115 protein-coding genes, 4 tRNA genes and 2 riboswitches (1 of these 121 cut by a window edge) are annotated in these 115,343 nt (G+C 36.0%); of the genes, 39 read left to right on the top strand and 80 right to left on the bottom strand.

The window, feature by feature from the left end; genetic code table 11:
- Positions 1-320 precede the first annotated feature (320 nt).
- The gene (locus tag HMPREF9013_RS01370) at positions 321-998 is read right to left on the bottom strand and encodes an HAD family hydrolase (protein ID WP_006626578.1); all 678 of its coding nucleotides are present in this window, start codon (positions 996-998) and stop codon (positions 321-323) included.
- Between the two features lie 94 nt (positions 999-1,092).
- Between HMPREF9013_RS01370 and HMPREF9013_RS01375 the strand changes: the two genes are divergently transcribed.
- Positions 1,093-2,400 (top strand): class II D-tagatose-bisphosphate aldolase, non-catalytic subunit, encoded by a 1,308-nt coding sequence (locus HMPREF9013_RS01375; protein WP_006626579.1) that lies wholly within the window; start codon positions 1,093-1,095, stop codon positions 2,398-2,400.
- Positions 2,401-2,451: 51 nt separating this feature from the next.
- Here HMPREF9013_RS01375 and HMPREF9013_RS01380 read toward each other — a convergent pair whose 3' ends face one another.
- Positions 2,452-3,162, bottom strand: a complete 711-nt coding sequence (locus tag HMPREF9013_RS01380; RefSeq protein ID WP_006626580.1) for a hypothetical protein — start codon at positions 3,160-3,162, stop codon at positions 2,452-2,454.
- Positions 3,163-3,249: 87 nt separating this feature from the next.
- Between HMPREF9013_RS01380 and HMPREF9013_RS01385 the strand changes: the two genes are divergently transcribed.
- Positions 3,250-3,435, top strand: coding sequence for a hypothetical protein (locus HMPREF9013_RS01385; RefSeq protein WP_006626581.1), 186 nt, complete (start codon positions 3,250-3,252; stop codon positions 3,433-3,435).
- A 726-nt stretch (positions 3,436-4,161) separates the two neighbouring features.
- Here the strand turns inward: HMPREF9013_RS01385 and HMPREF9013_RS01390 are convergent.
- The 12 genes from HMPREF9013_RS01390 to HMPREF9013_RS01445 all read right to left on the bottom strand — a co-directional run bounded on the left by HMPREF9013_RS01390 (position 4,162) and on the right by HMPREF9013_RS01445 (position 17,618).
- On the bottom strand, positions 4,162-5,196 hold the full coding sequence (locus HMPREF9013_RS01390) for an ORF6N domain-containing protein (RefSeq protein ID WP_040333213.1): 1,035 nt from the start codon (positions 5,194-5,196) through the stop codon (positions 4,162-4,164).
- A 1,243-nt stretch (positions 5,197-6,439) separates the two neighbouring features.
- The gene (locus HMPREF9013_RS01395; RefSeq protein ID WP_006626584.1) at positions 6,440-9,259 is read right to left on the bottom strand and encodes a hypothetical protein; all 2,820 of its coding nucleotides are present in this window, start codon (positions 9,257-9,259) and stop codon (positions 6,440-6,442) included.
- 200 nt (positions 9,260-9,459) lie between these two features.
- Positions 9,460-9,867 (bottom strand): 30S ribosomal protein S9, encoded by a 408-nt coding sequence (rpsI, locus tag HMPREF9013_RS01400; protein WP_006626585.1) that lies wholly within the window; start codon positions 9,865-9,867, stop codon positions 9,460-9,462.
- Between the two features lie 14 nt (positions 9,868-9,881).
- Positions 9,882-10,316 (bottom strand): 50S ribosomal protein L13, encoded by a 435-nt coding sequence (gene rplM, locus HMPREF9013_RS01405; protein WP_006626586.1) that lies wholly within the window; start codon positions 10,314-10,316, stop codon positions 9,882-9,884.
- 188 nt (positions 10,317-10,504) lie between these two features.
- Positions 10,505-11,467: a tRNA pseudouridine(38-40) synthase TruA gene (gene truA, locus HMPREF9013_RS01410; RefSeq protein WP_006626587.1), complete on the bottom strand. Its 963-nt coding sequence runs from the start codon at positions 11,465-11,467 to the stop codon at positions 10,505-10,507.
- A complete protein-coding gene (locus tag HMPREF9013_RS01415) occupies positions 11,464-12,264 on the bottom strand; it encodes an energy-coupling factor transporter transmembrane component T family protein (protein WP_006626588.1) in 801 nt (266 codons plus the stop codon). Before HMPREF9013_RS01415 ends, truA begins: the two co-directional genes overlap by 4 nt.
- A complete protein-coding gene (locus HMPREF9013_RS01420) occupies positions 12,257-13,114 on the bottom strand; it encodes an energy-coupling factor transporter ATPase (RefSeq protein ID WP_006626589.1) in 858 nt (285 codons plus the stop codon). Before HMPREF9013_RS01420 ends, HMPREF9013_RS01415 begins: the two co-directional genes overlap by 8 nt.
- Positions 13,090-13,920, bottom strand: coding sequence for an energy-coupling factor transporter ATPase (locus HMPREF9013_RS01425; protein ID WP_006626590.1), 831 nt, complete (start codon positions 13,918-13,920; stop codon positions 13,090-13,092). Before HMPREF9013_RS01425 ends, HMPREF9013_RS01420 begins: the two co-directional genes overlap by 25 nt.
- Positions 13,899-14,588 (bottom strand): hypothetical protein, encoded by a 690-nt coding sequence (locus HMPREF9013_RS01430; RefSeq protein WP_006626591.1) that lies wholly within the window; start codon positions 14,586-14,588, stop codon positions 13,899-13,901. The genes HMPREF9013_RS01425 and HMPREF9013_RS01430 overlap by 22 nt, the downstream gene beginning before the upstream one ends.
- Before the next feature lie 76 nt (positions 14,589-14,664).
- The gene (locus HMPREF9013_RS01435; RefSeq protein ID WP_006626592.1) at positions 14,665-15,144 is read right to left on the bottom strand and encodes a hypothetical protein; all 480 of its coding nucleotides are present in this window, start codon (positions 15,142-15,144) and stop codon (positions 14,665-14,667) included.
- Positions 15,145-15,409: 265 nt separating this feature from the next.
- A complete protein-coding gene (gpmA, locus tag HMPREF9013_RS01440) occupies positions 15,410-16,156 on the bottom strand; it encodes a 2,3-diphosphoglycerate-dependent phosphoglycerate mutase (RefSeq protein WP_006626593.1) in 747 nt (248 codons plus the stop codon).
- Between the two features lie 94 nt (positions 16,157-16,250).
- Positions 16,251-17,618, bottom strand: a complete 1,368-nt coding sequence (locus HMPREF9013_RS01445) for an NCS2 family permease (RefSeq protein ID WP_006626594.1) — start codon at positions 17,616-17,618, stop codon at positions 16,251-16,253.
- Positions 17,619-17,680: 62 nt separating this feature from the next.
- Positions 17,681-17,780, bottom strand: a riboswitch (purine riboswitch).
- 188 nt (positions 17,781-17,968) lie between these two features.
- On the opposite strand from HMPREF9013_RS01445, the gene HMPREF9013_RS01450 reads away from it, so the two are divergent.
- Positions 17,969-18,490, top strand: a complete 522-nt coding sequence (locus tag HMPREF9013_RS01450; protein WP_156780614.1) for a hypothetical protein — start codon at positions 17,969-17,971, stop codon at positions 18,488-18,490.
- 60 nt (positions 18,491-18,550) lie between these two features.
- Here the strand turns inward: HMPREF9013_RS01450 and HMPREF9013_RS01455 are convergent, their stop codons facing one another.
- The 6 genes from HMPREF9013_RS01455 to HMPREF9013_RS01480 form a co-directional block, all read right to left on the bottom strand.
- Positions 18,551-19,201 (bottom strand): metal-dependent transcriptional regulator, encoded by a 651-nt coding sequence (locus HMPREF9013_RS01455; protein WP_006626596.1) that lies wholly within the window; start codon positions 19,199-19,201, stop codon positions 18,551-18,553.
- Positions 19,194-20,279, bottom strand: a complete 1,086-nt coding sequence (locus HMPREF9013_RS01460) for a metal ABC transporter permease (protein ID WP_006626597.1) — start codon at positions 20,277-20,279, stop codon at positions 19,194-19,196. Before HMPREF9013_RS01460 ends, HMPREF9013_RS01455 begins: the two co-directional genes overlap by 8 nt.
- Positions 20,276-21,142 carry a metal ABC transporter permease gene (locus HMPREF9013_RS01465; protein ID WP_006626598.1) on the bottom strand — a complete coding sequence of 289 codons (867 nt, stop codon included), beginning with the start codon at positions 21,140-21,142 and terminating at the stop codon, positions 20,276-20,278. Before HMPREF9013_RS01465 ends, HMPREF9013_RS01460 begins: the two co-directional genes overlap by 4 nt.
- Entirely contained in the window at positions 21,139-21,852 is a 714-nt protein-coding gene (locus HMPREF9013_RS01470) for a metal ABC transporter ATP-binding protein (RefSeq protein ID WP_006626599.1), read from the bottom strand. Before HMPREF9013_RS01470 ends, HMPREF9013_RS01465 begins: the two co-directional genes overlap by 4 nt.
- 14 nt (positions 21,853-21,866) lie before the next feature.
- Positions 21,867-22,793 carry a metal ABC transporter solute-binding protein, Zn/Mn family gene (locus tag HMPREF9013_RS01475; protein ID WP_006626600.1) on the bottom strand — a complete coding sequence of 309 codons (927 nt, stop codon included), beginning with the start codon at positions 22,791-22,793 and terminating at the stop codon, positions 21,867-21,869.
- Between the two features lie 316 nt (positions 22,794-23,109).
- Positions 23,110-24,498, bottom strand: coding sequence for a Sapep family Mn(2+)-dependent dipeptidase (locus HMPREF9013_RS01480; protein WP_006626601.1), 1,389 nt, complete (start codon positions 24,496-24,498; stop codon positions 23,110-23,112).
- 221 nt (positions 24,499-24,719) lie between these two features.
- Between HMPREF9013_RS01480 and HMPREF9013_RS07700 the strand changes: the two genes are divergently transcribed.
- Positions 24,720-24,848, top strand: coding sequence for a hypothetical protein (locus tag HMPREF9013_RS07700; RefSeq protein ID WP_408610310.1), 129 nt, complete (start codon positions 24,720-24,722; stop codon positions 24,846-24,848).
- Between the two features lie 9 nt (positions 24,849-24,857).
- Here the strand turns inward: HMPREF9013_RS07700 and rpsR are convergent, their stop codons facing one another.
- From rpsR to HMPREF9013_RS01530, 10 genes are all read right to left on the bottom strand, one after another.
- On the bottom strand, positions 24,858-25,088 hold the full coding sequence (gene rpsR, locus HMPREF9013_RS01485) for a 30S ribosomal protein S18 (protein WP_006626602.1): 231 nt from the start codon (positions 25,086-25,088) through the stop codon (positions 24,858-24,860).
- A gap of 14 nt (positions 25,089-25,102) precedes the next feature.
- Positions 25,103-25,576 carry a single-stranded DNA-binding protein gene (gene ssb / locus HMPREF9013_RS01490; protein ID WP_006626603.1) on the bottom strand — a complete coding sequence of 158 codons (474 nt, stop codon included), beginning with the start codon at positions 25,574-25,576 and terminating at the stop codon, positions 25,103-25,105.
- Complete coding sequence (gene rpsF / locus HMPREF9013_RS01495; RefSeq protein ID WP_006626604.1) at positions 25,576-25,881, bottom strand: 30S ribosomal protein S6; 306 nt, start codon at positions 25,879-25,881, stop codon at positions 25,576-25,578. The genes ssb and rpsF overlap by 1 nt, the downstream gene beginning before the upstream one ends.
- 109 nt (positions 25,882-25,990) lie before the next feature.
- Positions 25,991-26,485: an Lrp/AsnC family transcriptional regulator gene (locus HMPREF9013_RS01500; protein WP_006626605.1), complete on the bottom strand. Its 495-nt coding sequence runs from the start codon at positions 26,483-26,485 to the stop codon at positions 25,991-25,993.
- A complete protein-coding gene (locus HMPREF9013_RS01505) occupies positions 26,482-27,660 on the bottom strand; it encodes a pyridoxal phosphate-dependent aminotransferase (RefSeq protein ID WP_006626606.1) in 1,179 nt (392 codons plus the stop codon). Before HMPREF9013_RS01505 ends, HMPREF9013_RS01500 begins: the two co-directional genes overlap by 4 nt.
- A gap of 10 nt (positions 27,661-27,670) precedes the next feature.
- Positions 27,671-29,653: an excinuclease ABC subunit UvrB gene (gene uvrB, locus HMPREF9013_RS01510; RefSeq protein WP_006626607.1), complete on the bottom strand. Its 1,983-nt coding sequence runs from the start codon at positions 29,651-29,653 to the stop codon at positions 27,671-27,673.
- Entirely contained in the window at positions 29,646-31,166 is a 1,521-nt protein-coding gene (locus tag HMPREF9013_RS01515) for a S41 family peptidase (RefSeq protein ID WP_006626608.1), read from the bottom strand. The genes uvrB and HMPREF9013_RS01515 overlap by 8 nt, the downstream gene beginning before the upstream one ends.
- A gap of 48 nt (positions 31,167-31,214) precedes the next feature.
- Positions 31,215-32,105 carry a permease-like cell division protein FtsX gene (gene ftsX, locus HMPREF9013_RS01520; protein WP_006626609.1) on the bottom strand — a complete coding sequence of 297 codons (891 nt, stop codon included), beginning with the start codon at positions 32,103-32,105 and terminating at the stop codon, positions 31,215-31,217.
- Positions 32,095-32,787 carry a cell division ATP-binding protein FtsE gene (gene ftsE, locus HMPREF9013_RS01525; RefSeq protein WP_006626610.1) on the bottom strand — a complete coding sequence of 231 codons (693 nt, stop codon included), beginning with the start codon at positions 32,785-32,787 and terminating at the stop codon, positions 32,095-32,097. The genes ftsX and ftsE overlap by 11 nt, the downstream gene beginning before the upstream one ends.
- An 11-nt stretch (positions 32,788-32,798) precedes the next feature.
- Positions 32,799-33,653 carry a YitT family protein gene (locus HMPREF9013_RS01530; RefSeq protein WP_006626611.1) on the bottom strand — a complete coding sequence of 285 codons (855 nt, stop codon included), beginning with the start codon at positions 33,651-33,653 and terminating at the stop codon, positions 32,799-32,801.
- 108 nt (positions 33,654-33,761) lie between these two features.
- Between HMPREF9013_RS01530 and HMPREF9013_RS01535 the strand changes: the two genes are divergently transcribed.
- Complete coding sequence (locus tag HMPREF9013_RS01535; protein ID WP_006626612.1) at positions 33,762-34,973, top strand: lipid II:glycine glycyltransferase FemX; 1,212 nt, start codon at positions 33,762-33,764, stop codon at positions 34,971-34,973.
- Between the two features lie 36 nt (positions 34,974-35,009).
- Here HMPREF9013_RS01535 and HMPREF9013_RS07160 read toward each other — a convergent pair whose 3' ends face one another.
- Positions 35,010-36,476, bottom strand: a complete 1,467-nt coding sequence (locus tag HMPREF9013_RS07160) for a murein hydrolase activator EnvC family protein (protein ID WP_006626613.1) — start codon at positions 36,474-36,476, stop codon at positions 35,010-35,012.
- A gap of 16 nt (positions 36,477-36,492) precedes the next feature.
- Positions 36,493-36,966, bottom strand: a complete 474-nt coding sequence (gene ybaK, locus HMPREF9013_RS01545) for a Cys-tRNA(Pro) deacylase (RefSeq protein WP_006626614.1) — start codon at positions 36,964-36,966, stop codon at positions 36,493-36,495.
- Positions 36,967-37,040: 74 nt separating this feature from the next.
- Here ybaK and HMPREF9013_RS01550 point away from each other — a divergent pair, with 74 nt between their 5' ends.
- The gene (locus tag HMPREF9013_RS01550) at positions 37,041-37,757 is read left to right on the top strand and encodes a tRNA threonylcarbamoyladenosine dehydratase (protein ID WP_006626615.1); all 717 of its coding nucleotides are present in this window, start codon (positions 37,041-37,043) and stop codon (positions 37,755-37,757) included.
- A gap of 265 nt (positions 37,758-38,022) precedes the next feature.
- On the opposite strand, the gene HMPREF9013_RS01555 is transcribed toward HMPREF9013_RS01550, so the two are convergent.
- The 3 genes from HMPREF9013_RS01555 to HMPREF9013_RS01565 form a co-directional block, all read right to left on the bottom strand.
- Positions 38,023-38,214: a hypothetical protein gene (locus tag HMPREF9013_RS01555; RefSeq protein WP_006626616.1), complete on the bottom strand. Its 192-nt coding sequence runs from the start codon at positions 38,212-38,214 to the stop codon at positions 38,023-38,025.
- Between the two features lie 345 nt (positions 38,215-38,559).
- Positions 38,560-38,639: transfer RNA gene (locus HMPREF9013_RS01560), tRNA-Leu, on the bottom strand.
- Between the two features lie 123 nt (positions 38,640-38,762).
- Positions 38,763-39,680 (bottom strand): FAD-dependent oxidoreductase, encoded by a 918-nt coding sequence (locus HMPREF9013_RS01565; protein ID WP_006626617.1) that lies wholly within the window; start codon positions 39,678-39,680, stop codon positions 38,763-38,765.
- A gap of 266 nt (positions 39,681-39,946) precedes the next feature.
- Between HMPREF9013_RS01565 and HMPREF9013_RS01570 the strand changes: the two genes are divergently transcribed.
- Both HMPREF9013_RS01570 and HMPREF9013_RS01575 read left to right on the top strand, forming a co-directional pair.
- The gene (locus HMPREF9013_RS01570) at positions 39,947-40,417 is read left to right on the top strand and encodes a hypothetical protein (RefSeq protein ID WP_156780616.1); all 471 of its coding nucleotides are present in this window, start codon (positions 39,947-39,949) and stop codon (positions 40,415-40,417) included.
- Between the two features lie 21 nt (positions 40,418-40,438).
- Positions 40,439-40,511, top strand: a tRNA-Val gene (locus HMPREF9013_RS01575).
- A 19-nt stretch (positions 40,512-40,530) separates the two neighbouring features.
- Here the strand turns inward: HMPREF9013_RS01575 and HMPREF9013_RS01580 are convergent.
- Positions 40,531-41,640 carry an alanyl-tRNA editing protein gene (locus HMPREF9013_RS01580; protein WP_006626619.1) on the bottom strand — a complete coding sequence of 370 codons (1,110 nt, stop codon included), beginning with the start codon at positions 41,638-41,640 and terminating at the stop codon, positions 40,531-40,533.
- A gap of 207 nt (positions 41,641-41,847) precedes the next feature.
- Complete coding sequence (locus HMPREF9013_RS01585) at positions 41,848-42,711, bottom strand: MBL fold metallo-hydrolase (protein WP_006626620.1); 864 nt, start codon at positions 42,709-42,711, stop codon at positions 41,848-41,850.
- 241 nt (positions 42,712-42,952) lie between these two features.
- Between HMPREF9013_RS01585 and HMPREF9013_RS01590 the strand changes: the two genes are divergently transcribed.
- The gene (locus tag HMPREF9013_RS01590; protein ID WP_006626621.1) at positions 42,953-44,053 is read left to right on the top strand and encodes a hypothetical protein; all 1,101 of its coding nucleotides are present in this window, start codon (positions 42,953-42,955) and stop codon (positions 44,051-44,053) included.
- 251 nt (positions 44,054-44,304) lie between these two features.
- Positions 44,305-44,377, top strand: a tRNA-Lys gene (locus HMPREF9013_RS01595).
- A 92-nt stretch (positions 44,378-44,469) separates the two neighbouring features.
- Here HMPREF9013_RS01595 and pyrR read toward each other — a convergent pair.
- Positions 44,470-45,012 (bottom strand): bifunctional pyr operon transcriptional regulator/uracil phosphoribosyltransferase PyrR, encoded by a 543-nt coding sequence (pyrR, locus tag HMPREF9013_RS01600; protein ID WP_006626622.1) that lies wholly within the window; start codon positions 45,010-45,012, stop codon positions 44,470-44,472.
- 125 nt (positions 45,013-45,137) lie between these two features.
- On the opposite strand from pyrR, the gene HMPREF9013_RS01605 reads away from it, so the two are divergent.
- The gene (locus HMPREF9013_RS01605) at positions 45,138-45,713 is read left to right on the top strand and encodes a xanthine phosphoribosyltransferase (protein WP_006626623.1); all 576 of its coding nucleotides are present in this window, start codon (positions 45,138-45,140) and stop codon (positions 45,711-45,713) included.
- Between the two features lie 151 nt (positions 45,714-45,864).
- Positions 45,865-45,937: transfer RNA gene (locus HMPREF9013_RS01610), tRNA-Thr, on the top strand.
- 451 nt (positions 45,938-46,388) lie between these two features.
- On the opposite strand, the gene HMPREF9013_RS01615 is transcribed toward HMPREF9013_RS01610, so the two are convergent.
- A complete protein-coding gene (locus HMPREF9013_RS01615; protein ID WP_040333219.1) occupies positions 46,389-46,754 on the bottom strand; it encodes a hypothetical protein in 366 nt (121 codons plus the stop codon).
- 202 nt (positions 46,755-46,956) lie between these two features.
- Between HMPREF9013_RS01615 and relB the strand changes: the two genes are divergently transcribed.
- A complete protein-coding gene (relB, locus tag HMPREF9013_RS01620; protein ID WP_006626625.1) occupies positions 46,957-47,178 on the top strand; it encodes a type II toxin-antitoxin system RelB family antitoxin in 222 nt (73 codons plus the stop codon).
- The gene (locus tag HMPREF9013_RS01625) at positions 47,175-47,441 is read left to right on the top strand and encodes a type II toxin-antitoxin system RelE family toxin (protein WP_006626626.1); all 267 of its coding nucleotides are present in this window, start codon (positions 47,175-47,177) and stop codon (positions 47,439-47,441) included. Before relB ends, HMPREF9013_RS01625 begins: the two co-directional genes overlap by 4 nt.
- A gap of 277 nt (positions 47,442-47,718) precedes the next feature.
- On the opposite strand, the gene HMPREF9013_RS01630 is transcribed toward HMPREF9013_RS01625, so the two are convergent.
- The 3 genes from HMPREF9013_RS01630 to HMPREF9013_RS01640 all read right to left on the bottom strand — a co-directional run bounded on the left by HMPREF9013_RS01630 (position 47,719) and on the right by HMPREF9013_RS01640 (position 50,670).
- Entirely contained in the window at positions 47,719-48,246 is a 528-nt protein-coding gene (locus HMPREF9013_RS01630; RefSeq protein ID WP_006626627.1) for a hypothetical protein, read from the bottom strand.
- Between the two features lie 274 nt (positions 48,247-48,520).
- A complete protein-coding gene (locus HMPREF9013_RS01635; RefSeq protein WP_006626628.1) occupies positions 48,521-49,489 on the bottom strand; it encodes a hypothetical protein in 969 nt (322 codons plus the stop codon).
- A gap of 131 nt (positions 49,490-49,620) precedes the next feature.
- Positions 49,621-50,670 (bottom strand): immunoglobulin-like domain-containing protein, encoded by a 1,050-nt coding sequence (locus HMPREF9013_RS01640; protein ID WP_006626629.1) that lies wholly within the window; start codon positions 50,668-50,670, stop codon positions 49,621-49,623.
- Between the two features lie 250 nt (positions 50,671-50,920).
- Here HMPREF9013_RS01640 and HMPREF9013_RS01645 point away from each other — a divergent pair, with 250 nt between their 5' ends.
- The 3 genes from HMPREF9013_RS01645 (at position 50,921) to HMPREF9013_RS01655 (ending at position 53,889) form a co-directional block, all read left to right on the top strand.
- The gene (locus HMPREF9013_RS01645) at positions 50,921-52,033 is read left to right on the top strand and encodes a hypothetical protein (RefSeq protein ID WP_006626630.1); all 1,113 of its coding nucleotides are present in this window, start codon (positions 50,921-50,923) and stop codon (positions 52,031-52,033) included.
- A gap of 26 nt (positions 52,034-52,059) precedes the next feature.
- Positions 52,060-53,136 (top strand): SH3 domain-containing protein, encoded by a 1,077-nt coding sequence (locus tag HMPREF9013_RS01650; protein ID WP_006626631.1) that lies wholly within the window; start codon positions 52,060-52,062, stop codon positions 53,134-53,136.
- A 177-nt stretch (positions 53,137-53,313) separates the two neighbouring features.
- Positions 53,314-53,889 carry an O-methyltransferase gene (locus HMPREF9013_RS01655; RefSeq protein ID WP_006626632.1) on the top strand — a complete coding sequence of 192 codons (576 nt, stop codon included), beginning with the start codon at positions 53,314-53,316 and terminating at the stop codon, positions 53,887-53,889.
- Here the strand turns inward: HMPREF9013_RS01655 and HMPREF9013_RS01660 are convergent.
- The 3 genes from HMPREF9013_RS01660 to HMPREF9013_RS01670 are packed head-to-tail and all read right to left on the bottom strand — an operon-like array spanning position 53,886 to position 56,797.
- Positions 53,886-54,635, bottom strand: a complete 750-nt coding sequence (locus tag HMPREF9013_RS01660) for a TPM domain-containing protein (protein WP_006626633.1) — start codon at positions 54,633-54,635, stop codon at positions 53,886-53,888. The two genes, HMPREF9013_RS01655 and HMPREF9013_RS01660, sit on opposite strands and share 4 nt — an antisense overlap.
- 3 nt (positions 54,636-54,638) lie before the next feature.
- Positions 54,639-55,736, bottom strand: coding sequence for a TFIIB-type zinc ribbon-containing protein (locus HMPREF9013_RS01665; RefSeq protein ID WP_006626634.1), 1,098 nt, complete (start codon positions 55,734-55,736; stop codon positions 54,639-54,641).
- Positions 55,736-56,797 (bottom strand): SPFH domain-containing protein, encoded by a 1,062-nt coding sequence (locus tag HMPREF9013_RS01670; RefSeq protein ID WP_006626635.1) that lies wholly within the window; start codon positions 56,795-56,797, stop codon positions 55,736-55,738. The genes HMPREF9013_RS01665 and HMPREF9013_RS01670 overlap by 1 nt, the downstream gene beginning before the upstream one ends.
- 61 nt (positions 56,798-56,858) lie before the next feature.
- Between HMPREF9013_RS01670 and HMPREF9013_RS01675 the strand changes: the two genes are divergently transcribed.
- From HMPREF9013_RS01675 to HMPREF9013_RS01700, 6 genes are all read left to right on the top strand, one after another.
- A complete protein-coding gene (locus HMPREF9013_RS01675) occupies positions 56,859-57,515 on the top strand; it encodes a response regulator transcription factor (protein WP_006626636.1) in 657 nt (218 codons plus the stop codon).
- Positions 57,512-58,444, top strand: a complete 933-nt coding sequence (locus HMPREF9013_RS01680) for a sensor histidine kinase (RefSeq protein ID WP_006626637.1) — start codon at positions 57,512-57,514, stop codon at positions 58,442-58,444. Before HMPREF9013_RS01675 ends, HMPREF9013_RS01680 begins: the two co-directional genes overlap by 4 nt.
- Positions 58,445-58,533: 89 nt before the next feature.
- Positions 58,534-59,301 (top strand): ABC transporter ATP-binding protein, encoded by a 768-nt coding sequence (locus tag HMPREF9013_RS01685; protein ID WP_006626638.1) that lies wholly within the window; start codon positions 58,534-58,536, stop codon positions 59,299-59,301.
- Positions 59,294-61,345: an FtsX-like permease family protein gene (locus tag HMPREF9013_RS01690; RefSeq protein WP_006626639.1), complete on the top strand. Its 2,052-nt coding sequence runs from the start codon at positions 59,294-59,296 to the stop codon at positions 61,343-61,345. The genes HMPREF9013_RS01685 and HMPREF9013_RS01690 overlap by 8 nt, the downstream gene beginning before the upstream one ends.
- Positions 61,346-61,446: 101 nt before the next feature.
- Positions 61,447-62,262, top strand: coding sequence for a transketolase (locus tag HMPREF9013_RS01695; RefSeq protein ID WP_006626640.1), 816 nt, complete (start codon positions 61,447-61,449; stop codon positions 62,260-62,262).
- Entirely contained in the window at positions 62,262-63,188 is a 927-nt protein-coding gene (locus HMPREF9013_RS01700) for a transketolase family protein (RefSeq protein WP_006626641.1), read from the top strand. Before HMPREF9013_RS01695 ends, HMPREF9013_RS01700 begins: the two co-directional genes overlap by 1 nt.
- 188 nt (positions 63,189-63,376) lie before the next feature.
- Here the strand turns inward: HMPREF9013_RS01700 and HMPREF9013_RS01705 are convergent, their stop codons facing one another.
- The 3 genes from HMPREF9013_RS01705 to agaV form a co-directional block, all read right to left on the bottom strand.
- Positions 63,377-64,288, bottom strand: coding sequence for a PTS system mannose/fructose/sorbose family transporter subunit IID (locus HMPREF9013_RS01705; RefSeq protein ID WP_006626642.1), 912 nt, complete (start codon positions 64,286-64,288; stop codon positions 63,377-63,379).
- Complete coding sequence (locus HMPREF9013_RS01710) at positions 64,278-65,069, bottom strand: PTS sugar transporter subunit IIC (RefSeq protein ID WP_006626643.1); 792 nt, start codon at positions 65,067-65,069, stop codon at positions 64,278-64,280. Before HMPREF9013_RS01710 ends, HMPREF9013_RS01705 begins: the two co-directional genes overlap by 11 nt.
- Positions 65,070-65,140: 71 nt before the next feature.
- The gene (agaV, locus tag HMPREF9013_RS01715; RefSeq protein ID WP_006626644.1) at positions 65,141-65,617 is read right to left on the bottom strand and encodes a PTS N-acetylgalactosamine transporter subunit IIB; all 477 of its coding nucleotides are present in this window, start codon (positions 65,615-65,617) and stop codon (positions 65,141-65,143) included.
- 193 nt (positions 65,618-65,810) lie between these two features.
- Here agaV and HMPREF9013_RS01720 point away from each other — a divergent pair, with 193 nt between their 5' ends.
- Entirely contained in the window at positions 65,811-66,971 is a 1,161-nt protein-coding gene (locus tag HMPREF9013_RS01720) for an AraC family transcriptional regulator (RefSeq protein WP_006626645.1), read from the top strand.
- Between the two features lie 47 nt (positions 66,972-67,018).
- On the opposite strand, the gene agaF is transcribed toward HMPREF9013_RS01720, so the two are convergent.
- Both agaF and HMPREF9013_RS01730 read right to left on the bottom strand, forming a co-directional pair.
- Positions 67,019-67,453, bottom strand: coding sequence for a PTS galactosamine/N-acetylgalactosamine transporter subunit IIA (gene agaF, locus HMPREF9013_RS01725; RefSeq protein WP_006626646.1), 435 nt, complete (start codon positions 67,451-67,453; stop codon positions 67,019-67,021).
- 12 nt (positions 67,454-67,465) lie between these two features.
- The gene (locus tag HMPREF9013_RS01730) at positions 67,466-68,641 is read right to left on the bottom strand and encodes an SIS domain-containing protein (protein WP_006626647.1); all 1,176 of its coding nucleotides are present in this window, start codon (positions 68,639-68,641) and stop codon (positions 67,466-67,468) included.
- Between the two features lie 147 nt (positions 68,642-68,788).
- On the opposite strand from HMPREF9013_RS01730, the gene nagA reads away from it, so the two are divergent.
- Both nagA and HMPREF9013_RS01740 read left to right on the top strand, forming a co-directional pair.
- Positions 68,789-69,934 (top strand): N-acetylglucosamine-6-phosphate deacetylase, encoded by a 1,146-nt coding sequence (nagA, locus tag HMPREF9013_RS01735; protein WP_006626648.1) that lies wholly within the window; start codon positions 68,789-68,791, stop codon positions 69,932-69,934.
- Between the two features lie 3 nt (positions 69,935-69,937).
- A complete protein-coding gene (locus HMPREF9013_RS01740; protein WP_006626649.1) occupies positions 69,938-70,477 on the top strand; it encodes a hypothetical protein in 540 nt (179 codons plus the stop codon).
- Positions 70,478-70,722: 245 nt separating this feature from the next.
- Here HMPREF9013_RS01740 and tuf read toward each other — a convergent pair whose 3' ends face one another.
- The 5 genes from tuf to HMPREF9013_RS01765 all read right to left on the bottom strand — a co-directional run bounded on the left by tuf (position 70,723) and on the right by HMPREF9013_RS01765 (position 76,106).
- Positions 70,723-71,916, bottom strand: coding sequence for an elongation factor Tu (tuf, locus tag HMPREF9013_RS01745; protein WP_006626650.1), 1,194 nt, complete (start codon positions 71,914-71,916; stop codon positions 70,723-70,725).
- A gap of 87 nt (positions 71,917-72,003) precedes the next feature.
- Positions 72,004-74,073, bottom strand: coding sequence for an elongation factor G (fusA, locus tag HMPREF9013_RS01750; RefSeq protein WP_006626651.1), 2,070 nt, complete (start codon positions 74,071-74,073; stop codon positions 72,004-72,006).
- 17 nt (positions 74,074-74,090) lie between these two features.
- A complete protein-coding gene (rpsG, locus tag HMPREF9013_RS01755) occupies positions 74,091-74,561 on the bottom strand; it encodes a 30S ribosomal protein S7 (RefSeq protein ID WP_006626652.1) in 471 nt (156 codons plus the stop codon).
- Positions 74,562-74,581: 20 nt separating this feature from the next.
- On the bottom strand, positions 74,582-75,001 hold the full coding sequence (gene rpsL, locus HMPREF9013_RS01760) for a 30S ribosomal protein S12 (RefSeq protein WP_006626653.1): 420 nt from the start codon (positions 74,999-75,001) through the stop codon (positions 74,582-74,584).
- A 208-nt stretch (positions 75,002-75,209) separates the two neighbouring features.
- Positions 75,210-76,106 (bottom strand): hypothetical protein, encoded by an 897-nt coding sequence (locus tag HMPREF9013_RS01765; RefSeq protein WP_006626654.1) that lies wholly within the window; start codon positions 76,104-76,106, stop codon positions 75,210-75,212.
- A 395-nt stretch (positions 76,107-76,501) separates the two neighbouring features.
- On the opposite strand from HMPREF9013_RS01765, the gene HMPREF9013_RS01770 reads away from it, so the two are divergent.
- The 4 genes from HMPREF9013_RS01770 (at position 76,502) to HMPREF9013_RS01785 (ending at position 78,813) form a co-directional block, all read left to right on the top strand.
- Positions 76,502-77,428, top strand: coding sequence for a hypothetical protein (locus HMPREF9013_RS01770; RefSeq protein ID WP_006626655.1), 927 nt, complete (start codon positions 76,502-76,504; stop codon positions 77,426-77,428).
- Positions 77,429-77,433: 5 nt separating this feature from the next.
- Entirely contained in the window at positions 77,434-77,937 is a 504-nt protein-coding gene (locus HMPREF9013_RS01775; protein ID WP_006626656.1) for an ECF transporter S component, read from the top strand.
- A gap of 121 nt (positions 77,938-78,058) precedes the next feature.
- Positions 78,059-78,550 (top strand): ECF transporter S component, encoded by a 492-nt coding sequence (locus HMPREF9013_RS01780; RefSeq protein ID WP_006626657.1) that lies wholly within the window; start codon positions 78,059-78,061, stop codon positions 78,548-78,550.
- Complete coding sequence (locus tag HMPREF9013_RS01785; RefSeq protein WP_040333224.1) at positions 78,547-78,813, top strand: chorismate mutase; 267 nt, start codon at positions 78,547-78,549, stop codon at positions 78,811-78,813. The genes HMPREF9013_RS01780 and HMPREF9013_RS01785 overlap by 4 nt, the downstream gene beginning before the upstream one ends.
- Here HMPREF9013_RS01785 and HMPREF9013_RS01790 read toward each other — a convergent pair.
- Positions 78,810-79,913: a cation diffusion facilitator family transporter gene (locus HMPREF9013_RS01790; protein WP_006626659.1), complete on the bottom strand. Its 1,104-nt coding sequence runs from the start codon at positions 79,911-79,913 to the stop codon at positions 78,810-78,812. The genes HMPREF9013_RS01785 and HMPREF9013_RS01790 overlap by 4 nt on opposite strands.
- Positions 79,914-79,988: 75 nt before the next feature.
- A complete protein-coding gene (locus HMPREF9013_RS01795; protein WP_006626660.1) occupies positions 79,989-80,423 on the bottom strand; it encodes a MarR family winged helix-turn-helix transcriptional regulator in 435 nt (144 codons plus the stop codon).
- 312 nt (positions 80,424-80,735) lie between these two features.
- On the opposite strand from HMPREF9013_RS01795, the gene asnA reads away from it, so the two are divergent.
- The gene (gene asnA / locus HMPREF9013_RS01800; RefSeq protein WP_006626661.1) at positions 80,736-81,731 is read left to right on the top strand and encodes an aspartate--ammonia ligase; all 996 of its coding nucleotides are present in this window, start codon (positions 80,736-80,738) and stop codon (positions 81,729-81,731) included.
- A gap of 328 nt (positions 81,732-82,059) precedes the next feature.
- Here the strand turns inward: asnA and HMPREF9013_RS01805 are convergent, their stop codons facing one another.
- Positions 82,060-82,272 (bottom strand): hypothetical protein, encoded by a 213-nt coding sequence (locus HMPREF9013_RS01805; RefSeq protein ID WP_006626662.1) that lies wholly within the window; start codon positions 82,270-82,272, stop codon positions 82,060-82,062.
- Between the two features lie 403 nt (positions 82,273-82,675).
- Here HMPREF9013_RS01805 and HMPREF9013_RS01810 point away from each other — a divergent pair, with 403 nt between their 5' ends.
- Both HMPREF9013_RS01810 and HMPREF9013_RS01815 read left to right on the top strand, forming a co-directional pair.
- A complete protein-coding gene (locus tag HMPREF9013_RS01810; RefSeq protein WP_006626663.1) occupies positions 82,676-82,978 on the top strand; it encodes a PadR family transcriptional regulator in 303 nt (100 codons plus the stop codon).
- A complete protein-coding gene (locus HMPREF9013_RS01815) occupies positions 82,975-84,009 on the top strand; it encodes a DUF4097 family beta strand repeat-containing protein (RefSeq protein ID WP_006626664.1) in 1,035 nt (344 codons plus the stop codon). The genes HMPREF9013_RS01810 and HMPREF9013_RS01815 overlap by 4 nt, the downstream gene beginning before the upstream one ends.
- Before the next feature lie 407 nt (positions 84,010-84,416).
- Here HMPREF9013_RS01815 and pflA read toward each other — a convergent pair whose 3' ends face one another.
- The 7 genes from pflA to HMPREF9013_RS01860 form a co-directional block, all read right to left on the bottom strand.
- Complete coding sequence (gene pflA / locus HMPREF9013_RS01825; protein WP_006626666.1) at positions 84,417-85,148, bottom strand: pyruvate formate-lyase-activating protein; 732 nt, start codon at positions 85,146-85,148, stop codon at positions 84,417-84,419.
- A gap of 52 nt (positions 85,149-85,200) precedes the next feature.
- Positions 85,201-87,453, bottom strand: a complete 2,253-nt coding sequence (gene pflB / locus HMPREF9013_RS01830) for a formate C-acetyltransferase (RefSeq protein WP_006626667.1) — start codon at positions 87,451-87,453, stop codon at positions 85,201-85,203.
- Between the two features lie 210 nt (positions 87,454-87,663).
- Positions 87,664-88,455 carry a transporter substrate-binding domain-containing protein gene (locus tag HMPREF9013_RS01840; RefSeq protein WP_006626668.1) on the bottom strand — a complete coding sequence of 264 codons (792 nt, stop codon included), beginning with the start codon at positions 88,453-88,455 and terminating at the stop codon, positions 87,664-87,666.
- Positions 88,456-88,457: 2 nt separating this feature from the next.
- Complete coding sequence (locus HMPREF9013_RS01845; RefSeq protein WP_006626669.1) at positions 88,458-89,198, bottom strand: amino acid ABC transporter ATP-binding protein; 741 nt, start codon at positions 89,196-89,198, stop codon at positions 88,458-88,460.
- 1 nt (position 89,199) lies between these two features.
- Entirely contained in the window at positions 89,200-89,874 is a 675-nt protein-coding gene (locus HMPREF9013_RS01850) for an amino acid ABC transporter permease (protein WP_006626670.1), read from the bottom strand.
- Between the two features lie 147 nt (positions 89,875-90,021).
- A complete protein-coding gene (locus HMPREF9013_RS01855; RefSeq protein WP_006626671.1) occupies positions 90,022-90,969 on the bottom strand; it encodes a Gfo/Idh/MocA family protein in 948 nt (315 codons plus the stop codon).
- Positions 90,970-90,983: 14 nt separating this feature from the next.
- Positions 90,984-91,820, bottom strand: coding sequence for an HAD family hydrolase (locus HMPREF9013_RS01860; RefSeq protein ID WP_006626672.1), 837 nt, complete (start codon positions 91,818-91,820; stop codon positions 90,984-90,986).
- Positions 91,821-92,011: 191 nt separating this feature from the next.
- On the opposite strand from HMPREF9013_RS01860, the gene HMPREF9013_RS01865 reads away from it, so the two are divergent.
- Positions 92,012-92,173, top strand: a complete 162-nt coding sequence (locus tag HMPREF9013_RS01865; RefSeq protein WP_006626673.1) for a hypothetical protein — start codon at positions 92,012-92,014, stop codon at positions 92,171-92,173.
- Positions 92,174-92,522: 349 nt separating this feature from the next.
- Here HMPREF9013_RS01865 and HMPREF9013_RS01870 read toward each other — a convergent pair whose 3' ends face one another.
- Positions 92,523-93,053, bottom strand: coding sequence for an energy-coupled thiamine transporter ThiT (locus tag HMPREF9013_RS01870; protein WP_006626674.1), 531 nt, complete (start codon positions 93,051-93,053; stop codon positions 92,523-92,525).
- Between the two features lie 15 nt (positions 93,054-93,068).
- Positions 93,069-93,154: riboswitch (TPP riboswitch) on the bottom strand.
- 332 nt (positions 93,155-93,486) lie between these two features.
- Here HMPREF9013_RS01870 and HMPREF9013_RS01875 point away from each other — a divergent pair.
- Entirely contained in the window at positions 93,487-94,812 is a 1,326-nt protein-coding gene (locus HMPREF9013_RS01875) for a TrkH family potassium uptake protein (protein ID WP_006626675.1), read from the top strand.
- A 9-nt stretch (positions 94,813-94,821) separates the two neighbouring features.
- Entirely contained in the window at positions 94,822-95,478 is a 657-nt protein-coding gene (locus HMPREF9013_RS01880) for a potassium channel family protein (protein WP_006626676.1), read from the top strand.
- A gap of 171 nt (positions 95,479-95,649) precedes the next feature.
- On the opposite strand, the gene HMPREF9013_RS01885 is transcribed toward HMPREF9013_RS01880, so the two are convergent.
- From HMPREF9013_RS01885 to mutL, 5 genes are all read right to left on the bottom strand, one after another.
- Positions 95,650-96,354 carry a hypothetical protein gene (locus HMPREF9013_RS01885; protein ID WP_006626677.1) on the bottom strand — a complete coding sequence of 235 codons (705 nt, stop codon included), beginning with the start codon at positions 96,352-96,354 and terminating at the stop codon, positions 95,650-95,652.
- A gap of 63 nt (positions 96,355-96,417) precedes the next feature.
- Entirely contained in the window at positions 96,418-97,056 is a 639-nt protein-coding gene (locus HMPREF9013_RS01890; RefSeq protein ID WP_006626678.1) for a CpXC domain-containing protein, read from the bottom strand.
- Between the two features lie 36 nt (positions 97,057-97,092).
- Positions 97,093-97,809, bottom strand: a complete 717-nt coding sequence (locus HMPREF9013_RS01895; protein ID WP_006626679.1) for a Bax inhibitor-1/YccA family protein — start codon at positions 97,807-97,809, stop codon at positions 97,093-97,095.
- Positions 97,810-97,889: 80 nt separating this feature from the next.
- The gene (gene miaA / locus HMPREF9013_RS01900) at positions 97,890-98,771 is read right to left on the bottom strand and encodes a tRNA (adenosine(37)-N6)-dimethylallyltransferase MiaA (RefSeq protein WP_006626680.1); all 882 of its coding nucleotides are present in this window, start codon (positions 98,769-98,771) and stop codon (positions 97,890-97,892) included.
- Positions 98,768-100,501: a DNA mismatch repair endonuclease MutL gene (gene mutL / locus HMPREF9013_RS01905; RefSeq protein ID WP_006626681.1), complete on the bottom strand. Its 1,734-nt coding sequence runs from the start codon at positions 100,499-100,501 to the stop codon at positions 98,768-98,770. The genes miaA and mutL overlap by 4 nt, the downstream gene beginning before the upstream one ends.
- A gap of 29 nt (positions 100,502-100,530) precedes the next feature.
- Here mutL and HMPREF9013_RS01910 point away from each other — a divergent pair, with 29 nt between their 5' ends.
- Complete coding sequence (locus HMPREF9013_RS01910) at positions 100,531-101,127, top strand: IMPACT family protein (protein ID WP_006626682.1); 597 nt, start codon at positions 100,531-100,533, stop codon at positions 101,125-101,127.
- Positions 101,128-101,154: 27 nt separating this feature from the next.
- Here the strand turns inward: HMPREF9013_RS01910 and HMPREF9013_RS01915 are convergent, their stop codons facing one another.
- Positions 101,155-104,994, bottom strand: coding sequence for a polysaccharide lyase 8 family protein (locus HMPREF9013_RS01915; RefSeq protein ID WP_006626683.1), 3,840 nt, complete (start codon positions 104,992-104,994; stop codon positions 101,155-101,157).
- Positions 104,995-105,109: 115 nt separating this feature from the next.
- Positions 105,110-105,925: a glycoside hydrolase family 25 protein gene (locus tag HMPREF9013_RS01920; protein ID WP_006626684.1), complete on the bottom strand. Its 816-nt coding sequence runs from the start codon at positions 105,923-105,925 to the stop codon at positions 105,110-105,112.
- A gap of 94 nt (positions 105,926-106,019) precedes the next feature.
- Here HMPREF9013_RS01920 and HMPREF9013_RS01925 point away from each other — a divergent pair, with 94 nt between their 5' ends.
- Positions 106,020-106,652: a zinc ribbon domain-containing protein gene (locus HMPREF9013_RS01925; RefSeq protein WP_006626685.1), complete on the top strand. Its 633-nt coding sequence runs from the start codon at positions 106,020-106,022 to the stop codon at positions 106,650-106,652.
- Between the two features lie 408 nt (positions 106,653-107,060).
- Positions 107,061-107,723 (top strand): SdpI family protein, encoded by a 663-nt coding sequence (locus HMPREF9013_RS01930; RefSeq protein ID WP_006626687.1) that lies wholly within the window; start codon positions 107,061-107,063, stop codon positions 107,721-107,723.
- A gap of 194 nt (positions 107,724-107,917) precedes the next feature.
- Here HMPREF9013_RS01930 and HMPREF9013_RS01935 read toward each other — a convergent pair whose 3' ends face one another.
- The 7 genes from HMPREF9013_RS01935 to HMPREF9013_RS01965 all read right to left on the bottom strand — a co-directional run.
- Positions 107,918-109,060 carry a toxic anion resistance protein gene (locus tag HMPREF9013_RS01935; protein ID WP_006626688.1) on the bottom strand — a complete coding sequence of 381 codons (1,143 nt, stop codon included), beginning with the start codon at positions 109,058-109,060 and terminating at the stop codon, positions 107,918-107,920.
- Between the two features lie 42 nt (positions 109,061-109,102).
- Entirely contained in the window at positions 109,103-109,813 is a 711-nt protein-coding gene (locus HMPREF9013_RS01940) for an SGNH/GDSL hydrolase family protein (protein WP_006626689.1), read from the bottom strand.
- Positions 109,810-110,853, bottom strand: coding sequence for an acyltransferase family protein (locus tag HMPREF9013_RS01945; protein ID WP_156780617.1), 1,044 nt, complete (start codon positions 110,851-110,853; stop codon positions 109,810-109,812). Before HMPREF9013_RS01945 ends, HMPREF9013_RS01940 begins: the two co-directional genes overlap by 4 nt.
- A 219-nt stretch (positions 110,854-111,072) precedes the next feature.
- On the bottom strand, positions 111,073-113,025 hold the full coding sequence (locus HMPREF9013_RS01950) for an AAA family ATPase (protein WP_006626691.1): 1,953 nt from the start codon (positions 113,023-113,025) through the stop codon (positions 111,073-111,075).
- Positions 113,015-113,917 carry a hypothetical protein gene (locus HMPREF9013_RS01955; RefSeq protein ID WP_006626692.1) on the bottom strand — a complete coding sequence of 301 codons (903 nt, stop codon included), beginning with the start codon at positions 113,915-113,917 and terminating at the stop codon, positions 113,015-113,017. The genes HMPREF9013_RS01950 and HMPREF9013_RS01955 overlap by 11 nt, the downstream gene beginning before the upstream one ends.
- 139 nt (positions 113,918-114,056) lie before the next feature.
- Positions 114,057-115,154, bottom strand: a complete 1,098-nt coding sequence (locus HMPREF9013_RS01960; RefSeq protein ID WP_006626693.1) for a M20 metallopeptidase family protein — start codon at positions 115,152-115,154, stop codon at positions 114,057-114,059.
- A gap of 1 nt (position 115,155) precedes the next feature.
- Positions 115,156-115,343, bottom strand: the 3' portion of a protein-coding gene (locus HMPREF9013_RS01965) for a glutaredoxin domain-containing protein (protein WP_006626694.1). The gene runs 127 nt beyond the window's last position; the window shows 188 of its 315 coding nt (coding positions 128-315); its start codon lies beyond the right edge, outside the window; its stop codon occupies positions 115,156-115,158.

Here is a 115,343-nt window from a genome sequence, read left to right on the forward strand (position 1 = left end):
TATTTTTTTCTTGTTTGAATACCGACAACCGATATAATAAAACCTTTATAACAAAACTTTAGCATTATTTTAGTTTTGAAATCACCTCTCTGTATCCAATATCAGATACATATTTTCATCATTAATCACACTACATTTCTAAGTTTTATACTGACTGTATAAACAACCTCTTTCTACACGCTATCACATATAATCGATCCTGCACTACAATCATCTGATGATAAGCCAATATCCTATAACCGTTTTTTACCTTTTCTATTACCTCTACACTTTTTTCAATTTCGGTCATTTTCCAACATTGGAAAACTTATTTAATTCCCTTACTTTCCTTTCTCTCTTATCTCCCATAAATACTTTTCTAATTCTGTATAATCAGAAACTTGAGCAATGTCCAAACTGGTGATCCCTCTTCTTTCATAACAAAACCAGATTGGAACCAATCCAGCCCTAATAGCACCCACAATATCTGTCGAAAAAGTATCCCCTACAAACACCACCTCTTCCGGCTTTAGTCCCATTTCCTTTACAGCTGCTAGATAGATTCTTGAATCCGGCTTAGCACAACCAAACGATTGTGATACGAATAAAGGATAAAAATTATTTTCCATACCTAAGGCTTTTATTTTAGTCATTTGGCTTTCTGTAGGACCGTTAGTAATCAAACCAATTTGATAATTTTCCTTCAATCTTTCTAGCACTTCTTTGACTCCGGGCATTGAATGTTGATGTTCATGGAAATGTTGATACCACAGAACATACATATCTTCTATATTCAAATTAGGATAATACTTGGCTTTTAACTTCTCTAATACAAAACGTTTATTAATGGTTCCATATTGATCCCATAACAAGCAACGTTGCAAAATTTCCTCTTTCCGAAGTAAGTTTTCTTTTAGGTTTGGATCAATTTGTTCCAAAAACCAATGATACATCTCAAAAGCCGCCTGATAACGATAGCTAATCGTCCCATCAAAGTCGAATAAGATTCCTTTAATCATAAATTCTCTCTTTCTAATACCGAAAATCACAAATAGTCTAACACGAAAGGTAAATCAACCTTGCTATAATGAAATTATAAAAGGAGAAAATACAATGAAAAAACACCCTTTAATTCATTTGATTGATTTACAAAAGGCTGGAAAAGCAGTTGGTATTTATTCCGCTTGTACCGCTAATCCCTTAGTAATCCGTGCCTGCTTACAAAAGGCTAAGGATACTCATTCTATTTTATTGGTTGAGGCAACAGCGAATCAAGTGGATCAATATGGAGGTTATACCGGTATGAAACCGGCTGACTTTATCCAGTTTGTTCAAAAACTTGCTAAAGAGGAGGATTTTGATACTAATCGCCTTATCTTTGGTGGCGACCATTTAGGCCCATTAACTTTTGCTCATTACGAAGCCGAAAAAGCCATGCAAGAGTCAGAGGAATTAATTCGACAGTATGTTTTAGCTGGTTTTACCAAGATCCATATTGACACCAGTATGAAAGTGGCTAGTGACCCCGAAGATATTCGTTTAAGCGATGAAATCATTGCTAACCGTGGATCCCGTTTAGCTCGGATTGCAGAAGCGGCTTATCAAGAAAGATTGAAAGACTTTCCGGATTCCATTCACCCTGTTTATGTGGTCGGTTCGGAAGTTCCAATTCCAGGCGGATCCCAAGAAGCAGTGGATACCGGTATCCAAGTCACAAAAGTAGCAGACTTCAAGAACACTGTAGACACTTTTAAAAAAGCGTTTCCACAAGAAAGTTGGCCTTATGTCATTGCGGTTGTTGTTCAACCTGGTGTAGAAGAAAAAGATGCGGGTTGCACAGACTATGACCGCTCTAAAGCAGTTGATCTAATGGCTAGTATCCAAAATTATTCCAATCTTGTCTTCGAAGGGCATAGCACCGACTATCAAACCAAATATCATTTACGGGAATTAGTAGAAGATGGTGTCGGCATTTTAAAAGTAGGGCCCGGTTTGACCTATGCAGCCAGAGAAGCCCTATTTGCTTTAGCTTATGCTGAAAAAGAGGTTTATCGATCTCAGCCTGATCGACAAAGTCATTTTATGGAAATCTTAGAAGAAGAAATGTTAAAAGATCCAAAATACTTTGTAAAACACTATCACGGTACGAAAGAGGAAATTGCTTATAAACGCAAATTTAGTTTCTCTGATCGTTCTCGTTATTATTTACCACAAGAGCCGGTTCAAAAAGCCATTTCAATTTTATTGAATAATTTTAAAGAGGGGGTTCCTTATGGTGTATTGAGTCAATTCTTGCCAAGAGAATACACAGCCGTCCGTTGTGGGCAATTAAAAAACGATCCAATGGCCATCATTAAGGCTCATGTAGGTTATACCATTGATGAATATCTATACGCTTCTCATCAAGAAGAGTTAGGATAAATCGTCCTCATCTATAAAAGTAAAAGGGGTTCACTTCAAAGAAACCCCTTTTTAACTTAATTCTGTCACTAATTTTTCTAATTCTAACCAATCCTTCTGATCCATCATTTCTTTGATTCGAGTAGCATAGGTTGTTTCTTTAAGCCGCTCATAACCACTTGTTAAACATTGAAAAGCCACATCTTTTTCTTTACGATAATAATTCGCCAGTGCTGCTTTCAAGAAAAAAACTCCCGCTGTTAATCCATCTCGTTTACTCTTGGCTACCTTTTCCAAATCTTTTGCATAGTGACCGCTTCGTTCAAAGATCAGTGACTTCGTCATTTTCAATTCATCCAACAATGGTTGATATTGGCTCTTCTGTTTAGAAGTTAGATATTTAAAATTATCTTCTGCGATCTCTATATAATGATACGCTTCTTTTTGCTTGTGATGGCGCACACAATAAGAAAATTCCTTAACTGTCACAATCAGCCTTTCTACCGAACGCAATCGAAATCCATCAACAAGCGGTAAGATTTCTTGAATCTTTTGTTCATCATCTTCTAATAAAACAGCATCTAATCTCATCAATGTGCGTAATTTCTTCGTAAAGAAAAATTTACTGGATGGTGATTCTAACTCTTTGTAATATCCCTCAAAATCTCTGCTTTGGTACAACAAAATGGATAATAAAGCGGCTTGTCTCTGCGAGAAAAATAGATACGATAAATAAAAAATAATCGCTAAAATAATAAAAATAATTAATAATTTCCAATCCATACATGAATCCTTTCTATTTCATTATATTGATTCGCCTCTTTTTTGTCATACCTTTTTGAAGTATCCTTATATAGAAGGAGTACTTTTATGAACCAATTCGTCATTCCGGTTCTTTTATTGATCCTATTATTAGTTTCCTTTTTATTTTCCAAATGGAAACAAAGGAAAAACATTCAAGATAAACAAAAAGAATATCATGTTGAACTCAGTGATGTGATTCAAAAGGAGTATTTTGATGAATATGAAAAGGAAAAAAAGAGCCATGAAAATTGAAGTGAATCCCAAAAATTGGACAATAACTAAGGATATTCACTTTTATTATGAAACTTACATTTGAAGACAAAGTTAAAATTTATAAGGAACGAAAACGTGGATTCACATTTTCGCAACTCCAACAAAGATGGAAAATCACTAAAATAATATTCAATACCTCATTAGATTGACCGATAGACACGGAATTGATATCTTACATCATGTCTATCATGAATACTCTATTCCATTTAAGAAATAGGCTGTCCATAGAGTAGTGATGTACAATGAGTCAGTTTATAGTGTAGCGATAGATTTAGAATTATCTACCAATAGAGTTATATGTTCTTCAAAATCAGTGGATAAAGTGCTTAAAAAGATCAACTATCTTCTCCTTGGTTAAAAATAATATCTAATTTTTAGCTTTTCTATCTATCTTCATAAAAAGCCAAGCACGTTTTCATGCTTAAGACTCATAGATTCTTACTTATATAAACATTAAAAACACCGATACATAATATCACCATATTCACAATAGATTCCCTCATGTGAAGAATCTTTTACGCTTAATTTCTTAGATATCCTATTGGAACAATGTATCTTCTATCCTCATGAACGATGGTGAAGGCATTTTCATTGTATCCATTTTCTTTAGCAACGTTTAAGGCTCAATGCTCCTCTTTAATCAATTTCTGCCCACCCTTGTATCAAGTATTGAATACGTATTTTTTCAAATTTCCAATCCTTTTTTTATTTCTGTTTTAACTTTAAAATCTGATTTTTCAAGAGATTATTGATAAGGTCTGTATAAATCATTTGATCAACCACTTCTGTTATACTTGTGATTCTTTGCCCTGCATCTTTGGAAGATGCTCCACAATGATAGATTCTCTGATGTTCAGTATTCCAGTCGATAATAATGTACCTGTCATGAAACTCTCCACCGGATTTTTGGAATGTTATCTTTCTAAACGGATATTCTTGGCAAAAATCCTGATACTCAAGGATATGGAGCCCTTTGCCGATGTTATCGCTGAATATAATGACCTCTACTGATGAAGGGACATCTTTTAATAAAACCAAAGTTTTCACTCCGATGTAGTTATCAACAATATAAATACTCTTTTTCGCTATGCTGTAAATGTCCTTATAAGCAAGATTTGCTTCGATCGGCTGTCCGTTCAAAAGCAAAAATCCATATTTAAGCTGTGGATTGCTAAGGTCAAGAATCAGGTCAGACAGTTCGGATTTATGCACCACATTATTTAAGGTATCCACCACCTCTGCCACCTGATCTTCCACATTCATTAAATCTCGTCTTAAATTCTGCATTTCCACGACATTATTCGCAATCTGAATCGAAAGCTGTAAAAACTCTCTTTTCCCAATCAAACCTTGATTTTCTACGATATAGTCTTTCATTTGCTTGAAAGTGCGTATTAAGGCTCTACTTTGCCTTACTGCAAGATCACCTTTTAATACTGTCATCAGCATATAAATTCCCTGTTCAGTAAAGGCATAAGGAAGGTATCTTGTACCGCCCCAACTTGAGGTGAAAATTTTGCACCTCAAGTTATCCATTTCTTCTTCGGTGATCCTAAGCATAAAATCTTCGCCTTCAAACTTCTCGATATTGTTCTTGACCTGCCGATTGAAATTTTTAGTTTCATACCCATAAATCTCTGCCAGCTCAAAATCAAGCATTACTTTCTGTCCCCTAATAATATAAATCTTTTTTACAAGGGATTCTTGATTTACAAGCATCCTCTCATCTTTTTTATCCATTTTTTCCACTCCCTTCCTCAAATCCCCAAATGATTTCAACCGTATTCTTGTCATAAACAAGGTATCCAGATTGTCATTGACCGTCACAACTCTTACCCTAAGAAAGGGAAAATCTTTTCAATGAAATTGCCATGTTTGGTATAGTTTCTTCCAAACCTTGATAGGTCTTTTACAACAAAACAATTTACTTTCCCCCATTCGTACTTCTTCCATCAAGTTTTCAAATTCGGTTATTCAAAATTGATTTCTGAATATCCGTCATCCATATATTCACCTGTAAGCTCCATCTCCTCATTTTTATCAACGTTCACTTTAAATTAATTCTGGTATGAAGATATATATATAAGCAGAAATAAGTGGTAGAAACTTTGTATCGTCAAATTAAGTGTTCTCACAAGAAAGCAGATTGTATCATGAAAAAATTTGAAAACTTAAACTTCGAACATCGCAAGATGATTAATTATCAACTCAATACCCATAAAGCCAAGGCTATTTTTATTATCAATCTCATTGGCTGAAATCGATGGATAAGTAAAGAGTTTTCTCGAAATATAATCAACTCTATTTGCAAGAAAACTCTTAGATTTCCTTATGTTTGTACTAGCTGTTCACTCAAAGCTTATTGTCCCAAAAGACAATATCGATATGAAGCTCGCTATGTACAATAAAAAGCCGACTATAATCCAGTCTCAACCAGAAAAAGAATCAACTTTTTAATTTAGCAATAATACTTTAATACTTGTATTTGCATTAGTTATTTTTGAAATAGTTCTATTTTCAATGCTTTTCTTCTTATCACTCCAAACTGTTCAACATCTTTTGAACGAACAAAAACCACAGATTCTGTCAATATGAACTAGTCTTCTTCACCTCTTAAATCCAATTCATACAAAATTTCATCCACAGAACAATCTCTGTATTTCTTCACATTTCATCTCACGATTCAAAGTATCATTTTTCGGCGTTTTAAAGAGATGATTTATAGTTTTTATTATTGACCAAAAAAATAATGGGATTTCACTTTGTAAAAACATCTATCAAATACTTAAATACTCTATCTTTACATAGCGTAGCCGTACGCCAATGCTACTATTTTATTTCAAAAGCTTCTTACATTTTTATATGATCGTTAAAACACTACAAATAATAACCATTTGACTTCAATTTAAAAACCCCTCATTCCGGTTTCGTCCGGAATAAGGGGCATCTCAACACCTGATTTTCAGTGTGTCATTTATCCTGATTAATCTTTTCTCTTTAACAGAACAACTAAAACGCCTATCCCTGCTAAAGTAGCCACCAGTAATCCAACATACATCCAAAGATTAATCGAATCACCAGTCCTTGGATTTGTACCAGGTCTAATTGGCTTCTTAGGATTTTTCGGAGTAGAAGATTCTGAAGTATATTTCAAAGTAAGTGAAATTTCCTTACTTGTTGGAGCTATAAAATCAGCTCCTTCTGGAATTTGTTCTCCAAACCACTTCAAATCAAAATGAAGCACATTATTAGTAGCTGTATTCGTCGCTTTTGCTTTAAAGTGTCCAAAGACAGTTCCCCTAATGGTGTAATTTGTATTAGGTTTAGCATTTTCATTAAACACCACACCCTTCACATTCACCTTTAAGTGATCATCAACTGCTTCAACAGCTTCTTTAATTTGTTGGAATGTTTGAATATTACCAACCACTTTCATAGTGACTGTAATCTTCTTCCCATTGACTGTTACCTTTGTGATTTCAAACTTCCCACGAGAACCCATCAATTCAACTCGATAATCATGAGCAAAACTAAGTTCATTAGGCAGGGTCATTGTTGCAGTAAAACTTGTTTCCAAATCAGAAATTTGAATATGGGTAGGCATACTTCCGGATCCATATTGTGCCTCAAGTTCTCTCATTCTCTTTTTAATAGAAGATACATCTAAAAGCCCTGTCATCGTCATCTTGTCCGATTTCTTAGCAACATAAACACGATCATGCTGGGTATTTCCATTCACTAATAAGTCGCCCGGCAATTTATCGGTAGCACTAATATTTCCAACATTGGAAGAATTGTGTTTCACGGTTGCTGTGATTTCCTTCGTCATAGGATTTGTGAAATCTTCACCACCAACTAACTGTTCACCTAACCACTTGTAGTTAAAATGAATGATATTGTTCGTTAATTTGTTCGTTGCTTTTGCACTAAACAAACCGGAAACTTGTCCTTTGATGGTATAATTCTTTCCTTTTTCAGCATTAGCTTCAAAAGTCACTCCATCCACATGAACCTTAAGCTGATCAGCCACACCATCCACAGCTTTCTTAATATCTTGAAAGTTATTGACTGAGTTAGCTAAAACCATCTTAACCGTTAATTTTTTACCATTTACTGTTACTTCAGAAATCTTAAACTTAGTATTAGCACCCTCTAAAGTTACTTTATCTTTAATATTGCCAACAAATTTAAGACCATCAGGAAGCTCCATTGAAGCTGTAAATTCATGCTTCATATTCGTTACGGAAATATTAGTTGGATTTGTTGGATATTGAGCCTCAAGTTGATGCATCGTGTTCTTGATTGGAGAAACATCCAAAAGACCTGTCACTTTAAAGACATCATTCTTTTTAAATTCCATCACCTTTGTATGTTGTGTATCCCCATTCACTAACAAATCACCCGGTAATTTATCTGTTTTAGAAATCGTTTGTTCTGATGATGATTGATACTTAACAGAAAGAGCGATCTCATTCGGATTAGAAGCACTCTTGCCGGCCTCTGTTTGTTTACCATTCCAAGATAAATTGAAGTTCACGACCTTACCTGAAATTGTATTCGTAGCCTTAGCTTTTAAACTACCTGTAATAGAACCTGTCACTTCATAATCTGTACCAGAGCGAGCCTGTTCATTAAATTTAACCGTCTTAAAAGTCACCTTTAATTCATCCGCTACTTTATGGATGGCATCTCTCAATTGAGTATATGAAGTCATGTTCTCTGCGTTCACCAACTTGAATTTAACGACAGCTGTTTTATGACCATTTTCAAGAGTAGTACTTTCAATAACAAAAGAACCATTTGCCCCACTTAACTCTGGATTCGTCGAAACAAAACTTAGTCCATCCGGCAAATTCAACTTTGCTGTAAATGAAGTGGTTAAGTTACTCAACTTAATTTTTTGAATGTCAGTACTATATTGTTGTTCAATCTTCTTCATTTGGTCTTTGATGGTTTTCGCATCAATCACACCTTCAAAATCCAAGTTATCATTCTTTCCCTTGGTAATCACTTGGTGACCTGTATTACCATCCAATTTCAAATCAGCCGGTAAATCTACTGTTTGTGAAACTGTATTTTCTTGTGCTTTAAAAACATTCGAATTCGCAAAACCCTTGGTTAAAGGTTTTGTTGAAGTATCCGAGTTAAAACTTTGTAGACCGATACCAACCTTTCCTAAATTACTACTAGGATAAAATGAAAAATTACCCTTTGCCGTAATATTCTTATGATCAAAACTTTCCGCTTGACTTTTACTACTTGCTTTTACCGTATAAGGAATTTCAATATCCACGGTTCTATTAGCAGTTCCAGCCGCTTTATCATTCCGATAAGCCTGTAAAATTCCACTCCAGTTTACCTCTTTTAATTTAAGTTTAAACTTAACGGTTTTACCTGAAATTTCCTTTGTGATTGTTGATTTAGGAATAATCTCCGATGTGCTGTTCGTTACCGGAGTTCCAATTTCAGCTCCATCCGGGAAAGAAACATGGTAGTCAATTGAAGCACTTGTACTAACCGTCTCCTTATCCCAAGGAAAATACCCTTTATTCGCAAATTCCGTCATGTTAGATTCAAAAGCAGACATCACATCCGCCATCGGAACCTTCGCCTTCCATACACCTGCGTATGTCCCCTTATTGGAACCGGCAGCACCGCTAACCGTTCCACTTACGCTTGTGTATTTCGCAATCTCCAAGTCTTTAGCTGCATGTACAACATTTGTAGCGGGAATGATTGTTCCTAACGCCAAGACAAGTGCTGTAAATACTGAAGCAATTTTATGAGTTAATTTAGTTTTCATAAATTTCTTCTTTGCCCCTCCTTTTCGTGTATATATGATATCAAAAAAGTTTGATTAATCAACACATATGTTTTAAATATAATTTCTATTTAAATACTACCTTTTTTGAAAGAAGATACTGATTAATCCACCATTTGGTATCCTCAAATATAAAAAAGCCTGAGAATAAATCCCAGACTTTCTAGTCATAAGACGTATGATTAACGCTTACTAAATTGAGGAGCACGACGAGCACCCTTTAAGCCATACTTCTTACGTTCTTTACCACGAGAATCACGAGTTAGGAAACCTGCCTTCTTAAGAGCTGGGCGATAATCCTCACTTGCTTCAAGCAAAGCACGAGCAATGCCATGACGCATTGCACCAGCTTGACCGGTATATCCACCACCATAAACATTGATCTTAATATCAAATTGTTCCTTTGTTTCCGTTAAAACTAATGGTGAATTAACAACCATTCTTAACGTAGCTAATGGAAGATATTCTTCTAGTCCTTTTCCATTAACGGTCATTACACCAGTACCAGGAGTCATAAAGACACGAGCTACGGATGTTTTACGACGACCTGTACCAACATAGGTAACACCTGTTTTCTTCTTAGTTGCCATCTGTCTTTTCCTCCTTATTTAACTTCTAACACGACTGGTTTTTGAGCAGCGTGTGGATGTTTATTTCCAACATAAACAAACAAATGAGTACGCATAACATCACCAAGTTTTGTATGAGGCAACATACCCTTAATGGCTTTTTCAACCCATTCAACAGTATAGTTTTCACGCATTTCCCTAGTGCTTCTTGTACGTAAACCACCTGGGTATTGAGAATGACTGTAATAGAACTTTTTAAAGTCTTGATCGCCTGTGATTTGAATCTTGTCAGCATTCACAACGATAACATAGTCTCCACAATCCACATTAGGTGTGTAAGCAGGTTTGTTCTTACCTCTTAAAATAGTTGCAACCTGAGTTGCTAAACGTCCTAAAGTTTTGCCTTCACCATCGACGACATACCAAGTACGCTTAACCTCTGCCGGTTTTAACATAGTTGTTTGACGCATAATAATTTCTCCTTTTTTGACTGAGTTTCCGGGGCTCACGCCATAAAGTGTCATACAAGATGATACTTCAAAATATCCCCTAAGTCAATTTAATTTTACTTACTTTTATCCTAAAAATTTTTTCAAACGCCTTCAATTATTTCATACTTCCTCTAGTACAATCATGACGAAAAAAGATTAGATTCTTTCTAATCCTTTTCTTTGATCCACAATCCTCTTTTCCTAGCTTTTTCTACAATTTCCAAAAAACTAGGATTCGTCGGAATCGATCCCTTCAACAAAAAACCCGAAGCATCCAAGTGATATTGATCACCATTTTCTTTTCTTTCGATCAAGATATACGAAACATTCTCATCCAATTGATCATACCGACTAACGTCTCGCAATAGATAGTCTTCGTTATAGGCCAAAGCACGATAATATGAAACTTCTTTTAAACATAAACCCTGAGCAGGAGCTTTTTTTGTCGCATAGTGTCTGGAAGGATCATTCAACATTCTCTGAACTTCTTCTATGGTAAGTTTTCCTCTTCCCACTTCCAAGCAAGTTCCAACTAAGATACGAACCATATGTCTTAAATAACCATTGCCACTAATTTCCAATTCTAAGTGATCCGATATCTTTCGTAATTCAGTTCGAAAAATAGTTCTCACTTGATTAGGGTATTCCGACAAAGAAGAAGTATTGAAAGACAAAAAAGAATGTGTTCCCTCAAATAATTTCCAACATTTTCTCATCTCTTTAAGATTCAAGTCTTCCCTTAGTTGAAAAGAATCATCTTTTTGAAAAACATCGTAATCCCCTAAATGAATCCGATATAAATAGGTTTTTTGTTCCACTAAAAAACGAGCATGAAATGTTTCATCCACTTCTTCCACTTGCTTAACATAAATATCTTTTGGTAAAAAAGAATGAAAAATACCTAACCACCGATAACTATCAATGTTCTTTTCACTTTGAAATTGAAAACACTGGCCTAAGGCATTTACCTTGGCATCTGTTCTGCCCGAAGCAATAACAGTCGTTTTTTCTTGATTAATTTGGCTTAAAACGGCCTCAATCTTTTCTTGAATGGAGTTTCCTTTTTTTTGTGATTGCCAACCACAATAATTCGCCCCCACGTAAGCTACAATGGCTTTAAAATACCTCATAAATAAATCGCCATTCCAATCAAAATCACTAGAAGAACATGGACAAAAATCAAAACCACGTAATCCACTTGGGTAAAATGAAGTTGCTTATATCTTGTTCGCATACGACCAGGCACAAATCCTCTAGCTTCCATGGCTTCTGCCAAATCCTCCGCCCTTTGAAACGCCGACACAAATAAAGGAACAATTAGCGCTAAAATAGCCATCATTTTTTCTTTCAGTTTTCCTTCTTTCAAATCTACTCCACGTGATTCCTGCGCTTTCATAATCCGTTGCGTTTCTTCGATTAAATCAGGAATAAAACGCAAGGCAATGGATATCAACATGGCAATCATATGGCTCGGCACATGAACCTTTTCAAATGGCTTTAATAAATCTTCAATACCAAGTGTCATGTCCAAAGGCTTAGTCGTCGCTGTCAAACAAGTGGTAATCATAATCATCAATAATAGCCGAACTGCAATATATAAAGTTTGAAAAACAGCCTGTGAGTGAATTTCCAAAGAGCCGACCTTCAACCAAATATCCCCCGAATGAATCGAAAAAACATTGATAACGAATAAGAATACCAACATAAATAACATCGGTTTCATACTCTTCCAAATAAATTTAAACGATAACTTAGCTACCAAAATGGCTGAGCAGGTCACCATAAACATGACACCATATCCACGCCAACCTGCCGGAATGAAAATACACACCAGCAAAACCAACATAGCCATGATCTTAGCCCTTGGATCCATACGATGAATCGCTGAGTCTATTGGAATATAACGCCCTAATGTAAAACTAGACATGATTCACCTGGCTTTCTATCCATGCAAACAGCTCTTCTTTTGTACGAAATAAATCCGGTAAAGGAAAACCTTTTTGTTTCATTGCCTGTTGAAAACGGATAAAAGAAGGAGCTAAAACATGTAGCTGTTTTAATAACTCAGGTTCATGAAAAAAATCCCAAGCTTTTCCCTGAAAAGCCAATTTACCTTCTTGCATAACAATAACGTTTTCACAATATTTCAACACTTGATCCATATCGTGAGAAACCAAAATAACCGTTAAATCACGCTCTTTTTGAAGGCTTGAAAATAAAGTCATCATTTGTCTGGCTCCTTGTGGATCCAAACCGGCTGTCGGTTCATCCAACACTAGAATTTTTGGCTCCATAGCTAAAATACCGGCAATCGCCACTCTTCTTTTTTGTCCTCCCGAAAGTTCTAAAGGACTTCGTTCATATAATTCTTCCGGAATGCCCACCACCTTTAAAGCCATCTTTGCTTTTTCAACAGCCTCTTCTATTGAAACTCCAAAATTCTTTGGTCCAAAGGAGACATCCTTTAAAACAGTTTCTTCAAATAATTGATATTCCGGAAACTGAAAAACCAATCCCACTTCTTTTCGTAAAGATTTCAAACCCTTATTCTTATCTTTTGCTACAATGGTACGATTCGCAATTTGAATTTGTCCCTCATCTGGCAATAATAAGGCATTTAAATGCTGTACCAACGTACTTTTTCCCGATCCGGTATGACCGATAATAGCGGTCATTTTATGTTCTGCAATACTTAAACTAATTTTCTTTAATGCCTCTGTTTCAAATTTAGAACCTTTGGAATAAAAGTGACTCACTTCTTGGAATTGAATTGCCATAACTCATCCACCATCCCTTCTATTCCTTTCGTTGGGTCCAATTGGATTCCTTTTTTCTTTAGTTCCTCTTCCACTTCAATCACAAAAGGAGCTTCCACTTGAAGTTGTTTTAACAAATCAGGTTGATGAAATAATCGAAGCGGATCGCCTGTATAAATCGGTTTGCCATCTACTAAAGCAATGACATTCGTACTCTGAAGCACTTCTTCCATATCATGGGTAATAGAAAGAATCGTCAACCCTTCCTTTTGATACAACTGCTTGATCAATTGATTGATGCTATATTTCCCCATCGGATCCAACATAGATGTGGCTTCATCTAAAATCAACACCTCCGGAGACATAGCTAAAACTCCTGCAATAGCCACTCTTTGTTTCTGACCACCGGAAAGATGCATCGGTTCTTGATCTAAAAACGCAGACATCCCCACTCTTTGAGCATTGTCTTTAATGATAGCCTCCATTTTCATCGGTTCCACTTGGTGATTTTCTAACCCAAATGCAATATCATCGCGTACCGTAGAACCAATGAATTGATTATCAGGATTTTGAAATACAATACCAATTTGAGAACGAATTTCATCTAATCTTTCTTCGCTCATTTCTTTTCCTTGAATCCGAATAGATCCGGACTCTTTATCAAGCAAGCCGGCCAACAACTTAGCTAATGTACTTTTTCCACTACCATTATGACCAATAATAGTAGTATAAGAACCGGCTGAAATAGAAAAAGAGGCTCCTTGAATGACCGAGTGCCCTGGTTCATATGAAAAATATAAATCTTTTACTTCGATTGTATTTGCCATTCATTATCCCCTAATTCTTTAAAAATTTGTGGCAACGTTTCTACAAGAGATCTAGTTCGCTTATACTTGGTTTCATAATACTTTCGATTTCGATCTAAAAGAATAGAATTCAGTCCCACTTCGTTTTTGGCTACTTCTAATTCCCCTAAAATAGAACTAATATTCAATACTTCCTCTTTTTTAATACAAGCCACTTCTAAGGCCTTTTCAAACGTTTCTTGATACATCAAAGTCTTTCCCACAAAATCAGCACTAATCACCTCTGCCACATGCAAATTATTCCTCTTCAAATTCACCCGCACATAATCAGCCGATTCATTACAAACAATATACACAGGTACGGGACATAATCGTAGAAATTCCTTGAAATCATCACTTATTGGAGCATACATCCAAAAAGATTGATAAGCACGCACTACTTTTTGAGCATTTCCTTTAAATTTTATATCATCGGATTTATATTTCAGAATATTTAAAACGACATTTTCCAATTTAGTATAAGGCTGATTGTGAAAATAACCCTCTATATTTTTTAAAAGCCAATCCCGAACCTCTTCATGGGAATTTAATTTACTATGACAAACTATCTCATCGCTTGCAACTTGAAGATCCTCCCCTTTTGGTAAAATAACGGATAGAACATAGTTTATAAATACAGCTTTTATCATTTCCAATCCTCCTATGTATGACAAATGGGGCGATAAAAAAGTTGGTACATACCAACTTCCTTATCAGTATGAATCATTAGGCTTTTTCAACAAAAGTCTCGTGATAATTGCCACCCAAAGCAATCACTTGGTTCGCGACATTGAAGATATCACTGGCAATCGCTCCTTCTTCATACACGAACTTACGTTCCACACGATACGCTAAAGTTTCTTCCTCGGAAACAGTATAACCGGAACTCGCTAAAATATCCTTGAAGTCCTCTGCACTTTCTTGTGAATCATAGGCCACCTGATGTACAATTCGTACCTCTTCACCAGACATAAATCTTTCCGCATAGCTATTTTCATTAGCTAATGTTTCTTCCAAAAAGTTAGCCGGTAAGAATGGATACACTGTCTTTAATTCCAAAACCTCATCGCTTTCTTGCGGATTACCAACTTCAATTAGTTCTACTTCTTCCTCTTCCGCTTCACTCTTTTTGTCTAAAACCTTTTTAGCCACTACCACAGCACCAACTGCTGCCGCTGCCACAATTCCCCAAAGTTTAATACTCATAATTTTGCCCTCTTTTTATTTATTTTAGCATATTATTTATTTTTTACACCTGTGAGCCTTTTTTCTAACTTCTATATCTAATCATCATCCTATCTATCTATACAAAAAATGATAACACATCGACCGACAAGCCCTTTCCAAACAAATCAGCCTTATCTTAGTTGACTATAAATAAGAAGATCTTTTTTCATTCCAAACAATATCATTTTCTAACTAAAAAACATTTAGCCTTCTATGAAAAAGCTTCCCCTTGGGAAGCCTTGATTTATTTCTTAACAGAACCTTGGTTTGCAACAGCTGCCATCTTAGCTTCAATAGCCGCTTGATCTCCTAAGTATTCTTTCGAAACAAAATGACCATTATCATCAAACGTATATACAAGAGGCACACCGGTTGGAATATTAACACTGACAATTTCTTCATCACTTAGCCCTTCAAAATACTTCACTAAAGCCCGCAAACTATTTCCATGAGCCGCAATCAACACTCTCTTACCTTCTTTCATCTTAGGTAAGATTTCTTGTTCATAATAAGGAACAGCCCTTTCAATGGTTGTCTTTAGACTTTCTGATAATGGTAATTCATCCTTACTTTCATTACGATATGCGTCTTGATTCGCCGGATTACGATCATCACTTGCTTCTAAAGCAGGTGGTTGCACATCAAATGAACGACGCCAAATTTTCACTTGATCTTCTCCATACTTCGCAGCCGTCTCTGATTTATTTAAACCTTGCAAAGCTCCATAATGACGTTCATTTAATTTCCACGTTTTCGTAACCGGTAACCATTCCCGATCCATTTCCGATAAAATATAATTCAAAGTATGAATGGCTCTTTTTAAATAAGAGGTATAACATAGATCAAAATCAAACCCCGCTTCTTTTAAAGCACGACCTCCAGCCTTAGCTTCTTCAACTCCTTTATCCGATAATTCCACATCTGTCCAACCGGTAAATAAATTTAATTTGTTCCATTCGCTTTCACCATGACGAACTAATACTAATTTCATAACATCCTCCATCTATTAACACATTTACTTTATCATTTTTTAAACAAAGAAAAAAGGTGCCGAAGCACCTAATTCAATCTCTCAATCAAAACCATTAAACCAAAAAATATTTCAAAATAAAGACAACACTTAAGACATACATCAATGGCGATAATTCATTCTTCTTACCGGTGCATAAATGTAAAATTGTATATGTAATAAAACCGAAAGCAATACCATCAGAAATACTATACGCAAACCCCATCATCGTAATGGTCACAAAAGCCGGAATCGCTTTGGTTAGATCTTGCCAATTAATGTTCGTTACTTGTTGCATCATTAAGAAGCCGACAAACATTAAAGCAGGGGCTGTCGCAAAAGATGGAATTGTTAAAAATAACGGGCTAAAGAATAAAGCCAATAAAAATAACACCCCAGTCGTAACAGCTGTCAAACCAGTACGACCTCCTTCAGAAATACCCGAAGAAGATTCAACGAAAGTTGTAATAGTTGAAGTCCCTAAACACGCTCCAATCGTCGTACCGACAGCATCAGCTAATAAAATACCCTTGATTTCAGGTAATTTGCCATGTTCATCCAGCATACCGGACTTTTCAGCACAACCAATGACCGTTCCAATCGTATCGAAAATATCCACAAATAAAAACGCAAATAAGATAACAATAAAATCCCCTATATGCGATACCATAAAATTAAAATCAAATTGAAACATCGTTGATGCCATACTTGAAGGCATTGAGAATACAGCACTCGGAATCACGGAATAGAAGCCGGCTTTTGGATTTGGCACATAGAATCCTATCAATTGCAAAACCATGCCCAATCCCCAAGTAATCAAAATTCCCCACAGCATATACCCTTTGATACCCTTGATAAACATATAAGCAATCATCAAAGTGCCAAATAATGCCAACATCACTGCTACACCTTGTGTATGAATCGTTCCGGAAACAAGCGCTGCTTTTAAATTAAATAAACCAACCAAGGTAGGACTATCTACAATAATACCGGCATTTTGTAAACCGATAAATGTAATGAAGAAACCAATCCCAACTCCAACAGCCGTCTTTAAAGAAGCAGGAATAGCATTAAAGATAGCTTCCCGTACATTCGTTACTGATAAAACAATAAATATAAGGCCTTCCACCAAGACAGCTGTTAAAGCCACTTGCCAACTAAAGCCCATTTGACCACAGACTGTGTATGCAAAATACGCATTCAATCCTAAGCCGGCCGATAACGCAAAAGGCTTATTCGACAATAGAGCCATCGCAAAACAAGCTATTGCTGAAGCAACCGCCGTTGCCGTTAAAATACTGCCTTTATCCATTCCCGAGGCACTTAAAATAGTTGGGTTCAAAGCCAAAATATAAACCATGGTCATAAATGTGGTTAACCCAGCCACCAATTCAGTTCGAACGGATGTACCGTTCTTTTTCAACTTAAAGAAATTTTCTAACATATTCTCTCCTTTTTCTAATCACACATCGAAAAAAGAAAAACTCTGTAGATTTCTACAGAGTGTCTAAAAAATCTAGACACCGTAGTCCCATAGTTACGGCCATGGGGTAGAGACTCTCTCGCCAATTCGAGAGGATATACGATATGTGACTCTTGTATTATAAAGGAAAAATAAGAAAATGGAACAACTTTTTCAAAAGACTATTTTTTATCATATGAAAGCGCTTGCTTTTTTGGATATACTTTCTAATATTGAATTGTAAGAGGTAATACTTTTGAAAATAGAAAGGAAAACGCAATTTGGTATTCAAAATGAAACATCTAAAATCGATTCGAAATATTCTCTTCTTATTGGGCTTTGTATTACTTATAACAGGATGTGGTAAAAAAGAAATCACTTATAAGGGAGGCATGGGCTTTTCAGCCACTGATCTTCCATACAAAGAAGTCAAATTCCACATTTATCGATCCAACACGGATAATCATAAATGGAAACGCATCCATACATTCAATATTTCACTACAAGAAATTAAAAAAGATGAGTACATTGATATCAACTTAAGTTCAAAAAATAAAGAAATAATCGCTCAAGTGACTAAAAATTCAGTTACCAAAGATGAAACATCAAAAACCATAGAATCTAAAGTCATAAACTCTACAAAATTTGATGTCCCCGGTTTTACTTCTAACTTAACTAGTTATGAACGTAAATCCATCATCCAAAGTGACCAAGAACAAATATTCTTACTATATCCCATCAGTCATAAATCCTCTGCTACTTATTTCTCTAAAATTTCACTCAGTGAACCTTATGATATAGAAAAACGTAATCTTGACAATATCTTAGTAACCGTGGAATTCATGAAACCATAATGTGAAAAAGCTCCCTTGAATAGGAGCTTTTTAATGACAAAAAAAGGGGTTCAACCCTCTTTATTCACCTAAAATTTTAACGTAGATATGATGAGTTGCTTTTACGGAAATTAAGATAGTTCTTCCTTCATAAAGAACCGATAATGATTCATCGAAAGAATCTTTCCCCACAATTTCCAACTCGTCATGAAGCTTTAACCCAATTCGATCTAAATACGCTAAAAGTTGCTTTTCTTCATCATCCACTTTAATAATTCTAGCTTTTTGACCAACCTTTAAATCCGCCAAAAATAAACCCTTTTCCACAGGCTCATCGACATTTTCATAAATGATCGATCCATGCGGACAAGTCCTTGGATAATTTAAATACACATTCAAGTGTTTTTTCAATTCATCATTCGTCACATGTTCTAATAAGTCTGCCTGTTCATGCACATCTTGCCAATTGTAATGCAGCTTTTCTAACAAAAACGTTTCCCACAAACGATGACAACTCAATATTCGTTTGCTTTCCTGCATACCGGTTTTTGTCAAAATAATTTCATTTCCCTTAAATGTGATAAAATCCTCTGATTGTAACTTTTTCAACATTTCCGAAACTGAAGGCGGGGCAACATTCAAATGAATTGAAATCTTTTTATTCGTTACTTTTTCACCTGATTCATAAAGACGAAAGATGGTTTTTAAATAGTCTTCTCGATTGTTAGTCATATGAGTTCTCCACTAAAAGTGTAACACGCTTTTCTCCTTTCGGACTAAGTTCATACACACTTAATGCTTCATTTTTAACAATCCAATTTAATTTCAAAAGACTTTGAATGGTTTGGCGTGTCCTCTTAGATGACCAATTCAAATGAGTTTTAATCGAATCAATACCAACTTCCTGTTGATTTCCCGGATGGTGATATAAGTGCATTAAAAATAAATCTTGATAGACCACTTTTCTTTGTTTCGCTCTTTGAATTTTTTTACTAAGCCATCCGTTTTTATGAAAAAGAACCACCAGAACACCTTGTACAAGCCCAATAAAACTACACATACCAGCAATGGAAACGTTCCACATATTCGCAATCAGAAAACCTAGCACCGAACTGCTTATCGCAAATAACAAACTAGCTACGATGGTATATTTCAAATTCTTCGTCACAAGACAAGCGCAAGCCCCTGGAGCTACCAAGAAAGAAATCACTAAAATAGCCCCTACACTATCAAAAGCAGTGACGGTTGTCAATGAAGTTAACGTCATTAATCCATAAAACAAATATCCTGTTCGAATTCCTTTTAACCGGGCATATTTCGGATCAAAGCTAGTGATTTTTAACGGCTGATAGAACCAAATCACAAAAGCCATATTGACGATAAATAATGCCAGCATTACCACAAATGACTTTGGCAATCCGAACAAACGAATAAATGGTGCAAATAAAGGATTACCCATCAACACAATATCCACGTCTAAATGAGCATTCCGGAAAAGGCGACTAATCAAAATGACCGCCAGCGAAAAAAACATAGGGAAAATAATACCTAGGGCATCATCTTTCTTCACTCGATATTTATTCGCTATTGTCTCCACTACATACACCGTCAACAAACCAAACAGAGAAGCCCCTATAAATAACCACGGGGAGTTTAAATCCTGTACACCGATAAAGGCAATCACTATTCCCAATAAAACAGAATGAGAAAGAGCATCCGCTGTCATAGATAATTTTTGTAATACTAAAAATGGGCCTAAAACAGCACAAGCCAGTGAAGTCATAAGAATAACCAATAAAACTTCAATCATACAAGCGAACTCCTTTTTCGAATAGCACTATTCTTTCCAAAGAACATTGAAAGAAATGTTAGTGTACCCATCACCAAAATGATCGTTGGTCCTGTCGATAAACCATGATACAAAGAACTCAAGAAAGTTCCTAAAAAAGCACTAAAACCAGCCATAATAGCTGCAATGATTAACACCTGTTTTAAACGATGACTATGTTGATGAGCACAAACACATGGAATAATGAGAAAAGAAGATATTAAAATCGCACCCACGCTCTTAATACCAACTGCAATTAAACCGATGGTCATCATCAAAAGAATTCGATCCACCAATCGTGAAGAGACACCAATACTTTCTCCATAAGTAGAATCAAAAATACTTAAAACCAATTCTTTATAAAATAAAAATAAAATCAGTGAACAAATACCCGCTACCACAAAAATCAAAAGGACATCCTGCTTCATCATAAAAGCAGCCAAACCAAAAATATAGTTTTTCAAGCCGGCTTGAGAAGCATTCACATAATTAGGATTCCCCTGAATATAACTCTTTAAAACAAGACCTAAGCCAAAGAAACCGCTCAACACAATCGCTAAAGCCGCATCTAATTTGATTTTACTATAACGAACCAAAGCCTGTATCGTTTCATAAGCCAGTCCTGCGGATAAAGCAGCCCCAATTGTTAATAAAATAGGATTTCTTGATTGAAATACCATAAATATCAAAACAATACCCGGAAAAGTAGAATGACCCACTGCATCACCAACAAGACTTTGACCCTTATACACACTAAAGCAGCCTATCACAGCACTGACCATAGCTAATATAGTCGTTCCCAATGCAACGACCAGAAAATCATACGATGTTAAAATCTCAATCATACCGTTCCCTCTTGGAAAGTGGTATCCAGATTTTCTTGTGTCAAAACATCCTGTATAGAACCATAAGCAATGACCTTTCGATTAATGAGAACCACATGATCAAAATAATCCCTCAGTGTTTGCAAATCATGATGAACACAAACAATTGTTTTCCCTTCTTTCTGAAGAGCTTTCATTTTATCCATAATGATTTTCTCACTGGTTTTATCCACTCCAGCCAATGGTTCATCCATTAAAATCAATTGTGCATTTTGACATAAAGCACGCGCAATAAACACCCGTTGCTTCTGACCACCGGATAATTCTGATATTTGACGATCTTTCAAGTCACTGATTTTCATTTCCTCTAAAGCATCCAGTGCTAATTTTTTATCTTCATTACCTGGACGATGAAACCAGCCTAATGAGGAATACCTCCCCATCAAAACAACATCAAATACAGTAATCGGAAAATCCCAATTCACCGATGCCCGTTGTGGCACATAAGCTAAGCGATTTAACACATCCTTCAAAGGCAAGCCATAGAGTGTTATCGCACCGGATAAAGGCTTTAAGAAACCTAAAATAGATTTCAATAAAGTAGATTTACCCGCTCCATTAGGCCCAACAATAGCGGTTAAACTTCCCTCTTCAATATCGACATCAATATCCCATAAAACAGGTTGATACCCATAGGATGCCGTCAAATCTTCCACATGAATAACACTCATACACTATCCCTCTTTTACTTCAAATTCGATACCATTAAATCAACATTCATCTTCACCATGTCAATATAGGTATCTCCCTTTTGTCCTTTAGGTGCCAAAGAATCACTAAACAATTCTTGACCTTCACCCTTAACAACCTTGACTTTCCAACCTTTTGCGGCACAAGATTCTTTTAATTTTTCCATACGAGCCGGATCAGTTGTCGATTCCGCAAAAATAGCTTTGATCTTATGATCAACAATAAATTGAGCTGTCTTAGCCATATCTTTCGTACTTAATTCGGCATCCGTGCTAACCCCTTGTGGAGCTTTCACTTCAATTCCGTATTGTCTTGAAAAATAGCTAAACGCATCGTGTGGAGTCACCAAAATACGTGACTGCTTAGGAATGGAATTGATTTGAGTTTGACAATAATTTTTCAAATCATCTAGTTTCTTAAGGTAAGCTTGTAAGTTTTCTTCAATTTTATCCTTATGGTTTGGCAACTTCTCTTTCAAACTGCGAGCTGCTTCAACAGTAGCCTTCTTATATAGCTCTACATCAAACCAGAAGTGTGGATCGGTAATCTTAGAGCCATCTTCTTCCATTGTTAATAAAGATTTCTTATCAAAGTTCTTTGTAACAGCTTGTCCCTTAACAGATTCTAATAATTCAACCATCTTTCCTTCAAAATGAAGTCCATGATATAAAACCAAATCAGCATTCTTTAACTTTGAATGATCCTCTGGTTTTGCTTCATAGGTATGAGGATCTTCTCCAGCAGGAATGACCAATTGAACATCAACATAGTCCTTTGCTAATTGATTCACCATATCTTGTAAGAAAGAAGTGGTTACCGTCACCTTTAATTTCTTGTCTGTCGATTTTGTGGTATTGGTATTTGGCTTACCACAAGCCATCAGCATCAATACACTTAGTATTGAAACAATCCATTTCTTCATGTTTTTCTCCTTATTAGGTATACCTTATTAAATAATCTACACCACCTAAAAACAAGAGTCAACACATACTATCTATTTTTTCTTTTTATCTCCTAAGCCCCATCGAAACTGATAGACCATAACGACCGTAATATCATAAAAAAGCCTCTCATAAAATGGTGTTGAATCCACCATAAAAGAAAGGACTTCTTCAGAAAAATTTCATTTTTAGTGAACGTTATAAATATCTTTTCCTTGGCAAGGAAAAATGCTCCTCATTTGAAATGGGTTTTTTCAAATCATGATCAATAGTTTCCCACCAGATAGCTCTTGACACTCAATCCTTTTCGCAAGCCAAGTCATAAAGAATATTCGCATAAACCGCACAAGCTCTTAACATCGTTTCGATTTCAAAGCCTTCATCCGCTTCATGCTCCCCTGCTACCCAAGAAGGATAAGGACGATTTGGGAAAACCGGTCCACAAGCCACAAAATTTTCAAACGTACGAGCATAAGTACCTCCGCCAATACTCAAAGCAGGAGTGTATGTATCCCCACTCATTTCCCGATAATGTTTCATAACCGTCTTGACCAATTCACTATTCGGATCACTTAAAAGCCACTTGGAATCATCAAAAATTTCGGCTTCCAATCCCAATTGTTCTCTCACTACCTTAGCACTTTGTGCAAACAATTCTGAACCGGTGCATTCATTAGGATAACGATAATCGCAGAACATATCGATTTCTCCTTGATGAATAGTCACCTTACCTAAATTAAAGGTTAATGGCCCCATATAAGCCCCATTAAAATCCACACCAAATCCTTCACCATAATGATCCGCTAAAATATGACTAGCCTTCAAAGAAAATTCATCTTGATAACAACTTCCGATGAATTGGAACATTTTGACTGCCGCATTGACACCATGATATGGTTTTGAGGCATGGAAAGGCTTACCATCAATATGATAATGACTTCCCTTTTCATCTTCATAACAGCTTCCTGTTATGTGTTGCGATAATAGGAACTTTTCAAAATACTCTTTTTCTAAGGAACGATTGACAATCACATCTGCTTTTCCAATCACAACATTATACGCATTCCCAGCTTTCATCTCTTGAATACAAGTATTGACCTTACCATAAACACGGAAATCTAAAATGCCTTTTTCGGCATAAATACAAGGAAAATCAGCGTCCGGTACGATTCCCATGATTGGATTTTTCTCATGTTCTTTATAATACAAAACACCCGCTGAAGTAGTTTCTTCATCTGTGCCAAAGATACATTGAATATTATGTTTCAATTTAAAACCATGATCTTTTAAAATGCGAAGAGCATAATATGCCGCAATAGCTGGCCCTTTATCATCCGCACTACCACGTCCCATAATAAAGCCATCTTTTATTTCACCTTTTAAAGGGTCAAAATGCCAATCCGCTAAATCCCCTAATGGAACCACATCTAAATGGCCTAAAACGCCAACCGATTCTTCCAAATCACCATACTGAACAACCCCTGCATAGCCATCTACATTCTTCACTTTAAACCCATCACGCTTCCCAATTTCAAGCATCGTTTCCAAAGCTTTACGAATATTTGGTCCAAAAGGTTGACCAGGACCGGCGTTTGCATCATCACGAACCGATTCAATCGCCATTAAAGAACGAATATCTTCAATCATATCCTTCTCATAACGTCTTGCGTCTTCTAAAAATTTCATAATTCCTCCTATTTTGAACATGTATGTTTTCTATTCAAATTCTAGCATAAAAGCCTACTAAATTAAGAGAAACCACAAATGCAAATAATAATGTACAAAAATAAACCTTTTTTTAGAATCCCTGTCCAATTCCACTGTTCAAGAACAGTAATAGACCAATTGTTTCAATATATTAAAAGAAAAATCGTTTCAATCATGTCATAATAGACACAACTGAATATATACACTATGACAACAAAGAAAAGATTCAAACAAAATTAAAAGACCTAACTCCTTGTCAAGCAAGGAATCAAGCCTCATCCTGTCTATCCATTAAAGTGTCTAAACAAGCTTCACTTCAATTCACTTAATCGCTATTATTAGTCAGCTACGTACGGTAATAAAGCCATTTGACGAGCACGCTTAATTGCAATAGCCAATGGTCTTTGATATTTAGCACGAGTGCCCGTTACACGACGTGGTGTAATCTTAGCATTAGGGCTAATAAACTTCTTTAGCAACTCAACATCTTTATAATCAATAAATTTGATGTTGTTCTTTGTGAAGTAACAAACCTTACGACGACCCATTCTTTGTTTTCTAAAAGCCATGTTGGTCTCCTTTTCTAAAATGGTAAATCATCTGTGGATAAATCAAATCCACCATTACCGAAATCATCATCTCCAAATCCCGAATCATTTGATAAAGGATTGGAGAAATTATTTGATGGTTGACTATCACTCGAATCATTTGAATGATATGTCCCTGTCTCCAAACGTTGTTCACGAATCAAACGAACCGAATCCGCAACCACATCAGTAGTATAGATCCTTTGCCCATCTCTTTCGTAACTGCCGGTTTGAATATGACCATCCAAGGCAACCACGTTTCCCTTACGAGCATACTGCCCCAAGAAATCCGCCGATTGACGCCAAGCCACACAGCTAATGAAATCAGCTGTTGGTTGGTTGGAATTGGCATCTTTACTCACTCGACGATCACAAGCGATTGTAAAGCGAGCTGATGAAATGCCGCTTTGAGTTTTACGGACTTCAACATCTCTGGTCAAACGACCGACAAGCACAACACGATTGATCATTACTTAGCCTCCGCTTCAGCCGCTTCATCACGAGTAATCATGAAACGAACCACATTTACATTAATACTCATCAAACGGTCAAATTCTTTGACTGCTGCGTTATCAGCTTCAAACTTCAACACAACATAGTAACCTTTTTTCATATCATCAATTTCATAGGCGAAATCTCTCATTCCCCATTCGTCTGTCTTGGTGATAACAGCACCGTTGTTCGTTAAAAAACCAGCAATTTGGTTCATTAATTCACCACGCTTTTCTGTTTCAACAGATTCCTTGATGATGTACATTACTTCATATTTTCTCATGTGTACACCTCCTTCTGGTCTAATGGCCTTTTCAGGCAAGGAGTGGTTAATCCACTCGCCGTACTATGTTAGCATATATATACTTAAAAGTGAATACCCCTTTTTTAAATTAGGCTGATATCGGTAAGCGATTATCTTCCTTTTGTTTCGGAAGATCCATCAGAATGCCATTGACCTTATATTTTTTCATTGTAAACATTGTCACCGTTGCAGCCACTCCTTCAATTGGAGCTAATTTTGAGCCCACAAATTCAGCCACTTCTCTCATGGTTTTTCCATTCACATTCACTAGAAACTCAAAATTACCACTCATCAAAAAAATAGAGGATACTTCCGGATAACGAGCAATCTTTTCCGCAATCTTATCATAGCCTGTATTATTTTGTGGTTTGGCTGAAACACCAATCATAGCATCAATATGTTCTAAATTGGTATGATCCCAATTCACAATAGTGTGATATCCACAAATAATTTTTTCATCTTCCAGTTTTTTCTTAGCTTGCTCAATGGTTTCTTCACTTTCTCCAAGAACATCTGCCAAAAAAGTGATTTCAGCTCGTGGATTTTGAATTAATAACTCCAACACTTTATTTTCATCCATCATGACGACCCCCTTTTATGTACCTCTAAAAAATGTTCAATACGATTCATGGCTTCTTGTAAATATTCCAAGCTATAAGCATATGAGATTCTTGCAAATCCTTCTCCTGATTGCCCGAAAGCCGTTCCTGGAATAATCGCAACGTGTTCTTCTTCCAATAACCTTTCACAGAATTCTTCCGATGTTAAACCCAAAATTGAAATATTTGGGAACACATAGAAAGCTCCTTTTGGCTCAAACGTCTTCAATCCCATTCGGTTCAATTTTCTAACCAAATACTGCCTTCTCAAATCGTATTGATGGCGCATCTGTTCTACTTGCTTATCGCAATTTTTCAAGGCTGTTATCGCTGCATATTGACTGATAGTAGGGGCTGCCATGATGGATGATTGATGAATTTTTGTCATCGTTTGGATCAAGTCTTTAGGTCCCAGACAATAACCCAATCTCCACCCTGTCATCGAAAATGTTTTAGAAAAACCATTGATGATTAATGTCCTTTCCTTCATTCCCGGTATTTGGGCAATGGAATGAAAGCCCTCTTTCCCATACACTAATTCCGAATAAATTTCATCCGAAAGAATCGTTATGTTTGTGTCTTTCAATACATCTGCAAGTTCTTGTAAATCTTTCTTTTCTAAAATGGCTCCCGTTGGATTGTTAGGATAAGAAAGAACTAACAATTTTGTTTTCGGACTAATCTTTTTCTTTAAATCCCGTGCCTTTAAACGAAATTCATTTTCTTCTTTCGTTTCAATGGATATTGGAATCCCGCCAGTCAATGTCACCAAAGGCTCATAACTCACAAAACAAGGTTCCGGTAAAATAACCTCATCTTCCGGTTCCACCAAAGCTCGAATAGCTACATCAATTCCTTCACTACCACCCACACTCACAAAAATATTTTCCAATTGATAATCTAAGTTATATTTTCTTTTTTGATATTGTAAAATTTCCTGTCTTAATTCTTTTAAACCGGCATTAGCTGTATACTTTGTCAATCCCCATTCCAAGCTATGAATCGCTTCCTCACGAATGACCCAAGGAGTTTGAAAATCAGGTTCACCCACTCCCAAGGAAATACATTCCGGCATTTCCAAAACCAAATCAAAAAATTTACGAATTCCCGAAGGTCGCATTTTCTTAGCATTTTTCGCTAATAATTCTTGATAATTCATCTCTTCACCCTCAAGCCGATTCTGCTTTTAATTCCAAAACCATATCTCTCAATTCAGCCGCCCTTTCAAAGTTCAAATTAGCCGCAGCTTCTTTCATTTCCGCTTCTAAATGAGTTATCAAGGTTGCTGTATCTTGTTTCGACATCTTTGCTTTCTTGCGAATATATCGGCTGGCCATTTCTTGTGTTTCCTTACCACGAATCACATCACCAATCGACTTTTGAACAGTCTTTGGTACAATATGATGTTCCTTGTTATACGTTTCTTGTATATAACGGCGACGATTCGTTTCTTCTATGGCTTCTTTCATCGAGTCAGTTATAGTATCCCCATACATATACACATGTCCATTTGCGTTACGGGCTGCGCGACCAATAATTTGAATCAATGACCGTTTCGATCGCAAGAAACCTTCTTTATCCGCATCCAATATACAAATCAAACTAACTTCCGGTATATCCAATCCTTCCCTTAATAAATTAATTCCGACCACCACATCATATTTGCCAATCCGTAAATCATGGATGATTTGCGATCGCTCAATGGTGTTTGTCTCATGATGAATATACGACACTTGGTATCCTCGTTCTTTAAGATAAGAAGTTAAATCTTCGGACATATGAACCGTCAAGGTTGTAATTAAAACCTTTTCTTTTTTTTGAATTCGCTCATCCAAAGCTATACAAATATCATCAATCTGTCCCTTCGTCGGACGAACTTCAACTACCGGATCCAACAAGCCCGTTGGTCGAATGATTTGTTCCACTACATGGTTATGCACTTTTTCCAATTCATAATCCCCAGGCGTCGCTGAACAATAAATGACTTGCGGGATCATCGCCTCAAATTCATCCCATTTCATTGGCCTGTTTTCCAAAGCACTTGGCAACCGAAATCCGTAGTCCACTAACGTTTGTTTGCGAGAATGATCACCATTATACATTCCTCGAATTTGTGGCAAGGACACATGTGATTCATCCACCATGATCAAAAAATTTTCCGGGAAATAATCGAACAAATTCCAAGGTCTTTGTCCTTGCTTACGATGATCAATATGAAAAGAATAATTTTCAATACCGGATACATAACCATTCTCTCGCAAAGACTCAATATCAAAGCGGGTTCTTTGTTCTAAACGCTCATATTCCAATAATTTATCGTGCTTTTTAAAATACCTCAATCGTTCTTCCAATTCCGCTTCAATTGCATCACAAGCCCGCAAAATCGACTCTTTATTACGTGCATAACCGGAGGCGGGAAAGATATTATAAAATTGATAAGCATTCAATGTTGTACCCGTAGTCGGATCTACTTCTGTAATTCGATCCACTTCATCCCCAAACAATTCAATTCGAATATTGAATTGATCTGTAAAAGAAGGTGTTAAATCAATCACATCTCCTCGCACTCTCATTGAACCGCGAACTTGATCAACATCATTACGTCCATACTGCATTTCCACTAGTCGTCTTAATAATGCGTTACGGTTATAACTTTCCCCCACTCGGATGGTAAAAAACATATCTTTGTATTGCTTCGGATCGCTCGCCGCATAAATACAAGCCACCGAAGCAACTACAATCGTATCTCTTCTTTCTAACAAAGAATTAATGGTAGACTCTCGAAACATATCCAATTCATCATTGATAGCAGCCGTTTTTTCAATATACATATCTCTTTGTGCCACATAAGCTTCCGGTTGATAATAATCGAAATTAGAAATGAAATACTCCACCCGATTGTAAGGAAACAATTCCTTAAATTCAGAATACAATTGCCCTGCCAATGTCTTATTATGGGAAAAAATCAAAGTCGGCCTATTTACCTTTGCAATGATATTCGCCATCGTAAAAGTCTTACCTGTTCCCGTTGCTCCTTGTAAAACTTGTTCTTTTTTACCGGACAAAACACCTTTCACCAATTCTTCAATGGCTTTCGGCTGATCACCTGTCGGCTTAAATGTAGATACCAACTCAAATGGACGATCATCCATGTAAAACCTCTAAGGCTTTTTGATAGGCTTTATCTTTTGTTTTATCCGTATTATAAACATACACCAGCCGTGAAAGCAGTGCTCCATAGGTTTTTTGATTGATGGTTCCTGTCACCTCTAAACCTTCTTTACGCTGAAAGGCTAAAACAGCTTTCTTAGTTTGCTCAGAAAAATAACCATCCGTTCTTCCCGGTCGATAGCCTAAATAAGTCATGGCTTTTTGACTATACTTTGTTACCTCTGAAACAGAATCTTCTTTCAGAATGGATCCTTCCTTAAATTTAGGTTGTTCACTGGTCAAAACATCAGCCAAATCCATTTTAATATCCGGTTCAATCCCTTTTCCGTTGATCCATTCCCCTTTTGGTGAAACCCACTTGCTTGTGGTGTATTTGATGGCTGATCCATCTTGAAAGCTTCGACTCACTTGAACGGTTCCTTTTCCATAAGTTTTCGTTCCAATCACTGTGACATTCTTTCTCTGTTCTTTAAGAGCTAATGTTAATACTTCGGAAGCTGAAGCGGTATTACCATTCACTAATACCACAATTTGTTGAATATTCTTATACGGTTTCCCAGCCGTATAAATGGCTTCTTGACTTCCATCTGAATAAACTTGTTTCATCACTAATGTTCCAGGAGCTAAAAAATAAGAAGCAATATCCTTTAAAGTGGTTAAATAGCCACCGCCATTATCCCTTAAATCAAGTATCAATTTAGAAATACCTTTCTTTTCAAACTCATCTAAATAAGGTTTTAACTCCTTATGCGTGCTTTCACCAAATTGAAATAATTCAATATAACCAGTCTTATCATCAATCACTTTTCCATATGTAGAAGCCAAAACCGATCCACGAATAATTTCAATAGACAAGGTTTTTGATCCGCGTAACACTTCAACCACAACTTTGGTGCCTTCTTTTCCCATCACCAAAGCTTTCACATCATTAGCACTTTTACCTTCCAGAGGAACCCCATTCACTTTATGGATGAAATCGCCCACCTGAATACCCGCCTTCTCAGCTGGTGAATTACGGAAAACCTTTTGAACCAGTGCCTTTCCATTACTTTGAAGATACTGAATGCCAATTCCAACATATCGCCGTTTCAGCTGGTTGCTGAAAAATTCCATTTCTTCCTTCGTCATATATTCTGTATGACGGTCTTCTTTATTGTTAGTGATTCCTTTTAAGGCTTGATCTTCTAAACGAGAAGAAAGATCTTTCACATCTTTTCCAAAAAACCAACCGTTTTTCATAATGTCCAAAACCGCATTGATCTTATTCCCTGAAACAGATTGATCCTCTTGAATTTTCGTTCTTATATGATTCAAAGCATTGGATGGAAAAATAGATCCCCCCACATATCCTAGTGTCAAAGAAAGAACCATCGCTAAAAAAATGATCTTTTTTAATTTCTTTTCTTTCTTTAATGATTTCTGTAAAGCTTCCTCTTGAAAAATATGTTTCTGAAGAGGGATTAATTTTGTATTTGACTTTTCTAAATCTTCCATAAAAACCTACTTTCTATTAGGGCAAAAGCCTCAGATTTCTCCGAGGCTTTAACGATGTTGTCGTAAATAACGATTCACGGAAATAAATGAACCCACCAAACCAACACCCATTCCTACAGCCAATAAAGCTAAGGAAACATAAATCACAAATGGATTTGGTTTATATAATTTAAACAAATTCGATAATAAAATACCATTTGTTTTGTTGTAAATATAAATATATGACCAAACTGTCATTGCAATTGGAATAACAGATCCCATCATACCAATCAACATTCCTTCAATCAAGAAAGGACTTCGAATGAAATGGTTGGTTGCCCCAACATTTTTCATAATTGTAATCTCATCCTGACGCGAAAAGATAGTCAAACGAATCGTGTTTTGAATCAAGAAAATAGCCAAAACTCCTAATCCCACTCCTAGAATCAAACCCGAACGACGAATACCATTCATTGCCGTCACCAAGGTAATGGTACTTTGACCACCAAAATTCACAGAATAAACACCTTCAATCTTACGAATTTCTTTTGCGATCGATTCAATTTTATCACCGGATTTTGCTTCCACATAAAAGGAATCATGCATCGGATTATCTTCTTTAAATGGTTCAAAGATCTTTCTCGTCTTTTCATCTTCAAAAGAATTTAAATAATACTCCAATTCTTGAGCTTTCGAAGAAAAATTCACTTTTGAAACACCATCAATCGCCATAATTTGATTCTTAATATTCGCTTCATTTCCTTCTGCCGCATAATCCACCTGAACCGAAATTTGCACAGTATTTTCAATAGATTTCGTAAATGCTTCTAAATTAATGGAAAGGGTCGAAATCAAACTAATAATCATCAACGTAATCGTGACCGCCAAAGCGGAAGAAATAGACATCGCCCAGTGACGTCCCACGCCACTAAAGCCTTCTTTAAAAGGTCTACTGATCATGATGAACATAACCTCCTTCCTTCAAATCGGCCACCACATGACCATGTTCCAACACAATGGTTCTATTACGATACTTATTCACAATCGTTAAATCATGTGTCACCATCAATATCGTTGAGCCATATATCTTATTAATGCGTTTCAACAATTCCATAATTTCATCTGATTTAGCCGGATCCAAGTTACCCGTTGGTTCATCCGCTACCAATACTTTTGGACGATTGGCAATAGCTCTTGCAATAGCAACGCGTTGCTGCTGTCCTCCTGATAATTGATTCGGAAAAGAATTGCCTTTATCTTCCAAACCGACGACCGACAATACCTCTTTGACTCGCATTTGAATTTGACGTTTGCGCATTCCGATCACTTCTAACGCATAGGCCACGTTTTCACTAACCGTTTTTGCCGGCAATAATTTATAATCTTGAAAAACAACTCCAATATTTCTTCTAAACAAAGGAATCTGACGTCTTCTCAATTTTCCTACATTGATTCCTATCATTTTGACTTCACCCTTAGTCGGTACTTCTTCCGCATTAAACATCTTAATTAATGTGGATTTCCCCGATCCCGTTGGGCCAATGATATAAACAAACTCCCCTTGTTCAATGCTCATGTTGACATCATACAAGGCATTTGTACCACTTTTGTAGCGTTTATAGACATTCTTGCATTCAATCATAAAACTGCTCCTTAAATTCCTATGGAAGGATATGTGAATCCTTCTCCATGCATATCCGAGGCGTCAGTGGTAATCACAAAGGCTTTATCATCAATTTCATTAATGATCGTCATTAGTTCACTATACTGCTTGTCAGATACCGCACACAAAACCATTGGTTTCACTTCTTTTGTAAAGCCACCCGTACTTTGAATCACCGTCGCCGAACGCTGTAGGCGCTTTGAAATTTCTAAAATAATTTCTTCCCAATGCTCTGAAATAATTTGAACGGATTTTGCCCTGGATCCACGTCCATAACTTAAAACTCGGTCAATGGATGTCGCTGTCGCAAAAACAGAAACCAGACCAATCAAGGCTGCCGACAATCCATACGCCATGATTCCTAATAACACTGTCAAACCATCCGTTATAATCACCAAAGCAGAAATCCTTGCTCCGAAATATTTGTGAAAAATAAGAGGGGGCACGTCCATCCCTCCAGTGCTGGCACCCGTTCTCATCACAAGTCCAATTCCAGTACCACCAATCAACCCGGCATAAAAAGAAGCTAAAATCATTGGTATTTCAATAGATAAAGATACCTGTGACAATAAACTATTAAACACCGGATATAGTAAAGAACTCACCATTGTATTAATGGCAAAATCCTTTCCTAAAGCCCATGATCCAATCACAAATAAAACAACCACTAACACATTCGCAAAAAGAGTTTCATTGATATGAAAAAAAGGATTGAAAGCAACCGCTAATCCGGCAACTCCACCTGAAAGAATATGATAGGGTAAGATAAAAAATTGGACGGAAACTGTCAATAAAAAGGTCCCAATCACAACACAGCTTATATTTTTAATCATTTTTCCGTTCATGTCGATAATTATAACATAGCCACATTATTTCCAACTACCCCCAAGTCTTTGTTTTCTATCCACTCTAAAATCAAGTATAATAATTTCTGCAATTAACAAGGAGACCTTATGATTTATAAACTAATGGACGATCCTCAACAGTTTAATGCGTTCGTTCAAAACCATCCCTATTCCCACTTTCAAAAGACATCTATGTGGGGTGAATTTATCCAGAAAACCGAACACAATCCTTATCGGATGTTGGGCTTTTTCGAGCATAATCAATTAGTCGCCACAGCGATGTTGCTGGTTAAAAAAACACTACTCGGTCATTTTCTCTATGTTCCAAAAGGACCATGTGTTGATTATCAAGACAAAAAATTAACCAATCAAGTTCTTTCTTCTTTAAAAGATTACGCCAAAAAAGACAAAGCAATGTTCATCACCATTGATCCCAATGTTTTGCGTATGGAGCGAACTATTGACGGTCATGAAATAGAGGGTGGTGAAAACAATGAATTTGTAACGGAATATATTGATCAAATTGGTTTTAAACACCATGGTTACACTTATGCCTACGATGGTTCTTTTTCCAATCGTTTTACATTAATCACCAAATTAGACCAACCTATTGAATCCATCTTTAAAGGCTTTAGTACCTTACGAAAAAGAAGTATTAAGAAAAATGAGAAATTTCATTTATACACCCTAGAAGCCAATCGAAATGAAATTCAAGAATTCGTTCGTCTGGAAAATGACCTTGGAAAAACCAAAGAAGTCATTCGTCATTCCCTTTCCTTTTATGAAGCCATTTATGATGCCTTCAAAGGCCATGTTCATTTTTATAAAACCATCTTACCAATGGAAAAATACCTCTCCGTTTTATTGGAGAAAACAAAATCTGACAATCCTAACGAAGCCTCCAGCGCTTTGAAACACTATCAAGAAGCTATAGAACTTCAAAAAACAAAAGGAAATGAACCTGTTTTAGCAGTTGGAATGATTTTTGATGATGGTCATGTGAGTTATGGAAAATACTATTATCGAGATCACTCTATTGAAAGCTTAAGTCCTTTAGATTCTCTATTGTTTCATGCCATCCAACAAGCAAAACAAAATGGTCATAAAGCCTTTGACTTCTTAGGGTTTGGAGGTTTAACCACACCTCATGATTGGGATATCGGTTATTCTCTTTATCAATATAAGCATCAATGGAATTCTACTTTTATTGAAGAAATTGGTCAATTTGAATTTGTGCTCAATCCCACACAAAAAAAAGTTTTCGAATTATCTCGTAAGATTAAGCGAAAACTTCAATCTTTTTTCATCAAATTTAAGTAAATGAAAGCCTTCTATACAGAAGGCTTTTTCAATCTCTTAATTACCAAAGAAATTTTCCGGACGAACACGACACGGAGCTCGACCACCTCGGTTATCACAATTGTTTGAAACGCCAGCTGAACCCCAACCGGCTCCAAAGGCTAAATCACCATTCCAGTTTCGTGCGTAATTTACAAAATTGCTGGCATTTCCTAGATAGAAAATCTCAACATGACAATGAGGTCCCGAAGAATTACCCGAAGAACCAAGACGACCAATTTGTTGCCCAGCTAAAACAACCGTTCCGGTAGAAATCGGTGAACCTTGTTGCAAGTGCAGATACTTCACTGCATATAAATTCCCGTTAATCTTCGTTAATAAGTAGACTTGATTACCACCACCATAAGAGCCTCCATGAGCAGGGCCACAAGAACTACCAAGACCACCAATTGTCGGGCAACCATCTGTCGACTTCAAAACAACGCCATTACCCACTGCCAACACCGGGGTTCCTACCGCCGCCGCAAAATCATACCCCAAATGTACACCACCACCAGCATAATACCAAGTTCCTGCTGAGCGATAGGCGCCATTGACGGGTCTTGTCCAACCACTAGCTGTATTGAACGGCTTTTGTGTAGTCCCATTTGGATTAGTATCCGGGACTTGTTCTAAGCGGGTAACAATACTAGCCATTTTCTTTTTGATTTCCTCAATACCCCCGGCAATTCTATTCCCTTGCGACTCCAACTGAGCAGCTTGTTTTTCATAAGTTTCCTGAACAGCTTCCGCTCTTGCTTTTAAAAGCATAATATTTTTAACTTCCACATCCAAATTCTTCTTCTGTGTATCCAAATTATTTTTCGCCGTTTCTCGATCTGCTTTTTGTTTATCTAAATCGGTTTTTTCCTTATTCAGTTCTTCAATGGCGGACAAATACTCATTTCGAACACTTTGATCGCTTTTTGCGATAGCATCCAGCCCACTTAAAATACGTAGAATCTCATCAAACGATTTTGCTCCTAAAATCAATTCCACAATGTAGTTCATACGCATAGTAGGTTGTTTCTCCACCATTCGTTTCTTTAACTTTTGCTTGATTTGATCAATGATTTTTTGTTTATCAGCAATTTTAATCAACAGTTCGTCAATACTTTTTTGCAGATCGGAAATTTGTTGTTCAAAGCCCTTAATTTTACCAGAAATGTCATCGATCCTTGCTTGAACCTCTTTTGATTGTTTAGCATAGTCATCAATTATCTTTTGATTTCTAGCAATATCTTTTGTTTTTTGTGACAGATTATCTTTAATATCTTTTAATTGCTTATTTAAATCTTCCGATTTAGAAGCCAAATGAGAACGAAAAGCTTTACAAGCTTGCACATCACTTGCTTTAGGAACAGCTCGACTACATTTCTTTGTCCAATACGCTACATCATCATAACTTGGTTCAGCCTGCACATGCACGGCACCCGAACAAATTGCTATTGCAATGGTCAAAATTTTCACTAAATTCTTCTTCATATTCCGTATTATAACACTATTGTCTCATCTCGACATCCACAACTTTAGCCCGAACATAATTGATTAACGATTCTCTATCCACTTTCATTAGTAAACCCACTCTTCCGGCTGAACATAGAATTCTGTCATATTTCAAACAACTTTGACCTATAAAAGTCGGAAATGATTTCTTCATTCCTACTGGCGAACATCCACCATGCACATAACCTGTCAATCCCAATAAATTCTTCTGGGCGACCATTTCAATTTTTTTTGCTCCCACTGCCTTTGCGGCTTTTTTCAAATCTAATGTTTGATCCACCTGTACTACAAACACAACATATTCTTTAGTGTTGGTTTGTGTCACCAATGTTTTATAAACATTTTCACGATTATTATTAATTTGATGATCTAAAATCTTTTCATCCACATTAAATTCATGTAAATCGTAACCGATTCCCGCTTGTTCTAACAAACGAAGGGCATTCGTTTTATTCTCCTTCTTACCCATTATTACCATGCCTCCTTTCTTTTTCCGCTTTGAAAAGTCTAACACAATTTTTTCTTTCATTATAGAATAGAATTATGAATGAAGAATTATTTCAAAGAACCGCCTTTTTAATCGGTCAAGATCGCATTCAAGGCTTACACCAGAAACATGTTTGTGTCTTTGGAGTTGGTGGCGTTGGTGGCCATGCCATTGACGTTTTAGCTCGTAGTGGTATTGGTGAAATTTCCATTGTAGACCACGATCATGTCACTTTGAATAATATCAATCGCCAATATGTTGCCACAACCAACACCATCAATCATCTCAAAGTAGAAGTAATGAAAGAACATTTGTTAGCTATCAATCCTGATATAAAAGTTCATACTTACCCCATGTTATATTTACCTGAAAATGCGGATGAATTACCTCTAGATCACTTCGATTACATCATTGATGCTATTGATACCATATCCGCCAAAGTAGAATTAATTATTCGTGCAAAAGAAAAAAAGATTCCCATCATTTCTGCCATGGGTTGTGGCAATCGCATGGATCCAAGCAAGGTTCAAATTAGCGATCTATTCCAAGTAACACACGATCCTTTAGCGAAAATCATACGCCATGAACTGCGAAAAAGAAAAATTATTTCCCTACCGGTTGTTCACAGTGTTGAACCTCCTATTAAACCAACTTATTTTAAAGAAATATTCAACTTAAACAAAAAGCCTCCCGGTTCTTCTCCTTTTGTACCAGCCGTAGCCGGAATTACATTGGCTTATTTTGTGGTATCTGAATTAATTAATAAGATGTAAGTTCGATGTATCAATCAATAAAATTAAGCATATATTCTATTCCGAAGATATTAACTATCCCAACTGAAAAAAGGCTACTTCCTTTTTCCCACTTATCAATCAAATAAGCATTAAAAGTTCCATTTTACTGGGATTTTTTCACTAAATGCGGACATCAAAGAACTATCATAGCGTTTTTTAATATTGAATAAACTGCTTAAATACTGCATTTTCATGTATTTCAAAAAATAGCACTTTTGAAAAATTCTGTCACCAAAAAAGCAGATTATTTTCCACCTTTCCATTTTTTAATTGTGTCTTCCATGGCTTTTCTGATCACATCAGATTGAGAAATTTCAAGTTCTTTGCAGGCTTTACGAAAAGATAACACAAAATCATTTTTATAAGTAGCCAAAACTCTCATCATATTTTCCTCTCTCCATTTAGCATTGTATTCTCTTTGATTAAATGTTCCCACTATTTATCTCCTTTCTTTTTGTTTTTAAAATAAATAAAGAAAATAATTGCTACCGCAATAATACCTACACCTTTTTCCATACTATGTTAAAATGAACTAGGAAAGGGAGAGGAATTACTTCCTCTTCTTCCAACTTGAGATTTCCTTAATTGCTAGAACTATCGCAAACAAGTAAGCTAGTGTTTCAAGGAAATCTTTTATATCGCTCATCTTTATACCTCCTGGAAAATACATTTTTGGTAGAGAAATGCCATTAAGTCCATCAAATATAAACAAAGAAAAATCCTGTCAAAATCCTGTCAAAAAATAAAAAAATCCCTATTTTACTGGGATTTTTTAACTAAATGCGGATAACAGGGGTCGAACCTGCACTCCAAGGAACTAGATTCTAAGTCTAGCGCGTCTGCCAATTCCGCCATATCCGCGTACTTGATATTCTAACGAATTTCTATCCATCTGTAAAGGCAAAATAAAAGGCAATATCTACCGATTGCCTTTTAAGAATACTATGTTTTACAACTGATAAACCAACCTATTTTCAAACCCTTTTATTTTAAATACTCAAACACTTCTTCACTACAAGCTTTACCATCTTTCATCGCATTTCCAATTCTAGCTGGTCCATATAAAGCATCACCACAAACAAAAACCCCTTCTAAACTGGTTTTATGCTCACTCTTAGAAAGAATCTTTAATTCTTGATCTAAAATTGAAAAATCAACCTTTTGTCCAACTGCCGCAACGACTAAATTTGCCGGAATAAAATGCTTAGAACCCTCTTGTACATGAACGGAAGCACGTCCACTTCCATCTTTTTCTCCAAGAACCATTGTATCCGCTTGAACGCCTATTACATCACCCGCTTCATCACGAACAATCTCTGCAATATTTTCAAGATAATGAAAATCGACTCCTTCTTTAATAGCATCCTTTACCTCTCCTTTACTGGCCGGCATCTCTTCTTGCGAACGTCGATACATCAATTTCACATCCGGTAAAATTCTTTTTAAACTTCTGCAACAATCCATCGCTACATTACCACCACCCCAAACAATTGCTTGATGATATCTTTCTTGATATTTCTTTTCTTGATGAAGAATATTTAAGTTATACAACAAAGTCAAACCGGCTTCATAACCACTTCCTGCTTCAAAACCCGCTAAATTTTCCACCTGAGCGCCAATAGCGACAACCACAACATCATTCTCTTCCCGAAGTTTCGAAAAAGAGATATCTTTTCCTATTTCCGTATGGTAATAAAATTCAACTCCCTTTTCTTTTAACTCATTTTCCAATTTATCCATAAAAGCTAAGCTAAAACGCCAACTTGGGATACCTGTATAAGTTGCCCCACCTGAACGAGCGTTTTTATCATAAATAGAAATTTGATAGTCTCCTTTGTTTAATAAAGATTGTGCTCCAAATAAAGCAGAAGGTCCTGCTCCAATATACGCTACTTTTTTCATGTTTCATCTCCTTGCGGTCTCATTCTTAATGAAATGGATAAAAATGTCAATTTTGATGATTCTTCTGCTACAATACTGGCGAGGGGGATACCATGAAAAAAATAGTTCAAGTTTTATTTGTTCTAGTCATTTCCATTGGCCTTTTGGGTTGTAAAGGTAACACCGCAAAACCAAAACCAAAATCAGAAAAAGAATCTGTTCAAGAGACAGCGGAAAATTTCTTGAATTCCTTTGAAAAAGGAGATTATGTCACTTGCAGAAAATTCATGACCCAAAAAGCCGGAAAAGCCATAGACAACCTTGATAAAGAACTCAATATCGATAAATTAAGCAAAGACTTTTTTACCATCACGGAAGATCAAAAAAATCAATTAAAAAAGATCCTTCGCCAATTATTTGATAAAATGGTAAAATCTTACAAAATTAATAAGATAGAAAAAAATAATGATACATACGTTGTAGATGTTTCAATCAATGGTATCAGTCAAATAGGATCTGTTTTAAAAACTTTTCAAAAAAAATTCATTTCTCATCAAACTGAATTTCTTAAGATTTGGAAGGAAAAAGGAGAAGTAGAAGCTAAAAAAGCAATGGGAACAGCTTTTGTGAAATACTTACAAGAAACCGTAGACTCCATAGAGTCCACTTCCACTTACAAAGACTTTTCAACAAAACTTTCTCTTAAAAAAGTTGATGACAAATGGTTGATTAGTGAATTTTTAGAGTCAAAAAAATAGAGACTTTTTAGTCTCTATCTTGAGTGATTAGCTCAGCTGGGAGAGCACTTCCTTGACGTGGAAGGGGTCATGGGTTCGAGTCCCTTATCACTCACTATCCCATTAAAGGAAGTTCAATTCAGAACTTCCTTTAATTTGTTTAAAACCTTTTCAATAGATTCATCACATTGGAAACTAACCAACTTAGGCGATCCACCACCACGAACATTCAAACTTTCTTGAATCTTTTTCAGATATTCCCTTGCCTGTCCCTCACCGGATCCTAAAGCCACATGCACTTCACCATTTACTTTCGAAACAAAAGCTTTTTCAACTCCGTTGTTCAAGAAAGAATTCAGTGAAGAAGCTAATTCTTTACTGGTAAACCCATCTATCTCTATTACCTTTTCATCAGATGTTCTCACCCTCTCCAATTCAAAAGCCAAAACTTTCTCTTTCCAAACTTGTTCACTCTTATTCTTTTCTTTTAAATCCGTTTGAAGCTTTTCGATACGTTCTTTCAATTCAGATCCTTTGACACCTGCTTGCCTACTGGCTTCTAGTAAGTATTGATGTTCTGCTTGGAAACGTTTCTTCGTAGCTGGCCCAACGGTACACAAAACTCTTGTTCCACGTGAAGTTTTTTCGACCCCCAAAACAACAGCCGACCCAATTTCACTGGTGTGATTCACGTGAAGAGTTCCACATGGCTGTTTATCATATTCTCCAACCTTAACCATTCGAACAAAATCATGTCCTTGGTAGCGTAGATCTGGATAATCCTTTCCTTTGATATAAGAAAATTCCACAGGTACATCATCCCAAATCACCTTATCCATATACGCTTGGATATTTTTTAATTCTTCTTCATCCACCGTTTCATTAACTTCATACCATTGATTCATCGCTTGAACACCAATCGCAATAATATATTTATCTTTTTTACGACGATAATACCCATCCATGGCATGAAATAAAGTTTGGACACTTGTGTTAAGATAACGAGTTTCTCGATCTACTTTCATTTCAATTGGATCGGTTAATATTCCATCTACTTTGTGCCAAAGAACTTCATTTTCATCATATTTTAAATCTGTCACTTTCATTCCATTAATGGTACCAACATCTGCTAACATTCCACCCTTATCGCCATAAAAGATTGTTTCTTCAAATTGATAGTATCCTTCTTTTTCTTCTTTAATCGTTGTTTTTAATTCTAATTGTTCAAAATGATCGTTATTCATCCTAAAATTCCTTCCCTGTCAATTCCATGATAACATCAATCACTGACTAATTCTTGAGCCACGAATGGAATACTCAACATGCTATTCCAATCTAAAAATCCCATTTTTAGAATAAAGTGCTATTTTCTGATCAATCTCATGAAAGTATTTATACATCGCTTTATTAACACGACTATTAGCGTATATAACCCAATATGAAATACTGCTCTAACACTTATTTAGAAAGCCATTTCTTGCTTTTATTTCTGTATCCTCCCTTTCATCAAAACCATCATAAGGAGCTTCAGGATCATGAACTTTTGGTTTTCGCCTTAATGAATTACAAATCTCATCTGTATGAGCAAAAGCAAAGTCTATATCATCAGTCCAGCCGGTGTGCCCTGTAATAATTTTTAACTTAAGGTCTCTTTTTCTAAGTATTTCTTCCAATTTTTTCAGTGATTGAATTTGAAGTCGTCCATTTTCTGCAAGAGTATTTAAAAATGCGTAGCCACCATCCGCTCCAAACCAAATGGTATCTCCTGTAAACAGATAAGCTTCATCAATCAAATAGACAAGATGGCCCCAAGTATGTCCCGGCACCAGAAAAGCTTCTATCTTAATGTCTCCAATATAAAATACTTGACTATCATTAATTAAAACTTTTTTATTATCAATATGTACCTGAGGTAATTTGCATAATCCCCAAAAGATTTTACGCCGTTTGCGACCTTCTAAATACTCATTTTCAGTCTTTCCAATATATATGGTTGATTCACTAAATAATCCAACACTATCTTTTTCAATAGCTCCAACATGATCTGTATCTTGATGAGTAATTAAAATCTCTTTTATATTTTTTGGATGAATATTAATCCAACGCATTTTTTCCGCAAGCCTGTCATAGTTATATCCTGCATCAATCATAATGGTATGACCATCTTTTGTATAAAAATAAATATTAGCTACATACTCTCTGATACAGCTAACTCTTTTATCAATAAAACCTGTATTTAAAGGTTTAAATATTTCTTTTCCTCGAAATGCAAGGGACATAAATCTTACTTGAAAATTTGAATCCTTTTTCGCCATGATCATTCACCTCTTTTTCAACATCATTTTACTATATAGGCAGGAAATAAGATGAAAAAAGCCAACCTTTTTGAGTATATTTCAGCCATGTTGTTGTCCAAATCTTAAGATTCTCTACAAATGCCACACTGAAGTTCTGATTAAACCATCTTTATTTATGATATATAATAAAATTGGTAAATTTACAGATAAACCTATTGAAATAACAAGTTATATTAAGAACAGTTGAGGTAAAAAAGATATGAAATTGCCAAAATTTATTTTGATTTCCGCAATGATGTGTACTGTATTTTTGTTAAATGGATGTCGTCATTCTTCTAAAGGGTATGAACAACGCATCATTCAATGGCTTGATAATACCTATGGGAAAAATTCCTATACTATGAAAAAAGATGTGAATAGGAAACGTTATTTTATGGTCACATTAAATAAATATCCACAACTCAATTTTCGTGTAACCATCGCTCGTGATGTCAAAACGGGATCGTCATATTTGTGGACAAATTTTGATGAGATTTTTTGCAAACATGCCATAAAAGATTTCAAAAAAACTTATGATATCGGTTCAGATCAACTTCAATATATGGAGTCTCTACATTTCATATATACCACTAATGCACATTCTCTTGAAAAATTGAAAGTTTCTTATGACAAAATGATGAATTTTATTACGTTTGTTTCTAAACAATATCCAATTCTTATTGATATGGGTATTTTGGATATGAGAATGGATGTTAATGGTATCCGACTAAAGGGAAGAGACGATAGCGATAAATGGATTTATTTGAATATTGCCAAAGTGAAACAAAAAACACTTAAAACAAAGTCATATAAGGAAATTTACGATGAGTTGAAACCCATGTTGATCACTCACTCCGAAAATCCAAAGGGGCTTACTTTTCATGCAGATGAGGGGCGTTCATTTATTTTAGGTAGTGATACTCTTGATGATTGCTTATATAAAAATCTTGTATTAACAAATACGACACGAAAACAATTAAAAAATACTATTTTACAACCGGGAGAAATAAGTCAACCATATACTCTAAAAAGCGAAAATAACTATCAATTGATAACCATCACTTTACAAGCCAAAAATTTATCAAATTCTCCAGTTTCATTGCTTAATGCGACAATTGTCAAGGCAACTATAAAAGGGGGAAAAACGATATACATCGACCCTGCTTGGATTGAACTGGAAGACAATAAAATAAGAAAGTGGATAGATCCTTACAAAGCTCTGGGGATTTCACCTCCAAAAACAGAACAAGAAAAAAAGAGGGCGTTCTTTACAAACATACAAAAGTGCTTTTTGAAATGTCTGAGTATTATCCTAGTGTGAAAAAAGTTATATTGACATTTCAAAAATAAAACGAATTTACCAACTGTATAACTATTTAACTTGATGTCTAATCCTTTTCCATTATAAATTAAAGATAGATATCTTCTTTTTCCTCATATGTTTAATTTTTTACTGTTCTTTTACATACATAAGTATCGAAAATAAGGTTTCATAATTTATACTTTAAATCATGTTTTTTTACTTGCAAATATACTGTGGGTTGTTTTATAATAATCAGGCAATCCACAAATGGTTCCTTAGCTCAGTTGGCAGAGCAACTGACTCTTAATCAGTGGGTCGTCGGTTCGAGCCCGACAGGAACCACTTACCGGCACAATCATTAGATTGTGTTTTTTATTGTGGCAATTAGAAATGATAGGTATAAAATGAACTGATAATAAAGAAAAGGAACTCGTTTAGTCGAATTCCTTTTGAACATACACTTGATTGATGGAATCAATTTCTTCTAATTTCACATGTACAATTTCTTTTTTAGAAGTAGGAATGTTTTTACCAATATAATCCGGTCGGATAGGCAGTTCCCTATGTCCTCGATCGATTAAAATAGCCAATTGTATCGAAATGGGTCTTCCCATATCAAAAATAGCATCAATTGCAGCACGAACAGTTCTGCCAGTATATAAGACATCATCCACCAAAATGAAAGTATAGTCTTTTAAGGAAACGGGAATCTGACAAGCTCCTTTTCTTGGTTCATCCCCAATTTCACTTAAATCATCACGGTATAAAGAAATATCAATTTGACCAATCGGAACATCAACATTACCAAATTGTTTAAGCTTTTTGGCTAAACGCTGTGCTAAAGGGATACCTCTTCTTTTAATTCCCAACAATGCGATCTTTTCTAGACCATTATTTTTTTCAATGATTTCATGTGCTAAGCGACTTAAAGAACGATCGATTTGATTTTCATCCATGATTTGTACAATTTTGTTCATAATTACCTCTCTTCCTTATTCTATCTGAAATGACTTGATTTGGGAAAAAGATTTGATGAAAAAGAAAAGAATCCATAGTAATATGAGGATTATAGATTCGTTTAATTGAAGAAGGAGATTCATAAATGAACTTATTAGAAAATCGCATTTTAGCCGAGGGGAAAATATTCCCAGGAAATATTTTAAAAGTAGACAGTTTTTTAAACCATCAAATCGATCCCATTCTCATAAAACAGATGGGAAAAGAAATTGCCGACCATTTTATGAATAAAGAAGTTACTAAGATAGTAACAATTGAAACTTCCGGTATTGCAATAGCTTTGACAACAGCTTTTGAATTGGGTGTGCCAATGATTTTCGCCAAAAAAACAAAAGGGCAAAATATGTCAGATTCCGTTTATGTTTCTCATGTTTTTTCATATACGAAAAAAACAGAATCAACCATTACCATTGACAAACAGTATCTTAATTCTAAAGATAAAGTTTTAATTGTGGATGATTTTTTAGCAACCGGACAAGCCTTGCTTGGATTGATGGATATTTGTACACAAGCTAAAGCAGAAGTCTCTGGTTGTGGAATTGGCATTGAAAAAGTCTTCCAAAGTGGCGGAAATAAGATACGTGAAAAAGGATATGATATTTACTCATTAGCAAAAATCAATCACTTTGAAAAAGATAGAGTAGTTTTTGAAAATGAATAAAATCCTTTTTAAGAGGATATCATAGGTTTTAAGTTAAAAAGTTTGCACCATATGTTAAAAAGATTGAATTTAAGTTGGAATTTCACTTATTGAAAATATAAGCTCGTAATGATTGAAATATTCTGATTTTTTCAGTATCATTACTAAGTACGCCGATATAGCTCAGTCGGTAGAGCAACTCATTCGTAATGAGTAGGTCGTTGGTTCGATTCCGATTATCGGCATATCTTTATGTTCTGTTGGTGTTTACTGATGAACAAAGAGTCAGTTAGATACTGACTTTTTTTATTCTTTGATTTTTCTTTATTCTTTTAAAAAATATTGAAAAACCTAGAGAATATTTTCAAAATAAAAAGTTTATCCTATTAATGCAGTGAATCTCCTATGTTATAGTTCACTAAAAAATTAAGAATAAACTTAATTTGAAACAATTAAAACAAATAAGGCATATATCGATTCTGTGAAGATAGTTTAGTTTGTTGCTTAAAGTTGACAGAATTAGATTGTAATAAAAAACATGACTATATGTTGGAGTTGGTTGAATTCCTTCCACTTATGCGGGAACTACTATCGAAACGGTTTGGCCAGTATGTTCCGTATTGGATCACCCCCGCTCACGCGGGAACTACGCACTTTCAAGGCGAGATTTTCTATCTGTCCCAGGATCACCCCCGCTCACGCGGGAACTACGTCATGGTTCCAATGAACCGCATACTCATGATCGTGTCCTTCACCTACGATCTGGCTCACCAGCTCATCACAGATTTCTTTAAGTATGATTTTCTGTTCTACAGAAGTCTGATTTTTATTTTTATCTGCCAATTCATTAGGCAAGGCTATTATCATTTCCCTCGCCTCGTTCTGTCTTTGATTTTCTTGATGTGCATTTTCACGTTCATAAGCAGAATAAAACGACCAGTCATACACCATGTTTTTTTCATGTACGACAACTTCTTCCTGCTTATCCGATTCACCAGATATGTAGCGAGAACGACCGACGACATCGGTTATCTTAGTATTTTGACCATATACATTAGGCATAGCGATAGCAGCAAACCTCGAAGAGAACTGTTACGGCGTAGCCTTAACGGTGTGTTTGCGCTCTCATACGGCGAGGCCTCTTTCTTGTATGGTAGTGTGATTTCTATTTGTTGTCAATATTTACATTTTCATTGACTTTCTTATGGATAGATATATTATTATAATATAGGTAGTACATAGTACTACGGAAAGGAGATTTATTATGTCTTTTTCTATCAGATTAACTGATGAAGAGAAAGCCTTGGCTGAAAGTTATGCTAAACTTCATTCTGTTTCTTTAGGTGAAGCTTTTAAACGTGCTTTATTTGAGAGAATTGAAGATGAGTATGATATTGCAGTTGCAAGTGAAGCATATAAGGAATATGTGGATAGTGGTTATCAATCAAGACCGATTGAAGAACTATGGAAAGAATTAGATCTATGAGTTACCGTCTTGAAACATCTGTTCGCTTTGAAAAAGAGTTTAAAAAGCTTGATAGATATACTCAGAGGATGATTCAGTCTTGGATATCAAAAAATATTATGAATTGTGATGATCCTCGTATTCATGGAAAAGGTTTAACTGCTAATCGGAGTGGACAATGGAGATATAGGATTGGAGATTATCGGTTGATATGTCTGATTGATGATAATCAATTTGTAATATTAGCTCTAACAATAGGCCATAGAAGAGAAGTATATAAGTAAAAATACTTCTTTTTATTCATCAGTATTCCACCACTTTAAAACTGTTGGCTTTGATAATCTAAGCCTCCCTAATGGAGAAAAGAGATAGGATTGCCGTCCTATCTCTTTATTTTTTTCTGATTATAATTATTATACTAAATAGCATAAGCATACCAATTGTTACCTGAATTATTCTATTCGACGGAAATAAAATTATATTAAATATGTAGAGAATAGAAATGATTGTCAAAAAAGCAACTGCAATTTTTTTTAAATAGCACTTTCTCATATCGACTAATTAGTGGACGTTATACTCCCAATATCCAGAGTTACATGGTAGCGAATGTCTAGGTTCACATCCAGGAATATACCCTGCGTGGTATATTGCATCAACAGAGTATTCTGTTTTTTTAGGATTTGTAATATATCTTAAAACAATCCTACATATGTCGTGTCCTGTCACATATTGAATTGCTGAACAAGTACTAATAATCCCCCCTACTATTTTCAATACGGCTATCCCAATTGCTATCCAACCACTCCTATATGTTGCATCAAAACTCTCTGGCTTAGTTCCAAATGGAGAATAAACCGTTATTGTTCCGTCTTCGTGATAAATAACTTGTGTATTATCCTGAAAGTGATTAACCAGCTCGCCTTTTTCGTTTATGTAATTTTTATCCATTATAGGTTCTTCTGTCATCACACCACATGCACTATTTGAAATTTTTTTATTATTTTCTTCATATGCATAAATATTTGTAATATTGCTAAAAGTCGTTATCAATGACATAGTAAGAACTATCGTTATAATCTTTTTTATCATATTATTTTATCCTTTCTTTGTAATTTATAAAAGATTTTGATTGATAAAAAACACATATAAAAATATGTGTTTAATATATTTCTCCATTCTTGTAACGATAAGGGTTGTAATTTAATTTTGTTCCCCTCTTAGCGTAAGGGTATTTAATAAATTCCATAAATTCCCTCCTATACACTTCCATTATATATCAATCAAAATATTGTATTCAATAACGAAAAATTAGGTCGCGCGCACGCGTTGTGTATTCCTTAAATACTTCCTTAAATACTTCTTTTTATTCATCAGTATTCCACCACTTTAAAACTGTTGGCTTTGATAATCCTGTTTCTCTAACACAATCTATTTTTCTACCATTCGGATTATCTAATTGCCACTGATTTACTACAACTTTTTTTGAATTTCTTCCAGCCCATGAATTATTTGGATAATCAATTGCCTGTACTGCGCGAGCTCTCTCTAAATGAATACTCCGCTTTCTATAATTTCTTTTATTTTTTTGAATTGGGATATCCGTTCTTTGAATGATAGTATTGATCGGATACGTAATATAACTATCGTTATAGGCCTCTAATGCATGTAATACATCATCTTCTGTAAATTTATCACCCTTTGTATTCATAAAAGGTATTAGTCCATATGCATCTTTTTCTAATTCTTCAAAAGGAATAGCACATTTCTTTGCATATGTTGCCAAGGTCATGATGCACCAATATCTATGACCTTGTTGCACTCCAGCTTTTAATTTCCTGATCCACCAATAATATAAATCTTTCTTACATACCCATGTACCCTTTGGTTTCTTCTCTACAATTCGCTTTTGATACCATTCTGGGTACTTTTCTTTTGCATCTTTTAAGAGCAGATTAGATTTATAACTAAATTTGACAGCTCTATACTCTTCTGGAACATATTGATTCAGGTATTCTACCGTGACTTTTTCACCTACTTTGAACGCTCTTGTACGCTCTCCATTCTTTGTAATGCTTCCAACCATCCTAAATCCTTGAAAAAGACTCTCATATTGAACATTATCATGCAAACTTGAAGCTCCCTGTGTCCATGCTTGCCATGTAATTCTTCTTCTTAAACGCTCTAATTCCTTTACAGTGCTTCTAAAAAGCGGTATTGGTCTTTCAAATACAAAATATAAATGTAATCCTGTTCCGCTACCAACAATATAGGTAGGTCTAGGAAGTCCCCATACGAAAGATAACATCTCATGCCCTTTATCTATCTGTGTCATCAAGAAGGATCACCCCCGCTCACGCGGGAACTACTTAATCTGTATATAAAAATAACATCCATCGCAATACATAGTATTTCTATGGATGTTTTAAAATAAGTTCTCAATTTAAAATTTTAAAGCCTTCAAAACTAGTACCCTGTATATGAATAAGTACCCCATTTTTTCAACAATTGATGAATAGAACCACCAAAACGACGATTTACCTGTTGTATCACAAAGGCTTTATGAGAGGCAGGCGTATCCGATCCTGCATAGCCGGCTCCCGTTTGTCCAAAACCAGCCCCTTCAATCCGATGAATCACATAGACGGCTTCCGGAGTCGATAAACTATCAATTAATTTATCTAAACCGGTGATTTGATGGTAAGTGGAGCCCCTAGAATGTCCCGGAATTCTCAACAACATATTGATTGCTAATTGTGCATTTGGAGAAGCTCTCTCAACCAATAAACCACGGCTGTCAAATTGAAGACTGCCAATTTCTGCTTTGCTTAAAGAAGACACATCCACCGTTTGAAAAGGATTTTTCGACTTCTTAGCTTGTTCTTGTTTCGCTTTCACTTCCGCCGGTGTGACAACTTTTACCGTCATACTGGTATCTGATTGAATTCCGCTGATATCCACCGCTCTATAATTGATCGAATATGTCCCATCCTTCTTCATGTTCACATTACCTTGCGTTGTCAATAAAGGCAAAATGTTTGTTTCATCATAAATCGAAGAAACATGTGTGGAAGGATTAAAATCATCTCCATTATTCACAATGACTGTATCACTCTTTAATTTGATAACAGGTTTATTTGAATTTTTTACATTGACCAAAATCTTTTTCGTAAAAGAATAACCAATATTCTTATCAGAATCCTTTTCTTCCGTATTAAAAAGACGTGCTTTTACTGTCACTTGTTGAAAACCCACTTTACCAGGAATAAAATCCTGTACTTCCAATAAACTCTTTTCAATCGAAATCTTATCCAAACGAATAGAAGAGTTTGTTTTAGAAACAGCTTGAATCACATCTTTTTTGATTGTCTCAAAAGGCTCTGAATCATTTAAAGAAATCTCAAAAATAGGAGTGTTATCCGATTCTATTGCTTTAGTTGGCATAAAAACAGGTGTCAAACAAAGAAGAACCATCCCTATACCCACTAAGATTTTGATAATTTTTTTCTTCAACATGTTCTTATTATACCGTATAACGATTTAACACTTCAAATAAACGCCATCTCCATTATTTTTGAAAAATAACGAATTTTTTCATTAAAATTCATTTCGCGGGGATGATAGAATTTGTTATTTAACTCAAATAGGTAATTCTTTCTCTAAACAATTTCTATTGTTCCCTAACCATAGAAAATATTTTAAACAGATAGGATTCACCCATCATTTTTCTATCCCGCATTCCTTGGAAATAGGGTAGAATAGACGTATGAAAAAAATATTAACTTGTCTATTATGCCTAACATTGGTGGCATGCGGATCTAAAAAAGAGCCGATGAAGATACAATCTTTTCCGGAAGAAAAGAAAACGGATAACTACACCCTAGCTGTTCATTCTCGATACGATTTAAAATTTTCAGATAAAACATTAGACACTTATACACAGGATGCTTTACTTCAAAGAGATGGAAATCAAGCGACCTTTTCACAAAATATCCATGCGAATGGACAAACTTCAAAGCTTAAGGGAAATTATTATAACGGACGATTACATAATACTTTCAATGGCGTTTCCTATTATGAAGAAATGACAATAAATAAGTTAATTAAAACAATGCTTGTCCCGGTAGAACCAAGCCGAACAATCAAATCAGAGCAATTGGAACGATATCAAGAAAAAGATGGAGTTCATACTTTTTCCTATAAACCAGATGTAGCGAAAGAAGTTTTTTTAAAGCATTTTGACAGCTATGGCTTAAATAAAGTGGATGAATTAAAAGTGAAGAAAAATGAAATTGTCGATGTCTTTCAAAAAGATCGTTTTGTCTCAGAAACGGTGAAATTCACATTGGAAGTTAAAAAAAATCATCAAACAGTTGAAATTGAATACCAATCCAAAGCAGAAAGAAGTCAAGTCGGTCATACAAAAATAAACATTTCTGAAGAACAAAAGAATCTAGAGAAGAAATACATTCATTTTAAGAAAATTGATACTTCAAAAATCAAAACTGAATCTAAAAATGATGATGCCCCAGAAAGCAATGCTATGGCTACATTGAAAAAAAGATTAATCAGCCGCTTAAACTATAAAAAAGTATCCGACGATCATTTCAAATCAACCTTTAATACGAGGGAAGAATATAGTTTTATGTTTGATCAGTATACTTTCCAATATAGAAATTATTCTTTGGTATATGGTTATAACTGGAAGAGCGATGTTGCCAGTACGGGAAGTTGTACGTATCATTTCAAAAATGGTTCTAAATCCAGTTCTTGCTCACAAAATCATATAGAAACATTTGAAAAAGTAAAAAATTACTTCAAATTAGAACTTTATTATTGCGGATTAAGTAGCAGTGATTTCATAGATGAGAAAAAATAGATTATAATGTATGGGTAGAGGTAAGTATGGATAAAAGGATATTAAACGTTGTTCTTCAAGAAGCGAAAAATGGAAATGCTGAGAGTTTAAATAAACTGGTGAAAAGCTACCAACAAGAAATTTACCGTAATTCAAAGTTGTATACGGGAAATAAAGAATTAGCGAAATCAATCACTAAGAACACGATCACCAAGGTCTTCACACATTTGGATGTGGCACTGGAACATGTGGATCATTTTGATGCTTGGTTATCAGAAGAAACCATGGATAAAGCACTGGAAAGCTTATTGCCGCTAAATCCATTTGAAGTGGGTGAATTAAGGAACATCGGTCTATTGGATGATGAAAATGTTTGGGCTAAGGTATTTGCGTATAGTGATGGTTTAAGTGAGGGAGAACGAACGGTTTTAAATCTCTCAGCCTTTAAAAAGATGGATATTGGAAGCATTGCTTCTAAAATTCGTTTATCTCAAGAAGATGTTCAATCTTTATTGGATCGGGCAAAAGACCATTTATCTAAAGAAGGATATTCCTTTGAAGAATATGCTCAGTTATTAGTCTCATTTGAAATGGTGGTGCCTAAGCAAATGGTAGACACTCCGATAATCAAAGAAAAAGTATCTGCTCCATTAGAAGACATGCAAAAAGAAGCGGTGGAAGAAATTAAGGAGAAACCAAAGAAGAACGGCTTTAAGACAACTATGATTTATATCTTAGTTGGTATCATTATTTTAGCTGCGGAATGGCTAGCCTTGGATTATTTCCTTGGTAACAAGAATAAAGATCAAAAAGTGACGACTCCAAAAACTCAAGAAACAGCTAAACAACAAGAGTCTTCAAAACAATCAGAAAAAAATAATACAGAAACTCCAAGTACCCCTAAAGAAACGGTACTAGGAAAAGTTAGCATCATAAAGAGTGGTCTTCATATTCGGAATCAACCCACAACGAAAGGGAAAGATTTAGGAACACTCAATAACGGTGATCGTTTTGATGTCTTGGAAATGAAAGAAGCCGATAATTATACCTGGTATCGTATTGGTGAAAATAAGTGGATTGCCAATCCTTCCGGTTATGTTCACTTCGACAAAACAAATGAATGATTCAAATTGAAAAATTCTAGCTAATAATAGCTAGAATTTTTTGTATAGGATTCATATTTTTTAGAACTTGGGTTGTATGGTTTCAGTACAATATCAGTGAATGGTTTTCAATAAATTGAGTTGTATTTTAACATATTTCTATTGTGAAAATGAAATGTGAAACAGTAAAATAAAGATATGGATTTAAAAGAAAAAGCAAGACAAGATCATATTCCAATCATTCAAGATGATGGGCTTGCGTTTTTATTGTCTTTTCTAGCAGAACATTTAGAGATTCAATCAATCTTAGAAATAGGAACGGCTATCGGTTATTCAGCCATTCAGATGGCCAATGTTCGTTTTGACATGTGTGTTGATACCTTAGAAATTGATCCGAAACGATATAAACAGGCTTTAGAAAATATTCAAAATGCCCAATTAGAAGACCGAATTCATGTTTATTTAGAAGATGCCGCTAATTTTAAAAGTCACCAAGACTACGATTTTATCTTTGTAGATGCAGCGAAAGCTCAATACGCTCGTTATGTGGAACATTTCATAAGAAATAGCCATATTGGAACGTATTTTATGTTTGATAATTTAGAATTTCATGGTTTGGTGGAAGATGATTCCAAGACGAAAAATCGAGGCACAAAGCAACTGGTTCATAAGATTCAAAAATTCCAAGAAAGATTAAAAAAAGACAGCCGCTTCCACACTGACTTCTATTTAGAAATCGGAGATGGATTAGCTGTCTCCAAAAGAATTCGTTAGAAATGACCGGATGTATGACCAAAGCTACCACTACTGGAACTATGGAATCCACCTCCGTCATCAGAAGAATCATTTTTTGGTTTATGAATCACCGTGGTGGTTGTGTAGAGATAAATATCACTTTGTTTCGATAATTGTAGACCTCTTTGAATATAATCCATTGCTTCCAGTTGAATATCGGCACTATGATGGCGTCTTTTTAAAGCAAAAACGTACAAAGCAGCTATCAATAAAGGAACAATGCCGGAAATAGCACAACGGATATAGAAAGGAACCATCACAGTATTGACACATTCTTTCATAAAACATCTAAAGCCTTCATAATAGTTGTTTTGACGTAAGTAGTTATTCACTACTTTAGAAGCGATTTTTTCCCGTTTTTTAGCATGATAGATGGCTTTCGATTTTTTACCATGAGCTACGATATCAAAACCACGATCTCTCATGGTCAATAACAGCATAATTCCTTCACGCTCCTGACCAGAACCTAGGTTTTGACTGGTGTATATCTTTTCAGAGAAGGCTTCAATGGTGGAATATCCTTTCATATCTTGATAAACACGAATATAAACACTGATTTTTTGATTCTTTTCAATTTTTTTGGCGTATTGTTCTAAGTTTTCCTTTTGTTCTTGACTAAGGATCCCATGTTCATCAATCACATGATCACTTGAATCGGCACGAACAGGAAAGAAACAGAAGGACAATAGTAATGCAAAAAGTAGGAATGTTATTTTTTTACGCATACATTACCCCCATAGCACAAACAATAAGACATATAGAATCACAAAAAGAAGAAGAGCTGCTACTACAAAATAGCGAAGTGCCTTTCTTTTGTCTATCGGCAAATCATCGGAAACCATTTTGCCACTTTGACCATTCATCGCAAAGCGATAATTCTTACCTCGATATTGCGTTGTCAATAACCAGACAGGCAAAAACACATAATGAACATTGCCTGGATAAATCTCGTATTTTTCATGAATTGGATAGCTGACATCATACTCACAGAATTCTTGTTTCAAAAGTTCAGCAGTGGTATTTTGGATACGTTGATCAACGCGAGTGGCATCTTCATCGGAATTCACATCATAACGATCAGCGAAGTAACCGGCTAAATAGCTCATCTGGAAATTAGTTAACTCTTTATAATCAAACGGTTCAATCGCATCCATGAGTTCATCCGGCATTTTGGTAGAAGCATCTGCCGGAACACGCTCAAACGAAACACTTCCTTCACGAGTCACAATAAAGTGCTGCGTATATTGATAAATATCATCACCGATTGTTTGTGAAGTAGTGATGGTTGCTTTGCGTTGAGAATAACCTTCAACTGTTCCATCATAGAGCCAGAAAGGCACATAAATCCCCTTGATCTCTTGAATGTGATTTTCTGATGTGAAATGATCCGGTAACAGTGGCTTATTTTGATAGAATTTCTTTAATGTATCAATGGCTTTTTGTCTAACCATTTTAAAAGGAATGATTTGATCAGGTCGTAAGCCACCATCAATCTGTGATTCAATCACCATTGGATTACCACAATAAGGGCAGCTGGAAGCAACCATGGTTTTATCAGCCATGATTTGTGCTCCACAACTTTGACAAGAATAAGAAGCTAATTGATTTTCCTCTTCTTGTGACCAAGATTCTAAATCACTATTTCTCTGAGCGAACGAACCACTTGTTTCTTGTTTTTGTTCTGAGTTTTCTAAGCGATAATCCACCTCTTCAGGAGAAAAAACTGATCCGCAAGAACCACAAACGAGCTTCTGAAGATCGGCATCAAACCGCAAAGGAGAACCACATTTAAAACATTGAATATTTGTTGAGGATGTATGATTCATTATTCCGGCTTCTTTGTACCACAATTACTGCAGAATTTTCCTTCATTTGTGATTTGACAGTTTGGGCAAAGCCATGAACTGCTTTGTTTATATAGCTCGTTTACATTAATTCCGCCAGATTGTTGAGCCGCATTTAACCCCATGAAACCCATCATAGCCCCATTTGGATTTTTAGCAGCATCTTGCATGGCTTGTGCTTGTGCCGAAGCGAGATTGGCAGCCGCCAAATTTGGATCACGGAAAGCCGCTGCTTTTTGAAGACTCTTGAGAATGGCTTCATCTTCTTCATCTGCTACGATAGAGTTCACTCCAAAAGACACAATTTGAATACCACGTAAATCTTTCCATTTTGAACTCAATTGTTCATTTAAGCTTTGAGCCAACTCTTCCGTATGACCGGGAATTTGACTATAACGAATTCCTTGTCCAGAAAGCTTAGCCAAAGCAGGTTGTAAAGCAGTTAATAATTCAGCTCGCAATTGCTCGTTTAACGTTTCTAGACGATAGTCAGGATCTACATTGCCACTAACATTCTTATAAAAGAGAACCGGATTGACCACATGGATACTGTAAGTTCCAAAAGCTTTCAAAGAAATGTCCATATCAATACCGGCTTTTTCTTCCACCACACGGAATGGAATTGGATTCGGAGTGCCATATTTCAAACCCGTTATTTCTTTTGTATTAATGAAATAAACCCGCTGATCCTGCCCTGTTTGACCGCCATAACTAAAACGACTACTGATTTCACTAAAGACCGATGACAACGCTGACTTAAATCCACCTAAAAAAATACTTGGTTCAGCATTTTTATCATAGATATATTCACCCGGCTCAGCAACTAAATCTATGATCTTACCATTTTCAACCACCAATAAACATTGCCCATCCGAAACCAAAACCTTCGATTGATCACTTAAGACGTTTCCATTGCTTGAATTTCGATTCAAACCTTTCGTGACCAAGGTGTCGTTGTCTAAAGCATCACAGTAAATATAATCCTTCCAGACATCTTTTAAAGTAGAACGTACTGCTTCAATACCAACTGAAATAAAGCCCATAATTAAGCCTCCTTTAGAATTACTTTCATTATACTAAAAATGATTTTGCTATAATAGTGTCATGAGTATCATTTATCTAGTCGAAGACGATCATGCCCTAGCCATCCAAATCCAAAAAAGTTTGGAAAGATGGGGATATCAAACTTGTTTAACGAAAAATTTTCAATGCTTGGATCAAGAAGTAAACGTTTGCCAACCGGATTTGATTTTATTGGACATTCATTTACCCTACTACGATGGTTTCTATTGGTGTGAAAAGATTCGTAAGAAGTTAAATACACCGATTCTTTTCTTATCCAGTGCAAACGAAGAGATGAATATTATTCATGCTTTAAGTTTAGGGGGAGATGATTTTTTACAGAAGCCTTTTTCTTTGGAATTATTGATCGCAAAAGTACAAGCTATTTTACGTAGAAGTCAAGTACATTGTGATTTTTATCAATATAAAGAACTAAAGCTAGAAGAGTTGTCTCTTTATTATCATGAAAAAGAATTGGTTCTTTCACCAAATGAAGCGAAAATCTTAAAATGTTTGTTGAAAATAGCCCCCAAAATTTTAAAGCGAGAAGAACTGATGGATTTGCTTTGGAAAAGTGAAGATTTTGTGGATGAAAATACATTGAGCGTCAATGTATCTCGTTTGCGTAAAAAAATGGAGGAATGGGAAATTCCTTACCACATTGAAACGATTCGAGGAATGGGGTATCGTCTTCTATGATTGGTTTAATTCTGCTATGGCTATTAACTCTTTTTGGAATCGGCTATTTATATCAAGTTCCCCTTGAATTTTTGGTATTAATGACTTTAACATTAATCACCTTAGGAATTCCTTTGATACTATTCCGGTATTCTTCCAAGTATAAGATTGAAAAAGAAAGAAAGCGTTTATTAAAATCCGATCATTTAGAAAGCATCGGTTTTGAAACAGTATTACCCAAAAAAGAAAGAGAGCTTTATCAACGTTATCAAGAACTCATTCAGAAAGTGCAGTCCGACAATCAGAAGATACAGAAAGAAAATCAAGCATTCTTTACGATGTGGGTTCATGAAATTAAACTTCCTTTATCCACCTTACAATTAGCTTTGGAGGAGGAAGAAAGCAACAAATTGGTTCTACAGAGTCAATTAATCAAGATGAATCAATTGGTGGATATGATGTTGATGTATGCTAAACAAAAGGATAATCAACAGGATTTAGTGATTCGAGAAGTGAAATTAGATCATATCATCCGCCAATCCGTACAACAACTTCGTCCTTTGTTTATTCTGAATCATATTTCTTTGGAGTTAAGTGAAATAAAACAATCTGTACTAACCGATAATAAATGGCTAACTTTTATCATCAATCAGATTCTAAGCAATGCTATTAAATATAGTCCTCATGGAAAAATACACATCTATGAACAAAATCAAGAGTTGATCATTGAAGATGATGGCTATGGAATTTCACAAGAAGATTTACCTAGAGTCTTTGAGGCCGGTTATACAGGACAAAATGGTCATCAAGGACAATATTCCAGTGGCTATGGATTATATCTTGTGTCTTTGATTTCTCATCAATTGAATCACCCTATTGTGATTGAATCTATGGTTGGAAAAGGCACAAAAGTGCATATTTGTTTTGAAAACAAGAAAGTTTTATTATAGCTTACAAGATTGTAAGTTAATTGTTAGCTTCATCCATGGTGAAGCTTTTTTCTTTCTTTTAGACTAAGAGTATAAGGAGAGTAACTAATATGAGTTTATTAGAAATCAAACATGTTCAAAAAATTTATTCTTCCAAATTATCCAATCAAAAAGTCATGGCTTTGGAAGATGTGGACTTCACGGTTGAAGAAGGTGAATTTATTGCCATTATGGGAGAAAGTGGAGCCGGTAAATCTACGTTATTAAATATCTTAGCCACTTTGGATCAACCAACCAAGGGATCTGTTATTTTAAGAGGAAATGCGTTTTCCTCCTTGCGGGAAAAAGAGTTGGCACAATTTAGGCGAGAACATTTAGGCTTTATTTTTCAAGATTTTAATTTAATGGATACGTTAAATGTGGAAGATAACATTTACTTGCCAATGGTACTATCCAGAAGAAATTATGAAGAAATGAAAGGACGATTGGATACGATTGCTCCTATTCTGGGCATTCAAGATTTACTCAAAAAATATCCTTATGAGTTGTCAGGTGGTCAGAAACAAAGAGTGGCTGTTGCCAGAGCCATTATTACACAACCGGATTTATTGTTGGCGGATGAGCCGACCGGGGCTTTGGATTCTCATTCTTCTGCGATGCTGTTAGATTTATTTCAATCATTAAATAAAGCCGGTCAAACTATTTTAATGGTCACTCATTCCACCATGGCCGCTAGTAAAGCCAATCGTATCCTATTTATTCGTGATGGGCATTTGTTTCACCAACTCTATCGAGGTGATTTAAATGATGAAGAACTGTATAAGAGAATCAGTGATACCATCACCTTGATGAGTGTGGGTGGTGAGCAACATGTTTAAACTATATAGTCGATTAGCCATTCAAAATATCCGTAATGATAAAAAAAGATTTTTGCCGTTTTTATTGACAATGAGTTTATTGACAGTTATGCTTTATAACTTTATGTCAATGATGAGGAATCCATATATCCTATCCGCTCATGGAGGTAGAAGTATACAACAGGTTCTTTCCTTTGGCTCTTTAGTTACCGGTATTGCCATTATCATTATTAGTTTCTATGCGTACTCTTTTGTTTTAAAAGGGCGACAAGAAGAATTTTCTTTATTAAATACATTAGGACTGGAGAAAAAACACATTCGTTCCATGGTCTTGATTGAATTGATCATGCTCTATTTAGGGACTGTTTTATTAGGAATAACCGTCGGTATATTAGTGGATAAATTGATTTTTGCGACACTGACCGTTTTCTTAGACGGGCGAGTGCAATATGGCTTCTTTATTTCTCTTGATGCTGTTTTATGGACAACTTTGATTGTATTAGCGTTATACGTTGGATTCTTTATCCGAACAGGATTCCAAATTCAAATGAATTCCATTTCCGGTTTACGCCAATTATCATCACAAGGCGAAAAAGAACCAAAAGCGAAAGTCTGGTTAGCTCTTATCGGCATGATTTTCTTAGCCATTGGATATTATCAAGCGTTGACCATTACCAATCCATTGAAAGCAATTATGAATTTTGCGATCGCCGTCGGGTCGGTTATTATAGGAACTTATTGTGTGATTACAGCCGGTTCCATCACTTATTTAAAATGGCGTAAAAAGCACAAAAAAGTATACTATCAACCAGAACATTTCATCAATACTTCCAATCTTTTATATCGTATGAAAGCTAATGCGGTAGGCTTAGGAAATATTGCCATTCTTTCCACAATGGTCATTATCATGTTGGCCATGTCTATTTCTTTGGCTGTGGGAATCAAAAAAACGATTGATCAACAATATCCTCGCGACTATGAAATTTCAGTACTTCACACCAATCAGGAGAAGAATGTTTCTGACGGTTATTACTTCAAAGCTATCACCGACAAAGAGGTAGACGGTTATTGGAAAGCTATTACTTCTTTAAATAAAAAATACCATATCCAGCCAACAGACATCAGTTATTTTCGTTCTTTGGGAATTTCCGGCCTTTTAAAAAATGGAGAATTTTCTTTTGAACAGATTAACAGTGAAACACCCATGAATACAAGTACATTAGTCCAAGTCACTTTCTTGGTACAAAGTGATTTGAATCATAGTTTTCACACTAAATTGAACTTGAAAAAGGGAGAATTAGCTATTTATGATCCGGAAAATATATTACAAGGAAAGGATATTAATTTCTTCGGCACTAAGAAAAAATACCAAACGATTTCTAATCTGAATACCTATCTGATTGGAAATCATGACATGGATATATATAAGAAATTATATGTTGTGGTGGATAGTTTAAAAAGTTTAGAGCATGTGAATGTTTTACAATCTAACAAGAATGGTCAGGAAAACTCCATTCCATTATCCATCAGGTATAATGGGCAATCCATTCATGACCAAAATTACATTGATGAACTGGTTCAAGTTCTTTCTAAAGAAAGTCAAACAAATTCATCAAATTTAAAAACAAGCTTTATAGTGAACTCTAAACGGATTAGCTACCGAGACTTACTAAGCTTCTATGTAGGGGTCATCTATGTATTAGGTATGCTATCTGTATTATTTACATCCGTATCAGTTCTTGTCATCTACTACAAACAAGTCAGTGAAGGAACTAAAGATAGGGATAATTACTTGATCATGCAAAAAGTTGGTATGGATGATGATATGATTCATAAAACCATTCGTCAACAAATTAAAATCATATTCTTTTTACCACCATTAATTGCGATTGCCCATGTGTTGGGGGCTATGAAATATATGCACTTAGTGATGAGTGTGATTGTGACTATTCCACAGATGACTTTTATTTGGATTACATTAGCCAGTCTAGGAGCTTATTTAATATTCTTCTACATTGTATATACTTTAACGACTAGGACTTATTATGAAATTGTAAAAAGTTAAAAGAGTGAATTCACTCTTTTTCTTGTATAAATCTTGATTCTTCTTTCTGGAAAAAACATTCAATGATAGAATAAGTGAAGAAAGAAATGAGGGAACTTGGAATGGAAATAAAAGAATTGCAAGCTCATGCAAAAAATATTCGTAAAAATATTTTACGAGAAATTTTTGTAGCTCAATCAGGGCATCCTGGTGGATCGTTAGGGGCGACAGATATTCTGACGGAATTGTTTTTTGAAGTCATGGACATCAATGAAACGAATGTGAACGGAATTGATCGAGATCGGTTTGTGTTATCCAAGGGGCATACTTCTCCTTTATTGTATGCGATTTTAGTGGAAAAGGGTTTATTGGCAGATGAACAATTGGATACATTCCGTAAGATTGATTCTAAATTACAAGGGCATCCGAATATGAATTATGTACCTGGGGTGGATATGTCTACCGGTTCATTGGGACAAGGCTTTGCGGTAGCGGACGGAATGGCTTTAGCGAATCGGTTGAATGGAAATTCACATCGCGTGTATTGTTTGATTGGAGATGGAGAATCTCAAGAAGGTGAAATCTGGGAAACAGCCATGTCGGCCGCCCACTATAAAAATGACCACTTATGTGCCATTATTGATGTCAATGGTTTACAGATTGATGGGCGTACATCGGATGTGATGAATCCAAATCCGTTGGATGAAAAGTTTAAGGCTTTTGGATGGCATGTAATTGATGTGGATGGTCATGATTTTAAACAATTAAGAGCTGCTTTTAAAGAGGCTTCTGAAACTAAAGGTCAGCCAACAGCTATTATTGCAAAGACTATCAAAGGAAAGGGTGTTTCTTTTATGGAAGATCAAGCCGGTTGGCATGGTAAAGCACCTAATTTAGAACAATATGAACAAGCGATTCAAGAATTAGAGGCACAATAATGGGAAAAGCAACAAGAGAAGCTTATGGCGAAGCATTAGCTGAATTAGTTCAGGAAAATCAAAAAATTGTTGTGTTGGATGCAGATTTAGCCGGTAGTACCAAAACCAGTTTGGCTAAAAAAGCCGTTCCGGAACGTTTCTTTGATATGGGTATTGCAGAAGCGAATATGATTGGTCATGCGGCAGGATTTGCGACCAGTGGCTATACCGCTTTCGCTTCCTCATTTGCGATGTTTTGTACAGGAAGAGCTTGGGAACAGGTACGTAATAGCGTTGCCTATCCTCATTTGAATGTTAAAATTTGTGGAACACATGCGGGTATTTCGGTTGGAGAAGATGGTGTCTCTCACCAAGCCATCGAAGATATTGCGTTGATGCGCGTTATCCCTGAAATGGAAGTGTATGTGCCCTGTGATGCGGCTGAAACAAAAGCGGTCATTCGCTATATATCAACCACTAAAAATCCAACGTATGTACGTTTGGGACGGTCTTCTGTGAATGATGTATATGATGAAAAAGAAGTGTTTGATTTTTCAAAGCCTAAGATCATTAAAGAAGGAAAAGATGCCGTTATTTTCGCCTGCGGGGCAATGGTACAGTCTTCCCTAGAAGCGGCCAAGAAATTACAAGAAGAAGGCAAGGAGATATCAGTGGTGGATGTTTGTGCCATTAAACCTTGTTCAGAAGAAGAAATCACCAAGATTTTGAAACAATTTGAACAAGTATTCACAGCTGAAGAACATAACGTGATTGGTGGTTTAGGTGGCTTAATTGCCGAAATATCAACTAAGTCATGTCCACGTATCATTCATCGTATTGGTATGCAAGATTGTTTTGCGGAATCCGGTAGTGCAACGGCTTTGATGAATAAATACAAATTAGATGGTGATGGCGTTTACGAAGAAGTGAAAGCGGTCTTAAAATAAACGGTGAATCCTCTCTTTTTAGACAAATAAGTGATGAATATGATCAGACTTGATTCCTTGCTCGACAAGAAGTCAGGTCTTTTCATTTTATTTGAACCATTCCTTTCATAATAAAAGTGAACCTTCTAAGTTGTTATCCAACGTTTGAGGTTCACTTCATTTTTGATAAATCTTTTTTTGTTGATTCGTTATTTAGAAACTGTCCAAGGCACCGGTACCAATGGTTTATAACCACCACTAACCGCCCAAATGCCAAGTGCGCAACCAACAACACCAATAATAAGAAGTAAGAAGATACACTTAGTAGGTGACCATTTCTTTTTCTTAATCAATGTGTAGCACATTAAAGTTAACGCTAATGGAATTAACGCTGGTAAAATACCATTCAATAATGCTTGAATATCAATAAAGTTGGCAACGGATTCTTTCGTCTTTGGATCAATCTTTGTCCCATTAGGAATCATCATACCCAAAGATGTAGCCCCGTAGTTACAGGTCAAAGCCCCAACGATGAAGACTCCCAATAAAGAAGCGGCGTGTGTAAATTCACGAGCATTCTTTGTTAAGATTTCAATAGCACGTGTTCCTAAATCATAAGACCAATACATCAACCAATAACGTAAAGCCATTTCAACACCAAATGTGATGATGAAATACAAAATAGGTCCAACGATACTACCGCTAATAGCCATATTAGCTGTAATACCAGCTGTAATAGGCACTAATGTAAACCAGAATAAAGCATCCCCAATACCACCTAAAGGACCCATGGCCGCTGTACGTACAGCACGAATCGAGTTAACATCAGCCTTTTGTTGTTCAAGGGATAATACAATACCCATCACGAATGTAACTAAGAATGGGTGCGTGTTAAAGAATTCCATGTTGTGCGTCATAGACGTACTTAAGTCATCTTTATTCGTATGAATTTTTTCTAACCCCGGCAAGATACTCCACAACCAACCAGCTGCCTGCATTCTTTCATAGTTGAAAGCGGCTTGTAAGTTAAGAGAACGCCAAACCATCTTATTCAAAGTTGATCTGTCTAATGGCTTAGCAGGCGTTGTATCTACATAAGCTAACACTTTATTAGATTCCATCTGTTTCACCTCCGTTAGAAGAACCGGCACTGTTCTTAATCTTTACATTTGTTTGGTAATCAAATAAAGCAATTGCCATACCAACAAATGCTGTTAATAATAAGGTTGCTCCGGATGTTGCAGGGATGTTTCCAAAGATAGCCGCAAAAGCGAAACCGGCAAAGTAAATACCCCACATATCATTGGCTAACATAATCTTTAATAGAACGGCAAAACCAACGTAACGCATCATTCCACCAGCAGCACCTAAGCCAGCCATTACCCAAGAATAGTTTTCTTTGAAAGCAGATAAAGCCTCACCGGCAGCACTTCCACCATAGTAAGCAACAATCGATAATACTGCAAATAGAGAACCTAAAATAGCCATTGAAACCAACGTAACATTTGTGATTCCTTTTGGATTAGCTTCCGCCGCAGCCTTATCACCAGCCGCCATGAAGTAAGACATAACGGTAAAGGTTAATGTAACCACATATTGACCGAAAACCGAGAAAATAACAGCTAAGCCTAAAGCTTCTTCTACTGCCAAGTGTGACTTAACAGCGAAAATCATTGCAACGACCCCACCTAAAACGGCGTTTGGTGGCTGAGCTCCGCCAACAGGCATGTTACCAACCATCATCAATTCATAAGTACCACCAACGACCAGACCGGTCTTAATGTCACCTAAGATTGCCCCAATAATTGGACAAGCGATGATAGGACGATATAACAATTCTGTTAACGAGAATTGGTCAATCGCAAAGATGAATGTAACAATTGCAAGTAATACAACTTCCATCTTTCCATCCTCCTAAAATATTTGGAAATTCTTTGCAGAAACGCTCCTTATGTATGTAATCCTCTTACTACCTATTTAAAAAGTTTGCTTAGATCTTCAGCACCTTCTTGAGGTACACGGCGAATTTCTAATTCAACTCCTAATTCTTGTAGGCGTTTAAAAGTAGCCACATCTGCATCATTGACAGCAACACTTCCTACCACTTGTCGTTTTCCTTCCGACATGTGCATATTCCCAATGTTGACTTTTTTAATTGGAACTCCACCTTCTACTAATTTCAAAACATCTTGAGGTGTTTCACAAATCAAAAAAATATGTTGTGATGGAGAGGCTTTGTGAATGGTTGTGATGGTCTTCTCCAAAGTCCAATATCTCGTTTGAGCATAAGAAGGAGCCGCCATATCCATCAATCCTTGGCGGAAACTATTCCCCGCCACCTCATCATTGGCTACCAACAACAGATTAGCCCCAATCGAACCAGACCATTGTGTTGCTACTTGGCCATGAATCAGTCGGTTATCAATTCTAGTTAAAACTATATCCGGCATAAAAACATCCTTTCTAAACATGTAATACACTTGTAAGCGTTTCCTTAGCTATATAGTAACACCCTTTTCCCCATCCTATTTACATTTTTTTACACAATTTGTATATTTTTCGGTAAAAAAAGAAACAAAATTAATCATTTATACTCCGATTCAATCAAATTAATCTTTAAAATAAATATGGAGGTTTTCGATTATGTTCCAAAAAACAACAAGTTCACAATTTTTAGAATATGGGTTTGTCTCCAGAGAAATTCCAAAAAACCATTTGGAGAAACAAGACTATACTATCTACAAGGAAAACACAACCCGGTTGTTTTCTTATTCCAAACCCATTTACATAGAACCGATGGAAGGAATGGCTTTATTACATATTGCTGAAGATACTTCTTTAGACAAAATCAAGACCTTTGTTCTCCACCGCAATATTTGTATTTACCCGGGGAATGCCTTTGCTTTAGTCAGCATGGGAAACTATATTGTTTATAACTTATATCTTCCCAAGGATATCGAAATAAAAAAGATCACCCTTGAACATCCCCTTTTATATCATCGAATCAAGCCGACCATTCGTATTCAAGAACTATTAGCCTATTACTATGTTGTCAAAAGTCCTCATTATCAGTTCAAAGGAGAAGTACATCCTTATTATGAATTAACTTTTGTGGATCAAGGACAATTGGAAACTAAAGTGGAAGATGAAACGTTCACCCTGAAAGCTAATGACTGTTTATTCTATGGTCCTGGAGAATTCCATACACAAGAAGTCACTTCTGATAGCCCCTGTTCCTACTTGACTGCTATTTTTGAAGCTGATGGATTACGCCAAGATGAATTGGTTAAAAAAATTTATCACTGCAACCGCGAAGAAATCCAGTTATTACAACAATTTGTCAAATACACCGAATTTAAAAATGAGTATCAAAGTGATTTACTAATTTCCAGTTTAGAAACCTTTCTCATTCAGCTTCAAAGCCATATGGGATATTCTACCCAAAAGATCAGTTCACCAGCTAACCAACATTATGAAAACGGCTTATTAGAGGAAATCGTGCAATACATTAATTCTCATCTATATGATCCATTGCCGATTGAATCCCTGTGCGATAATTTCGCTGTTTCCAGAAGCACTTTGCAAAACCTATTTAAGAATTATATGAATATCACACCAAAAGCCTACATTAACCATGAAAAATTAAACCTGAGTCGCCTATTGATTCGAGATGGAAAATACTCCGTGACTCAAGTAGCTAATTTGCTGGGTTTTAATTCCATTCATTATTTCTCACGGAAATTCACACAAAAATTCCATATCAATCCTAGTGAATACGCCAAAAAAATTTATGATCAACTCTAAAGAAGCGAAAGCTTCTTTTTATTAAAAAAGAGTAGCTCTCACTACTCTTAAATACCATCTTCGATTTCAACTTCTTCCCGTTCAACAAATTCATACTTCATGGTCTGATCATGTCCTGTTTGAACCAATTGATCTGCCAAAGCATCCACGCTTTCCGAAAATTGACGTACCAAGTTTCCTTCAACGATCATACCTAAGTTTGTTCCGGCAATCACACGAATTTCCTTTTCTGGATGAGCTACGCTCAATTCAACCGACACTTTAAACGGAGATCCCCCTAACAAATCAGTTAAAATCAAAATACTTTCACAATCCTTCAATTGTTCTAGTGCACTTTCTAAATTTTTCTTTAAATCATCTGTGCTATGATTTTTCTCAAAATCAACCGGCACATAGTGATCAGGGTGCCCTGCAATCAATTCTACAGATGAGGTCATTCCCGTTGCAAAATGGCCATGACCACTAACTATCATTCCAATCATACAAATCTCCTCCTATTTACTATATGGATATAATATAACACCTTTCACCACACGATTCACCTCTCCGGTTGGACATGGATTATCCGGTGTAATGGACAAAGACAAAGATTTAAATAAGGCAATCAATTGAGCTATGGTGATATAGGCTAATCCATTCACTACATTATCTCTTGCTTGACCTTCAAAACAATAATACCAATCAGCCAATTCTTTCGCTTCTAAAGAAGCTGCATTCGCAACAACTAAAATCTTATTCCCTTTACGCTGAACCGCCATTTCTTTCAGTAAATCCAATTCATATTGACGTTGGTAAATATGGTCTGATAAGTATAGCACCGTTAATGTAGTATCATCAATAATACTCTTTGGACCATGACGGAACCCTAGCGGTGTATCAAACATGGTTACTACCCTACCGGCCGTTAACTCCAACATCTTCAAAGCGGACTCTTGAGCAACCCCTTTTTGAGTATTAGTTCCTAAATACACAATTCTTTCAAAGTTATATTGTTGCACCATATCTTGCGCTAAATGGAAGTCGGTTTCCAACCATTTTTCAACCGTAGATGCAAGATGTTCAACAGACTTAACCAATTCTTCATATTCCTCTTTTGCAAAAGCCAATAAAGTAGCTAAATACATGTTGGAATAACTGGAAGTCATCGCAAAGCTTTGATCCAATGTTTCTGGTGTTAAATTAATAGCAAAGCAACGATCTCCTTCTTTATTGGCTCTTAAACTCAAAGCCCCATCCTTGTTACAAGTAATAAAAAGATGATGCACTTTCGGATTTACCGCTTCTACTGATTGAATCGCCCCAATACTTTCCGGAGAATCTCCCGAACGCCCATAGCTTACCAATAAAGTTGGCTTCGTTGCTGAAATAAAATTTTCAGGACTAGCAGTTAAATCAGTGGTCGCATAACTCTTTACTTTATAGTCATAGAAACGATTTAGATAGGAATAAACACTATTGCCCACAAATTCACTTGTCCCGGCTCCAGTTAATACAATATCAAAGTCTTCTTGTTTCGTTGTCTTTTCAATAAATTTTGTCAATTCTTGGCGAATTTGTCCCACTTGTCGCAACGTTTTGCGCCATGTGGAAGGCTGTTGAGCAATTTCCTTAGCGGTGAAAATTGCCTTGTTTTTTACTAGTATTTCTTCACTTAAATTAAAAGTTTTCATACGTACCTCCATTCATATTGATTATATCAACTTGCAGAATACTTTTATTGTTTTCATTAAAAACTATCAATCATAAACGAAAAAGTGCAAACACATTCAGAGTATCCTCATTTCAAACGTGGTAAGATTATTAAAAAGGAGAGCATTATGTATATCAAAAGTACAAAAGTTTGGCTAGCTGGATCATTCCACCCAGCTACACTTCACTTGGAAGACAAAAAAATACTAGACATTCTTCCTTATGATTTTGAAGTTTGTGATCAAGACTATGGTCACTTGAGAATTGTTCCGGGTTTCATTGATATCCATTGTCACGGCGCTTATGGTTATGATACCAACTACGCTCAAGAAGAAGGTTTAAAACAATGGGCTAAGAAAATTGTGAAAGAAGGTGTTACCGGTTTCCTATCCACTACAATCACGGAATTAAATCCCGTTTTAACAAAAGCGGTTCAAAACGTTCGTCATGTTAAAGAAACCCATGTGGCCGGTCGTGATGGTGCAGATATTTTAGGGATTCATTTTGAAGGACCTTACTTAGATATGAAATATAAAGGAGCTCAACCTCCCGAAGCTATTGTGCAAGGAACTATTGAAGAATTCAAACATTATCAAAAAGAGTCCGGCAATTTGATCAAAGTCATTACTATGGCTCCTGAACACGATCCTGACTATGCTTTAACTAAATATGCCAGTCAACATGGGGTGGTTGTTTCGGTCGGTCATAGTGGAGCTACTTATAATGAGGCTTTGCTGGCCTTTGCGAACGGTGCTATGAGTGTCACACATACTTTTAACGGTCAATCCCCATTTAACCATCGTGCTAACGGAGTAGCCGGTGCCGCTTTACGTTTAAGAAACGTTTATAGTGAAATTATTTGTGATGGGCAACACTGTACCCCGGAAGCTTTGAATATTTTCTTCCAGACAAAAGGTAGTCATTATGGTGTTATGATTTCAGATGCTTTGATGGCTAAGGGACTACCAAAAGGAACCAAGTTCCAATTTGGCGGTCATGAAGTTCAGATTGATCAAAACGGGTTGGCTCACTTAACAGAAACAGGTGGCATTGCCGGATCTACTTTAAGTTTAAACAATGGTTTACGTATCTTAGTGGAAGAAGCGTTAGTACCATTTGAAACAGCTATTAATAGTTGTACGCTCAATCCAGCCACTTTATTAGGAATGGATGACCATTTAGGTAAGATCGTAGCAGGATATGATGCCGACTTAGTTATTTTAGGGGATGATTACTCGGTTGTTGATACGTATTGTAAAGGTATAAAGCAATAAAACATGGCTAATACGGCACGAAGCCCTATTGCTGGGCATAATATCTATTTAAACGAACATAACCAGAAAGTTCTTTTCGATCCGATCACCAAAACCGGTTATCTCATTCGAGAAACAGAAGCACAAAAATTCACTTTATACCATAATCGATGGATATTAGCATTGGCTATTGGGATTCTAGTCTATTCTTTCACCGATAAAATTCCTTTATCCATTCTAACCAGTTTTCTCTATGGAGCCATTCAAGAATATCGATATAGAAAGGTATGGTTACCGGGTTTAACCCAATATCCTAATTTTAAACCCAAAAATAAAGTAGCATTTATTCAAGGCTTGATCCAACAAAATAAGATTTGGGACTGTTTAGTGTTAGGGATTGCTTTTCTAACTTTTGGAATTCTATTTGTCATCAATGGGATTCAAAAACATAATGGCCCTATTCTTATCGGCTTTGAAGTCATCGTTATGATAGCTACCTCATGGAAAGCTATCCAATACTTTATTGCCTTTTACAAGTTACTAAAACTGAAAAAGAAGCACTAAACAGTGCTTCTTTTCATAATCTGAAAATCCATAGATAAAATAAGCTAGATATCATCTCTTAACGAACAAAACTTTTCAAATCAATCAACCAAAGGCTCATTTCTCTAACCTTTTACCGGCTGGATTATACTTATTTATCAAAAAGATAACCAATGTTTTTATTTTACATTTTTGTGTCAAATCAAACTTTATCCCTACAAAAAAAGAGCAGCTGAATGAAGCTACTCTCCTTATAAACTTTTCAATTACTTAATGATTTCTGTAATAGAACCGGAACCAACCGTACGTCCACCTTCACGGATAGAGAAACGAGTACCTTGTTCAATAGCAATAGGAGCTAATAAGGTTACGTTCATTGTCACGTTATCACCAGGCATACATAAGTCTGTTCCTTCTGGTAATGTAATCACACCTGTCACGTCCGTTGTACGGAAGTAGAATTGAGGGCGGTAGTTAGAGACGAAAGGAGTATGACGTCCGCCTTCTTCCTTTGTTAATACGTACACTTGAGCCTTGAATTCAGTATGAGGTGTAACAGAACCAGGTTTAGCTAATACTTGACCACGTTCAATTTCATCACGGTTGATACCACGCAATAATGCACCAATGTTATCGCCGGCTTGAGCGAAATCTAACATCTTACGGAACATTTCAATACCAGTAACAACTGTCTTACGAGTATCATGAATACCAACGATTTCAACTTCATCGTTTAAGTTCAATTTACCACGTTCAACACGTCCTGTTGCAACCGTACCACGACCTGTAATGGTGAATACATCTTCAACAGCCATTAAGAAAGGTTTGTCAAATTCATGTTCAGGAGCTGGAATATAAGTATCAACAGCATCTAATAATTCCTTGATAGCTGGTGTCCACTTTGGATCATCTTGTAAAGCTTGGAATGCTGAACCACGAATCACTGGAGCATTGTCTCCATCATAACCATATTCAGAAAGAAGTTCACGAACTTCCATTTCAACTAAATCAATCAATTCCTCATCATCGACCATATCACACTTGTTTAAGAAAACAACGATCTTAGGAATACCAACCTGGCGACCCAATAAGATATGTTCACGAGTTTGAGGCATTGGTCCATCTGTAGCAGCCACTACTAAGATAGCACCATCCATTTGAGCAGCCCCAGTAATCATGTTCTTAACATAGTCAGCGTGACCTGGGCAGTCAACGTGAGCATAGTGACGAGTCTTTGTTTGATATTCAACGTGAGCGGAATTGATCGTGATACCACGAGCCTTTTCTTCTGGAGCTCCATCGATCTTATCGTATGCCTCGAAATTAGCCTTACCAGCTTCTGGATGTTCCGATAAATACTTTGTGATTGCTGCTGTTAAAGTTGTTTTACCGTGGTCAACGTGACCAATAGTACCAACGTTAACATGTTCTAGCGATCGGTCAAAATGTTCCTTTGCCATAATGTTTTTTTCCTCCTAGTATTTTATACTTTTCAGTCTAGCTTAATTTTATAGTAAGTAACTAGACAATGCAATATTTTTCAATTCTTATTTTGTTGCGTTTTTCTTTACAATTTCCTCAGCAATGCTCTTTGGAACTTCTTCATAATGATCCATTAACATGGTATAAATTCCACGCCCTTGTGTGAACGAACGCAAATCGGTCACATAACCAAACATTTCAGATAAAGGAATATATGCCTTTACCTTAATAGCATTACCTGTTTCTTCTTGTTCACGGATTTGACCACGACGTTTGGTAACGTCTCCCATAACCGCACCCAAGTAATCATTCGGAGCTGTAATATCAACCGCCATGATAGGTTCAAGAATAACCGGATTACACTTCTTAGCCGCTTCACGTAACGCCAAGGAAGCCGCAATCTTATAGGCTTGTTCTGAAGAGTCGACATCATGATAAGAACCGTCAAATAAGACAGCTTTGATATCCACAATCGGATAGCCGGCAATCAATCCGGATTTCAAAGAATCCTCCAATCCTTGTTGAGTAGGCTTGATGTATTCCTTAGGAACCGATCCACCGACAGTTGCGTCTTCAAATTCAAATCCCTTACCCGGATTCGGACTAAATCTAATCCAAACATCACCATATTGACCATGACCACCCGACTGACGAACAAACTTACCTTGCACTTCAGCTTCCGAACGAATCGTTTCACGATAAGCCACTTGAGGAGCACCCGCTGTCGCATTGACCTTAAATTCACGCTTCATACGGTCCATGATGATATCCAAATGCAATTCACCAACACCGGCAATAATAGTTTGCCCTGTTTCTTCATCGGTATATGTCTTGAACGTTGGATCTTCTTCCGCCAACTTCGCCAAAGCCTCATCCATTTTTTGCGAGTCATTCTTTGTCTTAGGTTCAACTGACATTTGAATAACCGGTTCAGGGAAAACCATGGATTCCAAGATAATCGGAGCATTTTCAGCACATAAAGTATCTCCTGTCGAAGTATTCTTTAACCCAACTGCACCGGCAATATCACCAGCAAATACTTCATCAATATCTGTTCTCTGGTTTGCATGCATACGAATCAAACGTCCGAAACGTTCTCTCTTATCTTTTGTAGCATTTAAAACATAACTACCAGAAGTAGCCGAACCGGAATAAACACGGAAGTATGTTAAACGACCTACGAACGGATCAGTCGCCACTTTAAAGGCCAACGCAGAGAAAGGTTCATCATCAGAAGGATGACGTTCACTTTCCGTACCGTCTTCTAAAGTTCCCTTAATTGCCGGAATATCTGTAGGGGCCGGTAAATAATCCACAACCGCATCCAACAACAATTGAACACCTTTGTTCTTATAAGCCGATCCGCACATAACCGGAAAGAATTCAGAAGTCAATACACCAGCTCGAATCGCACGCTTGATTTCAGCTACAGTTGGTTCTTCCCCTTCCAAGACTTTCATCATCAATTCATCATCGTAATCCGCAATAGCTTCTAGCATTTCAGCACGCATTACTTGAGCTTCCTCTTTGAATTGCGCATCAATTTCGTGATCTGTAAACTTTGAAGTTTCACCTTCATAATCACGCTGTTTCATTTCAACTAAGTCGATAATACCTCGGAAATCCTGTTCAGCACCAATAGGCATTTGAATCGCTGCCGCTTTAGCCCCTAAACGATCTCCAATACTATGAACTGACATCTTAAAATCAGCTCCCGTAGCGTCCATCTTATTGGAAAAAACAATACGAGGAACACGATACTCCGTAGCTTGACGCCAAACCGTTTCCGTTTGAGGCTCCACTCCGGCTTTAGAATCTAAAACCGTGACTGCACCATCCAAGACCCGAAGAGAACGTTCTACTTCAGCTGTAAAGTCTACGTGACCCGGTGTGTCAATGATATTGATACGTGTATCATGCCATTGACAAGTTGTCGCTGCAGAAGTGATGGTGATACCACGTTCTTGTTCTTGCGCCATCCAGTCCATTTGAGAAGCACCATCATGTGTTTCCCCAATCTTATGAATTTTACCTGTATAGAACAAGATACGTTCTGTAGTTGTTGTCTTACCGGCATCAATGTGTGCCATAATACCGATATTACGCATCTTATCTAGAGATATTTCTCTTGCCATTCTAAATCCTTTCTAGATTACCAACGGAAGTGAGCAAATGCCTTATTCGCTTCTGCCATTCTGTGAGTATCATCTTTCTTCTTCACGGAAGCCCCAATACCATTAGCCGCATCCATGATTTCATTCGCTAATCGTTGTTCCATTGTATTTTCATGACGCAAACGGGCAAAGCTGACGATCCAACGTAATCCTAATGTCAATTTACGTTCAGCCGAAACTTCAACAGGTACTTGGTAGTTTGCACCACCAACACGGCGAACCTTCAATTCAAGTTGAGGCATGACATTAGCCAATGCCTTTTCAAATACTTCCATTGGATTTTCATCCGTCTTCTTTTCAATTAATGCAAACGCATCGTATAAAATTGTTTGCGCTGTACCACGCTTACCATCGATCATAATCTTGTTAATCAACTTCGTTACTAACTTTGAGTTATAGATTGGATCTGGTAGCACATCACGCTTTGCTACATAACCTTTTCTTGGCATATTCTACTTTCTCCCCTCTATTACTTAGCAGCCTTCGGCTTCTTCGCTCCATATAAAGAACGTCCTTGCTTACGATCCGTAACCCCAGCACAGTCTAACGTCCCACGGATAATGTGATAACGAACACCAGGCAAGTCCTTAACACGACCACCACGGATCATAACTACCGAGTGTTCTTGTAAATTATGTCCGATACCTGGAATGTAAGCTGTCACTTCCATACCGTTTGATAAACGGACACGGGCATACTTACGCAATGCAGAGTTAGGCTTTTTAGGTGTCATTGTACCGACACGAGTACAAACCCCTCTCTTTTGCGGACTACTTAATTTCGTAGTTTTGTTCTTCAGAGTGTTGACACCACGATTTAACGCAGGTGACTTTGACTTATAAACATTGTCTTGACGACCCTTACGAACCAATTGATTGATTGTTGGCATTGTTTAGCTCCTTTCATATGCACACAGTACCTAGTGTGCCGTGCTATTCATAAATAATAACCTCGCAAAGCAAGGTTCATTCATAAGCCTATAAATCATACTTCATTTTTATTTCCGATGTCAATCAAAATTTTATTAAAATGTATATACAAAAAAATCTATACGGATCTTTTTAATCCATATAGATTCCTCAATGTCTAACCAATGTTTATCTTAAAACACCATCACGACCAAAGTTATATACTTTACCAGCTATTTTTCTAAGTCCGGTTTCCATACGACCATCTGAATTAAACCAGTACATCTTTCCATCAATCCGAGCCCATCCAGTCTCTGCATGACCATCAGTATTCAAGTAATACTTACTACCTTTATACTCAAACCACTTGGTGTCCATCACACCACCAGGACTGAAGTGGTATTTACGACCATTAATTTTTTCCCAGCCTGTCTTGTTCACTAAATTAGCATCAATATGATATGTAAATGTTCTGTTGGATGGACTTGTCAAACTGACAAAAGCACCACCTTTTTTCTTAGCTTCTTCCTTAGCAGCGTTGATGCTGTTCACTACTTTAGAAGCTCTGGCGATTTCACCTTCAATACGGTTAATCTTTTTGTTAATCTCATCGATTTCCCCTTGAACACCCACAATGTCTTTTTTAATTCTTTCAATCGATTTTTCGTGATTTTCAATAGATATTTTCAACTTTTCGATGTCTTTTTTCTTTTTTTCAACAGATGTTTTCAACTTTTCGATGGCTTCTTCATCTTTTGGATTTTTCGCTTCTTCTGCCTTTAATTTCGCTTCCTCCGTCTTCAAATCAACTTCTGCCATCTCCAGATTCGCTTTTTCTAATTTTAATCTCGCTTCTGATTTCTTCAATTCATCTTGACGTTTTTGAATATAATCTCCAGCCGTCTTCTTATTTTGAAGCTCTACTTCTTGATCTTTTTTCCAAGAACTTAAACTGTCACTTGCATCCTTATAAATCTTTTGAACCACTCCGTGATCCGTTTCTTCTCTAGCCAATGTCTTCGTTGGTGCCACTATACCGGCCACCATTGCGAATGCAAATAATAATGTCGTCATTTTTTTCAACATAAATAAATAGCTCCTTTCTTTAGCCGGTTCATTCTAACATGGTTTTTTTCAATGTCAAAATAAATTGCACGTATATCATTAAGAACCCTATTGACTGAAACAACTGTTACAGCTACATTTTTACTAATCTATGCCTAGAAAACTCTATTTCGAAGTTCATTAAACCAAACTAGTTCCTTTACTCTTGAAACTATTGAAACATCTTAACCACCGATTTGAATGATACTCCCAGTCTTCTAGAACACATTTATTTCACCTAAGCCATACTTTCTTTTATATCCACCATCTATATTTATACATTCAATTGTTTAAAATGATTCATATCAAAATTTCAAAAGTCGTTTTATAGTATTCTAAATACGACTACTATATAATGAGAACAGTTAGGAGGTTATATGCCAAATCAAAAAGTATGTGATTTCGATTTACGCGAAGGCGGTATCTTCCACAATCGATTAGAAAAATTATCGGATGGGCATTATATTTGTAAGCACTGCAAAGAAATTATTAAAGGATATGGCTTGCCCATTAAGTTTGATATCTTTCAAATGTTAGTGACAGCTCAACCAAATATGGTAGATACCGTCATGGATACCTATTTGAAACATCACAATCCTGAGGAAGTCATTGCAACCCATTATCCATTACCAAGCATCGCATTGCACCATGGGGAACACTGTATTAATGCACTATCCGCTTCACAAGTGGTTCCGGAATCACAAATTCCTACAACAGAAGCAGTAAAATCTATTTCTGAAATTGATAAAGAAGCCATCTCCAATATCCCAAATGCGGATGGCAGAGTGGGTAGTCAACAAGTCAAGGGGATGTTATTTGAAACCGAAGCAGCGATTTATTTCTTAAGTGATCATTATGTTAATGTTCATCGCCTTGGTTATGTAAAACGCAATCAAGAACACACCGATCGTGTTGAAATTGAAACACCCACCAAAAAATTCACTTATAAAATAAAACACGCTGATTTATTTTTCTTAAGAGAACGCTTTTTCCAGAAAGTGAATAATGTTATCAATCATAAAGACAATAAATTGATCTTTATTAATAATGATAATCAATACACTGTCACTCCCGGAATTTATGATGTTCCCAAAAATCTTCGTCCTGGTGAATATAGTGTCAAAGCCATTCGAGATGCCGGGCTTCATGTGAAAGATATCCATGGTCGTGTGACAGATTATTATGAATCCGAAAGTTCCATTGTTCTTCCCGAAGGTGGAATTCTTGAAGTCACTGGTGAATATCAATTAGAATGGGTTGCCGGTTTAGGAAAATCGACCACAAAGAAAGAAAAAGAGGTCTAACTGCAATGAACACCAAACGTTTGACATTAATGGCTTTAATGATGGCCTTAGTGATTGTTCTATCCTCTTTCAGCCTACCGGTTCCTGGTGGTCACTTGTATTTAAATGATGTGGTGATTGTCTTAGCCTCTTTACTCTTTAGCCCTACAGAGGCGATGTTAGTTTGTGGATTTGGAGCTTTCTTAGGAGATTTTTTCTTTTATCCGGCTCCCATGTTTGTTTCATTAGTGACACATGGCTTACAAGGTTATATGATTTCCTATTTAGCTCATTCTGATGGTCGACTGATTTCTAAAAAACGCAGCTTATTCGCTACTTGTATAGGCGCTTTGATCATGGTTTTAGGATACACTTTAGGGAGAGCTTTCGTTTATTCAACCTTAAAAACGTCTATCATTAAACTTCCATTTGAAATTTTACAAGCTTCTTTCGGAGTTGTCTTTGGTTATTTCTTACGCTATCGTATCGTTTTAAAACAAATAGAAGAAATAGTGAATGAATCACTCTAACAAAGAAATTCCCTCTATTATCATTTTTAAAATTTACAATATCCCAAAGATTTTCTTTAGATACCGATTAAACTGAATTCACAGTTTCATAAAAACCACAAAAAAGAGAGGTCTAACTGCAATGAATACCAAACGTTTGACATTAATGGCTTTAATGATGGCCTTGGTGATTGTTCTATCATCTTTCAGCCTGACGGTTCCCGGTGGTCACTTATATTTGAATGATGTAGTGATTGTCTTAGCCGCCTTATTATTCAATCCAAAAGATGCCTTGTTAGTTTGTGGACTTGGTGCCTTCTTAGGAGATTTTTTCTTTTATCCAACCCCCATGTTTGTTTCATTAGTGACACATGGCTTACAAGGTTATGTGATTTCCTATTTAGCTCATTCTGATGGTCGACTGATTTCTAAAAAACGCAGCTTATTCGCTACTTGTATAGGCGCTTTGATCATGGTTTTAGGATACACTTTAGGGAGAGCTTTCGTTTATTCAACCTTAAAAACGTCTATCATTAAACTTCCATTCCAAATCTTACAAGCTTCTGTCGGGGTCATGTTTGGTTATTTCTTACGGTATCATACCGTTCCAAAACAAGTAGAGGAAATTTTATGAACGAATTAGAACAAATCCGCTTACAAATTGACCACATTGATCAGCAGATGGCTTCCCTTTTTGAACAAAGAATGAAAGTTGTTCAGCAAGTTGTTTCTTATAAAAAACAACATAACTTACCCATTCTCGATATTTCACGCGAAAAAGACATCCTTCAAAAAAACAGTGCTTATCTCAAAGACAGCACTTTTCTCTCTTATTATAAAACTTGGCTTAAAAAAACCATTGAGATTTCTAAACAATACCAGCAAGATCTACTTTAATCTGTTGTATCTGGATCTATTGTTAAATCAATAGCGTAACCCGGATACTCTTTTTTTATCCATTCTTTCAAATCCATTTGTTTCTGATTAAGAGATTTTACTTCAAAAGGAACCACAATATCAAAACGAATCCGTTTATTTTCTTGATCCACCAAGAAACCATGCACTTGTTTGACAAAACCCGTTTGTAAACAATGATGACTAATTCTATTTCGCATTTCATTCACGACTTCAGAACGAGAATTTCTAGCATAAATACCCACTGCCGATAAAGTCACTCCCGTTTCTTGATAAACTTGTTTCATCACTTTTCTAGACAATTGATCGATTTGAGAGGCTGAAGTCGTATCTTCTACTTCCACATGCAAAGAACCGATCCAACGATTTGGTCCATAATCATTAATAAATAAATCATAAACTCCACACACATTCGGAACACGTTTGGCCGCTTTGATAACAGCCCCTGTTAAAGAAGACGAAATTCTTTCTCCTAAGATTCGGGATAATGTTTCACTTAATACATCATAACCACTTTTCAGAATAAATACCGCAATGATCACCGAGACAAATTTATCAATTTCCAACCGAAACCACAAAGAACTGACTGCCGAAATCAAAGTGGCTAACGATAATATAGAATCATTTTTAGCATCCTGACCGGAATTTTTTAATGATGGCGAATCTAACTGAACTCCTATTTTTTGAACATAATTCCCTAAAAACACTTTAACTAAAATAGCCACCAGGACAATCAAAACAGACCACCAAGAATACTTCGCTTGACTTGGATATATCCAAAGTTTTATCGCTTCCATCATAGACTGAATCCCTACATATAGAATGATAAAAGCCACAACCAAAGCCGCAATATATTCATAACGGCCATGACCATATGGGTGTTCTTTATCCGCCGTTTTTTTTGATAAACTCGTCCCGCCAATGGTAATAATAGAAGATAAAGCATCACTCAAATTATTCACAGCGTCTAAAATAATTGAAAGAGAATTCGCCATAAGACCGATGCTCATCTTAAAAAACACCAAAAATAAATTGGTCATAATCGCTATCATACTGGTTTGAATGATTTTCTTTTCTCTCATAGCTCTATATTAAAACGCCTTTCTTTCTTAAAACAAGTCCCATGTTTCATTTAAAAAAGCTGTTTTACACAGCTTTTAGAATTCCTCTAAGATTTGGTAAAGAAGATCATATAAACCTTTGGCTTCATCCATAGGAAAAGAAACACAAGAAGACACTCTATGCGGAATATCCACACATTTTTCTCTCATATCCCGTCCTTTTTTTGTCAATTCAATGATGACAACACGTTCATCTTTTTTTGAACGAGTTCTGGTAACCCAGTTTCTTTCTTCCATTTTCTTTAACAACGGTGTAATCGTACCACTATCCAGATATAATTTTTCACACAAATCTCCTACTGTCAGATGATCTTGTTCCCACAATACCAAGAACACAATATATTGTGTATATGTCATTCCTAAAGGCTTTAGAAATGGTGTATACATACCTGTAATTTTTCTGGCTGCCGAGTATAGCGGAAAGCAAATTTGATTTTCTAATTTTAATCCTTCGTATTTATCTGTGCCCATATATCTTACTCCTTCTGGTCTTTACTTCGTTTTAAAAAACGGAGAGAACGATTTATTTTCTTCCTATTTCTTATAAACTGATTTCTATTTATTTGGCAAACGATAACCACAATTCAGTGTAATCTTAAAAAGTTTTTCTAGCAAGAGAAAATGATTATTGAAGATAATAATATAACACACTTTTGATCAAAACGATCAAAATATTTACAAAGCCATTGAAATTTCTTTCAAAACGAACAAGAACATGATCGATTCCTTTATTGCTATCAGAGTGATTCTTCCTTACAATAAGAAAAATGAAAGGAGTGATCCATGTCTCACTATCAACCTACTTTATCCGTTCGCCAAACACAAAAAGCCATTAAATTCATTCGCGATACTTTTCAATACGAATTTGGCAAAGTCATGCATTTAGAAAGAATATCCGCTCCTTTATTTGTATCGACAGAATCGGGTTTAAATGATCATTTAAGCGGTATTGAAAGACCGGTTTCTTTTAAGGCTTTAAAGGTCAAAAATACCACCTTGGAAGTTGTCCAATCCTTAGCCAAATGGAAACGATTTGCATTAAAAAAATATGGTTTTCAAAATGGAGAAGGTTTATACACCAATATGAACGCTATTCGAAGGGATGAAATACCAGATGCCACACACTCTTTCTATGTCGATCAATGGGATTGGGAAAGAGCTATTCCAAAAGAAAACCGTTGTAAAGACTATCTTGAAGAAACGGTTCGTTCTATTTTTAAAGTAATTAAGCATATGGAACATGAGGTTTGGTATAAATATCCTCAAGCTGTTTGCCCTTTAGCAAATGAAGTTCATTTTCTTGATTCCCAAGAGTTGTTCGATTTATACCCTAACTTATCCGCCAAAGAAAGGGAAAAAGAAATCACTCGTCGGTATGGCTGTGTATTCATTGAGCGAATTGGTGACACACTGAAAGGTTCAAATGAACCGCATGATCAAAGAGCCGCTGACTACGATGATTGGCAATTAAATGGTGATCTGTTTTTCTGGTTACCACAATTAGAACAAGCTCTTGAATTAAGTTCTATGGGAATCCGGGTCGATGAGCATTCTCTTTTATCACAATGCGAGAGCTCTCATTGTTGTGAAAAATTAAAAATGCCTTACCACCAAATGATACTCCATCAAGAATTACCCTACTCCATCGGTGGTGGAATCGGTCAATCCAGATTATGTATGTTGCTATTGAATAAAGCCCATATCGGAGAAGTACAAGCTTCTTATTGGCCAGAAGAAATTTTAAAGGAATGCGACCGTCAAAACATACCCTTATTGTAAAAAGATTGATTTTATACAGAATTATACAAAAAAATAAAGGGATTTTGGGGTGTTTCTAATTGTAAACGCTATCATAATAGGACTGTAAAGATAAGTAACTTATCTTTCGACTTACTTTTCAAAAATGATTTATTTACCAAAAAAATCTCCTTTTCCCTTTTTGGTTTTTTGGAAAGTACAGAAAAGTTGAGAATCATACCTTAAATCCAAGTGACTACATGACTGTCCCCCTTTATAGCTATTAACTAAATTTAGTATCTTTCTCAATTTTTAAAACTAAGAAAAAGAAGGTAGAACCCCTCTATCTTCTTTTTTACATGGAAAAAGATTACGACTCTTTTCTTTTGTTTCCAGTCATTAGATTATATTTTCGTAAATAAATAAGCACTAACACCAACAGAATCACTTCTATACCATCCATGATTTGAAATGGCTGAATTACCTCACAAAACACCAATGGATTGATAAATTTGCGACATAAATCAGCAATCATAATAATGACTAAGATACGTCCGATTGGATAGATGACTTTATCATTCATAATGATCACCTGAAAGCACCATTCATATAATTGTATAGATAACTTATCCCAAAAATAACCGCAAATATCTTTTTCAACATAAATCCTCCCTTATTTATCATTTATAAAAAAGAAAAGACACTTAAACTAAATTCCGGTTTTATACCTTGCAACAGATACAATTGCGTGCTCCTTTTCCTATTCCGCAACCCAAGTATAAGATAGATATCCAAATATATAAACCCTTACATATTGTATATTCGCTTCCTCTTTCTTAAAGTTATGAAGTTAAGAGGTCTTTAACAATCATTAAAATTAGCGAGGATTACCTTCTTTATCCATACTCCTTCATTTTTAAATATTTGCAAATAACTATATTGCATAACAATATAGTATGCGATATAATATTCTAAAGGAGGTAATTATGGATGCACAATTTAAAAAAGGAGTTTTAGAATTATGTGTTTTATCCAAGCTCGTTGATGATGATAAATATGGCTATGAATTAACCGAAGACATTTCTCAAGAGCTATCTATTACTGCCGGTACTTTATATCTTATTTTAAAAAGATTGAAAGATAACGGCTATGTGCAAACTTATTTAAAAGAGTCCAACAGCGGCCCGGCACGAAAATATTATCATATCACTCAAGCAGGTTTATCCTATCAACAAGAACAAAAGAACGAATGGTTATCCTTCGTTAAGAAAGTGAGAAATTTATTATGACCAAGCAAGAATACCTACAAGCCTTAAAAGATTACCTAAATGATTATCCTGTCGATGATCAAGTGGAAATTCTACAATCATTTGAAAATCATATTGACGAATCTTTGAATCAAGGAAAAACAATGGATGAAATTGTAGAAGAACTCGGTAATATTGAAGATGTCTTTTTAGACCAACCAAAACTGGAACAAAAAAATACCGGTCTTTCAGAGTTCATTAAGTCTGCTTTAGAAAAAGCAACACCTTTCCTAAATAACATGAAATTCAATGTAGATTTCAATGAAAAACCAATCTTGGAGGATAGTGATTCCTTCCCTTGTTCGAATGAAACCGAGGTGGTTATCATAGGAGATCATCTTGATGTTTGTATAAAACAGGGAGAAAACGCTTCTTATTCCTATGAAGGTTATCCTCTTTCTTTGTCAAAAGAACAACCCACCTTTTCCAAAGAATTCCATCATAACCAAGTCCATTTTCATTCCAAACACGGTCATGGTATTCTCAAAATCACTTTACCCTCTAACATTCACCGTTTAGATATCCAAACAAACTCCGGTGATATTCATTTTTCTGAAACGACCCTAGACACTCTTCAAATTATCTCTAAAGCAGGGGATGTGGATATCAATAGTATCACGGCTGTCAACACTTATATGAAAGTCTCTGCAGGCGATCTAGATATTTCCCAACACACCGGAAACTTAGAATTAGATTCTTTAGCAGGAGATGTCCATGTCAGTCAAAGTCAAGGTTCCTTACTAAAAATCGATTTTAAAGCAGGGGATATCCACATTTCCGGTGATTATCCAAAAGGGATCATCCATGGGACTGCAGGTGATATTGATGTTGATTTATCTCGCATTGAATCATTTGAAATCAAAACCACTACCGGTGATATTCAAGTCAATTGTGATCGTCATGATTTTGAAATCCATGTCGACCATAAAATAGGGGATACCCATATCCCTAACTACCATGGATCCGGTCACTTATATATCAGTAATACCATAGGAGATATTGATATTGATTAATCAAAAAAGGGAGTCCTACTGGAATTCCCTTTTCAATGACAACATTAACTCTTTGGTTTTGGGTGATCCGGATTGTAAAAATGAGAGTAGGTGTTAAATCGAACAAAAAAGTAAACTCCAATGTTCATAATCACTAAACTGCTAACAAACTCAGGCAAATTGAATCCGAGTCGAAAATCCATAAGAATCATTTTCAATATACCGATTGGAATGGTTAATAAAAATAAATATGTATACTTATTTTGAACATTGAGCCATTTTTTCATAAGAATCACTCCCTTCTTTAATTAAAGTCTTACATAATATTCTTTAAAATCAAGACTGATTTTTTCTTAAAAAGAATGGTATAATGGTGAAGATGTTATAAAAAGCTTCGGGATATTCTCGAAGCTTTTTATCTTCTTACTCTATTTTTTGATTCCTAATATACCTTCAGCATGTAATATTTCTTGTGCTGTCGGTTGTGGAGTGTCAGGAATGGGATAAGGAATTCCTAAATGTTCATATTCCACTTTAGCCATGGCGTGATAAGGAAGAATCTCAACCCTTTCCACATTTTCAAGAGTATCTATGAAGTTTTTTAACTGGATTAAATCTTCATCATTGGCTGTAATCCCCGGCACTAAAACATGGCGAATCCATACCGGTAGCTTTCGATCACTTAAATCTCTCGCTAATTCTAAGATATTTTCATTCGACCAGCCGGTTAATTTCTTATGTGTCACCATATTCATTTCTTTAATGTCCAATAAAACCAAATCAGTCACTTTCATCAAGCGTTCAAATTTTGCATACCATTCCGGATTTTTGGTGTAAGGATTACCGGAAGTATCTAGCGTGGTATGAATATGGTGTTTGTGGCAGATTTCAAACAATTCAATCAAAAAATCAATTTGTGCTAAAGCTTCTCCGCCGGATACCGTAATACCGCCACCATTTTTCCAATACGATTGATAACGAATGGCTTTTCGGAATACTTCTTCCGCACTCATTTCCATTCCTTGTTTAAATTTCCAAGTTTCTGGATTATGACAATACAAGCAACGCATCGGGCAACCTTGCATAAAGACAATAAAGCGAACGCCCGGTCCATCGACAGCCCCAAAGCTTTCAAATGAATGAATATAGCCTTTTGTCATGGTGTCCTCCTATGGATAAAAAGAGCATCTTGAACAGATGCTCCCTTCTTCCTTACATATGATCGTGGAATGTACGAGAAATCACATCCAATTGTTGTTCACGAGTTAAGGAAATAAACTTAACCGCATAACCGGATACACGAATCGTGAAGTTCGCATATTCAGGTTTGTCTGGATTTTCCATGGCATCCAATAATTTTTCTTTACCAAAGACATTCACATTTAAGTGATGTGCCCCTTGATCAAAGTAACCATCTAAGACATGAACTAAGTTTTCTTTTCTTTCTTCTTCGCTATGCCCCAATGCACTTGGATTCATTGTTTGTGTATTGGAAATACCATCCAATGCCCAGTGATATGGTAACTTCGTTAAGGAGTTCAAAGAAGCTAATAAACCATTTTGTTCAGCTCCATACGATGGGTTAGCACCAGGTGCTAATGGTGTCCAAGCCTGACGGCCATCCGGCATATTTCCTGTGTATTTACCGTATACCACATTAGAAGTAATGGTTAAGATGGAAGTTGTTGCTTCAGAATTACGGTAAGTATGATGTTTCTTAATCTTATCAATGAAACTCTTTAATAACCAAGTCGCAATTTCATCTGCGCGGTCATCATCATTACCATACTTAGGGAACTCTCCTTCCGTTTCGTAAGCTGTGACAATGCCATCTTCGTTACGAATGGTCTTTACCTTAGCGTATTTAATAGCACTTAAACTATCCACCACATGAGAGAAACCGGCAATACCGGTCGCAAATGTACGACGAACATCGGTATCAATCAAAGCCATTTCCGCTGCTTCATAATAATACTTATCGTGCATATATTGAATCAGGTTTAAGATATTCACATATAAACCAGCTAACCAGTCCAACATCACATCATATTTTTGCATGACTTCATCATAATCCAAATATTCCGAAGTGATTGGACGATAAGAAGGAGCTACTTGTTTAAAGCTCTTTTCATCTACACCACCATTGACGGCATACAACAAAGCCTTCGCCAAGTTCGCACGAGCTCCAAAGAATTGCATTTCTTTCCCTGTTTCAGTCGCCGATACACAGCAACAAATGCTATAATCATCGCCCCATTCCGGTCTCATTACATCATCATTTTCATATTGAATAGAAGACGTATTAACAGAAATTTTAGCCGCATACTTACGGAATGTTTCTGGCAAACGAGAAGAATAAAGAACTGTTAAGTTTGGTTCCGGAGAAGGACCCATATTTTCTAAAGTGTGTAAGAAACGGAAATCGTTCTTTGTCACTAAAGAGCGACCATCACTACCCATTCCGGCCACTTCCAAGGTAGCCCACACCGGATCCCCTGAGAATAGTTCATTATAGGCAGGAATACGAGCAAATTTCACCATACGGAATTTCATAACCATATGATCAATCAATTCTTGGGCTTCCGATTCGCTTAAAATACCGGCTTCTAAATCTCTTTCCAAATAAATATCTAAGAAAGTTGAAATACGACCCACCGACATGGCGGCACCATTTTGAGTTTTAATAGCTGCTAAATAGCCAAAATATAACCATTGGCAAGCTTCTCTTGCATCTTTTGCCGGTTTGGAAATATCAAAGCCATAAACAGCCGCCATTTCCTTCATACCTTTTAATGCTTTAATTTGTTCGGATAATTCTTCTCTTTGACGAATGATATCATCCACCATGGTTCCATCCCCACAGTTTAGTTTATCTTCTTCTTTCCAAGCAATCAGTTGATCAATTCCATATAAAGCCACACGACGGTAGTCACCAACAATACGACCACGACCATACGTGTCTGGCAAACCGGTGATGATATGTGAGCTACGAGCTGCTCTCATTTCCGGCGTATACGCATCAAATACCGCTTGATTATGAGTCTTGTGATATTCTGTAAAAATTTTATGAAGTTCAGGATTTGGTTCAAAGCCATAAGTCCTTAACGCTTCTTCCGCCATCTTGATACCGCCATAAGGCATAAAGGCTCTCTTTAACGGTTTGTCCGTCTGTAAGCCGACAACCGTTTCTAAGTTTTTCAAAGATTCATCAATATATCCAGGGCCATAAGCCGTCAACCCGGAAACGATATCCGCTTCTTCATCCAGCACACCGCCATGGTTTCTTTCTTCTTTTTGTAATTCTTGCAAACGAGTCCATAACTGATTTGTTCCATCGGTTGGTCCAGCTAAGAAAGACTCATCCCCATCATATGGGTGGTAATTCTTTTGGATAAAATCCCGTACATTGCATTCTTCTTTCCATGTACGACCTTCAAATCCATGCCATTGTTGATTATCAATCATTATGTTGATCCCCCTTCATCTGATTAATCATAGCAAACCTACCATTCCTAAGTCCATTCAGACTATCTCTTTTCTCCCTAAAAAAAGAGGGTTTTTTAGACAAAATGAAATAAATTCCATTTTCTGAATATTCCATTTCAGAATATATTTTCACTAAGCGCTTACATTTCAAAAAGAACCTCTTTATGAGGTTCTCTTGATTTCAACAACTTATTTATGTGTAATATCCTTACCAAAATATTTCTTAGATAAAGCAGCCAATGTACCATCTTCTCTTAATTCTTTTAAAGCTTGATTGACCGCCTTTTTTAAAGAATCATTTCCTTTTTTCATAGGAATCGCATATTCCGTAATATCCGGTAATTGAGCCACGACCTTCAACTTCTTTTCTCCTGTTGTATTTAAATAATCACTTACCGAAGTGTCTGCATTAATGGTAGCATCTACCGTTCCATTCAACACCAACTGCATTGTTTCCGCTAACGTAGGGACATTCGAGACAGTTGCTCCATATTTTTCAGCAATGGTCGCATAAGTTGATCCGGTGGAATTTGCAGATTTTTTAGATTTTAAATCTTCAAAACTTTTAATGTTGGTATTTCCTTCTTTCACCACCAAGTCAATGCGATCATAGGCATAAGCATCACTCATATCAAAGGCTTTCTGACGCTCTTTTGTCACATCCACTCCATTAACAACGATATCATATACACCCGTGGATAATCCCGTTAATAGACCATCCCAAGCCGCTTCTTTAATTTCAGCCTTAACCCCTAATTTCTTAGCAATATGCTGTGCTACTTCTGTATCATAACCAACCAATTTATCTTTACTATCATGGTAGGAAAAAGGCTTCCAGTTTCCTTCCAAACCAATTTTCAAAACCCCTGCCTTCTTAACTTTCTGTAAAGAATCCTCTGCTTTTTCATTTGTCTTAGTGCCACAAGCCACTAAGCCTAATGCTAAAATGGCACTCATAACCACTTTTCCTAGATATCTCATTTCTATTCCTCCTTCATTCTTAAAAACTCTCTTGTTCTCTTTTCTTTTGGATGTTCAAACATTTCTTCCGATGTTCCCTGTTCCACGATCCGACCATGCTCCATGAAAATGACACGGTTTGAAACATCTTTTGCAAAACGCATTTCATGAGTGACGACAACCATCGTTCTTCCCTCTTTCGCCAAATCCTTCATGACCGCTAATACTTCCTCAATTAACTCCGGATCTAACGCACTGGTCGGTTCATCAAAATAAATAATTTCCGGGTTTGGTGCTAAGGCTCGTGCGATCGCAACACGTTGTTGCTGACCACCTGAGATTTGTGACGGATAATAATTCCAACGATTTTCCATGCCGACTTTTTTTAATAATTCCATGCCAATCTCATGAGCTTCTTCTTTTTTCATGCCTCGAACTGTCGTTAATCCTAAGGTCACATTCTCCAATACTGTCCGATTCGAAAATAAATGATACGCTTGAAACACAAAGCCTGTTTTCTGTCGGATCTGATTTTTTTCTTTATTGGTCATAGAAACAAAGTGATACAGTTTCTCATCGAAAACGATCGTTCCCCGATCCGGTTTTTCTAAAAAATTTAAACAGCGAAGTAATGTCGTTTTTCCTGACCCGGATGGCCCCAAAATAGAAATCACTTCTCCTTTTTCCACTGATAAATCAATACCTTTTAACACTTCATTATCCTGATAAGATTTATAAATATCTTTTACCGTTAGGACAGCCATTTTAAGCCTCCTTTCTTTCATAACGAGAAAGTTTCTTTTCAATTCGGGATTGGAAGAAAGTAATGATCGTACAGAATAATAAATACACCAATGCTACCTCTATATAAAGAGGCATAAATGTATAAAATTTACCGGCAAAACGCTGGGTTGTCATAAACATTTCCACCACCGTAATATTCGCTGCCAAAGAAGAATCTTTCACTAAAGAAATCAGTGAATTTGATAAGGCCGGGAAAGCCGTTCGAAAAGCTTGTGGTAACACAATGTACCACATCACCTGAACAAAATTCATTCCCACGCAATATCCTGCTTCACTTTGACCACGAGGAATACTTTCTAAAGCCCCACGAATCGCTTCTGACATATAGGCTCCCTCACAAATTGAAAAGCCAACCGTTGCGGCCACAAAGGGATTACTTTGAATCCCAATCACCGGTAATCCATAGAAAATAATCATCAATTGCACCAATAAAGGTGTCCCTCGAATCAACCAAACATAGATTCGAACTAGCTTTTTAACAACCGGAATTTTAGCATATTGAACCAATGCTGCTAAAACAGCAATTATCAAACCAAAGAAAAAAGATAGAAAAGCTAACGGTAATGTCATGGTTAACCCTGCTTTTAAAATTGGCCAAAAAGAAGTTGCTACTATATTCCATACATGCTGATCCATGAGCTTTCCTCCTTTAATACCCGTTTATTTTATAAGTATTTTTTTTATTTGTAAAAAAGATTGCACTCAATTAAAAAAAGTGATTAAAAGATCTATTTCTCTTAATCACATCGTTCATTTTCTAAAACTATTCTTTTCGTATTTTTCTTACGATTCATAGCGTAACTTCCAAACGATTTCCATAACATTCAAACTATCTTTTAACCAATCATTGGCTTGTTTGAAATTCTTCTGATCCATCACTTCTTTCATCTTTGAAAATTCATTTTGAAAGATATTTTCCGCTTCCACATCCAGCACTCTCTTTACACCATTTGTATAAACATGTATTCCATGTAAATCACCCGGACGGCAAGGAATATAGATGGTTCCAAATTGACCAACAATCTTTTGATGAAGTGGTGCATCATTCATTTTAGAACCAACGCATTCCACCACAAAGCCAGGATATTTCAAATAAACAGTCCCTCGAACATCTACGCCGTTCCAACCTGTTTCTTTTTCATAATGATACGCCTCTGGTTTCCCCCACAATTGAATGGCAAAATGAAGATTATAAATATTAACATCCATTAAAGCACCACCATCCATTTTAGGATCAAAAGCCGGTAACACTTCATGCTTCAAATAAGCATCATAGCGTGAAGATCGTTGTTGATAATCCAGATGAACCGCTTGAATATTCCCAATTTCTTTGACCTCTTTCTTCAAATCTTCTAAATAAGAAGAATATCTAGTTAAGATAGCTTCAAATAGAAAAAGTTTCTTTTCTTGAGCTAGCTCTACCAATTCCTTCGCTTGTTCTAACGTGGAAGTAAATGGTTTCTCTAAAATAACATTTTTATTCGCTAATAAGGCCTTTTTCGCAAAATCATAATGCAGAGAATTCGGTAAACCAATATACACCGTATCCACTACCTTATTTTCCAAAAACTCTTCGTACTCATGGCATACTTCTATTCCATATTTTTCCTGAATAAGCTTTCCTTTTTCCACATTTCGGCAATACAGAAACGGTATTTCAACCACTTCTTGAATACCTGCTTTTAAAACCATGTCCACAATCTTTCCTGAACCGACGATTCCTAATTTCATACACACGATCTCCTTCATTCTCCCATCAAATGGAATTGTTCAAACGCATGATAAATACCATCTTCTAAAATATCTTTAGTGATAAAGTCGGCGTGTTCCTTCGCCACCTTAGAAGCATTACCCATGGCAATCGCCACACCACAATAGTCCAACATCGGAATATCATTGGCACTATCACCTATCCCTATCGTATCTTCCCTGGCTAGGCCAAAGTAATCCATCACTTTTTGAATGCCCGTAGCCTTTGTTTCTAAACCGTTAGTGATCTCAGCAATATGTAGTTGACGTTTTGGTTCAAAAGCGGATACCGTTAACACAAACGGTTCCTCTAATCGATCTTCTAAATCTTTCATCAATCTTAAATCCTGTAAGAAAATACACATCTTATAAATATTTTCTTCTTCACTCAAATAATCAAAGCGATAAATGTTATTCTCAAGAACAATTTTTTCTCTTTTCGCTCTGTCAGAAGTATTTCCACCATAGTAATCCACAATGTAACCATAGCCTGTTTCATCCCCATAAACACCGGCTGCGGCTTCCAACATATAAGGAATTCTTAAATCTTCCAATGGTTGTGTCAGTGCTTTCAGTTGTGATTTAGTTAAAGGATTATCATAAATATGCTGGCCATTTACATATACCGAAGAACCGGCCCCAAAGATAAAACCATCCACAGGATAATGTAAATATTTCGTGGCTCCGGCTAAACTTCTCCCGGTGCACAAAAAAACTTTATGCCCTGCTTTTTTCGCTAATTCAATAGCTTTTAATGCCGACTCTGGTGTTCCACCAATTTGCGGTGAGAATAAAGTTCCATCTATATCTAAAAATATTATTTTCTTATTCATAGTCCCATTATAAAAGAAAAACTTCTTTTATCGAAAAAATCTTTTTGAAAATATCAGTCACGAAAAAAATGTCTATGTTAAAATTAGAAAATTTTCCGTGAAAGAGAATGACTTTATCACGAAAACAACTTTACCTGTTACAGCGGAGAATAAAGCAAACGAAAAGAAAACCTATCACATTGAAATGTTCCATGGATGAAAAAGAAACTCGCATTACACAAGATACAGTTTATGTGAATGATTTAAACCCAAATCAATCTGGTGAATACAAAGTCTTTGAGTATGTGTCCAGTGATAAATTATCTGCTCTTAAAAAAGCCAAATTTAAAGTTGCCTCTATAAGTATGTACTAATCTAAGAAAACCTGCTGATTGATGTTAACTCCTCTTTTATTTTCTCAACTTGAAGCGTTTTTCCTTCTTTAACCCCAATTCCCATCACACTTGTATATGTTGAAAAAATAGTATAGCCGTATTGTTGTAAGCATATAAAAACCATAAAAGAAACAACTATTATCTGAGAGATATATTGTATGATTTTTTCATCCTACCTCCCCACCATAACTAATACAACCCAAATATAAATGATTAACGCATGATTGTAAACCCTTACATTATCTAACGGTATTCCTTCTTTGATCATTTCTGCTTCTATAGCAACTAAAAAACCTGTCCATTCAAAATGAATTAACAGGCCTTTTCTTTATTTCACTATTTTTTGTACTCTACTCCACAACAACGGTACAATCAATAAACAAATCACCATTGTGGCTAAGTTATACCAAGCGTTATAGTTTAAGGAAAAAATCCATGCGACAGTAGAACCGGCTGCACCTGTCTTCGGTGGCCAGAAATAAACACCCGACAACACTTGAGATACATATTTAATCCCCATGGCTAACACAATAGATAAACCGAATTTCTTGGGAAATATACTAGCCACTCCCACAATTCCTAATGGCAATACATAATCTAACATAATTTGAATAGGATGATTGAACCACATTTCCGCTCCCATCATAAATGTGATCAGCCAAGATAAAAAAGCAACGAATATTCCACCTGAACATCCCAAATGATAGCTAGCTATGAACAAAGCTATCAACTCAATCTCAATACTTCCACCTTGTGGCATTTTTAAGAACGGAATCAAGTTCCCGACAAACTTCAAAACAACATATAAGGCTGTATACATCGCCGTATATGTTAAAAACTTAACCTTATCTCTTTGCATAAAAAAACACCTCCTAAAAGGCGTAGGTCTACTCCCTACGCTAGCATTACCTAGATCAGGTCAAAGGGTACATCTCAGCTTTCGCGCCCCTGTAACGTGGTTATTATACACCTATTTATTAAAAAAGGCTCTGGATAAATCCAGAGCCTGTACAAATCTGTATCGAGGAGGACCAGAACTTGTACGATCTTCCAATCTGCCCTAAAGGAAGAGCCTGCTAAACTCTTTTTTATCCATGAGTTAGCCTAGGCTAACTAGACTATAACAAAAGCAGTTAGTCTTGTCAAACTATTTTATCTAATTTTTTAAAACTCTTTTTTTCATTCTTATTTTTTATGAAAACTTCCTTTGTAAAACTGATTTCCTTTAAATTTATTTCTTAAGAAACAGTGAATGGGTTGTTTTATCTTCTTTTTCGCAATACACTAACGGTATGAAAAAACTGAAGTTATCATCCTTCCAAGTGATTCTGTTAGGGTTTCTTGGTTTAATTTTGGCCGGAGCTTTATTGTTGATGTTACCGATTTCTTCCCAAAAAGGAGTTTGGACACCATTTCTTGAAGCTCTATTCACCTCTACCAGTGCTTCTTGTGTAACCGGTTTGGTCGTTCATGATACCGGTACCTACTGGTCTTTATTTGGTCAAATGATTATTTTATTATTGATTCAAATAGGAGGTTTGGGAATCATCACAGCCTTAACCGCCTTTTCCTTGGGAGCTCACCGCCATATCACACTAAACCAACGAAAATTACTCGTTGATTCTGTTTCTGCTCCTTATCTAGGAGGCATCGTCCGTTTCATTAAGATGATTTTCAAAATCACCTTTGGTATCGAAGCGATCTTTGCTTGTGTGTTGGCTTTCCAATTCATTCCCGAATTTGGTTTATTAAAAGGAATTTGGTTTTCTATATTCCATTCTATTTCCGCTTTCTGTAATGCCGGATTTGATTTATTAGGAACCGCCAATCACTTATACCCATCTCTCACCTCTTATGTGGGTAATCCCTTAGTTTCTCTCAGTATTACTTTCTTGATCATCCTTGGTGGATTAAGTTTTATGACTTACGAAGATTTTCATATCCATCATTTCCATTTCAAAAAATATCGTTTACAAACCAAAGTAATTTTGGTCACTACTTTCTTCTTATTATTCATTCCTACTCTCTATTTTTTCTTATCTCAGTTTCAAAACTTACCAATAAAAGAAAGATTACTAGCCTCTATCTTCCAAGCCGTTACCCCACGTACTGCCGGATTTAATACCGTTGATTTCACAACACTTTCCGAGAACAGTCTGCTAATCATATCTATTTTAATGGTCATTGGTGGTGCTCCAGGGTCAACAGCAGGAGGTATGAAAGTGACCACTTTTGCGATCATGTTAATATCATCCCTTGCCATCTTCCGGCAAAAAGACCGTTGTGAAGCTTTTGGTCGAACGATTCCAAATACCATTGTCAAAAATGCGGCTACTATCTTTATGTTGTATATATCTGCCTGTATTATTTCAGCCCTCATCATCGCACAATTGGAGAATATCCCGATCATTCAAACCATCTTTGAAACAGCCAGTGCGATCGGCACAGTTGGCTTGACCGTGGGTATCACCCCCACTTTAGGAATCGCTTCTCGCTGCATCCTTATCTTTTTGATGTTTATGGGAAGAATTGGCGGAGTGACTCTTATGATTTCGGTATTTCCAAATGTAAATAAAAATCGAGGTAAACTTGTTGAAGAACACATTGTTGTTGGATAGGAGAAAAATATGAAACAAGCATTAATTATTGGTATGGGTCGTTTTGGTCGCAATATTGCTAAAAAATTAAATAATCTGGATGTTCAAATCTTAGCCGTAGATATCTCAGAATCGAATATCAATGATGTCATGCCTTATGTGACTAATGCCGTCATTGGAGATGCTACTCAAAAAGAATTTCTACAGACTTTAGGAGTCTCTAATTTTGATGTTTGCTTTGTGACCATTGGTGATGACTTTCTAGCTTCCCTAGAAGCCACTTCTTTCTTAAAAGAACTGGGGGCTAAAAAAGTTGTTTCCCGAGCCGCTAAGAATACACAAGAAAAATTCTTATTGCGAAATGGGGCTGATCATGTGGTTTATCCGGAAAGAGAAATCGGTAATCTGACCGCTGTTCGCTATTTCAATGATATTATCATCGAATATATCCCGGTTGGCGATAACATTTCTATTTATGAAGTTTCTACGCCAATAGATTGGGTAGGAAAGACAGTTACCGAATTAGATGTTCGACGTGCCTATCATATCAATATCATTGCCGTTCGAACCAATAATGAAGTTAACTCCATCATTTCGCCCGATTATACCTTCAACCAAAAAGATTCTATCTTCATGTTGGGAGATGAACACAATATCAAAAAATTCATGCATCAGTTTGAAAAATAAAAAGAAGAAGTATTAACTTCTTCTTTTTATTTCAAATATTTTAGGGGATAGAGTACTGAAGAATTTTCCATTCATCAGGGCAAGTTTCTTTAACTTGCATCTATAATATAGGAAATCATTTTCTCATAACAGTGGAAATGCTATGTGATATTATGTGAAAATTTCTCTTTTTTAAAGATGAATCACATTAGACGAGGGGCTATGATGAAAATGATCATGATGCAACAAATACTTTCCATGTATTTTATTTTGATACCAAACCATCCATAACGGCATCACAAGTACTTTAATAGCGTAAGCTATTGATAATTTCAAAAATACACCAAATTTCAATCCTTTAACACCTTGAATAAAACCGATATACAATATATAGGCATTTAGAAAAAGATTGTAAAGCGTCGCCAATGTTGCGGATATCACATTCGTTTTAATCTTAGGATTATAAAAATAAATCCCATAGAGAGCTAAAACAGAAATATTGTAAATACAAATAGGTTTTTGACTCTTTCGATACACCACCAATGTTTTACGATTGTAAAAAAACATGACACGTGCATATCTTCCATTAGCTTCATTGATCCAGACATGGCTGACCGATTCTATCTCGTCCCAAGGAACCAGTAAATCTATTTTTTTCAAATAGATCCCTTCTTGAGAAATGGATAATTTCCACCCTACAAAAGAAAAGATCAGTAACAGTAATAAACTGACACCAATACTTAAAAACGGTATTTGTTTAGCTGAAATGCACTTCCCCGATAAACAAAAAGAGCCATTCTTATCTAAAGAAATTCTATATATCAGCATCCAGGCTAAAAGCCAAATAAATACAAAAAAGCGATAATATATGCTGTGAAATTTTATTCCTTTCTTCATACAAATTCTCCTTAAAATAGTGGATATCACTACCAGCCATTTTACCACATCACCATTTCTTGCCTACGCTTTTCCTTCCGTTTCCTGATAACAAGAAATGATCCATTTTTGATCCACAATAGGGAATACTTCATTTTGAATCGTCAAGCGTTCTTGATCTATCCGATATTCTTCTTCGATTAGATTCAATGGGGTCAAAAAAGACATCCCACCATCATTTGTTCGGATATTAATTTTTATCACTTCATGATCCATTCGCTGATATTCAATGGATGTAATCTCTTCCGGATTTCCTTTTTTATGATCCACAAACTCAATAAAATTATCATATTTCGCCAATTCAACCAAGCGATCATCCACACCATCTTCAAATATTTGAATTTTTTCAACCAACTGTTGAATGGTTTGCACGTGGCGAAGCGTAAAACCAACTTGATTCAAAGCCGGACCCGTTTGAGCCATTTCTTTTGGCAACATTTCTTCCTGCACCAAAACCAGCACAAATTTACGCAAACGATCCATATAAGTAAACGGAACTTGTAACAAAAATTCATGTTGACAATGAAGGCAACTATGATGAAATAAATCGCCACTCATTAATAATTCTTTTTCCTCTTCACTTGCCTCTAAACTGAGTGTAACTTCTAAGTCCATCGTTTCGCCACAATAGGGACAAGTATAAGCAATCCATTGTTTCTGCATATGATCTTCTATAAAAAAACAGGAAAGATTCCTGTTTTATTTTCTGCGACCTCCGCTTAAGATTCTTAACAAATAAATAAACATATTGATAAAATCTAAGTAAAGTTCAAAGGCTCCATAAATAGCTAAGTTTAGTTGCTTGTTCCCTTCCTCTTGAATCAGGGCGTATTTCTTTAATCTTTGTGCATCCCAAGCCGTCAATCCCATGAAAATCACTAAACCGGCGTAGGAAACCCACATATTTTGATGAAGACTAGGAACCCAGATAGCAATCAAGTGAATAATCACAAGAGCTACTAAACCGCCAATCAAGATACCGCTGATTTTTGATAAATCAAAACTCGTAAAAGTTCCCACCATCGCCAAACTGCTAAATAAAACAGCCGAATAAATGAATGCCTGATAGATGGTATACATTTCAAACAAAACAGGCAATACCGAAAAAGTAATTCCCGTGACAACGGAATAAACAACCATCATCAAACCATTCATCCACGCAGGAAATCTGGAAATGCCGGCGGATAACCCGAAAGCTAATCCTAACTGAATCAAAAACAAAATCCAAAAGCCGAACTCACTCCTTAATAAGCGATAGATAAATCCACCTGAAAGCAAAGATTGATATCCCATATAAGCAACTGCTGCCGTTAGGAATAAGGCTAATGCCATAAAACCATAGACTTTTGTCATATAGGATTTCACGAGTACTTCTGGGCGAGAACTAACATAAGAATCATTTCTAAATTCACTCATAATTGAACACATCCTTTCAATAACATCTTCATTCTACACTAAAGTAAATCATAATACCAAATCTAATACAATACCTTATTTTAACCAAACCATTTCTTTAATTTCGCAATGACTTTTTCCTCCTCTGATAAAGAAATCCAGTTCACCGGCACTTGGTGATGAAACCATGTGTATTGTCTTTTCGCAAAATGACGACTATTTTTTTGAATTAAATACTTAGTTTGATCCAATGTTTGTTCCCCATAAAAATAGTCTTTCCATTCTCGATATCCAATACCCTTCATGGCTTGATCCTCAAAAGTAGATCCATGTTCTAATAACCATTTCACTTCTTTTGCCAAACCAGCCTCAATCATTTTTTCCACTCGTGTATTAATACGTTGGTATAACACCTTTCGATCCCAATCAATTCCAAGCCAACAAACATCGTAGATTGGTTTCTTTTCTTGTCGATCCACCAGTGTACTTTGTGGAACACCGGATTGTTCATAAATAGTTAAACTTCTTTCCAACCTTTGCCGATTATTCGGATGAATTTTTTCACACTGTTTCGGATCCACTTCTTTTAATTTCTGATATAGTTCCTGATTAGAAAATTGAGAATAATCAAAACGGGCTATTTCTTCTTTCGGAAAATCATAGTCATATAACGCTGCCTTCAAATATAATCCTGTCCCTCCGCAAAAGAGAATTGGCTTATTGGTTGTCTCAATAATTTCTCGTGAGAGACTTTGAAATTCCTTCACACTATATTGATCTCTCGGATTTTTAATATCAATCAAATGATGAATCACTCCATCCATTTCTTTGAATGATACCTTCCCTGATCCAATGTCAAAGCCTCGATACACTTGAATGGAATCTCCTGAAATGATTTCCGCCCCCAGTTTTTTTGCTAAGCGAATAGCCAAATCGCTCTTCCCCGAAGCCGTTGGGCCAACAATCGCAACAATCTTTCTCATCGGTAAAATTCCTTTACCAATTCTTTTTCTTTTAAGAAGATGATCGTTGGTCGACCATGTGGACAATGATAAGGATTTTCACATGTATATAACTGACGAACCACTTCTTTCATCTCTTCTACGGTTAAACTACGATTAAAGCGAATCGAATGATGACAAGCCAATGTCGCAATGTGTTTTCTCTCTAAACGAGTATATTTAATTTCCTGATCATTCTTAAATCCATCTAAAACATCTTGCAAGAAAGGCTCCATCTCTAATTCTTTTAACCATATCGGAATGGTTCGAAGCACAAAAGAATTTTCTCCAAAAGGTTCTAAAGTAATGTGTAAATCTTTCAAAGCTTCATTAACTTCTTGTACTCGCTCGACAACGGTGCGATCACTATGCAACATCATCGGCACCAGTAAATCTTGCATTGAAGGATTTTGATTGAGTTTCTGAACATATTCCTCAAAATGAACGCGTTCTTGCGCCGCATGTTGATCCAAGATAGCCAATCCTTCCTCATACGCACAAAGAATAAATTTATCATGAAGTTGACCAATCACTTGCATTTGTGGCAAAGTGGTTTTTCTTTCTTCATAGATAGGTTCTTCTTGTTTGGGAAATGTAAACGATTCTTGTGCCGTTGGTTGTGAATTCCATTCCACTTTATTTTCTTGAATCGGTGTTTTTAAATCCATTTGCGTTTGGGTATAATAAACCTCCTGCCTAGACACACCGGTCTCTATTTCTGGTGCCAAGCGATCTCCCATTAGTGCTTTTCGAATACCATTTTCAATTAATGCTTCTAAATTAGCCAATTTGGATAAGCGAATTTCCCATTTACTAGGATGCACATTCACATCTATCAAATGTGGATCTAATTCCATAGATAAAACCACAATCGGATAGCGTCCCTTCACTATAAAATCCTCATAGCCATGTTGAACGGCTTGATCCAAACGGTATTGACGTACCATTCTCCCATTGAAAAATAAATGAATATGGTTTCTCGCCGATCTTGTGATTAATGGTTTTACCCCATAGCCACGTACGTAAAAATCTTGATCACGAAACTCAAAAGGAACCAAATTTTCTGCAACCGATCGTCCATAAACCAAGAAAATCACTTCTTTCAAATTTCCTGAACCTGTCGTTTGAAAACTTACCTTATCATCAGAAATAAAGGTAAATGAAATCTCCGGATACGCCAAAGCAAACTTATGAATCACACTCAACACAAGGCTGGTTTCATAAGCAGCGGAACGCATATGTTTTAATCGAGCCGGTGTCTGGTAAAATAAGCCTTCCACCGTAATGTCCGTTCCTTGATTTGCCGGATAAGATTCTATAGCCTTTTGTATGCCGTATTGAATCATAATACGATGCCCTTTTTCTCCATTGTGACTAATCAAACTCACTTTAGAAACAGAGGCGATGGATGGTAAAGCTTCCCCTCGAAATCCCAAAGAATGGATGGACCAAAGATCTGCTTCTTTAAAAATCTTTGATGTCGCATGTCTTTTGAAACAATTCACCACATCTTCTTTATCCATTCCAATACCGTTATCTTCCACCCGTATTCTTTGGATTCCACCTTCTTCAATACTGATTTTAATTTTGGTGCTTTGTGCATCAATCGCATTTTCAATAAGTTCTTTAACAACGCCACTAGGTCGTTCTACCACTTCCCCGGCCGCAATCATATTTGCGATATGTGCCTCTAACTGTTTTATTCTTGCCATAAGTACATTTATTATACAATAATTAAACTATGCAAGTGAAAGGAAGAAGTGAATACGAAGTAGTCATTAAAAAATCTCGTTTTATCGCTGTCGTTCAACCGGTTCAACATTTAGAAGACGTTCAGGAAAAAATAGCGGCTTTACGTAAAGAACATCCCAATGCAAGCCATGTGTGTTATGGCTATCAAGTCGGTCAATTCATGAAAAGTAGTGATGACCATGAGCCAAGCGGTACCGCCGGTATCCCCATTCTGGAATCTCTTCGTTATGCGGATTTAGAAAATACTTTGGTTTGTGTAGTTCGTTATTTTGGTGGGATTAAATTAGGAGCCGGTGGCTTGATACGAGCTTATCGTTCTACCGCCAGCATGGCTTTAGAAAAAGCTCCTAAAATTAAATTGATATTGTATTATCACTTTTCAATGCAATATCCTTATGAACTATCCAATCGCTTAGATCCTTGGCTTTATCAAAACAAAACAAACCCAACTTTCCAATATGGTGATCAAGTGTATTGTGAATTTGATTTCCCAAAACAAAATATTTCCCAAGAAATACAAGATCTAAGTCAAGGAAAAGCGACTCTTAAATTACTAACCATTCAAAAAAAGGAAGTGGATGTTTAATCATTCACTTCCTTCTTTAAAGAGAGATTATCTCGATACTTTAAAGCGATATTTCATAGCCAAGAACAAACTCCATAATCCAATCGACATAAAGCCAATTAACAACACCCATGTATTTGAATCCGAGGTCTTTACATTGACTCGGCGTTGCATAAAGAAACTTTGACTAACCTCACCATCTTCCGCCACGATCTTGATGGTGTGATTTCCTTGTTTCAAAGTCTTCACATACTCTTTCTTCAATTGAATGATCGTACTACCTTCTTTAGCTAAATACTGATCTTTCGATAATAGAACACCATCTATGAAAACATCCTTAAACTTAGCGAAAGGAATGCTCACTCGAATTCGATAAGATTTCTCTAACTCGTTTTCTAAAACTCGGTAGCGGACCGGCTTTGTTGAATTTTCGATTTTTTCTTCTTTCATGGAAATTGGATTATAATAGCTTCCATTTCCATTCAATAAAGCATAAACACCCTTTTGATTTACTTTGACATCACCAAATGTTTCCGGAGTCGTATCGTATTTCACAATACCGTAACTCTTTTGACGACGATCATACACCACTTGTGTTTCTTTCGTGTTTTTCACCAGTTGAATTGGATGATCTTTGACCATCTTAAAGAAATCTTCTTTTGTAACGGATGGAATTGTCGAATAAGCATAATGATCTATATTTTTATGCGGAATCACGAATTGATAGAATGTGTTTTTATGAACCGTCTTATCTTCCCCATTTACTTCTCGAATATCATACCACTTACCGCTTTGTTCAGACTTTGATAATTCAAGAGTGGTCGGTGTTAAGAAATGATAACCAATATTTGTTTTCTTATCCCCGGTATCCACAAAGACAGATTGTACATTTTGAATGGTTTTCTTTCCATGATCCAAATCCACCAATTGTCCATTCACGTAAAACCGATAATTTTTCTTAGGATCTAGCTTACGTTGATCAACAGTCGTATGACTATCTTTCTTTGAAATAGCACTACCCACCGAAACAATCTGATCATCACAAATAAACCAAGCTTTATGAGCTTTAAGAGATTTTAATTGATTTTCAAAATCCATCGCTACAGTTCCATAAGATTCACCCGCTTTAGTAGCCCCTACAAAAGCAGAAGACATCGTTGATCCGATTTCCTTTGGTTTTCTAACTTCACGATCTAAAACCGTTGTCCCCGGTAAGTGATATGGATCCACTGTTGGCCAATAGTGTTGGCTATAGTGAGCAATATCTCCATTATAAAGATACGTCATACCATCTGCCGTATACCATGCCTTACGGTTTTCATTATTCATCATCTCAAAATTTAATGTGCGACTGGAATGCATGGAAATACCGAAACCAAAGTCCTTCTTAGCGTTATAATACGCTACTTTATCCATGTGATTGAATAAGGATAATTTCGTTATTCTTTGTATCGTGGAAACGTTTTTATCTTTTAACAATTTTTCCACATTCGCTATATCGCCATAACTCTTCAAATTATCACTAATTTTATAGAACGTATCTTCTTTTAAAATGGTTTTCACTTCTGATTTTAATGATCTCTGATAATCCTGATCAAATACGCCGAAAACACGCACAATTCCACGTAGCACTTCCACACTCGTGACATGGTCTTCACTACCGGATCGACTGATTGAACGTCCACGGCTCATATCCATCAGTTCATTATGAACGATGAGTGGTAAGAAAGATTTATCAATCCAATGACGAACCACCGCTAATTTTTCTTTCGGAAGTGGTGATTTAGAGGCTTGGATCACCGGTAATAATTGAGAGAATCCGTCCATTAAAACATTTCCATAAGCCCCTGTATACGCTACATTAGTATGATCAATATAGGAACCGTCTTGATAGAAGCCTTCCCCTTTCTTAACAATTGAAAAGACCTTTTGAATCGCTTGAACCGTCTCTTTGACTTCTTGATCATCTTTTCTTAATAAACCGGAAATAATTTTAACACGACCCATATCAATCAAATTACCCCCAAGGGCTTCAAACGGATCGTTCTGTGTCACACGGAACCGTGTTGAATCCGGCACAAAGTGTTCAATGCCATCGGTATAGTTTTTAATTTCTTCTTTCGAAAAATATTGGTGCATGAGGGAAAGGGTATTATTAATCGCTCTAGGAGCTCCTATTTCATAATCCCACCAGTTTCCAATCACATGAGCTTTTCTATTGTAAACATTAGTACACAACCATTCCATACCCTCTCTAACCAGGCGAACAGCTTTTGGATCTTGGTAATACTTAGACTTCGGATTGGTAATTTGTTTAGCAATGGTTTCTAAATATCTAAAGCTGGTTGTCAATGTTCTAGAACGTTCGTATTCTTTCGCCTCTTCCCATAAGTAAGTTCGATTCGCCTCTTTTTTCATTTCTCTCAAATAGGTTTCACTATTGGTTTCCAAGCTGGTAAACAAAGACTTCATAGCAGGATTATTTTCATCATAAGACCGGTTACCGACAATGATTTCATTCCATTGATCTAATAATCGATCGTATTCATCCGCAACCGGCTTTGTAATATGAACAGAAATCGTGGCAATCGTTTTCCCTTTTTCTTGGACTTCCAATTTAGAAACACCCATTTTATTAGCTTTGATCATGCCCTCATGAACGCTTATGGTATCATTTAACGCTTTATAGTGATAGTTTTCATTTCTCAACGTATAAATCTTATCTAATGGAAAAGAAATTTCCTTCTCCAATTCTCGATTGACATCTTTCGGAGAAAAAGGTTTCTTAGAACCCACTTCCTTAAACTCCACCTCTTTGAAAAGAACGGTTCCACTACCTTTTTCATAAAATAATTCCAAACGGATGAATTGAGTCAAGCTTAACGGACTATAGTTAATCTTTAATTCTTGCCACCCTTGGCTGGTTCCCGTTAGAGTATTAGAACTAACCGAATTCACCTGCTCCTCTTTTCCTTGTGCATTTTTCCGTTTTTCTAAAATTCTTAATTTTGCAACACCTTGTTTCTGATTCAGTTTTACTTTAACGGTTAATTGATAATTCTTCGTATTATCTACATGAGGAATATCTTGATACACACAAGAACGAAAATTTTTTGCAGAAGAGATGGTTAATTCATGTTGATCATTCACAAACATTTGAGCCCCATCCGTTTTTTGATATTCTCTTGGAACCCATGCTGTCCAATGTTTCGCAGCTTTCCCCGTCCAAGGAGCTTTTCCATCTTCCGTTTCTTGAAATTTTGGATTTTTGATCCATTCTTTTGTTGGAAGTGGAGCAACTTCTTCTAATTTCACCTCATCCACAAAGACTTCTCCTGTCCCTGTTTCATAAATCAATTCCAATTTCACCGTATCCACATGTTGACCCGGTTGATAATCAAACACAATTTCTTTCCAGGCTTGGTCTTTATATACATGTTGAGTTTGCAATGCTTTACTGGTAGAAAATGTTGTCTCCCCTTTTTTTCTTTCTTGAATTCGCGCATAGAAAAAACTGATTTTATTTTTTGTATGAACGCGATAACTTAGACGATACCTCTTCGTATCATCAATTTTCTTATCCATTGTTTGATGAACTACAGCTCTTAAAGTGTCTTTTGCCTCTAAATGCAATTGACCCTCTTTCACTTCAATGGTATATGTATTTTTCTTAGTTTGATTTTTATCCACCCAAACCGACCAATCCTTAGCCGCTTGACCTGTCCATTGACCATTTTTCTGAATGGTTGTTTCAAAATTCCCATTCTGGATCAAGGAAGTGTTTGGATCTTGTGCTTGCACCACCAGAGATCCCGGTATAGCAAGGAATAATGATAAGGTCAGTAATATAGCCTTCACCATGGATTGAATCCCCTTTTTCGTCTTCATTTGCCCTCCATCTAGTAATCGATTATATTAGTAAACCGATTTACTAATATTACTTTATCATGAAACGAATCATCTGTAAATAAAGCGTTTTCAATAGAAAAATCCGACCATTTTCTTATTTCCGAATCAATTGAAGATTTAAATCAACATAGCGATTAATTCCATTAATTCTTCCTCTATGACTATATTGCCAGAATTGAAATTGATAAGGATACTTCACCACTTGATCATACTCCGCCACCCAAACAGGATATTTTTGTATCACATCCAATTGATACATGTTCGCAAAAATTTTTGTACTGGAATACGTCATGGCTTTATACCCATTCTGCTGAATGTTCTTGATAAAGGCGACAGCTTGTTTTGTTCTATCCTCTTTTGTCAATAAACCAATCCGTTGTCTTTTAGCTTCTGGCACAGTTTCTAAATCATACACAATAGGTAAGCTGATTGAATAGGAACGAATCCTTTTCAACACAAAATCCGCTTCTTCTTTCGCTTCTTTTTCATTAATGGCTTGGGAAAAGAAATACACCCCAACAGAAATATTTTGTTTCAAAGCTTCCTCTATGTTGTAACGAAAAGTCGTATCTTCATGAAGACCACCATTTTGATACCCCCGATATCCCAATCGGATATACGCAAATTGAACTCCGGCTTTCTTCACCTTTGACCAATCAATTCTCCCCTGATGAGAAGACACATCAATACCAAAACGAGAATAATAACGGGAATCTTCATATCGGTAAATCATCTTTGATCGATCTAAATGCGACCAATGATAGTCGTGAGCATATGGCTTTGTTATACCCTTATTGTCATTTGAATTCTTCCAAAAAGACCAACCCCAAACTGTCACTAACAAAAAAGAGACTCCGATGATCACCCTCATTCTCTTCTTCCATGTTTTACGAATTTTTCTTTTTTTCATTGTTTTTATTATACGAGATAAATCTTGTCATGGTTATAAAAGTCTCGCAAAGCTCTTTATATGGTATGATAAGTTCGTTCAAAGGAGGATTACCATGTTTTGTCCAAATTGTGGAAAACCGATTGAAAAAGAAAATTCAAAATATTGTTCTTATTGCGGCAAGCCTCTTCGGCTTTTCGCTGATGAAAAAAAAGATACTTCAACCATTGAAATCCATTTTGAAGAACTGAAGCCGATTTTTTCCGTCCTTCTTCACCCTATGGAAAGGTTAGCGTTTAATCAATTTGTATCTGTTTTTATTTTGTTTTTATCAGGTCTTTTGATGTGGTGGTGCTTTCAATATATAAATTTCACAGATCATCAACTTTTTCTTCTGTTTGTTAGTTTTTTAGTCGTATTTGCTTCATATGCCATCAACACCTTATTCCTTCAGTTTTTTGGAAAAACCAAATATAACTCCACGGAACTTGTCTCCACACTAACTTATTTACATGTCATACCCTGTTTTACTTTACTATTGATAGACCTTTGTGGCCTGATGCCCCTTGGTTTTCTAATGATGATCATTGGCATGATCGGTTACTTTGTCTACCTCTTTCAATTGCTCTCCTTACTAAAAGATTCTTTCCGAAGTTATCTGGGAGCTTTATTACTGGTAGCCGGTATACTTGCTTTGATGGTTATCATCTATATCAGTAACCCCTCTTTGATTCCTACTTCACTATAATACTAAAGAAACACCATGCTCTTTATCTGAAGATGAGTGGTGTTTTTTAGATTATTTCTAAGCTAGTGGCCTCTACTAACGACATCACAAGAGTCATGGCACAAAAAGAACACTCAACTATTAAAAAATATTTCAAATAGATCACGAAGTGTTCTATCATGCCCATGAAAGATATTTATCCACATTAACAGATGATTATGGAAGAAATAGTTTGATGGAATTAAAGGCAAAGAAAATAGATTTTGGAGATTTAGAAATGTCTCCTTAAACCTTATCTTATCATTTATCAAAGCCGAAAAAAGCCGATTTCATATACGAAACAACGTATACAATTTCATTTTTATGAGTTAAATTTATCCGTTTTAGACAAAATAATTATATGGATTCCTGATTTGAAAGGAGGAAAAGATGAAGTATCAAAAATTATTTTATATACTGATGTTTTCACCATTGGTAGTCAGTGTTATTGCGTTATGCTTCTTGCCTGATTTCATACCGGCTCATTATAATCTTAAAAATACTGTCGATCGATGGGGAAGCAAATATGAACTATTAATTTTTCCGATTATCACCATTTTATTTGGACAATTCCTATTGTTACTGGGAAAAATAGCCAAAAAGCAGAAGACACAAGGAAATAACAATGAAAAAATGAGTCTTATTATTGGGAATTGTTCATTATTGATCTTTAATATCTTCTCTGGAACCATGATTTATTCAAGTGTGACTAAAGCAGAAAATCTATCCTTTTTTTCTCTTGAATTTGGACAAATGATATTCCTTATCATGGGTGTGGTTTTCATCATCCTCGGTAATATCATGCCAAAATTGAAGATGAATAGTGTCCTGGGATTTCGTACAAAATGGAGTATGAAAAGCGATGAGGTGTGGAAAAAATGTCAAAAAGTATCGGGTATGACCACTAGGATATCCGGTATCGTGATCATGATACTTAGTTTTCATTTCCATCATTCAACATTACCTACTTTAGTGGTCATCACGATGTTATTATCATTGATGATTGACATACTATATAGTTACCAAGTAGCCAAATCAAAAACAATACTTTAAATGTTAAACCGTCAATCACCAAGGAATCATTGTGTAAAAGATGGCTGATTGCAACTTTTGAATCCTCTGGGACGCTCCTTATCATAAATGACGATTTTTTAAGCGTCCTTTTTTATATTATACTCATCACTTTTTTAAAAAAGTGAATCTGTAACAGGTTCTTGATCAAATAAAAGGGCTCTTCTTCAAGCCCTTTATTTCCTTTGTTCTAATAGTTTAGCACTTAATTGATTTTCAATACGACGCAATTCCATTTCAGCTGCTTCTCGCTTTTCATGGCCTTCCTTTTGGATAGTTAAAACTTCATCCAAGGTTTGAATCAATTCTTCATTAGTATGTTGTAACGTTTCTAAATCCACAATGCCACGTTCACTTTCCCTAGCCGTATCCACCGTTGCTTGATGCAAAGTCTCTGCATTTTTCTTTAATAAGACATTCGTCATTTCAGATACTTCCCGTTGTGCTTCTAAAGCTTTTTTGGAATGATGAATCCCTAGAGAAAGCACTATTTGGTTTTTCCACAGCGGAATTGTATTGACTAAAGTTGATTGAATTTTTTCTGTCATCACCGTGTCATTATTTTGAACCAACCGAATTTGAGGCGCCATCTGAACTGAAACCTGACGAGTCAATTCAAGGTCATGAAGTTTCTTTTCAAAGCGAATAATCGCTTGCTCTAAATCATTCGCTCTTTGTGCATCTTCCGGCAATCCGGAAGCTTGTGCTTTTTCTCTTAATGGTGGCAAGTCTTCCTTTCTGACTTCTTGTAATTTTCGACGACCGGCTAAGATATACATATCCAATTCTTTGATATTTTCTTGATTCCTCACATACAGCTCATCCAACATTGAAATATCTTTCATTAACGTGATTTGATGATCCTCTAATACATTAGCGATCTTACTAACGTTCTTTTCCGCATCTTCATATCGAACCACTATTTTTTCTTTTCCTCGGCCAAATAACTCTGCAAAAAATCCTTTTTTCTCTTCTGCATAACCAGTATCTTTTAATTGTGTTACTAAGTTTCCTAATAAATGACCAATTTCTCCTAAATCTTTCGTTTTAACATTCTTTAATGTGGATTCCGAAAAATCACTGATTTTCTTTTGAGCAGATGAACCATATTGAAGAATCGTTGTAGCATCTTCAATATTGATCTTTTTAGAAAAGTCACTGATCATTTGTTTTTCTTTCTCATTTAATTGATCTTCCGAAATTGGATCTTGAAGCAATTCTTTTTCCTCAGTGACTTCTGTTTTATCCTCTTTTTCTTCCAATGTTGGTGTTAACGTTAATGTCACTTCTGATTGTTGTCTTTCTAACTTTTCACTCATATTTATACCTTCTTACTCTCTTAGTATAACTTAAAAAGAGCCTCAAGAAAGACTCTTTAGAATAAAATCTACATACTCTTTAACCCCTTGGGGCTTTAGATGAATTCCATCTGCATAAAACCATTCTTTATGATTTTTAGCGTGTGTATACCAATCAATCAATTCCACATGGTTATTTTTATTGGCAATCGCTTGAATGGTTGCGTTCGATTTATCCGTCCATTTCATTGGTCCATACACATTAACCCAATAAATTTTCCTTTTTTTACCTAGGGCATGAATGACATTTTGCCCAACCTCCATGGAAAAAGGACTGTTTGTTCCTAATCCAATCACCACCGTCTCACCAAGATTTCCCTTGCTTGCTAAACTTTTGATAATTTTGGTAGCGTCCCAAACCTGACGTGATTCTTTTGCATCAATGATAGCTTCCGGTAAAGCTTCTTGCAAAGCGGAAGCAGATCCAAGCATGACAGAATCTCCAATAAAACTGATGGATTTCAAGTTATTTTTTTCTTTGGAACTCATCTTACTATACGCTTGAGACGCATGAATTTTACCCTCTTGCGTTTCCACAGTTGCCTTTTTTTCTTTCAAAGCTTCTTCTTGTTGACGAAGACTTTGTTTCAAGGTTTTTGCGTCTTCTTCTTTTTTATTCGTTGCTGTAAATACCGCAAAAACACCCACCATGAGAATGATCATAACCAGTGACCAAACGATGAATTTCACTTGTGCTTTTGTAGGCTTTTTCATGACCTTTCTTCCCCCTTTCCAAATAAAACATACATGATCTCTTCCAAAAAACCATGCGAATAATAAGCGAAAAACCAAATACCGACAATCATCACCACCCCTGCTAAAGGCAGTTCATCTAAATGTCGATATTGAAAGAAGAATACAATCGGATATTGCCATAAATACACTTCATAGCTGCATTTTGCTATCAATTTTAAAACAGGAATATCCAAATATTTCCCAATTCCAACTGTTTTTGCCGTGATAAAACGAATCAGTTCCACCGAAACCAAAGAGCTAACCAGCAAGCCAACACGGTACGTCCATTCACTTTGACCATTCATAAAGAAAACCATCAGAGCAAAAAGAAACACCAAAAGAAGTCCATATAGCCTAGGAGACAATAAGAATTTTTCTTGATAATCACTGTACCATTGCCAACAAGCCAAAGAAACCCCTAAAAACAAGGAGGATGCTCGACTAATAAAACCATAATACGCCATCATCACATGACCGGTTTGATAAGTAAATTGAATGGTAATGACACTAATGAAAGCTAGCCCCAGCCAAAAATAATTTGCTTCTCGTTTCCATTTTGTTTTTTTCAAAAATTGATAAACTCTTAACAACCAAGGCCATATAAAATAGAACTGCATTTCTATCGCAATTGCCCATAAATGAGTATATGGAGAAGTATTTACGGATTTTGTAAAATAATCTGCGTTTTGTCCGATCTGGTAGTAGTTATTATAACCAAAAAGAATGGATAAAATTTCTTTTTTACGACCATCTAAAATCATGGGATCCATCAACCAATAAATACCAGCACTAAAGAAAATCACCACCATCAAAGCCGGATAAATTCTCTTTAACCGTTTTAGATAATAATTTTTAATAGAGAACTTTCTTTCTTCAACCGACTTGAAACTTGTCCATGCGACCAAATAACCGGAAAGAGTAAAAAACAAAGAAACACCTACGAAACCACCAGGAAATTGACTTGGGAAAACATGATAAAGAAGGATCAATACCATCGCTAAAGCTCGCAATCCATCCATCCCTAAAATCCTCTTTGGTGTTATTTTTTTATACCCTTTTTCCTCCACCAGATCCCCCTAACTTATGTGTACTAATATACCATACTTCAAAACTTCTTTTAGAGTGAAAAAGTTAATTTTTTGATAATTCTTTCTATTTTATTTTTATATCTCCATGAAACGCTTAAAAAGCCATATTCTTAAAAGAGTATGGCTTCTTAACCTATATTACCCAAAATTCTATTTATCTAACGCAAAATCTTCTAAACAAAGTTGATCCATGGAAGCTGCTTTTTCTTTTAATAGACGAGTGGCTTGATTGACAATCGCTTTTTCCACTAAATTACGAGCCAAACGACCATTTCCATTCGTATCCACAGACGCAAAATATTGAACCAATGCTTTTCGAACCGTTTCATCCCAATGATACCCTTGTTTTAAAGCTTCCAAGACCGCAATCTTTTCTAACTCTTCCGGCGTGTAATCTTTGAAATGAAATTGATTTGGAAAACGGGAAGCCAATCCGGAATTAGCCGTCAAAAATTCCTTCATTTCCTTCTCATATCCCGCTAAGATCACCACCAAATCTCCCCGATGATCTTCCATACTTTTAACAATCGTATCAATCGCTTCTAATCCAAATGAATCCTGTTCTCCACGATATAAAGAATACGCTTCATCAATAAAAAGAACACCACCCCTGGCCTTTTGAATAACCGATTTTGTTAAGGGAGCGGTTTGCCCCACATATTTCGCCACCAGATCCGAACGTGTAACCTCGATTAATTGCCCCTCTTGCAATAAACCAATATTCTTGAGATATTGACCCAATAAACGAGCAATCATTGTCTTACCGGTACCTGGATTTCCCATAAATAACATGTGCATTGAAATAGGATTCACCGGTAACCCTTGTTCTTCTCTTCTTCTTTGCGCTAAAAATAAGGCTTGATAAGAACGAATCTTTTCCTTAACTTCTTCTAAACCAATGATGTTTGAAAAGGACTCTTCAATTTGAGAGAGTATTTCTTGTTCATGGATAGGTTCATAAAAAACAATTTCTGTTTGATCCACTCGAGCCGTTAAGCGCTGATCATGAACTTCTACCATAGCCTTACGCCCCTTCAGGTCCTGTTTTAAAGCCAAATCTTCTAGCTTTTGACGGAAAATCAAAAGCCACTGTTTCAGACCTTCCTTTCCTTCATTTTGCTTGTAATGATCCAACATATAGACCTTGCTTTCTTTTTGAAAGGTCAATTCAAATCCGAAATTCAAGCGTGCCTGTTCTTGAATATCTCTTAGATATTCTTCTAAAACTCGCTGTAATACATCCCTATTTAAAGATTGATATTCAATACAATCCACCATCTTAGCCTGCGCTTCCGGTTTCCATAAAGAGAGGAATTTCTTTAATGATAAATCCGTTAAAAAGATCAGGTATTTTTTAGAAACCGCTAAATGATCCACACTTTCTTTAACAAGTCCGGATTGATTTTCAACCAATATCCCTTCTTTTAAAACATAACGTTTATGAAACGGAAGTGAGCCATTCGTCAAATATTCCTCTATTCGGCGAATATAGTAAGGATCTGCTTCCTCTGCTTTTTCAAAAACCAAAAAAGAACCCCGTCCCTCATTAGCTTGATATAAGTCTTGTAAAAACACTTGCTCATTTGAACTATCTTGATATCTGGATAAATCTACTTTTCTAAAACTATTGGACAAAAAAACAGATTTTTCTTTTAAGATATCCAATAAAGCAACCAAGGACTCTCTTTTCCCAACACCCTTAGGGCCAGTTAATACCACCACATTTTGAATTCCTTCACGCTTTTGTAAGAAAGGCCGACGAATCGCTTGAATTAACTGTGCAACAGCCTCTTTTTGTCCCCACACTTTTTCATTCAATTCTTTTTCAATTTGAACAAAATCAATCTCCGCCACTTCTTTTTGAGCTTCCCGAAAAGAATTTTGCCCATAATCACGATGGATCTCTTTTTCCAATTGCTCTAGATCTACCTGATTTTGATCATAGATTTTTTGATTTTGCTTGTGGAGAATCTCATTTAATTGATCTAAGGCTTCTTGATTATTCTTTAATGTCTTTTGAACATCATCTCTTTGTTCATAAGCTCTTTTTTTCCCAAAAACCTCTTTCCAAAGTCTTTCTTTTTCTTCCGTTCTATTTTTCATGTTTCATAGACTCCATTCTTCCATCATTGGTTAAACCATCTTTCTTTAAAATAGCCTCCAAAGTAGACATATCTGCATTTAATTCCATGAAATCTTCATCATTCATATTTGAAATCATATTTTCCATCGCTTCATTTACCAAAGAAACCGTTCTAATAAGCTTGTCTTTAGAACCATCATAATCATCGTTCATTTTAGAAACTTGAACTTTCGCAAACTTCTCTAAGATACTGATGAGATACGGAAGGTAATATTCATACAGTTTTCTTAATTTATCTTTGCTTTCCGGAAAACTTTTTTCTAATTCTTCCACCTGAAGTAATAAGGCTCTTGTCTTATACAAAGCTTCTTTCACTTCCGGATCTTGAATCGAAGTATTTAAGTCATCAATTCTTTCCACAAAGCGATTTTCCTTTTCTTCGTGTTTCGTCACTTGTACATCAATCACATTATCATCTGCTGACACGGTTTTCGCTCTTACCATCATTTCTTGAAGAAGAGCAGCGTATTTTTCCGGTTGATTATTTTTGAAATTTTGAAAATGATCGACATAGCCATTAGACTCGTAAACATCTAAACTATCCAATCCTTGATATTCTCGATTTTTTAAACGCAGTTCATACCCCTGATCCATTTGAAGTGTTGCTTCATATCGAAACCACTTTTTTAAATAATCATTTAATTGAGCGTATTCTTGAATGGAGTATTTTCTCTCACGACGATATTCTTTTTTTCTCGTCACCATTCCAGCCGTTTTAAAAATACGACCGATAATACCTAAAATCAACCCAATAAAAACAAGGAATAAAATAGGATTAAACAAGGATAGTAAAATTCGAAATAATATACCAATCACCAATAGATTTCCAAATAGTTTCAATAGTTTTTCCATACTGATACTTTATCTCATTTTTCCTTTTTTTCATCCTATATGAAAGAAAAAACGATTGGAACAAGCCGAATCGTTTTCCTAAAATTCTTCTATTTTTAAACCTCTTTTGATTCAAAAGACATGATCTTTATCATAGAAACTATTGTATTAAAGCTTTAAAAAGTGCCACTCCAACCGGAATAATATCTTCCTTAAAGTAGAAATCATCCTGATGCAAAGCAGGGCAATCTCCTGTTCCAATCAAAAAGAAAACAGATGGTGCCCATTGGCCGTAATAGCCAAAATCTTCACTAGCCCGAATCGGAATTTCTAAAGGCTCTACCTTTAAACGATGCTGATGGATTCTTTTCAAAGCTTCTTCCAATAATCTAGGATGAGCCACGGTCGCATGAAATCGATCTAATTCTTCTATTTGAATATCAAATCCTTCTAAATTTCTAAAATACGATTGAATGAACTCTTCCAGTACTGTTAATTCTTCTTGTTTAGCAGAACGAAGCGTCAGTGATATAGAACCATTAGCCGGAGAAATCCCAAAATTTGAACTGCCAATTTCTATTTGAATAATCGTAGCCATGACTAAAGAAGAAAATGGATGATTCAAAAATGAAAAAGGTTTAAAACCACGATATTGAGCTAGTGGCTCTATCTCTTGTACAAACTGAGCGATCGCATAAGCCGGATTCAGTCCTTTTTCCGGTTCACTGGCATGGCTTTGTTTGCCTTTCAGATTAATTCGATAACCGACCGATGCGCACATAATGGTTTCCGGATGATAAAAAATCACTTGTTCTTTTAAACTGGGCATATTATGCAAGCCAAACACCTCATCAACCGGATATTTTTCAAAAAGAGGCTGGCACATCTTAGCTCCCGTACCATTTTCTTCCGCCGGTTGAAATAAATAAATCACATTATTCTCACTCGGAATATCTTCCAACATCACTGCCAACAAAATAGCGGTATGCCCATCATGCCCACAGCCATGAAACACTTCTCCTTTAGAATTGACGATGGCATCATGATCAGCTCTTAGAACAATGGTTTTCTTTCCTTTTTGATAAGGCTTCATACAATAAAACCAAGTCACATGATCATGAATTTCATACTGCGGGAGATATTTAGTGATAAAATCCTTCAAATACGCTTGTGTTTTTACCTCTTGATTAGAAACTTCCGGATGAGCATGAAGCCACTTTTTCACTTCTTTTACTTTAGCCAATCGCTCACTATCCATCCTAACAACCCCTATGATCTAAAGAGCAGGCGTGACCTGTATTTTCCCAAATCACTTCTTTACCCATCTCTTGTAAATAACTTTCCCAATCGGTAAAAACCGATCCGTCTTCTCTCACCAAAGCCGGTAAACCGATATCATGAATGGCTTTTAAGTGATTAAATACAGCTTCTTGATCTCTTAAAATCA

This window comes from Bulleidia extructa W1219 (genome assembly GCF_000177375.1).
Classification (GTDB): Bacteria; Bacillota_I; Bacilli_A; order Erysipelotrichales; family Erysipelotrichaceae; genus Bulleidia; species Bulleidia extructa.

Coding starts and splice junctions, on each gene's coding strand:
- HMPREF9013_RS01370 (WP_006626578.1), bottom strand. CDS start 998: ATGATTAAAGGAATCTTATTCGACTTTGATGGGACGATTAGCTATCGT.
- HMPREF9013_RS01375 (WP_006626579.1), top strand. CDS start 1,093: ATGAAAAAACACCCTTTAATTCATTTGATTGATTTACAAAAGGCTGGA.
- HMPREF9013_RS01380 (WP_006626580.1), bottom strand. CDS start 3,162: ATGGATTGGAAATTATTAATTATTTTTATTATTTTAGCGATTATTTTT.
- HMPREF9013_RS01385 (WP_006626581.1), top strand. CDS start 3,250: ATGAACCAATTCGTCATTCCGGTTCTTTTATTGATCCTATTATTAGTT.
- HMPREF9013_RS01390 (WP_040333213.1), bottom strand. CDS start 5,196: ATGGATAAAAAAGATGAGAGGATGCTTGTAAATCAAGAATCCCTTGTA.
- HMPREF9013_RS01395 (WP_006626584.1), bottom strand. CDS start 9,259: ATGAAAACTAAATTAACTCATAAAATTGCTTCAGTATTTACAGCACTT.
- rpsI (WP_006626585.1), bottom strand. CDS start 9,867: ATGGCAACTAAGAAGAAAACAGGTGTTACCTATGTTGGTACAGGTCGT.
- rplM (WP_006626586.1), bottom strand. CDS start 10,316: ATGCGTCAAACAACTATGTTAAAACCGGCAGAGGTTAAGCGTACTTGG.
- truA (WP_006626587.1), bottom strand. CDS start 11,467: ATGAGGTATTTTAAAGCCATTGTAGCTTACGTGGGGGCGAATTATTGT.
- HMPREF9013_RS01415 (WP_006626588.1), bottom strand. CDS start 12,264: ATGTCTAGTTTTACATTAGGGCGTTATATTCCAATAGACTCAGCGATT.
- HMPREF9013_RS01420 (WP_006626589.1), bottom strand. CDS start 13,114: ATGGCAATTCAATTCCAAGAAGTGAGTCACTTTTATTCCAAAGGTTCT.
- HMPREF9013_RS01425 (WP_006626590.1), bottom strand. CDS start 13,920: ATGGCAAATACAATCGAAGTAAAAGATTTATATTTTTCATATGAACCA.
- HMPREF9013_RS01430 (WP_006626591.1), bottom strand. CDS start 14,588: ATGATAAAAGCTGTATTTATAAACTATGTTCTATCCGTTATTTTACCA.
- HMPREF9013_RS01435 (WP_006626592.1), bottom strand. CDS start 15,144: ATGAGTATTAAACTTTGGGGAATTGTGGCAGCGGCAGCAGTTGGTGCT.
- gpmA (WP_006626593.1), bottom strand. CDS start 16,156: ATGAAATTAGTATTAGTTCGTCATGGTGAAAGCGAATGGAACAAATTA.
- HMPREF9013_RS01445 (WP_006626594.1), bottom strand. CDS start 17,618: ATGTTAGAAAATTTCTTTAAGTTGAAAAAGAACGGTACATCCGTTCGA.
- HMPREF9013_RS01455 (WP_006626596.1), bottom strand. CDS start 19,201: ATGACTAACAATCGAGAAGACTATTTAAAAACCATCTTTCGTCTTTAT.
- HMPREF9013_RS01460 (WP_006626597.1), bottom strand. CDS start 20,279: ATGATTGAAGTTTTATTGGTTATTCTTATGACTTCACTGGCTTGTGCT.
- HMPREF9013_RS01465 (WP_006626598.1), bottom strand. CDS start 21,142: ATGATTGAGATTTTAACATCGTATGATTTTCTGGTCGTTGCATTGGGA.
- HMPREF9013_RS01470 (WP_006626599.1), bottom strand. CDS start 21,852: ATGAGTGTTATTCATGTGGAAGATTTGACGGCATCCTATGGGTATCAA.
- HMPREF9013_RS01475 (WP_006626600.1), bottom strand. CDS start 22,793: ATGAAGAAATGGATTGTTTCAATACTAAGTGTATTGATGCTGATGGCT.
- HMPREF9013_RS01480 (WP_006626601.1), bottom strand. CDS start 24,498: ATGAAATTTTTAGAAGACGCAAGACGTTATGAGAAGGATATGATTGAA.
- rpsR (WP_006626602.1), bottom strand. CDS start 25,088: ATGGCTTTTAGAAAACAAAGAATGGGTCGTCGTAAGGTTTGTTACTTC.
- ssb (WP_006626603.1), bottom strand. CDS start 25,576: ATGATCAATCGTGTTGTGCTTGTCGGTCGTTTGACCAGAGATGTTGAA.
- rpsF (WP_006626604.1), bottom strand. CDS start 25,881: ATGAGAAAATATGAAGTAATGTACATCATCAAGGAATCTGTTGAAACA.
- HMPREF9013_RS01500 (WP_006626605.1), bottom strand. CDS start 26,485: ATGATGGATGAAAATAAAGTGTTGGAGTTATTAATTCAAAATCCACGA.
- HMPREF9013_RS01505 (WP_006626606.1), bottom strand. CDS start 27,660: ATGAATTATCAAGAATTATTAGCGAAAAATGCTAAGAAAATGCGACCT.
- uvrB (WP_006626607.1), bottom strand. CDS start 29,653: ATGGATGATCGTCCATTTGAGTTGGTATCTACATTTAAGCCGACAGGT.
- HMPREF9013_RS01515 (WP_006626608.1), bottom strand. CDS start 31,166: ATGGAAGATTTAGAAAAGTCAAATACAAAATTAATCCCTCTTCAGAAA.
- ftsX (WP_006626609.1), bottom strand. CDS start 32,105: ATGATCAGTAGACCTTTTAAAGAAGGCTTTAGTGGCGTGGGACGTCAC.
- ftsE (WP_006626610.1), bottom strand. CDS start 32,787: ATGATTGAATGCAAGAATGTCTATAAACGCTACAAAAGTGGTACAAAT.
- HMPREF9013_RS01530 (WP_006626611.1), bottom strand. CDS start 33,653: ATGAACGGAAAAATGATTAAAAATATAAGCTGTGTTGTGATTGGGACC.
- HMPREF9013_RS01535 (WP_006626612.1), top strand. CDS start 33,762: ATGATTTATAAACTAATGGACGATCCTCAACAGTTTAATGCGTTCGTT.
- HMPREF9013_RS07160 (WP_006626613.1), bottom strand. CDS start 36,476: ATGAAGAAGAATTTAGTGAAAATTTTGACCATTGCAATAGCAATTTGT.
- ybaK (WP_006626614.1), bottom strand. CDS start 36,966: ATGGGTAAGAAGGAGAATAAAACGAATGCCCTTCGTTTGTTAGAACAA.
- HMPREF9013_RS01550 (WP_006626615.1), top strand. CDS start 37,041: ATGAATGAAGAATTATTTCAAAGAACCGCCTTTTTAATCGGTCAAGAT.
- HMPREF9013_RS01565 (WP_006626617.1), bottom strand. CDS start 39,680: ATGAAAAAAGTAGCGTATATTGGAGCAGGACCTTCTGCTTTATTTGGA.
- HMPREF9013_RS01570 (WP_156780616.1), top strand. CDS start 39,947: ATGACCCAAAAAGCCGGAAAAGCCATAGACAACCTTGATAAAGAACTC.
- HMPREF9013_RS01580 (WP_006626619.1), bottom strand. CDS start 41,640: ATGAATAACGATCATTTTGAACAATTAGAATTAAAAACAACGATTAAA.
- HMPREF9013_RS01585 (WP_006626620.1), bottom strand. CDS start 42,711: ATGGCGAAAAAGGATTCAAATTTTCAAGTAAGATTTATGTCCCTTGCA.
- HMPREF9013_RS01590 (WP_006626621.1), top strand. CDS start 42,953: ATGAAATTGCCAAAATTTATTTTGATTTCCGCAATGATGTGTACTGTA.
- pyrR (WP_006626622.1), bottom strand. CDS start 45,012: ATGAACAAAATTGTACAAATCATGGATGAAAATCAAATCGATCGTTCT.
- HMPREF9013_RS01605 (WP_006626623.1), top strand. CDS start 45,138: ATGAACTTATTAGAAAATCGCATTTTAGCCGAGGGGAAAATATTCCCA.
- HMPREF9013_RS01615 (WP_040333219.1), bottom strand. CDS start 46,754: ATGCCTAATGTATATGGTCAAAATACTAAGATAACCGATGTCGTCGGT.
- relB (WP_006626625.1), top strand. CDS start 46,957: ATGTCTTTTTCTATCAGATTAACTGATGAAGAGAAAGCCTTGGCTGAA.
- HMPREF9013_RS01625 (WP_006626626.1), top strand. CDS start 47,175: ATGAGTTACCGTCTTGAAACATCTGTTCGCTTTGAAAAAGAGTTTAAA.
- HMPREF9013_RS01630 (WP_006626627.1), bottom strand. CDS start 48,246: ATGATAAAAAAGATTATAACGATAGTTCTTACTATGTCATTGATAACG.
- HMPREF9013_RS01635 (WP_006626628.1), bottom strand. CDS start 49,489: ATGACACAGATAGATAAAGGGCATGAGATGTTATCTTTCGTATGGGGA.
- HMPREF9013_RS01640 (WP_006626629.1), bottom strand. CDS start 50,670: ATGTTGAAGAAAAAAATTATCAAAATCTTAGTGGGTATAGGGATGGTT.
- HMPREF9013_RS01645 (WP_006626630.1), top strand. CDS start 50,921: ATGAAAAAAATATTAACTTGTCTATTATGCCTAACATTGGTGGCATGC.
- HMPREF9013_RS01650 (WP_006626631.1), top strand. CDS start 52,060: ATGGATAAAAGGATATTAAACGTTGTTCTTCAAGAAGCGAAAAATGGA.
- HMPREF9013_RS01655 (WP_006626632.1), top strand. CDS start 53,314: ATGGATTTAAAAGAAAAAGCAAGACAAGATCATATTCCAATCATTCAA.
- HMPREF9013_RS01660 (WP_006626633.1), bottom strand. CDS start 54,635: ATGCGTAAAAAAATAACATTCCTACTTTTTGCATTACTATTGTCCTTC.
- HMPREF9013_RS01665 (WP_006626634.1), bottom strand. CDS start 55,736: ATGAATCATACATCCTCAACAAATATTCAATGTTTTAAATGTGGTTCT.
- HMPREF9013_RS01670 (WP_006626635.1), bottom strand. CDS start 56,797: ATGGGCTTTATTTCAGTTGGTATTGAAGCAGTACGTTCTACTTTAAAA.
- HMPREF9013_RS01675 (WP_006626636.1), top strand. CDS start 56,859: ATGAGTATCATTTATCTAGTCGAAGACGATCATGCCCTAGCCATCCAA.
- HMPREF9013_RS01680 (WP_006626637.1), top strand. CDS start 57,512: ATGATTGGTTTAATTCTGCTATGGCTATTAACTCTTTTTGGAATCGGC.
- HMPREF9013_RS01685 (WP_006626638.1), top strand. CDS start 58,534: ATGAGTTTATTAGAAATCAAACATGTTCAAAAAATTTATTCTTCCAAA.
- HMPREF9013_RS01690 (WP_006626639.1), top strand. CDS start 59,294: ATGTTTAAACTATATAGTCGATTAGCCATTCAAAATATCCGTAATGAT.
- HMPREF9013_RS01695 (WP_006626640.1), top strand. CDS start 61,447: ATGGAAATAAAAGAATTGCAAGCTCATGCAAAAAATATTCGTAAAAAT.
- HMPREF9013_RS01700 (WP_006626641.1), top strand. CDS start 62,262: ATGGGAAAAGCAACAAGAGAAGCTTATGGCGAAGCATTAGCTGAATTA.
- HMPREF9013_RS01705 (WP_006626642.1), bottom strand. CDS start 64,288: ATGGAATCTAATAAAGTGTTAGCTTATGTAGATACAACGCCTGCTAAG.
- HMPREF9013_RS01710 (WP_006626643.1), bottom strand. CDS start 65,069: ATGGAAGTTGTATTACTTGCAATTGTTACATTCATCTTTGCGATTGAC.
- agaV (WP_006626644.1), bottom strand. CDS start 65,617: ATGCCGGATATAGTTTTAACTAGAATTGATAACCGACTGATTCATGGC.
- HMPREF9013_RS01720 (WP_006626645.1), top strand. CDS start 65,811: ATGTTCCAAAAAACAACAAGTTCACAATTTTTAGAATATGGGTTTGTC.
- agaF (WP_006626646.1), bottom strand. CDS start 67,453: ATGATTGGAATGATAGTTAGTGGTCATGGCCATTTTGCAACGGGAATG.
- HMPREF9013_RS01730 (WP_006626647.1), bottom strand. CDS start 68,641: ATGAAAACTTTTAATTTAAGTGAAGAAATACTAGTAAAAAACAAGGCA.
- nagA (WP_006626648.1), top strand. CDS start 68,789: ATGTATATCAAAAGTACAAAAGTTTGGCTAGCTGGATCATTCCACCCA.
- HMPREF9013_RS01740 (WP_006626649.1), top strand. CDS start 69,938: ATGGCTAATACGGCACGAAGCCCTATTGCTGGGCATAATATCTATTTA.
- tuf (WP_006626650.1), bottom strand. CDS start 71,916: ATGGCAAAGGAACATTTTGACCGATCGCTAGAACATGTTAACGTTGGT.
- fusA (WP_006626651.1), bottom strand. CDS start 74,073: ATGGCAAGAGAAATATCTCTAGATAAGATGCGTAATATCGGTATTATG.
- rpsG (WP_006626652.1), bottom strand. CDS start 74,561: ATGCCAAGAAAAGGTTATGTAGCAAAGCGTGATGTGCTACCAGATCCA.
- rpsL (WP_006626653.1), bottom strand. CDS start 75,001: ATGCCAACAATCAATCAATTGGTTCGTAAGGGTCGTCAAGACAATGTT.
- HMPREF9013_RS01765 (WP_006626654.1), bottom strand. CDS start 76,106: ATGTTGAAAAAAATGACGACATTATTATTTGCATTCGCAATGGTGGCC.
- HMPREF9013_RS01770 (WP_006626655.1), top strand. CDS start 76,502: ATGCCAAATCAAAAAGTATGTGATTTCGATTTACGCGAAGGCGGTATC.
- HMPREF9013_RS01775 (WP_006626656.1), top strand. CDS start 77,434: ATGAACACCAAACGTTTGACATTAATGGCTTTAATGATGGCCTTAGTG.
- HMPREF9013_RS01780 (WP_006626657.1), top strand. CDS start 78,059: ATGAATACCAAACGTTTGACATTAATGGCTTTAATGATGGCCTTGGTG.
- HMPREF9013_RS01785 (WP_040333224.1), top strand. CDS start 78,547: ATGAACGAATTAGAACAAATCCGCTTACAAATTGACCACATTGATCAG.
- HMPREF9013_RS01790 (WP_006626659.1), bottom strand. CDS start 79,913: ATGAGAGAAAAGAAAATCATTCAAACCAGTATGATAGCGATTATGACC.
- HMPREF9013_RS01795 (WP_006626660.1), bottom strand. CDS start 80,423: ATGGGCACAGATAAATACGAAGGATTAAAATTAGAAAATCAAATTTGC.
- asnA (WP_006626661.1), top strand. CDS start 80,736: ATGTCTCACTATCAACCTACTTTATCCGTTCGCCAAACACAAAAAGCC.
- HMPREF9013_RS01805 (WP_006626662.1), bottom strand. CDS start 82,272: ATGAATGATAAAGTCATCTATCCAATCGGACGTATCTTAGTCATTATT.
- HMPREF9013_RS01810 (WP_006626663.1), top strand. CDS start 82,676: ATGGATGCACAATTTAAAAAAGGAGTTTTAGAATTATGTGTTTTATCC.
- HMPREF9013_RS01815 (WP_006626664.1), top strand. CDS start 82,975: ATGACCAAGCAAGAATACCTACAAGCCTTAAAAGATTACCTAAATGAT.
- pflA (WP_006626666.1), bottom strand. CDS start 85,148: ATGACAAAAGGCTATATTCATTCATTTGAAAGCTTTGGGGCTGTCGAT.
- pflB (WP_006626667.1), bottom strand. CDS start 87,453: ATGATTGATAATCAACAATGGCATGGATTTGAAGGTCGTACATGGAAA.
- HMPREF9013_RS01840 (WP_006626668.1), bottom strand. CDS start 88,455: ATGAGATATCTAGGAAAAGTGGTTATGAGTGCCATTTTAGCATTAGGC.
- HMPREF9013_RS01845 (WP_006626669.1), bottom strand. CDS start 89,198: ATGGCTGTCCTAACGGTAAAAGATATTTATAAATCTTATCAGGATAAT.
- HMPREF9013_RS01850 (WP_006626670.1), bottom strand. CDS start 89,874: ATGGATCAGCATGTATGGAATATAGTAGCAACTTCTTTTTGGCCAATT.
- HMPREF9013_RS01855 (WP_006626671.1), bottom strand. CDS start 90,969: ATGAAATTAGGAATCGTCGGTTCAGGAAAGATTGTGGACATGGTTTTA.
- HMPREF9013_RS01860 (WP_006626672.1), bottom strand. CDS start 91,820: ATGAATAAGAAAATAATATTTTTAGATATAGATGGAACTTTATTCTCA.
- HMPREF9013_RS01865 (WP_006626673.1), top strand. CDS start 92,012: ATGGATGAAAAAGAAACTCGCATTACACAAGATACAGTTTATGTGAAT.
- HMPREF9013_RS01870 (WP_006626674.1), bottom strand. CDS start 93,053: ATGCAAAGAGATAAGGTTAAGTTTTTAACATATACGGCGATGTATACA.
- HMPREF9013_RS01875 (WP_006626675.1), top strand. CDS start 93,487: ATGAAAAAACTGAAGTTATCATCCTTCCAAGTGATTCTGTTAGGGTTT.
- HMPREF9013_RS01880 (WP_006626676.1), top strand. CDS start 94,822: ATGAAACAAGCATTAATTATTGGTATGGGTCGTTTTGGTCGCAATATT.
- HMPREF9013_RS01885 (WP_006626677.1), bottom strand. CDS start 96,354: ATGAAGAAAGGAATAAAATTTCACAGCATATATTATCGCTTTTTTGTA.
- HMPREF9013_RS01890 (WP_006626678.1), bottom strand. CDS start 97,056: ATGCAGAAACAATGGATTGCTTATACTTGTCCCTATTGTGGCGAAACG.
- HMPREF9013_RS01895 (WP_006626679.1), bottom strand. CDS start 97,809: ATGAGTGAATTTAGAAATGATTCTTATGTTAGTTCTCGCCCAGAAGTA.
- miaA (WP_006626680.1), bottom strand. CDS start 98,771: ATGAGAAAGATTGTTGCGATTGTTGGCCCAACGGCTTCGGGGAAGAGC.
- mutL (WP_006626681.1), bottom strand. CDS start 100,501: ATGGCAAGAATAAAACAGTTAGAGGCACATATCGCAAATATGATTGCG.
- HMPREF9013_RS01910 (WP_006626682.1), top strand. CDS start 100,531: ATGCAAGTGAAAGGAAGAAGTGAATACGAAGTAGTCATTAAAAAATCT.
- HMPREF9013_RS01915 (WP_006626683.1), bottom strand. CDS start 104,994: ATGAAGACGAAAAAGGGGATTCAATCCATGGTGAAGGCTATATTACTG.
- HMPREF9013_RS01920 (WP_006626684.1), bottom strand. CDS start 105,925: ATGAAAAAAAGAAAAATTCGTAAAACATGGAAGAAGAGAATGAGGGTG.
- HMPREF9013_RS01925 (WP_006626685.1), top strand. CDS start 106,020: ATGTTTTGTCCAAATTGTGGAAAACCGATTGAAAAAGAAAATTCAAAA.
- HMPREF9013_RS01930 (WP_006626687.1), top strand. CDS start 107,061: ATGAAGTATCAAAAATTATTTTATATACTGATGTTTTCACCATTGGTA.
- HMPREF9013_RS01935 (WP_006626688.1), bottom strand. CDS start 109,060: ATGAGTGAAAAGTTAGAAAGACAACAATCAGAAGTGACATTAACGTTA.
- HMPREF9013_RS01940 (WP_006626689.1), bottom strand. CDS start 109,813: ATGAAAAAGCCTACAAAAGCACAAGTGAAATTCATCGTTTGGTCACTG.
- HMPREF9013_RS01945 (WP_156780617.1), bottom strand. CDS start 110,853: ATGGATGGATTGCGAGCTTTAGCGATGGTATTGATCCTTCTTTATCAT.
- HMPREF9013_RS01950 (WP_006626691.1), bottom strand. CDS start 113,025: ATGAAAAATAGAACGGAAGAAAAAGAAAGACTTTGGAAAGAGGTTTTT.
- HMPREF9013_RS01955 (WP_006626692.1), bottom strand. CDS start 113,917: ATGGAAAAACTATTGAAACTATTTGGAAATCTATTGGTGATTGGTATA.
- HMPREF9013_RS01960 (WP_006626693.1), bottom strand. CDS start 115,154: ATGGATAGTGAGCGATTGGCTAAAGTAAAAGAAGTGAAAAAGTGGCTT.